The sequence below is a fragment of the Edaphobacter sp. HDX4 genome, assembly GCF_036877565.1.
Taxonomy (GTDB): Bacteria; Acidobacteriota; Terriglobia; order Terriglobales; family Acidobacteriaceae; genus Edaphobacter.
Genome location: NZ_JAEDXW010000009.1, coordinates 1 through 115,343 on the forward strand (window position 1 = coordinate 1; position 115,343 = coordinate 115,343).

A 115,343-nucleotide genomic window follows, 5' to 3' on the forward strand; every position below is an offset into this window, starting at 1 on the left:
ATGACGCGCGTGCTTGGAGACAATCGTGTGAGCATTACCCACACGTGGAATCACAGTGGTTCCGACCAATTCCGCAAAGAACTTGAACGACGTACAGGGAAACGCGTCATTCGCTAACTTCGACCTGCATCAGTCGGTCCGGACAAGGTAGGGTTCCACGTCACCGGAGACATGGATGCTGGCTGCTACTTCGTCAGCATTCGCCTTATCGGGATGAGCCGGATTGATCCGCACCCAGTGTCCCGTAGGCCCGGGGAATTCAATCACCTTCGCTGTCCTATAACGCCGCATCATCTGGTCCTTCAGCTTGATCGCATCTTTCTCGCTATCGAATGCCCCCACCTGAACACACCAGCGACCTCCGGGTATGGCATTCGCGGCTGTGCTCGGGCCCGGGGTCCATGCTTCTACCCGGACTTTGGCTACTCCCATGCGATACAGGCCGGTCGCCTTCGCCGCTGCCAGCGACAGGTCGATGATGCGGCCTTTCACAAAGGGGCCGCGATCCGTGATCTTGACCACCGCCGACTGGTTGGTCGACAGGTTGGTGACCCGCACCATCGACCCCAGGGGGAGAGTCCGGTGAGCCGCAGTCATCGCATTCTGGTCATAGACTTTCCCATCCGCCCCTTTACGACCGGCATAGGGCGGACCATACCAACTGGCGACACCCGTCTCCACGAGCACCGGTTTGCCGTGCACATTGGGCTCAGCGGGAGGTGTTACAGGAGTTGCTTTGGCGGAAGGAGATGTACGTCGCGAGGCATGAGTGTCTCGACCCGAATAATTTCCACTGCTTTGTGAACTCGGAGGAGGAGGAGGTTGATGGGCTCGCACATGCTTCCTGTGGCAGCCGGTCACTGCCAGCGTCAACGCCGGTAGCATTACGGCGAACGCGAAGCGGTGGCGACTCACGGTCGTGGAGTATCCTTCGGATCGGCAGGAGGGGTACGGCCGGCACGTTCATCCATTCGCTGGGCCACCCGGTTTAACTCTCGTGCCGCAGCCCGCAGGGCTTCCGAGCCATTCTTGCGCAGGTCGGGAACCACTTCGTCGTTGAAGTAGCGAATGAACTCGCGAACATCCTCTTCTATCCGGGCCCCGGCCCCGTGCAAACGCTCCTCCCAGGGATGCTTTTCATTCCCGTTCGTCATGCGTACACGTCTCCAAAGTCCATTATCGAAATGAGGAAATCGGGGGTCAATTGGGGAAACCTCTTATTCCTACGACAGTGCCGAGGTGGTAACGTCATGACACAACGGAGATTCGCGGCCGGCGAATACAACGTGGCTCCTTTTGCAGGCGTCCTTCTTACCAGGGCGCGGCCCATAAGAGGTAGCCCGAGGTATTCGCCTTCTGAAGAAAGGCGCGAGACCGTAAGTTTCTTCGAAAGGTAATCCCTTGATGGCAACTTTGGCTCTTCGCTCGATCCTGCAGCGCTTCGTCTTGCCTGCTCTTGCCCTGGCGCCACTTCTTTGCACCCCATCTGCGTTCGCGACCCCTCCTGAGCCCGTCTCCGTCGCTTCCTCAACCAGCGATTTGCCAAACTCTCCTGGCGCTCTGCTCAAAGATGCAGATTCCTCCAGCAGCTCTGCTGTTGACGCTCCGCCTTCCTCCTTCTTTGGACAGACTGCAGCCGCAGGGGGACAATCGACCGTCCGTCCCTTCGTCAAGCTCGTCCCCGCTGGCCAAAGTGCGGCTCCTCAGACTGCAATGGATAAAGTCAGGCTCGGCTTCAGAGAGTCGGTGACTCCGTTCAGCATGCTCGGATGGGTCGCTTCCGCTGGATGGTCGCACCTGATCGACTCAAGCCCCAACTATGGAACGAACAGCGAGGCCTTCGGACAGCGCTTGGGGGCTTCGGCCGCACTCGGCTCCAGTAAGGAGATCTTCTCGGATGCTATTCTCGCGCCTGTCTTCCACCAGGATCCGCGCTACTACCAGCGGGGCGCGGGCCATAAATTAATCAACCGCGCGCTGTACGCCGGGAGCCGCCCTATCATCGGACGCACCGATTCCGGTAAGACCATTCCCAACTATGCCACCATGCTCGGAACCGCCGGAGCAGCAGCCCTGACCCAGACCTACTATCCTGAACGGAACGTTTCCGGGGCGCAGATCGCTCGAACCTGGGCCTCCTCGCTCGGCGGCTCAGCTGTGGGCTACCTGGTTAGCGAGTTTGGTGGCGAGGTCATTCGCCGGCTTCACATCACAAAAGAGGAGTAATCCTTTCAACGACGGGTGTTGGAAGGTTCAGAGAAGGAAGCATTACGGAACATGTTCAGGGCTCTGACATTTGCAATCCTGTTTTCGGCTTGCTTGGCCGCGGCGCAGACCCCTGTCCCCGTTCCGTCTGAAGCTTCCGGCCTATCTGAGAGCACCGGGACTCCGCGCACCGCTCTCTCCTCGAATACAGGCAATGCGCCGCCGGTAGAGCTTCCCGATGCTCCCAGCCAAGTGCGGGTTCAACTTGAGGACGCTGTCGTCGTTGGCAAGACCAGCCTGAAGGCCAACGGACGCGATCAGCAGTCCTGCAACTTTTTCAGCTCCATCGGACTGATCTACTTCGACCCCAACAAAATCGACCAGCCGTGGCCGCGCTGCAGTGAGCTAGTCTATCCTTACCAGCGATTCCTGAGCTCCAACATCGCGATTCCGCTTAACTGGAAGCAGAAGGGATTACTTGCTGTTCACTACACGACCGACCCAGCCAGTCTGGGGACGATAGTCGGCATCTCTGCAATCAATATCGCGGTGGACCCTCACACCGCCTACGGGCCGGGCATCAAAGGTTTCGCCGAGCTCGCCGGAGTCAGCCTTCTCCAGAACGCCACCGCCGAGTTCTTTGGGACCTTCGCAGTTCCTGCGCTGACCCACCAGGACCCCCGCTACTACCGGATGCCCCATAAACCACTCGGCAAACGGATACTGTACTCCGTAACCCGCAGCTATGTCTCCCGCAGCGATACCGGAAAAACGATTCCGAACTATGGCGTTCTGGCCGCCTATCCCTTCGTGGCCGAGATCGGCAATCTCTACGCTCCGGGAATCGAGAGCGACGGAGCCTCGACCACCAAACGTATCCTGACCGGCTACGCTCTCGACCCCGTCAATAACCTGGTCAACGAATTTCTGCCGGACGTCGCCAAGCACATCCACGTACGCATCATCTTCGTTCAGCAGATTCTGAATAACATTGCGGTCTCTGGGAATGGCGCTATGTAGTCATTCGAATGCGAGGAATCAAATTCTGCACCCTTTTCTGCCGTTCTGCTCAGGCCTGCATCTTCCCCATTCAATGCAAAATTTCGCAGTTCGCTTGCGTTAGCTTCGATCCACCCTCCCCTCTGAGTACTCTTAAATGGTGTTCAGCCCTTGCTTCTCTTCTACTTACGAAGGAAGATGACAGAGGCGTGAATCAAGACGTTCACTTTTGAAGTGGCCCTAAGCCGAATAAGCTTCGGAAGTCGCTATTCAGGTTTTAGACGGAATCAGGAGAAGAAAAAAGTTTATGGCAAAGTCAGCGAAGTTGGCCGAGAAGGCCCTCACATATGGTGCTAAGGCGGCTTGGGCCGTGTTCGACAAACTGAACTCGATCTCCCCAAATGCCAGCTTCACCCCGAAGTGGAGCGACAAGCCCCTCCTGAAGTCCTACCAGAAAGAGAAGCCCCCCCTGGGATGGCCGCGCACGACTGATTCGCTCTGCCCGCGCTGCGTTCCTGAGATCCGCCAGCAGATCGTGGATGGCAAGCTGCCCCACGAGATCCTGCTGAACGAGAAGGTGGGCGAGATCAAGGCCCAGATCATTGAGCGCGACGGTCAGATCCTGATGGTGAAGGACTGCCCGATCCACGGCCACTTCGAAGACGTCATGTCCATCGATCCGCCGATGATGAAGCACCTCGAAGACGTCTTCCCGGGCCGCGACATCCGCGCCCACAATGATGAGAAGCTCCACAACCACGGGACGTCCACTGTGACCCACGGTCGTGGGTCAGTGCTCACCATCGACCTGACCAACCGTTGCAACATGATGTGCGATCCATGCTTCATGGACGCCAACCAGGTCGGCTTCGTGCACGAACTCACCTGGGACGAGATCAAGACCATGCTCGACAACGCGATCACCATCAAGCCGCGTCGTCAGATGTCGGTCCAGTTCTCGGGTGGCGAGCCCACGCTGAGCCCTTACTTCCTCGACGCCGTCGCCTATGCGCGCAAGGTTGGTTACAACTCCGTCCAGGCCGCGACCAATGGCATCGAGTTCGCGAAGTCGAAGGAGTTCGCCAAGGCTGCCGCTGAAGCCGGTCTCCGTTACGCTTACCTCCAGTTCGACGGCATCGGCAACGCTGCCAACTCGCACCGCAAGGTCGGCAACTCGTTCGACGTCAAGCTGCAGGCCATCCACAACCTGCATGAGGCCGGTGTCGACATCGTTCCCGTCACCTGCATCATCAACGGCATCAACAACGAGCAGGTTGGCCGCATCATCGAGTTCGCCCTCGACAACCCTAAAAAGATCAACTTCCTCTCCTTCCAGCCCGTGTCCTTTACCGGCCGTGACGAAGAGGTCTCGGACGAGCGCCGCATGGCGCAGCGTTACACGCTGTCGCACCTCGCGCACGACGTCCGCAACCAGACCGGCCTCGGTGAGAGCACCCGCGACTGGTTCCCGATCTCCTTCATGTCCACCTTCTCCGACTGGGCCGACCTGGTCCACGGACCGGATCACGACTGGGGCCAGCTCTCCTGCGGTTGCCACCCGAACTGCGGTATCGGCATGGCGCTGATGATCGACAAGGAGACCAAGGAAGCTGTTCCGGTTACTGCGTTCCTCGATGCCGTTCAGCTTGCGAAGGACGTCGCCCGCATCAACGATGCGGCTCGCGGCAAGTTCCTCTCCATCGTCGGTGTGTCGCTTGCGCTGCTTCGCAACTACAATCCCTCGAACGCTCCTACGCACTTCAAGATCGTCGACCTGCTGCAGAAGTTCGACAAGTGCTTCGGCGCTACCGGCCGCAACTACGGCAAGGTAACCGGCGACCGCACCATGGCCGATATCGAGAAGCGCCGCGCAGACCGCTGGAACTTCCTTTTCATCGCTGGCATGTGGTTCCAGGACCTGTTCAACTACGACTTCCGCCGCACCGAGCAGTGCATCATCCCCTACGCCACGCAGGAAGGCGAGATCAGCTTCTGCGCCTACAACACCGGCGTGGGCTGGAGAAACATCATCGAGAAGATGCACATGACTGCGACTCTCACCAAGTGGTACGAGGAGCACGGCCGTCATGAGATCTTCGCCGGCGGTAAGAAGGTCGGTCTCGAGAAGCAGGAGAAGTACGACCTGGTTCTGAACGATGCCCACGTCAACTCGGCAGCCAACGACACGTTCGAGAAGTCCGGCATCGCCAAGAACGCCCGCGAAGAGAAGATCCGGGCACGCGACGCGAAGATCAAGCAGGACGCCGAGAACGCCAGGATGGCCAAGCTCTACCGCAAGGAGATCCTCAAGGAAGCCGAGCAACCCGGCTTCATCTCCCTCGGCGAGATCAAGGCCGCTCCCGCACCCGCGAAGGAAGAGACAGTCGCAGGCGACTAACCATTGATTGGAGCAAGACACGCTCCGCGCAAAACACAAGAGGCCGCCAGCAATGGCGGCCTCTCTCTTTGCTATCCCTGGACACAGCCGTCATGACCGATCTCTATCACGCCCGGCCTAAATCGTCTCCAACCGAACCCCGCGACGGTTCTGGCAGTCAGAGCGAGGCTCGCACGAACCAGATTCTGAAGAATGTAGGACAGGAATAACTCGAACGTCTCAGTGTCGCGAATCTGGACTTCGCTCCCTCCGACTCCCCGCCAGCATAAACGCCATCCCACTGAACGCCAGCGCCTCAAATACGCTCGCCCACTCATTCCCCACATTCGTATAAGGGTCTTCGATCGCACGGGGAATATGCAGTATCAGCAGCCAGAGAAAGATCATTACTCCCACCAGCAGCGAGGCCAGAGATGCCACCCGCCTCACCATCATCCCCAGGCCGCCGGCAATCAGCGCCCCTCCGGCGAAGTAGGTCCAAAACATCTTCCCGCCAACCCAGGGCGGAACCAACGCCGCCACAAACTGGGGATACAGGAAGTGATCGAGTCCGAAGACGATTAGCATCCCAGCAAACAGATATCGTCCCAGCGGGAGCGCCCTCTTGAGCCACCGTGGTATCTCCCCACCTTCTCCAGCAACGGATGATGCGGCAATCCACGCTCCTCCCGCCAGAGCCGTTTCCTTAAGTGCGTTCGTCCACGCCCCCAGGACTCTCACATATGCACTCGAAAGCTGATTGGGAACGTGTGCCCCCAATACCAACGCCAACAGAGCCACTCCCGTCCATGCAGCGACTTTCTTTCCTCTTAGATTGAAGAAGATCGCCACTCCCGCAGCGGTTAAAGCTGTCCCCACCACCAATACCCACAACATCCGCAGCGGTATCCAAGCCGGAAACTCCGGAATGACTACCCCTGGGAAGTTCATATAAAAGAAGTGCATCAGGCCAATGGAGGCGAGCCCGGCGGCGTAAAACCAGCGCCCTGCAGAAAGAAGCCACTTCGGCATGGCGAAAGTCTATCTGAAAGCCTTCCTGCGGCGGCTCGGGATTCGTCACTCATCTTTGTGCTTCCTACGGTAAAGCCTTCAGTAGCGCATCCACATCGGCCATCGTGTTGTGAATCCGGAGAGACACGGATCCTGCCCCGATCAGCCCTACATCCACCTTCTTCGCCTTGAGCTTCGCCGCAGTGCCGGTATCATCCTTCACGGCAAACGCAATGATGGTCCCGCGGGCCTCCTCCGGCGTGCCCTTGTTGATTAGTCCTTTACCGCTATACCCTGCAGCTCAAATCGCGCTCCGAACAGCAAAGTCCCCGACCCCAGGAACGCCCGAGCCGGCAGCTTCCCGGAGAAGTAGGTGCGGTAAACCGCGTTGAACTCGTCAAAGAGCGAGACATCGCTGCAAAAGATCTGGAGCGAGACCAGATCGTCCATCGTCATTCCTGCCATCGCCAGCACACGGCGGATCTCCTGCATCACGAGGTGAGCCTCTTCCTGGGCTGTATCCGGGACCTTCGTTGTCCCCGAGATAAGCCCGATACGGCCCGAGAGATATAGCGTTTTGCCATCTACGAGGACGGCATCGGAAAAAGGAAGCGCAGGATTGCTGGAGAAATATTCGCGGCCCATAGGGATATGGTGTGAAGTGTACAGCACGCATGCAATAAAAAAGGCCCGAACGTCCGGGCCTTCGTCTTGAAAGAGGAATCTCTTCTGAAATCCGCCTACTCGCCTGAAGCTATGACCGATGCTCGGTGGTGCGCTCCATGCCGTGTGGATCGTGCCACAGAACGCATATGGGCCTTGCGGGTGGCGCCATACTGCCATTCGCGGACCGGCCCTACATCCACATGCACAAACTGGCTCACCGGGTAGTAACCTACTCCGCCTTCGTGCAGACTAAGAGCGCTATCGCGCAACCTGGTCGTAGATACACCCGGCACACGAATGTCGATTGCCTTGGCCTCCATATGCTGGCTGTGTTTGGCCACACCTGAGTTAGCCGATTTTGATCGCAGAAGGTTATTGCTCCACGGTGTCCGATAGCCGCAGACGATGTCAATCTCTCCTTCCGGTCGGCCCAGCTTCTCCATCAAAGCGTGCAGCAGATCAAATTCCCTCGGATCGTACTGGCTCTCTGTCTGGGTGCGATGGTCACGCAGGAAGTGGTTCAGCTTTTCAAGCCCCTGCGGCAGGTAGGTATCCCCAATCCGGTAAACAACGTCGATGCTCTCTCCCGTATGCGTGTGGAACATCCGCAGGCGATACACCTCGTTTGCGCTTGCGTCAGCATCCTTTGCTCTGGCCGTGCCATTTACGCCCATCAAAATAGCTGCCGTAAAGGCTGCAACACAGCCGAGCCTGATCGCTCTCTTCATTCCAAAACTCCAGGGAGATTAGTGACTTCCAGAAATGGTAATCCTCAAATGGGATTCACCGTTTGTCATTCCCTCACCCAGTCTATCGGAGGCTTCTCCCTTTATTGAGCGCGGGAAATGTAACTTTTGTGCAATAGTTCCATCGTGCGTTCTAAGCTTCCGCATACGTACAAGATACCGGCCTTGAATAAGGCCGCTGTGTAGACTGGAATGATGATGGTGCTTGATCCCGTTCAGATCCGGGTCCTCGGATCTCTGATTGAAAAGGAGATCACAACCCCGGAGAGCTATCCGATGTCGTTGAACGCTTTGGTCAATGCGTGCAACCAGCGGTCAAGTCGAGATCCTGTACTCGAGCTCACCGAGGACGAAGTTCGCCAGGCTCTCAATGAGCTTGAAGAGCGGGAAATCGTCAGGATGCTCCATGACGCCCGGGTGCCAAAGTTTGAACATCGCTTCCGAACCGTCCTCAATCTTCGCCGGGACGAAACCGCTCTGCTCTGCCTGCTGATGTTGCGTGGACCACAGACGCCGGGTGAGCTGCGAGGCCGCTCCGAACGGCTTTACACCTTCGACGATATCTCTTCCGTACAGTCGACTCTGGAGCGGCTCGCCTCACGGGAAGCTTCCAATGAGGAACATGCTTCCAAGGCAGACCTGAGCGGGCCCCTTGTTGCTCTTCTGCCGCGACAGCCAGGAGCGCGGGAGTCCCGGTATATGCACCTTCTCGCCGGCAGCTCCGATCTCGCTTTGCCTCACAGCGAAAACTCTTCCCCCCGCAGCGAGGCGGCATCCCAGATCGATCGCATCGCACGGCTGGAGTCACAACTTGCCAGCCTGATGGAAGCTTTGGCCGCGTTAGAATCACGAGTCGCTGAGCTGGAGCCAAAGGCATGAGGTCCTCCACATCTCTATAATTCGTCACTGAGATCCCGGATCTGTAATCGTATGTCGAATCTGTATTCGTCCGCCAATCTGCCTCCAGACCGTCGCTCCGGTACCCGCAGGCGGCAGGATGCGGAAAATCAGCAGCACACCAGTGTGCTATTTGACATCCCGGATGGCGTCATCTGTATCGATCGCGAATGGCATATCACTTTCGCGAATAGAGAGGCCAGAAAGATCGATCGGATCGAGCCTCACCACTTGAATCACCTCTCTCTGTGGGAGATGTTTCCCCAGCTTCTCGGAACAGAACTAGAAACCCGATACCGCGCGGCCATGCGGACTGGAACTCCCTCTCACTTCGAGCATTTCTGTGAGAACCGCGATGTCTGGATCGAATACCACATTCTTCCCACGGACGAAGGTATCGCGGTCGTTCTCCGCGACGTGACTGACCGTAAAGGCGCGGAGCTGCTGCGCGACTCCGCCGCCCGTCAGCTGCTGCAGGTTCTCGAGGCTACCAGCGACGCCGTCCTTACAGTCGACCGCGAAGGCACCTTTACATTCCTGAACCGACGGGCTCGCGAGCTCCTTCATATTAAAGGCGACCTGCTAGGCAAAAACATCTGGCGCGAGTTTCCATTCGTCAGAGACCATGGTCAGTATGAGCACCACTTCATGCGGGCGATGAGCGAGGGCGTCGCTGGAGATTTTGAAGACTTCTATCCCGAGCCTCTAAATCTCTGGCTCTCGATCCAGATCCGGCCTTCTGTCGAGGGCGTGATTATCTTTTTTCGGGATATAACCAGGCGCAGAGAATCCGAACTCGCTCTCATTAAGCAAAGAGACCTGCTCGCGGTCGTCCAACAGACCGCAAGAGTCGCTACATGGGATGTCGACCTCTCCACTGGGAAGATTCACTTTGGGGTGGGTTCCTATCCCGTCTTCGGTCATCCGTTCTCCAGCCTTCCAGATCTTCGCGCCTTTCGGAGTCACGTTCCATCAGCCTACGTGGCCCTCATCGATGACATGCTGCGGCAGGCCCGCGACACCGGAGAGGTGGTCATCACCGACTTCCCGATCCGGGCAGCCAACGATTCCCTTCTCTGGATCGAGTGCCGTTGCCAGGCTGTCATTATCGAAGGCTCTCCTCCTCGACTGCAGGGTCTCTGTATCGACATCACCGAGCGTGAAAACTCATCCCGCACGCTGCAGCAGCGACAGGAAGAGACCGAGCGCCAGCGCGCCGAGCTGGAGACCATCTACCGGACTTCTCCCATTGGCTTGGCGCTCTTCGACCCCGTTGATTTCCGCTACCTCAGGGTTAATGATCGCCAGGCAGAGACTCTTGGCCTACCTATCGAAAAGATTCTCGGCCGCCGTATCACGGACCTCGCGCCACTCCAGGACATTGAGGAAATCTTCCGGCAGGTCGCTGCCGGCAAGACCATCCGCAATTACATCTTCGAAGGTGAGCTGCCCACCCGTCCCGGCGAGCATCGATACTGGAACGTAAACTATGCGCCTGTTTTCAGCGGTGAAGGTAAAGTCACGGCCATAGCTGCCGTTATTCAGGAGATTACACATCAGCGAAAGTCAGAGCAGGCTCTTATTCAGAGCGAAAAACTTGCTGCCGTCGGTCGCCTGGCAAGCTCCATATCGCACGAGATCAACAATCCTCTCGAGGCGATTACGAATCTTCTCTATATCATCGACAACTCGGGCGAGCTGCCGCCGTTCCTCGCCGACTATGTCCGCAAGGCCCAGAGCGAGCTGTCCCGCGTCTGCCAGATCGCAACTCAGACCCTCCGCTTCCATCGGCAGGCCTTCAGCGCCACCAAGGTCACCTCGAGGGAACTGGTAGACGCGGTAATCAACCTCTACCACGGACGCCTGCTCAACTCCGGCATTCTCGTGGAAACAGATTTCCGAACCGAGCGAACCATCCTCTGTTTCGAAAATGACATTCGCCAGGTGCTGAACAATCTGATTGCAAACTCAATCGATGCCATGCGGAACGGTGGAAGGCTCCTCGTGCGCGCTCACGATGCCACCGGGTATTCCACGCAAGGTCCGCCGCGCAAGGGGATTCGCATCACCGTCGCTGATACTGGTCATGGCATGTCCCACGCAGTGCAGCGACGCCTGTTCGAGCCCTTCTATACAACCAAGGAACTGAACGGCACTGGCCTCGGCTTATGGATATCCGCCGGAATTGTAGATAGACATGAGGGCCGTCTCTCTCTCCGAAGCACCGATCATCCATTGCATCACGGCACCGTCTTCTCGCTGTTTCTACCACACCTCCAGGAGCTGCGGCAGGCCTCTGATACTTGAGCCCGAATGACGCTCGCAGTCGCGAAGATCCATCCCGAACCTTACATCTCGGCCCATCGGCGTAAAAGGTTGTGGTAGATCCCCGTAAGCTTGACTCCCAGAGGACTGCCCGGAAGTTCCCCCGCAAGCTTCTGAATGGTCTGGTCCAGATCGAACAGTATCGTACGATCTCCATCGCTGCGAATCATGCTTTGGATCCAGAAGAAGCTCGATACTCTGGCACCTCGCGTCACCGGCTCCACCCGATGCAGGCTGGTCGAGGGATAGAGAACCAGATGTCCAGCAGGCAGCTTCACGCTGTGAGAGCCATAGGTATCCTCAACAATCAGCTCACCACCGTCGTATTCCTCAGGAGCGGTTAACGAAAGCGTTGCCGACACATCAGTGCGGATCCTCTGCCCTGAAGGGACCACCGAACGAATTGCCGTATCCACATGCGTCCCGAAATGTCCCCCGCCCCGATAGCGATTGAACATTGGAGGAAATACTCTCAATGGGAGTGCCGCTGACATAAAGAGCGGAGACCGGGCCAATCCCTTCATGACGATGTCACCGAGTTCCAGCGCCAGCGGAGAGGCTTCAGCCAGCTGCTCGTTATCCTTCACACGTTGCGCCTGGTAGCCCGCCGTAACTTTGCCATCAACCCAATCTGTAGCATCCAGCTTCGCTCGTATCTGCGCGACTTCCGCTGCATTCAAAATGTCTGGAATCGTAATCAGCATGGATCCTCAATCCAATGGAGCGTCGCTCCACACTTTCAGAAAGAAATGTCGTGGAAGAGTCCACGCCACCTGTGGCTATTTCCGTTTAGAACTTAACATTCAAACCAATCTGCGCATTCAATCCCTCGCCTGGGATCAGATGGTTGGGGTGTGGTTGATCGATATAGAACTTGTTCGTGAGGTTGATTACGTTCGCCTGGAAATCGAGATGATCCGAGATCGGCCTTCGCAGCATCGCATTGAACGTCCAGTAACCAGGAATGGCCTTGAAGTCCAGAGGAACGCTGGTCACTGGAGCTGGCGTCACGCTGTTGTATACCGCGGCCATCGCGGTCGAGCTCGCACGTCGCGCCGCAACATAGTTGCTACCAAATCCACCCACAAAGTGCCACCACAGATCGTGCGTTATCCAGAGATTTCCGCTGTTCTTCGGAACGTTGGCGAAGGGAAATCCCTTCGGCGAAAAGAAGTAAGGAAACTGCCCGTACACAGGATCGCCCTGGATGTACTGCGATGAGAAGGGCGAGGCGTTCAGGATGCTCTTTTCCACGACTCCATTCAGATAGGCATAGCCCACGATGATGTCGAAGTGTTCCGGCATGTGCCCGATGGCCGCCACCTGGGCTCCACGGACACGCTGCGTTCCTACCAGAATCGTATTCGTTGTATTGTTCGGATCCGTCTCGCGGGCATTCTGCTTCTCGGTCGCGAAGTAGCTTCCACTTACATTCAGATGCTCATGTAGGAAGTCCCACTTCGTTCCGATCTCTGTAGTTGAATTCAGCTCCGGAGCCGACGTAGCGTTGTTCGCACTCAGAGATAGCGACTCCGCCGAAGGATTGAAGGATGTGCCATAGTCGAAGTACACGCTGCCGTTCGAACGAGGCTTGACGACTACTGCTGCACGATACGTAGGCTGCTTATCCAGGCGACTCGTGTGACTTCCTGGGGTTGTACCCAAAGCATCGACCAGCGAATCTGTATTGAAGTAGTCGAATCGTATGCCACCTGACAGCTGCAGCCACGATGTCAGTTTCAGCGTATCCAGAAGATTCAACCCGTAGGAAGTCGAGACTACATGTGTCTTGGCGCCCAGCACTGCCGATGTCGGTGCGAAGATATCGTAGGGATTCGGATCCAGCAACGACGTGTTCGGGACGCTGTAAGTAGTACGCTGCGGGCTCGATCTCTCCCTCCCGCCTTCGAGCATTAGCACCACACTATTTTCTACATGTGCCACTTTCACCCGAGCGACCAGGCTGGTCTGCTCCCACAGTATGTCCTCATCGCTCTTCGACGTAATCTGGTTGCGCCGAACCTGAACCTGATTTGGGTCATAGTTGATCGGGAAGCAGGCAGGCGGTAAACAAGCGACCATCCTTACTCCGCCAATCGTCGAGAACACCGGTGTGCTGGGAACCTGCGGCTCCGTAATCCTGACGTTCCGTCCATAGTTCGCCCATCGCAGCGATGACCGCAGCGTAACCGGAAGATGGAAATCATGCTCGACTCGTCCCGTCACAATGTCAGGATTCGTCCGCAGGAAATTATCGTTTGCAAATCCGTAGTAGTTCCTGCGATTCACATCGGGAAGCTTATACAGAAAATAAGGCAGACCATAATCCGGTGTGCTGTTCTCACCCTCATGCAGATAACTCACCAGGAAGCGTGTAGGCGAGTTTTGTCCAAAGGCAATGGATGGCGCAATGCCATACCGCTGGGTCTCCGCAACGTCTCGCTCTGCCACATTCGTCTGCGTACCCATCACATTGAGTCGGAACGCTGCGCCTGAACCAAGACTGGTTAGCGGCTCATTTACGTCCGCCGTGACGCGTCGCATCAGGTTGGTCCCTAGCTGCAGCGATCCTGAGATTTTTTCGTTCAGAAGTGGTTGCTTCTGTTCCTGGTTGACGACACCGCCAGTCGACCCGCGTCCAAACTCCACGCTCGCGGGGCCCTGTAGCACCTCCACAGCTTCGTAGTTGAAGGAGTCGCGATAGTACGATCCGAAATCGCGAATGCCATCCAGAAAGATGTCGTTACGGGCAGAAAAGCCGCGGATCGTCAGGTTATCTCCCTGAGCTCCTCCCTCGCCCGCAGCAATGCTTATTCCAGGAACATTGCGCAGGCTGTCACGCATCGTCGTTACTGCCTGCTCCTGCATTACGAACTGCGGCACCACATTAACCGTCTGCGGGACATCGGTCAGTGGCTCCGTAAACTGTGTCAAAGCTACCGAATTGGCCGATGCTGAGACATCCACCGAGTCCTTGGCCTGCAGCCCTATCGCTACAGTGGATTCATTCTCGATCCGGAAGCTCAATCCCGTCCCGGCGAGCAACAGATCCAGTGCCTCATCCTCGGCAAACAGGCCCGACACACCCTTCGTCTGAAACCCCGCAAGAGTCCCCTGCGGAAGATCGACTCTCACATGCAGACCAGTCTGCTGCTCGTAAGCTGCGATCGCGGCATCCAACGGCCCTGCTGCGACATTGATCCTCTTCACTGGAAGACTCGCCGCAGGAACCGACGCAGCGGTGCCCGCAGCACTTTCGCTCTCCTTTACAGCCGCGGCAGATGGCGGGCTCGATCCTAGAACCGTCGCGGCCAGGGCTCCCACAGCCAGCCAGTTCTTCGATCCTCGGAACCTGCGCTCCAATCCATTCCTTCTCGCGTACTTTCTCATCGTTCTCTCCGCATCTGTTTGGCCCTGATCGTTACGCCTGAAAAGTCGCACGAGGGGGCATCAACCGCTCACACCGTCTTTGCGATCAGTTCGCGAAGCAGCGTTTCCACGATTTACGAAAGGAGGAAAGTAAACAGAAGCGTGACTGTGTACACGCAGCTGCGCCCTATAATCAAAGGCAATCTGCTGTCCTCAAGACAGCCAGATCCTGGATCCTCGCGGTCTCCGCCAAGAGATAAACCCGCGGGGATCTTTCCTTCCGCTCACTACCTTCAGCCTGCTGAGCTCCAAAGTACGAAGTCCAGATGGCCTTTCACATTCCGATGATCCGAATATAAGACACATCTGGTCCGAGATCAACGGAAATATGCGACCGAGTGGGTCTTATATTCAATTGCGACGTTATTCTGCTCGTCGACGTCTCCGGAGAGGCATGGTTGCGCCGCTCTCCAGGCGCTCTACCATGCTGCGCATGGATGCCGCATACTTGCTGTGTTGCTCAGCGAGATCGCCGAGAAGATGAGCGTCTACCCCTTCTCCGATAGCTGCATTCGCATTCCGCCTCGCCGTGGCTTCGCTCTTCGCGACGCCATGGAGGGCAGCCAGCGGCATGGAGGACCCGTCTCGAAGCCGTCCTCGACTATGTTAGCGAGCTGGAACACGCGAAACCGGCGGAGCTATACAAGCGAGATTGCTGTTGGAGCTGAACTGCAAACAAAACGGCGGAGAGCATTCACTCTCCGCCGTTCCTTCTAACAGAAGGAAAGAACCAAGGATTTAGAAATTCAATTTCAGCTGGAACTCCGTCGTGCGAGGTGCGCCCTGCGCGAATGTTCCCGAACCACGCTGAACGCGATTGATATCGTGATCAGCGAAGCTGTTAGGACCATTCAGAAGACCACTCAGGGCTGAGCTGCCGCCCGAAGCAGTTGTCGTGTTCGCAAGCGTACCGTTGTTGTAGTTGCTGAAGTTCGAAAAGTTTCCGATGTTGTAGAACGCAACGGTCGGGACGAGACTCATTCCCTCCCGCAGACGGCTCAAACGAACCGGATACGCGAAGCTCAGATCCACGTTGCGATAAAAGGCATTCTCAGGTCCGTGAGCCTCTGGAACAGGAGCGATGGGCTGCTGGACCCCCTGAAGAGCGGACAATTGGCCCGGCGAGAACAGACCGGCATTGACTAGTGCCTGACCAGCTGGTGTCAACTGACCTGCATGGGTCGCGTTGTACTGACTGATTAGCTTATTCAAGTTGTTTCCCTTGTACTGGTGCATGAAGTAGCCGGGATTGGTTCCGGGAACAAGGTCCCCGATCGTTCCATCACCCGTCACGTCCGACATGAAAATACCGCCAGTGCTGTCGCCGGTAATGCCGCCATTATCCAGGTTCAGATCGGTTGCGGCAGCCGAATAGAAATGACCGATCAGACTGATCTGAGGCCCATATTTTAGGGTTGCCGACCCGCCTAAGGAGATTTGGTGCGTATGGTCGAGCCCGTTGCGGCCCATGTAGAGGGTTGGGTTGTCATAGTCGTAGGAAGGCGAAGAGAAGAATTGGTCTCCAACGCCCGTATTACCGTTATTGATTCCGGGGTTCGCCGTGCTGATGATCTTCGAGAAGGAATAGGACACCTGCAGATTCGAGCTCACGATTCCAGGAGCGGGGTGCGCAGCCTGCTGCCGGAAAACGACCTGCAAAGCATCGTAGGCCGACCGACCGACAGGAAGCAGAAAGATTCCCTCTCCCAGTGCAGGATTGACCCCGGGGAATGCTGCCCCATGCGATTTTCCAGAATAAGAAGCAGGATAACCACCGAGATAGGTCTGTCCTGAATCCAGGCCATTCCCCGCGAAATCTGCGATCGTTCCGCCATGGCTGATTACGCAATCGATCGCCGACGAGCCCGTCGTGCCCGCACACGCCGGGATGGCGTTGGCGGTGTCAGCAATGGCGGCAGAAGCGTTCGCCTTGTTCAAGGTGCGAGCCGCGCCTACATGATTGACGTCGACCTGCTGTGCAATCTTGATGGTCTGGTTGTGCACATAGTCGACCGACAGAATGCCACCACGGAAGATCTCACGCTGAATGCCTCCATTCCACTGCAGCGAGTAAGGCGTGCGGTAGGGTGCACCATAGATTCCATAGACGTTGAGGTTTGTTCCGACATAATTCGGATTGCTCGCCGGTCCCGCAGCGGCCGTTGCAGCCTGGTAGGTCTTCTGGATATTGATCCAGTGCTGTCCAGACTGGCTGATCGGCTGGCTGCAGAGCGTGGCAATCGAAACTCCGCCATCTCCAGTCAGCTGAGAGCCGTCCGGCATCGCCACAAAGTCCGTTCCTCCGCAGATGTACTGGAATTGGTTGAACAGACCAGACTTCAGCAGACCCGAGCGAGCATTCGTCGTATTGTTGAAGACGTCGCTCTCATAGAAGACGCCAACTCCGGCACGATAAACCGTCTTATGATCTCCAGGACTGTAGTTGAATCCGATCTGAGGACCAAAGTTCGCCCAGGACTGGTGAATCTTCTTTCCAAATCCAGGAGCATACTGATCCAGCAGAGGCGCACTGCCCGTGCAAGGCGCGATCGCGGGATCTACATCCGAGCACAGAGGTGTTGGCAGGTCCTGATTGGCACGACCTGTATCGACGCTCCAGCGAACACCAGCGGTCAGCGTGAAGCTCGGGGTCACCTTCCAGTTGTCGGAGACATAAGCGCCCTGCCGCCAATCTCCCGTTCCGCCGCCAGCTAGATTGAAGCCTGGCTTTTCGGTAAAGAAGCCTTGGCCGTTACCGACCGCCACCTGCGAGGCAGCATAGCCATTGAGCGGATCGCTGGCGCACGAAGGCTCACCCGCAACTCCGCCGCAATTCTCCAGCAGAGTCGCCGGAGTGAATGACACGCGAGGTGCCAGACCAAAGAAGTTGGCAAAGCCGCCGCCGAGAATGCGGTTCAGGCTGTAGCCAAAGCGAATATTATGGCTTCCCTTTGTCCAGCTTCCGTCGTAGCGGAACTGCTTATCCGACTGGAACGTGTTCTGAGGAGCATCCACGTTCGGACCGGAGTAAAGCCCCGCGCTTGCAAGACGGAATGTAAGGCCGGGGAATCCGTTATAGATGCTTGTGTTGCCCTCAGTTCCATCCACCAGCAGATTGTGGAACTTCTCATAGCTCACGCGGACTGAGTGCGTGAAATGGCCAAATGCGAAATCAGCACCACCGGCAATGCCGGGAGTGTTATCGCGGTTGTTGTAGAGCTGATAACCGTTGCCGAAATTTGAGCTCGAACGGTTGAAGTTATAGTTACCGCGAACGAAATAGTGGCCATTCCAGGGACCGTTATAGTCCAGGCGGATCGTGGTGTACGTCTCGCGATAAGGAGAAGGGAGACTGGGAAACTGCTGCTGAATGCCAGAGAACGTCGGTGCCATCGTAATGGCGACTGGCGACTCCTGCTTGATGCGCTCCGCATTTCCAAAGAAGAAGAGCTTGTCCTTGATAATGGGACCGCCGATGCTTCCGCCGAACTGGTTCCGCTGGAACGGTGTATCGATTCCGCCGGCCGTCTTTGCAAAGCCTACGCTGTGATCCTGAAAGTCGTAGAAGAGCTGTCCGTGAAGCGCATTGGTTCCGGAGTTGGTCGAGACCAGAACCTGTCCGGTCGATGTCACGTCACCAGAGACGTCCTGCGTCGAACGGTTCAACTGGAAGTCGCCGATCGCGCCCTGTGAGACGTTGAAGATCGTTGTTCCCACGTTCTCGTCTGTAATGTCCTGACCGTCAAGAAGGATTCGAGTTGTGCGACCTGATACGCCGCTCACCGAGATCGCCGAATAACCGGCTTTGGTCGGGTCGAACGATTCGCCACTCTGGAGGATCACACCTGGCTCAATCTGTGCCAAATCCAGGAAGTTTCTGCCGTTTACCGGCAGAGATTCGATCTGCTGCTTGGTGATGACGTCGCTTACCCCAGCCTGCTCAGTATTAACCTGCAAAGCACCGGCGCTCACTTCCACTGTTACATTGGACTCACCAATCGACAGCTTGAAATTACCGCTGGTCGCAGTGCCGGTCCGAACCACCGTATTGACCGAAAGGGTTTGAAATCCCGAGGCCTTGACCACTACCTGGTAATTTCCCGGGGTCAGCGGGCCGACGCTGTAGAAGCCTTTTGAGTCCGTGGTCAGAATCCGAGACGAGCCGGTGTCTGTGCCCCTGATGGTGATGTTGGCGTTCGGCACAACAGCTCCGCTCGAATCAGTGATCGAACCTTGAATCGCTCCGCCCGTCTGAGAAATCACCTGCCCGTAGCTCAGGGTCGCGGTAATCGCAGTAAAAATGATCGCAAGAAAAAGCCCACATAATCTTTTCATCAAAACTCCTCGTGCAGCCCGGACACTGAATGCCTCCAATTAGGATTTGCAATCAATTCACAGCAGCTCGTAACACCTTTAGGGCATTTCATGGGCCATTTGTGTTACCTCGTCACAAGACCGAGAAGTTACTGCTTCATAAACAGTTAGAAAATTTATGACGTCTCAAGCCAAAATGAAAACTACATATTCTTACGAGCAAACGGGAGGGATATACCAGAAATCATATATCTGGTAAACGCTGACCTACTGATACTTGCTGTCATATTCTCAGCGTGAGTTGAGACTCTAGAGGGCCACAGGATGGCGCATCGGGATCACACGATTGATCCCCGAAGGCCATCAGGAGTCGCCTGGAACGGCTTTAATGAGCTAAATATTATAGGTCAAAAGGCTTAGTTACTTGCGCTTTCCCGTTTGTACGGCTTCTGCATCAAGGCTCGCGCCTCGTTGATCGCGCCTTGGGTATTGTCATTGGTCTGGACCGCCAGGCGATACTCGTTGACCGCACGATCCCGTTGACCTGTGACATCGAAGATGCGGCCCAGCTCGATGTGGCTCCACACCTCGACCCATCTTGGCTCTCCATCCCCCCGCAGTGCATCGCGGAAGGAGTTGGCGGCCGACTGGTAGTTCCGCTGCATGAAGAACACCTCGCCGATCCGGTAACTGGCCAGCGAACTGTTGTGGTTTGCATCGAGTGCCTTTTGATACTCGATCAGACCGGCGGTCAGGTCACCTTGCGCCACCTGCTGCTGGCCCCGCAGAACCGCTACGCGAACCGCCAGATCCGGCGTGCTCTTTAGCACCCAGTCCTGCGGATCGATAGAGATACGCCTGGGCCGGCCGAAGGTCTCGACCGAAAAATTGCTCTCCGTACCGGAGACATCGACCCGCCGCACCTCTGTCTTACCGTCCGTCTCAATCCGCAACTCTACCGGCATGCGGAACAGGTCCAGGTCCTGCGCGATCGAGCCGACCGTCCTGAAGCCCTTGTTATTCCCCAGCCGGAAGACGGTGTACTTGTTGGTAAAGGTTGGAGCTCCGGTTCCGTCACACCATTGGGCAAAAAACGGGGTCAGCTGCAGTTGACTCTGCGCCTCCGCGACGGTCTGGAGGTTTGCCGTCGTAACTGGCTTGTCGGTGTACTGCGACAACAGGCCACGCAGAAACTTGAGGAAGACATCATCGCCCATCTCCCATCGCAACATGTGGAAGATCATGGCGCCTTTTTCCAGCGTCATCGACTGGAACTGCGGCGAGAAAGGATCGAGACGGGCCATGCTGGTGAGAGGCTGGGTATCGTAGGCCAGGGCTCCTGCCTGTACGTCCGTTACAGCAGACTCAAAGGCGCTCTTGCCCGCCGAATCCTCGACATACATCAGCTCCGCGTAGCGAGACATACCATTCGTGATCCACGCATCGTTTAGGGTGGCTGGTGAAATCTCACTTCCCCACCACTGGTGGGCCAGCGTATTGGCCAACAGGCGGGAATAAGTCTTGCCCGCGACACGCGAGCCAGCAATACCGGCAATCTCCGGCGCCCAGGTAGAAGACACGGCATCGGCAGGCATCTCGACCAAGTTGATCTGGCTGCTCTCCGGCTGTCCGAACGTCGTCGTCATGTATTCGAACTGCTTGGCAGCATCCTGCGCGAAAGAGACCGCAACGCCCTTTCGAGGCTCAGTCACGTAAACATGGATGTTATTGATGCCGGGCGCTGTAATGGGCTCCAGGAATTTACCGGCGATGATGGTTCCGGGAAATCCCGGCTTGCCCCATTTGAAGGTGTATTCAGTTCGGTTTCCGGGAAGACTCTTCGGAGCGGCGATGCCGGAGCCAGACCCGACAACGCGCTCATCTCCAGGGACCCGGATGTGCATCTCTGCGGTGAACCGGTCAGTATAGAGCCCCGCCATTGGGAACCAGCGTCCCGGATAGAGCAGAATGCTGATCGGATCCTCCACGGACGCGAAGTTGATCCCCTCCACCGGACTGGTCTCGGTTCCTTTAAGGACACCCCCATATTCAAAGGTCCATGTGGTCGACGTTCCCTTCGCAATCGGAACGGCAAGGTTGAAATGAACGGTGGAGTTGGTCGCGACACGCTCAGCCTCCAAGGGCTTCTTATTGGCATCCGTGACCTTGGCGAGCTGAAGTCCATTGTTCAGCTCAAAGATCGGCGAGGTTAGATCCTCAAGCGCGGTAAAAGTAACCTCTGCGGTCGCGGCGAGCCTGTTATCTGCCGGGAACAGATCGGCATTGATCACGTAGCCAGTTACCCTGAGCTGCGGATGCGCAGGAGCTGCCCACGCGGCGCTCGCGATAAGGAGAAAAGGCATCAGCACTGCAAGCGAAAAGCGAAGGTTCCGAGCAAAAGCGCGCATGAAGGCGAAGTTCCTCAACAACATGGTACTGCTGTCGTCCTGCTGTAGGGGGCAGGCGTGTTTCTTTAGACGCTCGTAGAGGAGATTCGGCCTCGTTGGACTGCCCCCGGCTGCGGAGAGCTACCGAGGAGGGCCTCAACAGCGTCGGAGACCTGCGCAATCGCAGTGGTCCTGTCCGGGGAAGCCAATCGTGCCCGAATCTCAGCGAGATCGGCGATCATTGCGGCCCGTTGGGGAGTCTCGTCAATCAGCGGTGCGAGGGCAGACGCCACATTGGCAGCCGTAAAGTTCCTCTGGATCAACTCCGGAACCACAGCCCGCCCGGCGATCAGGTTGACCATGGCAATCGGCAGATTTCCGTGGACGTCAGGCACACCGGAAGGCCAGACCTCTGCAGGGTACTTCACCAGCCGTTTGGCGAGCCTGAACGTCAGATTCGAGACACGATAGACCACCACAAATGGATTCCCGATCACCGCAGCCTGAACCGTGGCGGTTCCACTGGCCACAACAGAAGCGCGGGCATGGAAGAGCGCCTCGCGGGCGTCGGGGACAAGGGTAATCCGGGGCGGATGTGCTCTTGCTAGATAATGATCGCCCAGTTCGTATTCAAGATTTTCGAGCTGTTTGCCCGTAATCGTTTTAGCGACCGGCAGCAAGTATTCATAGCTGTCACCTAGCTCGTAAGCAGTCTTGACCATCGTCGGAAGATTGTTGAAGATTTCGCCGATCCGACTGCCCGGGAGCAGAGCTATCCATGGTTTGCTTGGATCGATTCTGTAAGTGATATCTCCGTTTTCGTGTGGACGTGACCATTGAAGCTCCGGACTCAAATGTTGGAAGTCTGGAAGTCCACAACTGAAGTGCCAATGCCTCTGCGGCAAAGAAGAGATCGAGTCGGCGTAATCTTCTCGTGAACGCATTGGAAGCGGCAGTTCGGCCAGAGGATGACCTGTAAATTGCGCATTGACCCCACGGTTGCGGTAAAACGACTCCTCGAACGGGAAGATGACCATCATGCGATCGACTCGTTCCTGAACCCAGCGGAGGCGGCGTCGCTTCCAGGCCCATAGCTGCGGGCTGACGAAGTAGAGGACCGGGATATTTAGTGCCTTCAGCTCGCGGGCGAGGCGGAAGTTCACGTCCGGAAAGTCGATCAGAATCGCCACCTGGGGACGACGTTCTTTAATAGATGCGACTAGTTTTCGATACGAGCCGTAGACGCGAGGTGCGTGGCGCAGCACCTCGGTGATGCCCATGTGGGCGACGTCTTCGGCGCGGACGATGCGCTGCTGACCGGCGGCCTCCATCTCGCGGCCACCGAGGCCGAAAAAGGTTGCGCCGGAATGACGACGGGCAAGCTCGGCGATGATCTGGGCGCCGTAGTGGTCGCCAGAGGCCTCCCCTGCGGAGAGGAAGATGGTCGGATTGGACTGGGCTGCGATGAGATCAGTGTAGATTTTTCTGGAGGTGGTTGCATGGCGGGACAGGTACGGAGATTTCGAGCAGTTCTGGAGCCGCTGCCCGGAGGTCTGGGCTGGGTGGTGGCGAGGGTTCCGTTCGAGGTTGCGAAGGCGTGGAAGAAGATGGTTCGGCTGCGGGTCAAGGTGGAGACCGGCGGCGAAATGTTTCGGACTTCCCTGTTTGCGGAATCAGGAGGCGGCGGCCATTTTGTCCTGGTGAATAAAAAGATGCAGAAGGCCGCCGGCGTCGCGCTCGGCGGGATGATCGAGCTCGCTGTTGAACCGGATCTGGAGGAGCGGGAGACAGAGCCGCCGGCGGAGCTCGAGAAGATCTTCCGGAAGGAGAAGGCACTGGCTAAGTGGCATGCAAAGCTGAGCGAGTCCATCCGGCGCGACATCGCGCGAACCATCGAAGAGGCGAAGAGCGCGGAGGCTCGGGCCCGACGGGCCGAGCAGATGGCAGAGCGTATGCTGCTGGCGATGGAAGGCGAAAAGATTCTGCCTCCCATTCTGGAGGTTGCGTTCCGCAGATATCCGCGCTCGCGCGCGGGATGGGATGCGATGACCGAGGTACAGCGTCGAGGCCATCTGCTGGGCATCTTCTATTACCAGAGCCCGGAGGCGCGGGAGAAACGGGCCGGCAAGGCAGTCGAGGAGTGTCTGCGGGTAGCCGATGCTAAAAGGTAGCGGCTTCTAAGCATGGGACCTGCGGTTTGGGAGTGGAGGGCGATATATGGCGTTTACGGATACTTCGGCTGTACCGGAGCCGGAGACGTGGGCTCTGATGGGAGCGAGGAGATTAAGGATCTGGCTGGTTCGGTCGCGAAGGGTTGGGCCGCGGGTTGGCTGAAGAGGGCGCTTAGTCTGCCGGGACCGAGGGCTCGGCCCAGCTCGCGAAAGGCGAAGAGAGGGATGAAGGCACAAAGGATGATGATGGAGCTGGCTGTAATCTTCTCAAGGTCGAGTTTGTGCAGGACGGTGCCGGTGGGCAGGTGATGGTAGATGCGCTTGATGACCTCCTCAAGGAGGTGGAAGGCGAAGACCAGCAGGGTGAAGAGGATGCTCTTGAGGAGGACGAACTGGTAGAGGGGCCGCGCTTCTATGCGGCGGCCGAGATGCATCATCTCTCCGAGGAGAATGACTTTGCCGATGACGAGGGCGTTGATCAGGGCGAAGGTGAAGGTGAGTTCGGAATCGACGTCGTACTTGCTGAGAAGAAGCTGGGTGTAGGCGGAGATGGCGCAGAAGAGCACGGCCAGGTAGCCCGACAGGATGAGGTAGTCTTTCAGTTCGTGGGTGGCACGCTGCCTGAAGGTGGGTTTTGGCGTGGGTGGGTTGATGGCGGTCATGGGGACGCCTTTCCGGATTCCAGAGTATGGTTCGCTTGAGGGCCCCGCAGTGAAAGGGATTCTACTGCTTTGCTGGATCGCTGGTGCGATCAGTGGGCCCACCCCCGGTATGTTTTTGCGCAAAATCTTCCAAACAAAAGAGATAGGTCCGGACCTCGTGAAGAGGTCTGGTTTACGACTGCGAGGCCCGGCGGCTGGCAGGCCTGCGCTTGTCTCTTCTTTAAGGCTATCCGGGGGTGCCAAGAATTCGGTGTGGAAAAGGGTCTGGGAGGTGCGGTCCTGCCGCGGTTTGTGGAGTGCCGATGGATTCAGCCGGCCATGACGGCTGCACCCTTCATGCTTCGGCAGAGTGGAGCCCCCTCATGCGATGAAGCTGCATGAATGGGGCACCCGCAACCGGAGCGGGATTTGGTCATGTATGGGCCGCAGGCCATGGAACGCGGCGGAGGGTGGTTTCATCTCCCGGGATGGGTGAGGAGGATGGAGTAGAGTTTCTCTTCTCCCAAGACGCGACGCAGCTCCCGGAATGCGAACAGGGGGATAAGCGCGCAGAAGACGATGATGGAGCGCGCGACGAGCTGCTCCAACTCCAGCTCATCCATGACGCTTGCGAACGGCCTGCTGTAGATGATGCACCTGATGTACTCCTCCAGAAAGTGGAAGACAAAGACGAGAAGAAAGAAGAGGGAGGATTTCAGCAGGACAGACTGGTAGAGCGGTCTGGTTTCGGCGCGGCGGCCGAGGTGCATCATCTCCCCGGTGAGGATGGCCTTGCCCATCAGGAGGGCGTTGATGAGGGCGAAGGTGTAGGTGAGGGTGTTGGATTCGGAGTGCTTGGACAGCAGCAGCGAGGTGTAGGCCGAGATGGCACAGAAGAGGAAGGCCAGGTAGCCGGAGACGATCAGATACTCCTGCAGCTCCCGTTTGAGGCGGTGCTTGAGGCCAACGCCAGCGGGCGGGTCTTGAGGGAATGCGTTCTCGGTTGCCATGGGAAGCCATCCTGTCTCGACTGACAAATGACGCCGTCGCACATGCTCGATTCGCGGCCCAATGTGGCGATGATTCTACAGTACGGGAACGAAAGCTGGATCCTCATGTTCGGTCTGCGGGCTGGTTATTGATGGCGAAGCCATTTGGTCGCGAGGGGGCCGATGGAGGCGAATGAGACCGGCGCGCACGGCTGCAAGGAATCGATCTGGAATGCTTCGATCAGTCGTTCCGGCTGCGCCTTCACTCCGGGCTTCGGCAGAGTGGAGCCCACTCATCGCTTCTGCGATGAATGGGGCACCCGACCTGGGTCTGATCCATGGGCCATCCGCCCCGATTGAGTCAAGGTCACACGAAGGAGTCATTGCGGCGAGCCGCAGCGGCACATAGGCTGCATAAGCCTCCCCCCACTTTAGCTTTGAAGGGCTGTACTGGATGACTCGTACGTTTCCTGCCTGCACGTTGATATGTCTTCTTGTTTTCTCAGAATCTCTGGCCGCGCAACAGACCCCGATGCCGGCCAGTCCGGCACAGCCTGCGAAGGCTCAGACCGCGGCAGCCGCTTCACCGGAGACACCGGCTGCTGTTCCGCTGCCCAACACCTTGATGGATGGAACGGCGGTCAAGCTGCGCCTGGCAGAGACGGTTTCATCTGCGGACGCGACGACTGGCCAGCAGGTTCCGTTCGAGGTGACGGAAGAAGTTGTGGTGCAGGGCGTCACGGTTATTCCAAAGGGTGCGCCAGCATTGGCGACGGTGACCGAGGCGCAATCGAAGAAGCGTATGGGACGTGGCGGCAAGCTGAACGTAAATATCGACAGTGTGCGTCTTGCAGATGGCGAGAAGGCTCAGCTGCGCGCAGTGAAGGAGAACAAGGGCGGAGGTCACGTTGGTGCGATGACCGGTGCGATGGTGGCAACCGCGATTGTCTTCTTCCCGGCGGCTCCGCTGTTTCTGTTCATGAAGGGCAAGGACATCACGATTCCGAAGGGAACCGAGGTGACGGCCTTTGTGCAGGGAGATATGAAGCTGGATATGGCGAAGTTCGTTGCGACGCCGGGTGGGCCAGCGGCTGCTCCTGCGAATGCAATGGCGAGCGTTTCGGTGGATTCGAATGTGGCCGGCGCCGATATCGAAGTGGATGGGAACTTCGTGGGAAGCACGCCTTCGAAGGTGGAGGTGACTCCCGGCTCACATGCGATCACGGTGAAGAAGAAGGGCTATCAGAGCTGGACTCGAACGATGAATGTTTTGGGAACCGGTGCGAAGGTAAATGCTGATCTGGAAGAGCAAGGGGTTGGAACGAAGTAATAGGGATCGCGCTTCGGCGCGATTGCCCACTCATGCGGTGAAACAGCATGAGTGGGGCACCCGGCTTTTCTAACTTGTAAAGGAGTTTCATGTATCTGACAGCTACGGGAATGCAAGACGCCACAGGAATTTATCGGCATCTTTGGGGCTTTTATGTTCGTGGGTTCAAACCATGGCACCACTGCTTCGCATGCTTCTACGGCACGCAGGAAAGAGTCATTCGCAAGGATATGCGGGATGACCGGTACGATCTTCCTGAGCCGACTCATTACTTTTACCTATGCGGTGTAGCGTCCGGAGCCGTTAGGTTGAGAGGCGAGCGCAATCTGCATTTGGCAGTGCGGCCAAAGCGCGGAAGCCTTGCGACGGTCAAATCGTTTTATGGACCGATGTTCACAATCCACGATGCTGAAGAGATCACCATTCAGCCTCCAATTCAAAGTCTCCCAGAACTGAGTGAACTCTATACAGGGTGTAAGAACTTTCGTTTCGCCGCGCAGATGTATGAGGCGGCTAGCCTCGGACCGGACGCGCCGCGCGAGCTCATCAGAACGCCGAGGGTAAGCGACAGCCTGGAGATGTAAAGACGACGTCAGCCCGCCGAAATCGGAGAACTTGAAGCGGTGGTTGAGTGTGGGTCGCCGGTTCGAAAAGACGAGATCAGTCGTTCCGGCTGCGCCTTCACTCCGGCCTTCGGCAGAGCGGAACCCACTCATGTGGCTTCGCGCCATGAGTGGGGCCCCCAAGGTTGTGGTCCGCTTTAATGTATGGGCCACCCGCCGGAGCACGACCCGTTGTTCAGGGTGGGGAGAGTATTGGAATTCTCGCTGCCGCGAAATGCCTACCTTAGCCGTTTCGCGTAGAAGCCGTGCCACCCGCCCTCATGGATCGGCGATTGAGATTGAGTGATACGAGGTCAGAGGTGCGGCCCACTCGGGACGGGGCGAGGCTTTCTGTATCAGGAAAGCGGCGCAGGATGGCTTCGATAGCCTGATGGGTCTGAGTTTGGTCGATGTGTGGCAGGACGCAGGTTTGTGGGGATAAGAGAAGGCCTTCGTACTCGACGTAAAGACCGCTCGGATCAGGGCTTCCCTCACCTACGTTCTGTGGTTCGCGGAACTCGAGCTGATAGATCGAAGCTCGTGGGATTGATGAGGGCTTGTAGCCGTCCGGCGCGTGACCTTCGCTGATGAGATCAAGATTTGTGACTGTCAGGGTGACAGAGGTGCCGCAGAGTTCTCCGATCACACCATTGACGATGGCATAGATGAAGAATGAGCAAACGAGTACGGTAACGACCATCGACTCCTTCGTGTTGCGCAGAAAATAGACGATGAACCCAGTGCCGAAGACAAGACCGAGGATTGCCTTAACAATAGATCGCGACTTACCTACACGGAGGATCAGTCCTTCCGGGACTTCGCGGATATCCAACGTTGCTGGCACGAGTTAATTTTAGAGTATTGGATTTTCGCTGCGCGAAAATTTGCCACCTTAGCCGCTTCGCGTCGAAGATGGGGCACCCGGTGTGGGTGGGATGGTTGAAGGTAGTGGCCTGTTCCATAGAAGAAGGGCATGTCAATTTGAGCCGACATGCCCTTCTACATTGAGCACTGATTAAAAGGAGTGTTTACTGCAGCAGCAATCCATTCTCCGGTTCTGACTTACCGGATTCATCCGGTGGGATGACTACGGCGGCGGCTACCTTGTCGTCGGACTCCAGGTTGAGGAGTTTGACTCCCTGGGTGGAGCGGCCGGCGGCGCGGATGCTGCTGGTGTCGATGCGGATGATCTTTCCGAACTGGGAGATGGCCATCAGCTCGCTGGAGTCGTCGACGAGCTGGACGGAGGAGACCTTGCCGGTCTTGGAGGTCGTCTTCATGTTGATGACTCCCGAGCCGCTGCGGTTGGTGAGGCGGTACTCCTCGACGTTGGTGCGCTTGCCGAAGCCGTTCTCGGTTACCGAGAGGATGAGGCAGGGGCTGAGGCCGAGCTTGATGTCGAGGGCGTCGCGCTTGGCGTAGGCATCGTCGCGCTTGCGGCGGGCCGCCTTGACCTTGTCGTCTTCCTTCTCGGAGCCGTTGGCGGCTTCGCGGGCCTTCTGGAGGGCGTCGTTGACGGCGTCGATCTCGGCGCGGACCTTGGCGAGTTCCTTGTCGAGACCCTTCTCGGCAGCGAGCTCGTCGCGGCGTCTGGCGCGGTACTCGGCCGAGGGGGTGACGGCGGTTCCGATGACGAAGTCGCCCTTCTTGAGGGTTATTCCCTTGTTGCCGGCGGCGTTGCGGCCCATGGGGCGGAGACCGCCGGTCTTGTCGGGGTCGTAGGCCTCGGAGAAGCGGAGGGCCATGCCGTCGTGGGTGGCGAGGAAGACGACGTCGGAGCCCGAGGTGACGCGGGCGGCGATGAGCTCGTCGTCCTTGTCGATGTTGATGGCGATGATGCCGCGGGACATGACGTTCGAGAAGTCGGGCAACGGAGTCTTTTTGACGGTGCCGTTGCGGGTGGCGAAGAGGATGTACTTGCCGTCTTCGGTGAGGTCGCGAATTCCGAGGATGGTGACGACCTTTTCGCCGGGCTGGAGGGCGATAAGCGAGGCCATGGCCTTGCCCTTGCCGGCGGCTCCGACGTCGGGGATCTCGTAGATCTTGAGCCAGTAGACGCGGCCGGTGTTGGTGAAGCAGAGCAGGAAGGCGTGGGTGGAGTCGACGATGAGCTGGGCGACGAAGTCCTCTTCGCGGGTCTTCATGCCGAGACGGCCGGTTCCACCGCGGCGCTGCTGGCGATAGGTGGAGATGGGCGTGCGCTTGAGGTAGCCGGTGTTGGAGATGGTGACGGCGACCTGCTCGTCGGCGATGAGGTCTTCGAGCTGGATCTCGGTGGTCTCGTCGAGGATCTCGGTGCGGCGGGCGTCGCCGTACTTGTCGCGGATCTCTTCGAGCTCCTTGATGATGACGCGGCGAAGCTTCTTCTCGGAGGCGAGGATGGATTCGAACTCGGCGATGTTGTCGCGGACGCTCTTGAGCTCGTTGAGGAGCTCGTCGATGGAGAGCTGGGTGAGGCGGTAGAGCTGCAGCTCTAGGATGGCGTCGACCTGGCGGTAGCTGAGGATCAGGGTTCCGGTGGTCGAGAAGGTCATGTCGATCGCGTACTTGGCGGGATCGAGGGTGACTCCGGCGAGCTCGGTGCCGCGCAGGTTGATGCGCCTGTTGGAGAAGTAGGCGAAGAGGTTTTCGCGGGCATCGGCGCGGCTGGACGACTGGCGGATGATCTTGATGACGTTGTCGAGATGGTCGAGCGCGATCTGGTAGCCGAGCAGGAGGTGCTCGCGGTCGCGGGCCTTGCCGAGGAGGAAGGCGGTGCGGCGGCGGACGACTTCGATGCGGTGCTCGAGGAAGGCGCGGATGGCGTGGTCGAGCGGGAGGACCTTGGGCTGGCCGTTGTGGACGGCGAGGAAGATCATCGAGAAGCTCTCCTGCATCTGAGTGTGCTTGAAGAGCTGATTGAGGACGATCTGGGACTCGGCGCCGCGCTTGAGCTCGATGACGATGCGCATGCCGTCGCGGTCGGATTCGTCACGAACGTCGGAGACGTCGTCGATGGTCTTGTCGTTGGCGAGCTCGGCGATCCGCTTGATCAGGTTGGACTTATTGACCTGATAGGGGATCTCGGTGATGACGATGGCTTCGCGGCCGCCGGAGATCTTTTCGGTGCCCACCTTGGCGCGCATGATGAAGCGTCCGCGGCCGGTGTTGTAGGTCTGGGCGATTCCGGCGCGGCCGTAGAGATAGCCGCCGGTGGGGAAGTCGGGCCCTTTGACGTGCTCGAGAACGATCTGGATGTCGGAGCGGAGGTCAGTCTTCTCCTTATTGATCAGGGAGATGCAGGCGTTGATGACCTCGGTGAGGTTGTGCGGCGGGATGTTGGTCGCCATACCGACGGCGATACCTCCGCCACCGTTCACGATGAGGTTGGGAACGCGGGCCGGGAGGACGGTGGGTTCGAGGGTGGACTCGTCGTAGTTGGGGGTGAAGTCCACGGTGTCGGAGTCGATGTCGGCGAGCATTTCGCCGGCGATGCGGGTGAGGCGGGACTCGGTGTAACGCATGGCCGCGGGCGGATCGCCGTCGATCGAGCCGAAGTTGCCCTGGCCGTCTACCAAGGGGTAACGGAGGGAGAACTCCTGCGCGAGGCGCACCATGGTGTCGTAGATGGCGGAGTCGCCGTGGGGATGGTAGTTACCCATGACGTGGCCGACGACCTTGGCGGATTTGGTGTACTTCTTGTTGTACTGCAGGCCCATCTCCTGCATTCCGTAGAGGATACGGCGATGCACGGGCTTGAGGCCGTCGCGGACGTCGGGCAGGGCGCGTCCGATGATGACGGACATGGAGTAGTCGAGATACGACCGGCGCATCTCGTCTTCAATATTGATGGGGAGGAGCAGCGCCGCGCCGGGGCCCTTAATCGTGCTGTCGGAGCCGTTTGGGTTGTCTGAATTGGGACCGAGCGGGAGCTGGGGATTCTGATCGTCTGCCATAGTTTCTACCCTCTATTATAGAGGGTTTCGCGGGTATCTGCCTCCTCTATCGCGGCTCCGGGAGATATCGCGGACGAGTCCGGGATGGGCTGCGGGAAGGCTGGCCGATGACAGCTATAGATCTGAAAATAAAAGAGATTAATCCATTGAACCCTTTATTGAGATTGCGAGCAGGCTTTATCGCTATGGCTTCCCTGGCCGTGTGCCTGGGCTGCCACCCACCGCCTCAGCCGAAGCCTTCCCCTACACCTATTCCGAAGACCGCGACCTCCCAGGGCATGAACACGGGGCTGGATTACCAGCCTGTCAGCCGTCGATCCGGATGGATCTTTCCCCACCTTTTGACCATGTCCGGATATTGAATGCGTTTATGCAGATGCAAAACACATTCGCGGGGATAAAGCCATACTGCGACGTGTGCAATCCGATCACACAGACGATGAGACTGTTGACGATCGATACCGCAAGCCCCGTCCACATCTTTTTTCCAAGCAGGATTGTGGCGACGATGGTGAGAAGACAGGAAATATAGTCCAACTGGAACATCGCCACAGCGTGCCTCCGTTCTCATTGCTGCGTGCCCTTTGTAGAGCAGTTCGCGTGCCAATACGCGGCGCATCAAAGCGAGATGCCGTCAGCGCTGACAATGAAGAAGTTCGCTCAAGAACGAGAGGATGTGAAAGGCACAGGTACGCGACGACGGATGAAAGCCGTCAATATGACGGCCTTTCGTGTCGTAACTTTGACAGGCTCTCGGCCTGAACTCCCGTCCGGAAGGCTGGCGCCACAAAATCCTCTTCCGGGCTGGGCACCCGACCGGTCTTCCTGCTCCGGATCGCTTGCTGCCACCCGAGAAAAGAGGTCAGGGCCAGGGAGCCAGCAAGCGCGGGCGGGAGGAGGAGGTTCTCGAACGGCAGGAGCTGCCAGAAGCCGGGTTTCCCGGAGAGCCCTTCGCCCATCGCTGCGATGAGCTGGGCGAGAAAACCCCAGCCGACCAGAGCGAGTGCGATTCTTCGGGCCAATCTGTCGAAATACTGCTGGGGCAGCGAGGAGATCAGAAAGATGCATCCGGGGACCAGGAGAATCTGGTTATAAATCATTGGGAGATCGGTAGGCATCAGCGTAAGGGTGGCTGCAAGCGCGAAGCCCACTGCGCCTCCGAACTCTGGCGATTCTGGGCCGCATCTTCGTGCACGCCAGAGGTAAAGAAGCGTAATTGCAGCGAAGCAGAGGTTGAGGAGGATACCGAACCAGTGGCCAAAGAGTAACTGGAAGGTGGGCTGCTGATGGGTATACACGAGCAGATCTGCTCCGGCTCGCATCCACTGGGCAAGCCAGCCGGGCACAAGGTATGTTCCGATAGCCAGAAGAACGCCGGTAGTTGCCGCAAAGGCCAGAAGGAACCGATGTCGCCGGAGCAGTACCGCTCTCAGCAGGAGCCATAAGGTGAGAATTGAGATCAGCTGCGGCTTGATGGTTGCGAACGCGAGAAGTACAGCGGCATTGGTGTCGTGCCCCTCCCTGAGAAGAAGGCAGGCAACTGCGATCAGAGCGGCAACGAGGATGGTGGGCTGCTGCAGCCGAAGGGCCCAGATGACAGGCCAGCTTCCCAGCACGCCGACCACTGCAATGAGAACGGAACGACGACGCCACTGCGCGCCGGAGATGCGAATCCATGCGGGAACCGCAGCGGCCGTGAGGAAAAAGGCCAGAACCAGGAAGATCCGTCGTGCGGTCTCCCACTGGAACGGTGCAAGAAAGGCAAGCACCACGGCGGTATGGGGCGGGTAGACATACGCCATCTGGTTTACGTGGTCGGACGGGGTGAGTACGCGGCCATAATAGGCCCTCTGAATCTGCCGTGTGACGTCTTCCGAGTACGGGTTTTCTCCCCGGAGGGTCGCCTGAATGCCTATCTTCACGGGCTGGAGGTCTGATCTGTGGGAGGGAAAGTCGCGGTTGATGGTGTGGAGGTGGTAGAGCCCGGCGAAGGCGCAGATGAGCAGGAGGATCGTGCCGGTCCAGCTACGCTGACGGGGGTTGGAGGGTGTGAGAGTTGCGCTCTTCGGCATACGAGAGCCATGGTGCCGTGGTGAGGGGGCCGGAGGCAATCCCGATATTGGGGGATGGTCTGGCAACCGGAGGCGAAGCTGGCGGCTTCGTATGGGGAGAGGCGGCGCGCTATGGGTGTCGGAGCGAAGTTGCTGCTGATCTCGGTATGCGTGGCGATGGCGGCGGGGTGCAATCCACCCAAGCAGCCCAAAGCTCCGCGCACGCCGATCCCGAAGAGTGCCTCAGGGCTCAAACCCCTGCTCTGGTGGATGTGGGGTGGCACCCATTCCGCTTCGCTCAGGGCAGGATCTGAAGCTGTACCCTTCAACGAGACAAGTCCGACGTGCACTTTAAAATGATGTCGCCACAGACGCGATGAGGCTGCGCCGACGATGGGAGACCCGAGCACATGGGGTATAGCTTGGGTTCATGCTCAGTATCCGCTCTGTCGCCGGCCTTGCCTATTGGTCGTTATCTTGGTCGTGCTTGTCTTGCTCCTCTGTGGCTCCGGAGATCGTTCCATTAACCCCCCCGGTAGCGGCAAAGAAGACAGGGAGGCCAGCGATGTCGGCCAACACGGGGACCACCGTCTCCGTCAACGTAAGCGTACCGGACGTGTTCTTGAAACGACCGGTTCCTCCGGTGATTTGAAGATTGCGAATGCAGAGGGCGTGCCCCGCCGCCAAGTCGATGCAGTCGCTTCCTCCCGGCGTGACCTGGACATACAACAGACTGTTGTCCCCGAAGCGAAATACTCCAGCCCCGGCATCCACCTTGATATAGAGCTTGTTTGCGCCCGAGCAAGTGTCGGGTGGCATGGAAGAAGGAGAGTTTGCCCCAGCACTTATGAGACGCAACGTGAATGAGCCCGGCGCACCTTTACCGGCGAGATTGTATTCGGCATTCGTTGTATCTGGATGCAGGAGATTGGTAATGGTGCTGTTAGCGGCGGTTCCCGAAAATCTCATGTTTACGCGCTGGGCCTCCGCGGGGAGGGCAAGCAGCATCGTCAGAATGGCAGCCGCCACCATCAGGCAGGTGTTCGTGATGGTTTTCGATTTCATCGTTTCCTCCTTTTCAGATTGCGGGTTATCTGCAATCGCGGTGACTTTGCTCGGCTTCCTGACAAGGAGTGGCGAGGAATGCATGGACCTCTCCCTGGGGTGTGAAGGCCCACCCTGTGATCGCGCTGCCGTTATTGATGCCGAACGCAAGAAACATGTAGAGATTGGAAGGGTTGCCGTCGGGCGCTACAAGGCTGTTGAGATCCATCATGGTGTTATTCCGCCACAAGAAAGCTCGACAGACTCCGCTGAAAAGATCATTGATCGGGTCAGTCGATGCGCAGGAAGTCCCAACAGCTTCGCTTCGATTGTTCAGCGATCCCATTGCTGCAGGCAAACTGGACTGATCTCCAGGCAACGTTCCCAGGTCTCTTGGCATGTCCATGTGCCTGCTCCACAGGTAGGCGTGGGTCGTAGTGTCACCAGGGAGGCTTGAGGCCCCAAGCACCTCGTCGAGGTCGTTGATGCTGGTGGCCGTATTGATCTTCGTACCTCCAAGCCCGGGGATGGGCACCGCAGCGCCGTTAGGTTCCCAGAGCACAGCCTGCGGACCGATTGCGATTGGAAAAAGCGGTGTGTCTGCGCAGACTCCCGAGGCGCCTACCACGCGGCCCGATTCGTTCACCGATAAGGCAAAGCCGACAGTGTCCCCGGGAAGTGGACTGAGCAGACGGAGTTGGCCGTTCCGGTTCCACAGCACCGCTTCGAAATCGAACTGAAGGCCGGGAGTGGCTGACTGACAGGTGGCGTCGATAACACCGTTCTCAACATATCCAGCCATCTGACCTCGATTGTTGACTTGGGTAATTTGACTGTTGTTCCCGCCGTAGTTCGAAAGCGGCACCAATCCTGGAAGCTCGGTGAGGTGTCCGCGCTCCCAGAACCCGGCAACACAAACAGATGCCGTACCAAAGCCACAGAAGTTCTCGTGATATGGATCTTCGATATCCGAGTCGGAGATAAGCGCGACCATATCGCTCGCGTTTGGACCGGAGGCACTGCTATTCGAACCGCCATGAAGGGTTCCGAGAGGCTGCAAACCCGCCCGCGGAGACCAGAGGAAAGCCTGCATTGTGCCGTCGGGAAGGGTGGATCCTCCACCGACGTGCTCTCTCTCGTTCAAACCGAAGGAATTGCTGAAACCACCCCCGAACGTGCCCAGGTCAGTGACGACATACCTCGTACTTTTTGACTTCCCTGCTGGTTGCTGTTTCTGCTGCGCCCACGTTGTGATTGTCCACACTGCAAGGACGAGAGCCACTTTGTACCAAGTGCGCATAGTCGAACCTCCGGGGAGTGATGTTTTGAACGCACGGAACCGGGGCCTCTGCTGCCGAACGCAAGCTTTGCGTGGCTCTGATGTGAGCGAAAACTAGCCGACACATCCCGCGACCGTATAGTAAAAACGCGACATTCCCGGAGAATATGAAAGTCTTATCTCGACCTGCTCTTTCCGTCCGCTCGGAATGAGGAGTAATCTGCTTGTTCTGAACCCGGGATAGATTCGATCCTCCTGTCGGCCATGCGACTTTGCCTCGGCAATAGTTGGGGGTTCCGAATGCACGAGACCTATTCAGCCTTTCCGCGCCCGGAACTCAAGCCATACGTTCGGGCCTATGCGCAGCGAAGGATCGACAAAGCGGACAGTGCTGGATTGATAGAGCCAGTGCCGGCATGTCTGGAACAGATATTGAACTTCGAATTTGGTGTTCGCCCGATTGCAGAATTGGGAGATGCTAGCCGATTCACGATTCATCGACTCAGCGTTGTGGGAGCCAGTGCTTATCGTCCGTTCACGTTGCATCTCGCTGCAGGGGTGGAGTCTTTCGCGATCTTTCTCCAGCCATTAGCACTTTGGCAACTCTTTCGATTGCCTTTGAGTTCTCTCGCCAATCATGACTATGACGGCTATACAGTGCTGGGCGAAGAAGGTCATCAGCTATGGCAAAGGATCGCCGAGGTCCCAGCTTTCGAAGAGCGGGTCAAGCTCGCGGAATCCTATCTGCTCCGGAAGGCGCTGAATGCCCAACCGAATACCTCAATCAAGAATGCGGCTGTGTATATGTTTCGAGCCAAGGGTGCTCGGCCGTTGGAGGACGTTGCGGGCCACCTGTCTCTGGGGCTGCGGCAGTTCGAACGTAATTTCCTGCGGGAAATCGGATTGAGTCCCAAATTCTATTCGAGGGTAGCGCGCTTCCAAGCTACGCTTGACGCAAGAATCTATCGTCAGGATACCCGCTGGGCAGATCTCGCGAACGAGTTCGGATACCACGATCAGATGCACATGATCAAAGACTTCGAGAAACTGAGCGGTTTGTCTCCAGAACGTCTTCTGTCACAGATTGGCGACATGCGTCCGCCAGCGCACTGATGAGCATGGTCGATGACCATCATCACTCGAGCCGATTTCGGTAAGACAACCGCCTGCCGGAAGCTCGTTCCGGCAGGCGGTTGTCTTCGTGATTGCGCTGCAACTCGAGGTCTCCTGTCGTATCCACGGCGATGCGCTTATTGCTCCCCTACTGGACGCGGGAATTGATTCCGGGGAACGCTCTTCCCGGAACTTGAGAGCACGATCCAGCGACATATCAGTACCAGCGCCTTGCCGGAATCCATGTTTCGTGACCGATGCGCCTACTGCGGGGTGTCGATGGGGTGAGTCGTCTTCTCGTAGAACTCCTGCTGGAGGCGGGGGGTGGTGTCGTCGGCCTTGATGGCTGCGAGGACCTTGCTGACCGAGTCGACCCACCAGTTCATCTGGTATTCGCCAAGCTCCTGGCTGGCGGCGGCGCCGTCCCCGGCGTAGTGGTCGGGGAAGCGTGCGTACCACCAGATGCCGGTGTAGACGCCATCGGGCAGGTTCTGGTGGTGCTGATCTGCTCCTGACTCGGCGTTTGCACGTTCCGGGTGGACGAGGTCCGGACGAACGATCATCAGCTTCGAGGTCTCGCTCTCACCAGCATGCTGGTCGTTGGTGGTCTTCTTCTTCGGGCCGCCTGTCGTGGGTGTGCGCTGGTCGAAGAGATAGACGACGTAGTCGTGCGGCTGGTCGAGCTGGGTCTGGACGAAGTACGGCAGTAGATGGGCGTTGCCGCCGTGCCCGTTGATGATGAGGATCTTCTTGCAGCCATTGCGGCCCATCTCGTCGGTGGTGGCCTGGAGCATGGCGAGTTGCAGCTCCCGGCTGTAGGAGACGGTTCCGGGCTCATGGCGCGCCTCGGCGATCTGGCCGAAGTAGTACTGCGGGAAGACGATCACGTACTGCTTTTGAGCGGCATGGATAGCGGTGTAGCGCGCGTTGAGAAGGTCGGAACCGATGGGCAGATGCGGTCCGTGCTTCTCAAGAATTCCAATGGGAAGCAGGCAGGTTCCCTGCGAGGCCTTGATTGCTTTGACGAAGTCCGGCCCGGTCAGCTCTTCCCAGAGGACCGGAAGCTTCGTCTGCGAGGCGCTGGTGGAAGTTTCGGTCTGAGCTTCAGCAGGCGCTCCCGAGGTCAGGAAGGCGAACAAGAAGAGGAGAGTCGCTACGCAGCAGTCTCTGAAGTACTTGCGGTCTGTCCGATCGGTCACCGGGTCACTATCCTCACTGCGCGAATTCTAGACCATTTCAGATCGATCCAATCAAACCTGCCCGCGATTGACCTGCAGGCTTAGCCGTGTTGAGCGACTTGCCTTCTCCAGCCACGGGGACGGCATCTTAAATGTGCAGCCGCGTGGCTGTTCCCCACGCAATTTTGAATAGAGGTGTTTTGATGGCCGTTCCCCTTAGCACATACCTCAACGATCACCTGGGCGGTGCCCGCATCGCCGTTGAACTTCTGGAAGCGATGCGCGACGGACACGACGATCCGAAGTTTCGGGAGTTCGCAACTTCTCTTCTGCCTGAGGTCCAGCAGGACGATCGTACTCTTCGCACCATTGCAGAAAGGATCGGCCCGGGCCCGAGTGCGATCAAAGAGGCAGGCGGCTGGCTCGTGGAAAAGGCCGCGCGATTGAAGCTGGGGCCTTCAGGTTCAACCGATTTCGCGATGTTCGAAACGCTTGAGCTGCTGACACTTGGCATCCATGGCAAGTCCTGTCTCTGGGAGGCTCTTCAGGTGGTCTCGAGAGTAGATTCCCGCCTCCAGGAGTTCGACTTTGAAGAACTCATCCGGCGAGCCCAACAGCAATACGAGGAGGTAGACAGAAGACGACTTGAGCTTGCCAGGACTGTACTTTCCTCTGGCACCGAAGCTGCCTGATCGGCAACTGATGGTGTGAGGATGTCTGGTCTGACAGGACTACACTGGAGCGACACTCTGCAGGAGAGAGCCATGAATGAGCACGTACAAGAACAAGGTTCTCCAGAATCTCTGCCCAGACGCCATAGCTCGTCTGCACCTTAAACCGGTAGTTCTGGAGCTCGGACATGAGATCGAGTACCCTGGGAGCTCCATCGGACATATCTTCTTTATTGAAGCGGGGATGGGGTCGATGACCTGCACCTTCTCGGACGGTTCTCAGATAGAAGTGGGAATGTTCGGCTACCAGTCCGTGGTCGGCATCTCCGCTCTGATGGGAACCAAGAAGAGTCTCAACCGCATTTACATGCAGATGCCGGGAAGCGGGTACATGGTCCCGGTAGACACGGCGAAGGCCGAGTTCGCGCGGGGCGATGACTTCCAAAGGCTGGCTCTGCGTTATGTCCAGGCCCAGCTTACACAGGCGACACAGTCCGCCGCCTGCAATGCAAAGCACAACGTCGAGCAAAGGCTTGCACGGTGGCTTCTACTCTGCGCCGATCGTGCCGAGAACAATGTCTTCAGCATCTCGCAGCAATCTCTTGCCGATATGCTTGGCGTCGCCCGTCCCAGCGTATCGGTCATTGCCGCCGAGTTTAAGAAGGAGGGACTGATTGAGTACAAACGGAATGATATCTACATCCCGAACACGGAGGCTCTCCAGAAGAGAGCTTGCGAATGCTACCTGGTCATAAAACACCATCTTGAGAACTATGCCGAATTCGATACTGGATTTGTGGTGTGACGGGTCTTCCAGTGCGGTATCAGATACCCGACCTGAACCTGTGCGGCACGCGATGAAAGGATTTAGAATCTGGAGACCGAGCAGGCATTCTGAAGAAGATCGGTCGTACCGACGACATTCTTTCTCTTAGTGCGGCTGCACACGTTGCAGGAACATGGAAGCTGAGACGACCTATTTACCGGGTTCGCTGTGGGAGGACACCGGTCTTGAAGTGACGGACATAGTCTCCAGCCAGGCGTACGCTGGCCGGCAGAACCACGATCGCGACCCCGGCCTGCAGCTCGAAGGAATGCGGCGGATCGCGCATGCATTTGTCGAACAGCCGGAGACCATTCATCAGGAGCTGGTAAACGTTGCCGTGGAGCTATGCGGGGCGGACAGCTCCGGCATCAGCATCGAGAGACCTGAGTATGGAGAAGATCGCTTCTACCATTGGGTCGCGACCGCGGGTGAGTACTCCGGCTTTATGGATGCGGTGCTGCCGCGGTTTCCGAGTGCATGCGGTATCTGCCTGGAGCGTGGGCGCCCTCAACTCTTTCGCGTGGGTAAGAAGTTTTTCGACATCATGGGGATTGAAGCTCCCATGGTGACCGATGGCATTCTTCTACCCTGGCAGGTGGAGGGGACGCGGGGAACGATCTTCATCATGGCTCATGGCAGGCGCGAGGCCTTCGACCTGGAGGACTGCAGAACCATGGAGCTGCTGGCGAACTTTGCTGCAATGGGAGTCCGTCAGCAACGGCAACAGAAGATGCTAATGGCGCAGACAAAGATCTCGGCAGCCGCAGCAATGGCGAACGACCTGGCGCACAAAATCAATAACCCACTGCAAAGCCTGACCAATCTGATCTATCTTGCGGAGCACGATCCTGACAGCCGTGCAGTGACCTTGCTTGCGCAGCAGGCCTCTGTAGACCTGGCAAATCTTTCATCGCTGGTACAGCGACTGCTCGCGCTTCCCTGCACTCAGAAGGAAGAACTGCCAGAGGCACAGACCGAAGACAGAACTGCTTCCCCGGTCCATAGTCCAACGAACGTTTAGTTACTTGTTAAGGTCGTGCATGGTCTGCGCGACGGCGTTTCCTACTTCGCCAGCCGCGTCTTTTACCTGCCCGGCAACGTTCTGCACCGTGCCCTCGGCCTGGAGGTCAGAGTCTCCGGTGAACCGGCCTACACCCTCTTTGACCTTCCCAACGACCGAGCCGATCTTGCCCTCGGCCCGTTGCCGTGTTCCCCAGCCGAATGTCTTGCCTGCGGCACGATCGACGGAGTCATAGCCGGTATCGAACTGCGGCTCCCAATCATTCAGAACCAGTACGGCTATGCCGGCGCCGATAGCCGCTCCTGCTAACAACCATGGAAGAACTCTCATGTAATCCACCTCTGAGAAGTAGGATGCAGTTTTGCGCATCGGGTCCCGAGGGAAAGCAGATTCGCCGGGTTCTCTCTACTGGGGCGGCGCTTCCGGATTCGCGATGTCCTGCTTCAGCATGCGCGCGAGATCGTCGGCAAGACCGGAGCCGCGAGGATCGGTGTAGGTTCCAAGCTGGCGCTTGAGCTCGACGGGAGCTTTGCGGGACTGATCGGTGCAGGGCGTCGCGGTTAGATAAGAGGCGGTGTAGCCGATGGTGCGCTTGCCGAGGGTCTGCTCCTGGATGACGACATGGAGGGCATGGTCTGCGGCTGACGGAGAGTCAACTACCTGAACCCCCGGAATGGCAGCGACGGACTGGTGGATCTCCTGAGCTCGCTGCCCGGAGGAATCGTCCCCGGATACGGTGAGCAGCACGCGAGTGGTGCCGGTCTGCGCGGGAGCTTCGGGACCGCAGGTGAGTACGTATTTACGGGGATCGCCGGTGATGTTCTGTTTGGCTGCATTGACGAGGGCATCGAGCTGGACCTTCGACAAGCGATAGAGACCCACCAGGCGAAAGCTTGCCTGATCGACTCCCAGGTACTGCTGGACGTCGGGCGACCATGCTGCGATGCCTGCCTTCGCGGCCGATTGGGAGGCTTTGTGGCTTGTCTTTTGGGCGAACGATGGCTGGCCCGCGAAGATCGCGCTGGTGATTAAAGGAAAAAGAAGGACTCTCTTCATCAACTTTGGCTCCGAAGCTTTGAATTGATTGGCGGTACCGGCAGAAAGGAATCAGAAGATAGCCCCGGAGGGGACCTCTGGCAGGCTTGCATGGATCGTTTAACTCTGAGGAACGGGAAGAGGAGAGATGCTCCATCGCTCGGCAGAACCAGCCTGTGGCTCGTCGTTCCCGTTAACCACGGTCCATCGTGTCGGCCCGCTTTGTCAAGCCGACAGCAGACAGGCAAAGATCTGCGTGGGAGTAAAATTTCGAGGCAAAGGGGTGCCGAACTAAGGGCTGAGTCGAAGATAGAGAGAACAACGCATTCCCTGCATCCCAGAGAATATGGCTTCTTCACAAACATCTGCGCATCCGATTTTGTCTCTTCGCGAACAGGTTACGGCGCTGGAGGCAGCGATCACGTTATGCCTGGCCGATCCGAAGACGAAGCCGGTCCACCGGCTGCGGACCACGACTCGGCGCATTGAGGGCCAGCTTGCAATGCTGGAGACGCTGCCGAGGATACCCGAGCATAAGAAACCGGCACGTGAGGCCACGCGCTTGCTGAAGAAGCTGCGGCGGGCGGCGGGCAGGGTGCGAGATATCGATGTTCAGCTGGACCTCATCGACGAAATTGCCCCGAATACCGCCCCGAAGAAGCTGAAGGCCGACGCCGACAAGCTGCGGAAGCGCCTCGTACGGGATCGCAAAGAGTTCACGGCAAAGCTCATGAAGGAGCTTGACCGGCGGCGATCTGAGGTCACACTGGCGCTGGAAGCGCTGCTTGCAGCATTGGAATCGGTGGAGAAGCTTGCTTTGTCGGCGACCGAGTTGGCGCAGCTCGCAGAACGATGGTTTGCGGCGAACCGGCCGCCGGAGACCGCAAAGGCGGAAGACGACGCCGATCATCTCCACGCCGTTCGCAAGGTGGCGAAGCTGGCCCGCTATATCGCAGAAAATGCGCCGAAAGGCGCCAAGCGCCCACAGCAGATGGCAGAGAGCTTCGAGAAGCTGCAGCAGTCGGGCGGCGAGTGGCACGACTGGCTGGTGCTGGCGGAGATCTCTGGTAAGAGGGTGGGTGCTTCGTCACCACTGACAGCGGCATTCGATCGTCGCAGCCGTGTTTCGCTGACAGCCTATCGACGATATCTGAGCGAGTTTCCTGTTTAGAGAGCCTGCACTAAGGCTCGGTGGTCTGGCTGCTGGCGGAGGCACTTCGGGCGACCACAGTTTTATTGGATCTCCTGGAGCGCGCGCGGCGGCGTATTGAGACGATCCTGCGCTTTGCCTTGCGCAGAGCAGAGCGGGCCCAAGCATAGTCGCGGGCAAGGATGAGAAGCCCGGCGAGAAGCAAGGGAATTCCCGGAATGACCGGCAGGACACAGCCTGCGAGGCCGACGGTGAGCAGGCACCATCCGCCTGCCTTGCGTGCCCAGCTGCTTCGATCTGGACCGGCGCCATTCATTCCCATTAGACGCAAATGGGTTTAGGGAATGACTTTAAAAATCGACCGTGCTGCGGTCGAACGGGAGAGGCACTCTAGTTGACTGGGGCGTCCGGGGGCATGATGGCTCCGGCGCGAATCCAGCGCTCAATGGTGGCGATGTCCTTGTCGGACAGCCTGCCGCCCTTCGGAGGCATGGGCTTGGCAGGAGGCTCGCGGCGAATGCCGAGCACGAGGCGGCTTCTTGCGGGATCGCCGGGGAGGACAACGATGCCGTCCTTGCCTCCCTTCATGAGCCCTGCCTGGGTGGACATGGTGAGACCGCCGCGACGGTTCATCCCCGCGTGACAGCGAAAACAGTTCGCCTGGAAGATGGGCCGGACGCGGGTCGTGTAGAACTCCGGCTTTGCGGCCTCGTCATCGGCCGCGGCGCGGACAGGAGCCGCCCTGATTGCCCAGCATAGAATCGCGATCGCCGCGACACCCAGAACCCACGGCGTTCTGCGCATCCACCCTCCGTTAACTGAAGAGTATACGGAATCCGGGTGGTCACTTTACATTGCAGGCAACCCTCGGTAGGGTAGGAGTTGCTCTGGCGTTCCGCGCCTCCGACATTCCAGGATGCGTATAAACGCCCCAATCACGGCTCTCCTTGCTTTGGCGTTCCTGTTCCATGCGTCCGCGGCCTTTGCTGCGCCGGCGCGGAAGACACGCCATGCTTCTGCCCATAAGACCACCACTTCCTCGATTGCGAGCTCCAAGAGCCACGCAAGCCGAACCAGCAGGAAGACCTCTGCGGCCAGCCATACAGCGGCGACCCGAGTGGAACACGTTCGCAGTGCAAGCTCGAAGAGGCATACTCAACGGAGCTCGCGCACTGTGGCAGCCGATACGACAGCGAAACGTCGCAGAGCCACGAGTGCGGACTTTGTGAAGGCCGCCGAAGGCTCGCCGAAGACGTCAGCAAAAGCGAGAGGCTCTAAGACAGTGGCAGAGGCCGAGACGGCGAAGGCCCAGCCGGTTGTGAGCGTGACTCGAAGCCAGACTCCACGTAAATCTGAGGCGGAGAGCGTATCGGAAGAGGCTGCGGCTCCTATCATTCTTCCGACGATCTACAACAAGCATGGACGGTTGATCGTTCCTCCGCCGCTCAAGGGATCGCACGAGATCCTGGTGCGGCAGAACGTTGTGGCGGACCAGGATGGTCTGGATCGGATCCAAGATGACAATGATCTTGTCCGCATGCGTGAACAGCACCTGCTAGTGGCTCTGCCAGTGAGCCGGGCGCTCACGGTAGACGACCGGCTTCCGGTGAACCGACGCTACTCGCGACCATGGACTGCGCAGTTCCTTGAGACGCTGGCGCGAGCACATTATGCGCGGTTCCACACCTCGATCCAGGTGAACTCCGCTGTACGAACGGTGGAGTTCCAGCAACGGCTGATCCGGACGAATGGAAATGCTGCTCCTGCGGAGGGTGAGACAGCCTCGCCGCACCTGACCGGACAGGCGGTAGATATTGCAAAGCACGGGCTGTCGCGAACCGAGATTGCATGGATGCGCGGCTACTTTCTTCCGCTGATCCAGCAGGGACGGATCGACGTGGAGGAGGAGTTCCAGCAGTCCTGCTTCCACATCAGCGTGTACCGCAAGTATGTTCCTTCGGGCAGAGCGCCGCGGCATGAGATCGCCGGTGGTCGCCACAGAACGGCTGCTCTGGCTGCAGCGATCCAGTAGCAGTCTCGCCGGACGAGAGTCTGGAAGATAGGCGAAGACCGCTGAGACAGTTGTCGCTATGGTGTAGACAGAGTCGTCATGTTGAATGTCGGGGAATGCCCTGTATTTGCCCAGAGGCTTGTAGACGCTACAGGCAAATACAGGGATCCTTCATACAAGGAGCCTTCGCTTTGCTCAGGATGACGAATCCGGAGATTCCGCTGTCTGGCCGCTGAAAGAGCCGTTCGTCTGACGTTTCATTAGCCGATAGTGGAGCGTTTGACTAACCCGATGGTCGGGCGCTGAATCAGCGGACCGCCTGGCGCTGGCCGGTCTTCCAGCTGGTGAAGGCAGCGTCGAGAGCCAGCATGTTGTTGACGCCATCTTCGCCGGTAGCGGCGAAGGGAGCGCCTCCGCGCATAGCCTGTGCAAAGGCGTCCAGCATGCGAGTGTACGCATCGTCATTGCTGAGGGTCTCTGACTCGATCACCTCACCGGCGCGCCGCAGGATCATCTCGATAGGTCTGTCCACGGTGAGGCCGTTCTCGGCGAAGAGAACGCCATCGCTTCCGGTGATCTCGATGAGAGTGCGGTAGGGAGCGCGGGCGCTGACGGTGACATTGGCGAGCAGGCTGCCGGTCATCTGCATCTGCAGCATGGCCGTGGCCTCCACATGATCTTCAGGGTGAGACTTCGTCGCCAACGTGCTGACGGTTTCGATTTCCTGACCGAGAACGTAACGGAGGGCGTCGATGCAGTGAACCCCCACGTCACCAATCGGACCGCCACAGGCGAGAGCGGGATCCTTGATCCACTTGCGCGGAGCGCGGTCGGCGGGATAATCAAACTCCGCATGAGCGAACTGCGGCTCGCCAATCTTGCCAGACTGAACCCGGTCGCGAAGCCAGTCCAGAGTGCGGTTGTAGCGGAAGTTCTGGGCGACACCATAAAGTACGCCGGCAGTCCTGGCAGCGTCGGCCATCTCTCGAGCCTGCGCGGCGTTCATGGAGACGGGCTTTTCGCAGAGAACGGCCTTGCCATGGCGAATCGCCAGCATGGTGTCGGTGTAGTGCATCGCGTCGGGCGAGGTAATGAAGACCGCATCGACTTCAGGAGAGGTGCAGAGCTCTTCCGCCGAGGCGAAACAATGTGCGATGTTGTGCTCCGCGCAGTTCTGCTTAGCGGAGTTCTGGTCGCGACGCCACATGCCGACGAGCCGGGTGTCTTCCGACTTTGCGAAAGCAGGAAGAAGGCGGCGCACAGCGTGGAGTCCGAAGCCGAGAATTGCAAACCGTACCGGTGGGGTCATGCGCCTTGTCTCCTGGGTGGCACGAGGCCGTAGTTCATGGTTAACAGTCCGCGTTTTTGCTCGAATGGCCCCCTTCAGGACCTATGAAACGAGCTAAGAAAGAACACCGATCCAGCGGTCGATGATCTCCGCCTGACCTCACATCCTTCGACTACGTCTGGCAAAGACCGCCAGATTTCGCTCAGGATGCCCAACTTCCGGCCGAAGTCTTCTGTATCCAGCCTAGATCTCTTCAGTGTGTCTCGTTCTTGAAGATCTGCTCGGCGTAGAAGTTTTCCACCTTCGACTGGTCGCGCAACATCTCGAAATAGGCGCTCTTGAGGAGCTGAGAACGTCCATCGTGAAGCTGCTGGCGGATGGCCTGCTGGACGCGGGGATCACTCAGTTCGCGCTGACCAGCGGGTTCGCGCGAGATCAGCTTGTAGATGGCGTACCCGACGGGTCGGCGGGTCTGTACATCGAGGACGGGAAGAATCTCCGTGATCTGTCCGGGCTTGAGCTTGGTGATTGCGCTGTAGACCGAGGGATCAGCCTTCATCTGGGATTCGGAGACGAAACCGATGTCGCCACCGCTGGAAGAGGTATCCGCACGCTCGGAGAAGTTCATGGCCAGGGCGGCGAAGTCTTCTCCGCTGTCGAGGCGATTCTTAAGAGCCTGGATCTTCTTCTTGGCCTCGGCATCGTTCATGGCCTTGCTGTTCTGGAGATTACCGGGCTGGTCCGATGGGAATCCCGTCACCTGGATCTGCGCGAGATGGTATTGGGTCTCCAGCAGGTTGAACTCAGACTTGTGCGCGTTGTAGTAGTTGGTTACGTCCGCGTCGGTAACTGAGATCTTTGAGTCGATCTCTTTAGAGAGAAGCTTATTGATCGTAAGGGTGCGACGGATGTCGTGCTTGACGTCGTCGAGGGTGTGATTGCTGGCCTTGAGCTTTTCGTTGAACTGCTCTTCCGTATAGGGAGCCTTCATCTCGGCCAGCTTGGCGTCCACCTCTTCATTGGTGGCCGTGAGATTCATCTTGGCAGCACGCTGCTCGACGATCTCTTCGTCGATGAGTTGACGGAGGACGTTGAGGCGAAGCGAATCGGCCTGCTCGCGGGTAGGCTTCTGCTGTTGCTGCTGGGCGTCGCCGAGCTGGGCCTCGTAGGCCTTGTCCATCTCGGTCTTCATGATGGCCTTGCCGTTCACCGTGGCCATGACGTCGGCGTTGTGGGTATGGTTACAACCCGCAAGCGCGGTCATAACGACAAGCGCGGCGGGGCAGGACGCGCGCGTCCAACGGCGCAGCGAATTTGTCTTCCCGGTTGCAGTCAACACGTTCCTCACTCGTAAACTCTCCTCGAAATGCTCTGGTTACTCGCTGGCCCCGGAAGGCTGTCCGGTTGTCGTGGAAGGCGAGGCATTCAACGATGGAACCGGCACGGGCGGGGGCGGCGTCTGCCCGGCGGCGACAAGCGCATTGTCGATCATCCGATAGAGATACTCAATTGGCAGCGCGCCTTCGAATCGTTCACCATTGACGAACAAGGCCGGAGTCGAGTCCACGCCGAGTTCGGTTGCCTGGCGGATGGACGCCTTCACCGCGGTGTCGTCCTGCTTTTCGATGCACGCGTTCAACGTCGCTTCATTGACCTTCTGACGCTTGCCCTCTTCGCGGGTCAGGGTATCGAGATTCTCATTCGCCTTAGCGAGCGTCTTCTCGGTACCTCCCATATCCGCAGCGTGGGCGTGGATGTAGTCGACGACGTTCCAATAGCCCTCCTGGTTTTGCGCGGCGAGGCAGTTGACGTCAACTGCGGCGTGCACGGCCCAGGGATGCTGATCGAGCGGGAAGTCGCGATAGACGATGCGGACCTGATCCTTATAGCGCATCATGAGAGCCGGAAAGAGCTGCGCATGCATCTTGGCGCAGTAGGGACATTCAAGATCGTCGAAGCCGACGATGACGACCGGAGCGTTAGGAGGACCGCCACGCGAGGGCCGGCCTTCGGCGCTGACCAGTGTCTTGGGGTCTTTGCTGATGTCGAACTTGCTGAACTGCGCCACAGTATTGCCGTCGGATGAGAGCAGGAAGGTCATGGGCTTGGAGGTCTTGCCCCCCGAGCTGAACAGGACGGTGATCTCGTCGAAGCCGGGAATGCTGCTCTTCTCGCGCGGACCGATCTTGACATCGTAGTACGCCGGCACGTTTGCCCTGGACCGGATGAGGATCTCAACCCGACGGGCGACGTCCGGCGAAAGCTTCCCGCCTGCCGCAGAAGGAACCTGGGCGTGGCAGCCGGCCGCAGCCAGCATAAGGACAAAGAGGAAGGGACGGACCAGACGGGCTGCAGTCAACACAATGCCTTTCATTATCTCACGCAGGTGGAGGGCGACCGGTCGGGATGGCCGCTAGAAGAGCCGTTCGGCTCGACGCAGATTGCCTGCGGTCCCGATGTTGGCAAGGGTGAAGTTGAAGCGGTAGGCATTTTCGTTGCGCACCGCCCCAAGCTCGTATTTTCGGTACTCCACGCTGAGGCCGCAGCAGTCCCAGTTGTACTGGACCTGAAGGGCACCGTACTGAACCTCGGTCCGATTAAGGTCGAGCCCGGTATTGGCGGCGATCCCGAAGCCCCGCTTGGTTGGGCCGCCGTAGCCCAGCAAAACGCGCAGCTGGTTGAAGTCGGAGACCTCGGAGGAGAAGCCTGCGATGTTGAATCGTCCCGGAGCGTTAAGGCGGGCGTAGCTGAGGCCGGAGAAGACCTGGCCCTCGTGGAAATTAACCAGAACATTGTTCGAGGTGAACTTCTTGGCCCCTGTGTCGACGTCGAAGTCCCACTCGACGTCGAAGTGATCCGACGTTCTCCAGCGAAGACGAGAGATGAGGGGCGAGATCTCGCGAGGCTCGGTGAGGAAGGCGACTCCCGAGAGATCAAGCGTGGTCTGGAAGATGTTGCGCGAGCCGGTTACGACGGCCCCTCCAAAGTGGGGATCGAAGAAGTACTTCTGGGTGAGCCTCCAGCTAAGCAGCTCGCGGCTGCCGCAGGCAGGGGACGGAGACGTTCCGACGTATCCGGCATCGGAGGCAACATCTCCGCCGACGCCGCCCATGACTCCTGCGGCTGCGGCTCCGGTCCACGCGGCTGTGCCTGCGGCCGCCCCGGCATCGTCGCTGGGACAGGGCTCGCTCGATTTGCGATGCAGGAAGAGGCGCTGGGTGAGGCCATACTGGATCTCGTTGGTGTCGCTGACGACGTCGGTCTGGTCGAAGCGCAGAAGCTGGCGAAAGTTATCGACTCCACTGACCATGTGATAGGCCACCATGGGCTCGATGGTGTGCTTGACGTCCGATCCAAAGAGCCTGTGGACCAGAGGTGAGCTGAAGGTACGTTCGAGGACGGGAGCCCGGGCCTCTACGCCGATCTCGACGTCTGCGCGATTGACGGCCTCTCCACTCTGCTGGGGGACGAGGTTGGTCGGCGAATGTTCACGGCTGCGGGTATAGATGGTGTCGCGAACGCCGATGGAGGGCCGGAAGCTCCACCCACCTGCCTTGAAAGGGAAAGCGAGTTCGGGATGGATATCGAAGCGTTCGGTGAGGCCGATGGTCGCGAAGTTTGGCTGCACCCTTTTGAGGGCGGCGACGGAGCTGTCTATATTCCAGAGTGCGCCGAAGTTAGCGAAGCGATGCTCCGTGGTGGAGAGGTCAAGCGAGGGAGAGTGGAAGATGCGGACCTGCTCCTCCGGCTGGGTGGCGGTTGCAGCACGCTTGAGGCCCTGGTAACGGTCCACTCTCAAGCCCATGGAGTAGCCTGCGGCCTGGTGCACGCCATAGACGATGGAGAGAATATCGCTGGAGACTGCCTGATTGAAGTTCTCGGCGAAGGCCTGGCGGTAGGGGTAGGAGCTCAGATACTCCACGTCAGAGACGAAACGGGTCTGAGGACTGATGTCATAGCGTCCGGAGAAGACCGCATCCTGGCCTCCCTGATTAACATAGGTACCGCCGGTCACGTAGCCCCGATCGAGCAGACCGCTATAGTGGCCGAGCGCGAAGTTGTTGCCTGCGCCACGGTAGCGGAGGGTAGCAGACTGCTCCCAGCCGCGCTTGGAGAAGTACTCCGCGCCTACGGTCATATCGGCGCTTCGGCCGAGGACGAGGTAGATCTGCTCGCCGAGGATGAGGCCGCGGGTGGAGGACTCGCCGATGACGGGGATGAGGAAACCGCTCTGTCGCTCTTCTCCGCCGACGGGATGGCTGGCGTACGGCAGATAGATCAACGGGATATTGATCACGCGAAAGACGACGTTCTTGGCCGTCGCCTTTTCTGGAGCGATGCTGAACCTTCCTGCAAATAACTGCCAGTCCGGACGGGGAAGCTGACAGGAGGTTACGGAGCCATCGTAGACGTCGTAGTTCCGGGGACCCGTCTTGACGACGATCCGGCCTTCGAAGATGAAAGGCTGCCCGTTATCATAGAGCGGCTTTTGTCCGGGAGGCCGAAACCCAACGGTTCCCTTCACGTCGAAGAAGCGCCCTGTCTGCGTCTTCAGATTCATGGTTCCGTGGGAGGCGGAGATGCTTTCGCTGTTCTGGCCGCCGGTGACCTTGAGGTGGCCGCTGGCGTTGAGCTCGCCGGTATCGCTGTCATAGTCGATATGGTCGGCCTCGACGCGGCGATCCCGATAGGTGATGACGACGTCGCGGTCCAGGGTGTAGCGGCTGCCGGTCTTCTTCTGCGGCCCGGAGCTCTCGATCACAACTGTTGTGTCATCGTCGGGCGCTGGAACCAGGATGGCATCGGGGTAGGATTGCGTCGCGGTATCCGGTCCCTCGGGGAGGTTTTGCGGTTGCACTAAAGAAGGTTCCTGATTCGACACTCCCTGCGCGAGCAACTGTGGATGACTGAAGACGGCACCCGTGATAGTTATCAGAAGATAAACCCCGCGCAAGAGTGCGGACGATTGACGTTTGCGGGCGTCAGCTCCGGCGGGATGGTTGCTGTTTCGGGCGCCGCTGGATGATCTTTGGGCCCTTGCCACCGTTTCTTTTGGATCGAGACGTATCAGACGTACCACCACTCTATTGAGGCTAACCGAATTTCACCTTGAGCGGGTTTGAGGTTTTTGAAGGATGATGAGCGCCGAGCGAAGGATCGAGACACAAAGCGGATCTGCCACCGAACCGGAGGCTCCGCTCGAAGGGTTTGCTCTGCGTCAGCAGGTCGCGGAACGGCTGGCGGCGCATCGCTCCCGCCGTCCACGCAATGCAGAGCCAGTGTCGGATGAGGGTGAAAATCCCCGCGCGAAAGCATCGAAGATCGCCGCCGCCGTCGCTGAACGCTACGCGCAGTCCAAGAGCTATCGCGCCTACCTTGCCGAGGAGGCGGAACGAGCCGTTCGCGAGGCTGAGGAGGCTGCCCGGCAGGCCGAAGCTGCGGCAGAGATTGCGGCAAGGAACGCCGAAGCGCTCGCGCAGGTGCAGTATGACCTGCTGCATGAGCTGGACCAGCACGCGGAACCTGCGTCTACGCCGGTTGTGCGGTCCCGGATTGCACCTGCAAACCAGCGAGCCCAGGCATTCGACGACAGAACAGAGCAGCTTGAGTTCGAGGCTCCGGCAGTTCCGCCGGTTCCGCCGGTCTACACCGTGCGTCATGTTGAAGACCTTCGATTTCGTGACCACGAGGCGCCTGCGAATCCATCCCGCCGTGCCCGGGCTGAAGAAGGACTGGAAGAGCCGGTCGATCCATCCGAGTCTCTATTTCTCGATGAGGAGATCGCCTTTCGGCAAGCTCCGGTCTTCGATCCAGTCGAGGCCCCGGTGGAGATTCCCGGGAACCTTATCGAGTTCCCGCGCCAGCTGATCGCGCCGCGCAAGGCTCGCCCGAGACTTGCCGAAGGACCATTGCGCGAAGAGGCGGAGGTGCATGCGGACCCCTCGCAGCTGCGCATCTTTGAAGTGGAGGCAGAGCAGATTTCCCCGGAGCCGGTCTCCGAGTCGTCCGCACCGGAGTGGACGTCGATCCTGCTGGATGCTCAGCCTCGAGCTGAGGCAGCCGTGGGATACACGGCGCACTACTCGCACGAGACAGCCGCCAAATACTCCTCGGAGTACTTCGTTCCAGCCACGGAGCCGTACGCGGCCCAGCATCTACAGCTGTCGCCTGAGACGCAACACCTGTACGCTACGCCGCTGCAGGCGGCGCCTCTCAGCCTGCGCGTTATGTCGGCGGCCGTGGATACATGCATTGTGCTCGCAGGCTTCCTGGTCTTTGCCGGAGCCGCAGTCCTGACGACCTCCCACTTCACCGCAGGCGGAATCCATATGGCGATCTCGACCGCGGCGATTTCCGCCGGGGGATCGATTGCCGTTCTTGGACTGCTTTACCTGCTCCTGTTCTTCACCTTCTCCGAGTCGACCCCGGGAATGCGTTATGCCCGCATCGGGCTGTGCACCTTCTCGGACGAAAACCCGAGCCGCGCTGCGATGCGCCGCCGCGTTCTTGCCTTAGCGCTATCTTCTGCGTCCCTCGGCCTGGGCGTCCTTTGGGCGCTGCTGGATGACGAGCGACTAGGATGGCATGACCGCATCTCACGCATGTACCAGCGCAGCTACTAGGAATACCGATTCAAGAAAGCACTTAATGCGGTTCGAAGCAAAGAGAGACCCCGATCGAAATCGGGGTCTCTCTTTGTCTGCTATAGCAACTGCTATTAGAAGGTGGTGCTGACCGTCAGGCGGAAGGTCTTTCTGGGCTCGCGGAGGTTGTAATCCGATCCGTAGAGCTGGAGCGCCTGGAGGTAGGTGTACTGCCCTGCTCCGGAGTTCGGGAACAGGCTGCGGAAGGTAGCATTGTCGGTCGCCAGCGCCTGAGGAACGTCCTTGTAGAGGCGCAGCGGGTTGTAGGCGTAGTAGATGCGGAAGGGAGCGTTGACGATGGGCAGGATGACCTGCAGCTCCGCACCGTTGGACATACGGGGAACGTAGTTCGTTCCGGGGACGATACGAAGTGGATTCGGGAACGAGACCTGTTTGCCGCCCACGCAGGCTCCATTGATGACGGTGGGGCAGCCGTACATGGGACTGGAGATCTCCTGCTGACCCGCGACGCTCTGACGCAGCTGGCCGGGCCAGACGTCGAAGGTCATGTTGAAGTCAGTGAAGAAGGCGAAGGTGACCTGGTTGATGATCGGGATTCTGTATTCCACGTTCCCGGTGAAGCTGGTATCGCCGCCGATGGAGACGAGGCGATAGATGGGAAGTGGGATCTGAACATTTCCAAGAGCAGGGTTGCTGGGGTCACGAGGAACGATGGTTCCATCGGGATTGGTCAGGTTGAACATGACCTTGGTCGGGATGAAGGTGTAGGGCGAAGCGGAACGGATATCGAAGCCGCGGACATCGCTTTCACCACCGGCATAGATACGGTTCTGGGGCGGAGCCACCTCGCCGCCGAAGCCGGCGATATGCGAGAACTGCAGACGGTAGCCCAGCACATTATGGCCTTCGCGATTGACCTTCAGCCTGCGCATCGGGAAGAACTGACGCCAGCTGACGACGGGCTGTATGTACTTGACGTTTCCGCCTGCACCCGCAATCGCAAAAGCTGCATTCAGATCTTTACCCGAGTGCGGTCCGACTGCGCGATCGAGGCTCGAGAAGGTAAAGCTGGGCGTGACGACCGAGCTGATAATTCCGTTCAGCTGATTCTGTCCCTGCACGCCGGACCGGAAGGCCAGCGTCTGGAAGACGTTTCGCGTATTGTCGTTGAACGTCGTAACCGACGAGCGCGACAGGGCGTATGAGACGCCGACGCGAGTTACGCCGGTACGAGCGAACAGGTGCCGCAGCGGAGAGCTGACTGACAGGGTCAGACCGGTCTGCGACTGGTTGTAGTTCGTCAGCAGCGACTGCTGAGCGGTCGACAGGTTCTGGCTGAGGTTGCTCGCGATGGAGTAGCCCTTGGCCGGATTGAAGTCGTACTTGCTGGTGAAGACCTGCAGGCCGAGCGAGATGGGCTTGTTGCGGAAGTACGGCTCGGTAAAGCCGAAGCTCAGGTTGCGCTGCAGATCGCCCACATTGGCCTGGACCGAGAGCGTTTCGCCGAGACCGAGGAAGTTGTTGGTCTCATAGTTGAGACCGATGAAGGATCCGGAGAGACCGCTGAGACCGCCGTTGAGGCCGATGGAGTTCTTGCCCTTCTCTTTCAGCTTGAGGAGGAGATCGACGGTGCCGTCCTCAGTATTCTGACGGCTCTCGGAATCCTGCTCGACCTTGAGGGGCTCGAAGTAGTTCAGCTGATTGAGGCGCATGATGGACAGCTCCCACAGGCGGGAGTTGTAGACCTGACCCTCTTCCAGAAGAAGCTCGCGGCGGATGACCTTATCGCGCGTGATGGTGTTTCCCTGGAACTCGATACGGGAGACATAGAAGGGCTTGCCCTCGTCGATGTCGATATCCAGATAGATCAGCTTCTTGGCTTCGTCGATGCGCGGTACGGGAGTTCCGACGAAGTTGATGTAGCCGCCTTCACCGTAGGCCTTGCGCAGCTGCTCGAGACCCTTGCCGAACAGGGTGGCGTTGAACCAATCGCCGTCCTTCTCGGCAAACTGGGCACGGAGCGCCTTGGTGTTGGTGTAGTGCTTGTTCCCGGTAAAGGTGATGCCGCCCAGACGATAACGATCGCCTTCCTCAACGGGCATCAGGATATCGATGCGCTTGCCCTTGGAGGGCCGCAGCGTGAAGGGATTCAGTCCGCCGGCGTCGCGAACGCGGGTGGTGGGCTCGCTGGTGAGGGCCTTGAAGTAGCCGCGATCGCGATATGCCTGACGCACCCGCTCGGTGTCTTCGTCGAGCTTGCTGGAGTCGAAGGTGCGCGCGAAGAGGTTCTCGAGAATGATGGAATGCGGAATCCCGATAGGCTTGAGATTCTTCATCGCTGCGCGCAGCGTGCGGTCGGAGACGTTATTGTTTCCGTCGAAGGCGATCTTGCCGACTTTGACGGTGGGACCTTCCTTGACCGTAAACGTCAGCGAGACGGCAGCGGGAGGGATGGTCTTGACTTCGGTCTTTACGGTTGCGAACTGGTGACCGTGGGCCGAGAGCAGCTCTTTAAGGATGACCTCAGCGCGCTTGATCTTGGTGGGGTCGTACTGGCTTTCGACCGAGAGACCCACCTTGGCTTTCTTAAGCGCATCCATGATGTCCGACTGGGAGACAGCGTTGATGCCCTTGTAGTTGATCTCGCGGATGGTGGGACGCTCACGGACGTAGATGACCAGCTGCACGCACTTGGGGGTATCGACCCGCTCGATGCGAACATCGTCGAAGTAGCCGGTGTTCCACAGCGAGTTGAAGTCACGCTCGACAACCTGCGGGTCATAGAGATCGCCCTGGTGCGAGAACAGGCGGGCGAGGACGGACTCCTTGGGGATTCTGCGATTTCCGACGACCTGCGGCTGGCAGAGCGTCTGCGCTTCGGAACCGGTCGCCTGTGCCTTGAGCGAGGGAACCATCGCAAAAGCAAGGGCGATCAACAACACGGCGTAAGCGATGCGGGAGCAGCTGGAGCGCGTGCACACAGGCCTTGACATTCTCTTCAGGGAGCTTTCGCTCTCTCGATCTACGGTAAAGATACGCACACCCTCACTGCTCTGAAAATCATGCCCCGACGGTTCCTGAAGGGGGAATCTCGATTATATGGGAGCGCATGGCGCCTTAGCGAGTTTCGCCCCTGCTTCCGGTAGAACAAAAGATCAGTTTTCTCATTCACTTCGCCTCCTCTGGCCGCTCGAGGACGGAGCGGACCGACATTCCTCAGACACATCCCGCACCCTGCAGCACCTTCGCAAAGAGCTCGGTGTCGATGTTGGCCCCTCCGAGCACCGTTCCGACGCGTGCTCCACCCCAGGGCCGGTCCTGCAGCAGACCGGCCAGACCGACGGCGCCAGCGCCTTCGGCGACGTTGTGGGTATCCGAGAAGTAAACGCGTATGGCTTCTTCCACCTCGTCATCGTCGACCTCAAGGATGCGATCGGCTCCACTGGCGACGATCTCGACGGCGTCCAGGGTCGGTTTCCTGCAAGCCACGCCGTCGGCGATGCGTGTGGAGGCGGGATGCTCCACAACCTGACCGGCCGAGACGGAGCGAGCGAAGGCGGGAGCATGGCTGGAGACCACCCCGGCGACCCGGGTCGCAAGTCCCAGGGCATCCCGGACGGCGATCATGCCGCTGATTCCCGAACCCATGCCGATGGGAACGTAGACCGTGTCGAGATCGGCGACGGCGGAAAGGAATTCGAGGGCAGCGGTGGCGACTCCAGTGACGAGCAGAGGATGATAGCTGGGGATCCAGTGCCAGCCGTGTTCCCGCTCAAGGCGGCCGGCATGCTCGAGTGCGGCCTGGAAGTCCGCTCCCTCTTCGATGAGCTCGGCTCCGAGTTCACGCATCGCCCTGTTCTTTTCAACGCTGTTTCCGCGAGGCACCACCACGACTGCGCGGATTCCGCTGGTTCGAGCAGCCAGCGCGACCGACTGGCCATGATTTCCCCGGGTCGCGGTGACGACGGTGTTCACCTCAGGATGCTCACGACGGAGCCAGTCCATATAGACGAGGCCGCCCCGGATCTTGAATGCGCCTACGGGCGAGTGGTTTTCGTGCTTGATCCAGACCTCTGCTCCGGCACGCGCAGCAAGAAGAGGCCAGCGATACTGCGGCGTCGGAGGCATGGTGCGGCTGACGAGTTCGGCCGCACGACGAATCTCCTCGAGACCGGGCAATCCATGATTCATTTCGAACTTCACTCCAGAGCGGTTATGAGGATCGGATGCGGGAGTCGGACTTCGGCTTCGGAAGATGTCAGCCGGCCCGGGCCGAGGTATCGAGTCTGCGAACCTCGACGAGGGTGGAGTAGAAGGTTGCGCCTCCGCCAATGTCGGTGAGGCGTTCACTGGTAAGCGCGTTGATGTTTGCGCCGTCGAGGCTGAGCTTGTTCCAGTCCAGCCGGGCTGCCACGACTCCAGCCGCGACGTGGCCGTTGATGTGCGCCTTCAGTCTTACGCGTCCGCGGGCGTTGAAGATCTCAACCTCGTCTCCGTCTGCGATTCCGCGAGGCGTGGCATCGGAGGCGTGCATCTCGAGCAGCCCCGCCGTCCGGGCTTCCATACGCTGATGGATCGGAATATTGGCGAAGGTCGAGTTCATGTAGTTGTCGGCCTTGCGAGGGAGAAACTCAAGGGGATAGACGGAGGCGTTCGCGCGCGATTCTACCGGCGCATGAAAGACCGGTACCGGCGTCAGCTCGCCTCGACCGGAAGAGGTGCGAAACCAATCCGGAGTGGAGAACGGCAGGACGGCGCCCTCAGCATTCTGCGGCATCCGGATACGAACATGGCCTTCACGCTCGAGCCGCTCGCGGGTGATTCCCTGGAAACGGGGATCGTCGGTTTCGAGCGCCTGATCGATGAGCGCATCTTCGCGGTCGTCGAAGCATGATTCCGGGAAGCCCATCCTTCGGCCGAGTTCGCCGAAGAGTCGGACGTTGTTCCTGGCTTCGCCAAGAGGTGCGATGGCCTGCTGGGAGATCTGAACGAAGTGGTGACCATAGGCGCCCTGGACATCCTTGGTCTCAAGAAAGCTCGGCGCCGGAAGAACGATATCGGCGTAGTCGGCGGTATCGGTGAAGAACTGCTCGTGCACGACGGTGAAGAGATCGTCACGCCGCATGCCGCGGAGAACATCGTTCTGGTTGGGAGCGACAGCTCCGGGATTGGAGTTGTAGACAAACAGAGCCTTGACCGGGGGACCTCCGACACCGGCATCAGGCGAGCAGAGGGCTTCGCCCAGCTGGCTCATGTTGATGACGCGCGCAGGGCGTCCAAGTGGGCTCTCCTGCATGAGTTCGGGCATCTGCAGAACGGAAGATTGAAATGGGAAGGTGCCGGATGTGGACAGCTGAAGACCACCGCCTACGTACTGCCATGCGCCTGTAAGCAGGGGAAGCATTGCCACGGCGCGAACTGCGGTGCCACCGTTTTCGCTGCGCTGTATGCCGTAGTTCAGGCGAATCGCGGCAGGCCGACGACAGTTGCGGCCAGCCTGTGCGTATTCGCGGGCCAGCCGTTCGATGGTGGCTGCGGGGATGCCGGTTACCCGGGCGACGGAGTCGGGAGCGTGTTCCGGACTCAGCGCATGCTGCCTTAGCTCGGCGAAACCATGGGTGCAACGTTCTACATATGCGCTGTCCTCGAGTCCCTCGCGCAGGATGACATGCATCAGCCCGAGAGCGAGTGCGGTGTCGGTGCCGGGATGGATGGCGAGGTGCTCGTCCGCAAGGGCCGCGGTGCGAGTCTTGTAAGGGTCGATGACGATCAGCCGGGCACCCTTGCGACGAGCCGCTTCGATAAAGGGCCACAGATGGATGTTGTTCCCATGAATATTCGCGCCCCATGCCAGGATGAGCCCCGCATGCTCGAAGTCTTCGGGTGCGGTGCCCAGGCGCACACCGTAGACGCTGGTGAGCGCTGCTCCTCCTGCAGAGGAGCAGATGGTGCGGTCGAGCTGGGAGGCTCCTAGGCGATGGAAGAAGCGGCGATCCATCGAGCCGTAGCCAAGCTGGCCGATGGTCCCGGCGTAGCTGTAGGGGAGGATGCTTTCGGGCCCATGCTCCGCGGCGATTGTATGGAGCCGGGCGGCGATCTCATCGAGGGCTTCGTCCCAGGTGATCCGCTCGAAGGCTGCGCTCTCCTCGCCGACAGGAAGCGGGCCTTTGGGGACCCCAGAGCGACGACGCATGGGAAACAGCAGACGGTCCGGAGAGTAGACGCGATCGAGATACCGGGCTACCTTCCCACAGAGAAAACCGCGCGTCACCGGATGCGATGGATCGCCCTGAAGCTTGACGGCGCGCCCCGAGGCTTCCTCCACCGTGACCAGGACACCGCACGAGTCCGGGCAGTCGTGCGAGCAGACGGCATGAACCACGCGGGTAGCCAGCTTTTCAGCCATGCCTCTATTCTATGCCTGCAGGGGTCACCGCAAAATGGAGCTTTTAGACTCACCCATGAGAGAAAAACTCTATCCGACGAACCGCCTGGAGGCCTTTTCGGACGGCGTGCTTGCCGTGATCATCACGATCATGGTGCTGGAACTGAAGGTTCCCCACGAAGACGGCATGACCGGACTTATCTCGATTGCTCCCATGTTGTTCGTGTACCTGCTCTCCTTCGCCTTCACGTCGATTTACTGGATCAATCATCATCACCTGCTTCGGCGGGTGGAGGAGTGCGATCACCGCGTGCTGTATGCGAACCTCGGATTCCTGTTCTCGATCTCGCTGCTTCCTTTTTTCACGGCGTATGTGATCGAGAAGAATAACGACTCGTTCTCCGTCGCACTCTATGCCGCGTCGATGATCTTCACCGCGTTCTGTTTCTTCCTGCTGCGGCTGGCGATTGCCCGACTACTGCGCAGAACGGATAGCCTGAACCCGGAGGACAAGGCCACGGAAAGAAAACATATCCTCAGCCTTGCGCTCTACATTGCAGCAATTCCACTGGCGCACTTCCATCCGCATCTTGCGCTGGGGGCGATCACTTTGGTGACGATTATCTGGGTTTTACCTGCCATGGGCATGAAGAAGACCGCGATGGATTAAAGAAGACCGCGAGGACCGGGACAGGTTTGCTAAAGTGGAGGCCAGTCCTGGATTGAGGTGATTCTTTGGCCCTTTGCTTACGCCTCGCTTTTTTCGTGACGGCAGTTTTTCTGACGACGAGTGTTGCCAGGGCCCAAAAGACCACGCTCTCGACGGTTCCACAACAGCAGTTGGATGTGATCAAAGTTCTGCTTACGCAGGAAGAGGCGTGGAATCGAGGCGATCTTGAAGCTTTCGCGCAGACCTACAAAGACTCTCCCGACACATTGTTTATCGCGAACTCAGTCAATCGCGGCTTTGCTGCCCTGGTGGAGGCTTACCGCAGGAACTATCCGAACCGTGCGGTGATGGGAACGCTGGCCTTCTCAGAGCTCGAGGTACATCCGCTGGACGATCGTTTTGCCGTGGTGGTTGGAAAGTACACCCTGGAGCGCGGGAAGAAAGATGGCGGCAACGCGGATGGAATCTTCTCGCTTGTGCTTGAGAAGACGGACAAAGGCTGGAAGATCGTGGTCGATCACACGACTGGTTAAACGCGAAGGCCGCCTGAATCCCGGCGGCCCTCATGATTGTCTTCAGTCTTGGTCTCAGACAGTCAGAATCTCTTTTTCCTTTGTCTTGAACAACTCTTCGATGCGCTTGATCTCGGCATCGGTCAGCTGCTGCACCTCTTCGCTGGCACGCTTTTCGTCATCGGCCGAGATCAGCTTGTCCTTGGCGGCCTTCTTGATCTGATCGTTGCCATCACGGCGGATGTTGCGGATGGCAGTCTTGTGATCCTCGAGGGTCTTGTTGAGCTGCTTGACCACATCGCGACGACGCTCTTCTGTCATGGGAGGCACAGGAACACGGATGGCGGTCCCATCGGACATGGGGTTGAGGCCGATATTGGACGTGCGAATCGCCTTTTCCACTGCAGGGACGATGCCCTTGTCATATGGCTGAACGAGGATGAGGGTCGGCTCAGGCGTGCTGATCTGACCAAGCTGAGAGATCGGAGTCTCGCTGCCGTAGTAGTCCACCTTGATCTGATCGAGCATGTGGACGTTGGCGCGGCCTGTCCGGGCCGAAGCCAGATGAGCTCGGAAGTCCTCGACGGACTTCTCCATCCTGGACTTCAACTCCTGGTGGGTTCCCTTTAAAGCCTCAATACCTGCCATCGCGGATGCCATAACGCTTTTGTCCTCATGCGCGGTTGCGCCAACGGAAATTCTATCGGAAAATGAGCCGCTATCGAACGTGCGGACGATTCCGCAGGGTTCGACAGATCGGGTTAGGCCGCGTTTCACGGCTCGCAGGTGCGGCGACAAGGAGTGAATCCCGCTCGATCCTGGAGGCCACTCTATTTTTTAGTTTCAGGATTTGCGGGCGGAGTTCCGGCCAGCCGCAGGTTGACCGTCTTCTGCAGCAGGTCAAACCAGAAGGGCGCTCCCTGCGAGATGGCGAGCACAGTTGCGGCGAGACCGGCGATCTTCCACAACCACCAGCTCCACTCGCCGCGATCGACAAGGCGCGGATCGGTGCTGGCGAGGGAGACATGCGTGACCGAAGCTCCGGGATGAATGAGGTCGGGCCAGCAGCTCGCCTTGAAGCCATCCGCCTGGACGGGAGCCGCTTCGCCCTGCTTGCTTGGCGTCCTTGGATCGACGAAGCACCAGCCCAGCGGAACTCCCGGCAGATGCTCGCGCAGCAGATTCAGGCGATGGAGCGACTCGTCGAGCTTCGCCTGATCGTCTGCAGTGACCTGCTCCGCAGAGTTTGATTTGACGTACTCAGTGGCCTCGGCGGTCACGGCGTCGCGCAGCGTCTGATCGTTCCAGAACCGCTTGCTGAGGGTAATAGAGTCCGCATTGAGGAGAAGACACAGGATCGCCCCGAAGATCCAGATCCAGGCGTGGGCTTTGCGTTTGTACCAGCCGGAGACGCGCTCCATCGACTCGTTGAACCATAGCTCCAGCCGTGCTCGCTTCTCCGCCGGAGTTGAGCAATCACGCAGAAGCGACGTCAGCAGCTTCTCGGTCTTCGCAAAGCGGCTGGCCTGTGGGGTGGCTCCGACCGAGCCATCCAGCGTCATTCCCTGCTCCTGCGCAGCCTGCAGAATCGCAAGCGCGAGCGTGGTGGCAGGAATGTAGGAGGGCCGACGGCTGAGCTCGCCCCGCGGCCCGGGGCCGCAGAGCCCCTGAATCAGAGGCTGGCTATAAACGATCTCCTTGAATTCACTGCTCATCAAAAGGCCAGCCAAGCCGCGTTCGAGCGTCGTAGCGCGCCATCGCAGAAGATTCGCGACGATCTCCTGGATGGCCGAGCAAGCAGCGCTCAGCATCAGGAAGAGAAATGCCATGCTTATCGCAAAGCCGACGATAGTCGTGATCACACCCTTCGCTCCGTTTGCGAGGATTGCGAGACACGAACACTGTACTCGAACCGGGTGAAGGGGGGACAACAAAAGTTGACCGCGCGCGGCACGACGGCGCTTCCAAAAAGAAGCGGCTGCTCATTTGCTGAGCAGCCGCGCTTGCGTACCGGCTGACGGTTACTCGTGCGCCGCGCCTTTCTGACCGGCCAGCCTGCCGTCCATGTCGGCAAGCACGTAGGCCACAACAGAGAGCATGGCCGTGTTTCGTTTGAAGAAATCAGGATCCACCTTGTCGAGCGTGTCGGCCTCGGTGTGATGCCAGTCGAAGTAGTGCTCTGCCTCCGTGCGAGGGCTGAGTGATGGAACGCCATCGGCAACGATGGGGCCGATGTCAGATCCACCGCCTCCGGGCGAGACGGTATCGGTTCCGATGGGAGCGAGAAGTGAGACGATATCACGCATGTAAGCGTAGGATTGCTTCTCTTCCGCCGAGAGCTCATCAAGATCAAACGGAGGACGCGGGGTTGGCGGTGCGGCGGCAGCGCCTTGAGCTGGAGGAGCGGGACGGCGCCGGGCGCCGAAGCCGCCATAGCCCATGCCCAGCGGCTTCTCTGCACCTTCATCCATCTCGATGGCGGCGACCTGGTCCCCGATCTTATCTCCGATCCACTGCCGGTAGGCGCGGCCACCGGCTCCGCCGTTCTCCTCATTCACCCAGAAGACGATGCGGATGGTGCGCCTGGGTTTGAGGCCAAGCTTATGGATAAGAGAGACCGCTTCAAAGGTCGCCATGATTCCGGAGCCGTCGTCCTGTGCTCCCTGGCCTACATCCCAGGAATCGATGTGACCGCCGAGAACTACCACCTGTTCGGGATGTTCGGAGCCGGGAATCTCTCCTATGACGTTCCCCGCCTGGACGTCCGGCTCCATGTGGGCGTCCATCTCGAGGTGAACCTGCACCGGGCCTTCCTTGGCGAGGCGTTCGATCAGCAGCGCGTCCTCTATCGAGATGGCGGCGGAAGGAATCTTCGGCTGCTTCGGATCGTAACGCAGGCTTCCGGTGTGGGGAATCTGCATCGCTAATCCGGTGGCGGAACGGACCAGGACCGCGGCTGCTCCCTTGGCTGCAGCGCGTCCCTGGCTTCCGGTGCGGTACATGGAGTTGACGCCATAGCCATGCCAGCCCGGATTGAAGACAACAATCTTGCCCTTGACCTCGGAGGCAGGCAGCTTGTCGAACTCGGCGAAGTTGTGTGCGAAGACAACCGGTGCTGTGATCCCGCCTTTGGGCGTGCCGACGCTCATCCCGAGACCGAGCATGTGCAGCGGCTTGGTAATCGTTCCGGCCTCGCCCTTGTAGGTGATGGTGGCACACTCTTCTCCGCGAACCCAGTGCGGGACCATGACGGGCTGAATCTGCACATTCTGAAGGCCGGCCTTGCGCATCAGATCGGCTCCCCACTCGACGGCGGTGTTGAGCTGAGGGCTTCCGCTGAGCCGCTTGCCAATGTGGTCGGTGAGGTAGGCAAGGTGTGCGTAGCCTTCGTCATCAGCCATGGCGGCCTGAAGGATTTTGTCGGCATCAGCTTTGTACTTCGCCGCGAGAGGCCCGGGAACAGCAGCCAGAGTAGTGGGTTGCTCACCGGGAGCACCCATCTGCGCAAGTCCGGCCTGCGTTGCCAGCAGCGCGGCGGATGTCATCAGTACAGCGAAACGCTTCATCTTCGAACTCTCCTATGGTTTGCAACCTGCGAGGACAAGGCCCACAAAGATACAGGCTGAAGACGATAGACGCCCTCAGCCTGTATGGATCAGCAGCTACAGCTCGTCGCGGCTAGAAGATGATCTTGCCTGCGAACTGCACGTTGAACGGCTCGCCCGAACCGATCCCGGGAGCGCCAGCGTTGTCGCCGACGGTGGTGGTGGAACGACCGAAGTTAGCAGAGGTGAAGCTGCCGCTCGGAGGCGCAAGGTTCAGGCGGTTGAAGATGTTGAACATCTCCGCGCGCAGCTGAAGCTTTACGTTCTCGTGCAGGGTTGTGTTTTTGACCAGTGAGGCATCGACGGTAGAGAAACCAGGGCCATAGACCGAGTTGCGCGGTGTGGGGCTGAAGGTTCCTGCGGTGGGCACCGCATAGGCCGATTTGGAAAACCACTGGACGTAGCCCGTGCCACTGGAGTTGCGGGTGAAGGAACGATCAACCATCTTCGGATTACCGACCTTGGTCACGCGATCCTGGAACTCACCTACACCGCTGTTGTTGGCGCTGGTCTTCGGATTGACCGGCTTGCCCGTGTAGAAGGTCATAAAGCTGTTGACCTCCCAGCCCTGGGTAAGAGGCTTGAAACGCTCCGAGAGGGTCGGGATCTCGTACACGATGTAACCGTTGAAGGTGTGTCGTGTATCGAAGTCCGCGTTTCCATACTCGCCTGCAAGATTACGCGAGTCCTGCGGTGCGAAACCGCGCGTTCCCGAGACGTTATCCAAAGCATGACCGTAGGTGTAGGAAGCCTGAGCGGTGAGCCCGTGATACCCACTGGTACGAACCATAGCCTGCAGCGAGTGGTAGTTCGACCCAGCCTCCGACTCGTACTGGTTGATCGCGGCGAACGTCGGGAACTTGGAGTAGTAAGGACGGCTGCTCTGAAGGGTCGTCTTATTCGGGTTCGGCGCTGCCTGGTTGATGTCGCGCAGGTTGAAGAGATGACGCGAGACGGAGCCGACGTATCCGAGCTGCACGATGGTGTTGCGGCTCAGCTGATACTCCGTGTTCAGGTTGAAGTTCTGCAGATACGCGTTCTTGAAATCTGGAGAGACCGTCGAAACGCCGAAGGTCGCACCTGATGCGGGAGACGAAGGAAGCGGATCGACGCCCGTTATGATTCCGAACGGCGCGGACTTCGAAACCGTAAAGACCGGGCTGGGACCGGCATTGTTTGCCTGAACACCCACCGAAGCTCCGTTTCCGGGACGGTTATCGAAGAAGCCGTTCAGGTTAGGCAGGTCGAAGAAGAGGCCATAAGTTCCGCGAACCACGAACTTATCCGTGACTTTGTCGCTGAAGCCGAAGCGGGGCGAGAAGTTGGTATAGCGGCGCGGATAAAGCGTATCGACATCCTTGCCGACGATTGCATAACCGGTGGAAGAGTTCGGATCGAAGTTCGAGAACGTTCCGTTGGTCGTGTAAACGGGACCGGAGTAGTCCCAGCGGATGCCATAGTTGAGGGTCAGGCTGGGAGTTACCTGGTACTGGTCCTGGCCGAAGACATCCCACTGGTTGACCCAGACGTCACGCTGCAGCTGGCCGCGAACGATGCTTCCCGAAGCCGCATAGCCGGCGAGGAAGTCGGCAAGGGTGCGTACCGAGAGGTCCGTAGCGCTCGCGTCCTGCGAAGCATCGTTGGCGTAAGAGGTCGGCCCAGATCCGGTCGTAGGCAGGATGGAAGCAGATGCCTGACCGTTGTAGGTGAAGTTGCCGCGAACGTTGCGCTGGTAGAGCAGGTTCATGTAGTTGCGGCGGAACTCACCACCGACGCGGAACTGATGCTTGCCTACGACGTAGGTGGCGGTGTCTGTGACGTGACCGGTGTAATCCTGACGGCCGAGGGGAGGCGTTACGCCAACCTGGTCGAAGGGGGCGATCGTGATGGTGGGCGCACCGAACAGGCTTGGGTCTGTCACGCCGGTGTTGAGTCCGAGGGCCGGAATGTTCTGGTTGTGAACGTTGTCGTTGAACGTCTGCCCGAAGTAGTTGACGCCGAACAGAAGCTGGTTCGACAGATGATTGTTGATCATCCAGTTATGCGTCACGGCGTAGTTGTTTACGTGATCCGGAGCAACCTGGTAGTACTCCCAGACGTTGGTGCCGGCATTGCCCAACTGGCGTCCAGAACCGATGAACGCGCGGACCGAGAGCGTCTGCTTGGAGTTGATGTTCCAATCCACCTTGCCGACGACGTTGTCGCTGTAGCCGTTCTGCGGACGGGTGTCGATGAAGTTGTTAGTCGAGGCGGCACCTGGCTGGTTGCCCCGGGGCCACAGAGCCGTAAGCAGGTTCATCGAAGTCTGGCTGACAGGAACACTGTGTGCAGCAAGGAGAGCCTTCGCCTTGTTCACCCACTGGTCAGTGGGTTCGGTCGCTGCCGAATTGGCGCCGATGACGTACTTCTGACGCTCATAATTGATGAAGAAGAACAGCTTGTCTTTGACGATGGGACCGCCAAGTGAACCGCCCCACTGGTTATTGCGAATCTTCGGTGTGCGCGCTGAGGGAGCGAGAAATGCACTCTTCGAGGCAAAGAACTCGTTGCGGAAGTAGTAGTAAGCGCTGCCGTGATAGTTGTTGGTTCCGCTCTTGACGACCATGTTCACGAGACCGCCGCCATTACGGCCGACCTCGGCGTTGCCCTGCGACTGCACGGAGAACTGGTCGATAGCTTCGATCGGGAGCGTGACACCGGCGATACCGGAGACACCGCCCTGATTCGCCCCCTGTGCGTTGTGCCAGATGTCGTTGTTGTCGACGCCATCGATCTGCCAGTTGTTCTGGTTGGTACGGGCTCCGTTCATCGAGCCTGCACCGTTGTAACCAGGGACGATCTTGATGAGCTGGGTGAAGTCTCGGCCATTGAGAGGAATGTTGGCGACGGCCTGCTCCGGCACAACGGCGTTGTTGGTCGTGGAGAGCGCATCGATAGCGACGGCGTCGGCGTTGACCTCAATCTGCTCGTTGGTGGACGCGATGCCAAGCTTGATGTCCAGTGCGAAGACCTGACCAGGGCGAACCGCAATATGGTCTACCTTGCGGGAAGAGAATCCGGATGCGGTCACCAGTACGCTATAGTCGCCGAGCGGAAGATCCTGGAAACTGTAGTCGCCGGAGCTGGTCGAGACCATGTCGCGCTTGAAGCCGGTTTCAGTGCCGGTGAGCGAGATCTGTGCGCCGGGTACGGCTGCGCCGCTGGAGTCCTGAACGGTACCTGCAATTCCACCGCGGAAGGTCTGGGCGGTAAGGAGTGGTGTCATCGCAGACACAAACACTAAGAGGAAGAGATAGACGTATCTCTGAAACTTCATGGGGGCTCTCCTAAAAAACACACGTTAACTGGAAGACAAAGGTGTCGAAGGGCACAAAACCCTTGCAACGGACTCACGGTTCCCAAACGGAGGGCCTACTTAGTACATCGTCGTGGATGTACGGATACCGCGTCCTTTTTCATGTGGATATTTTTTAACCTACCTTTTAAACTCCCGCTTGACAAGATTTCTCCACTGCAATTGAGAAGAGAATTTTGCCTCGTCAATCCGCCGATTTGCACCAGAATCAGGGCTATTTGGTGCCTGTACGCCGTAAGTACAGCAAGCAGGCGCCTTAACCGACTGGCCAAGAGTGGTCCCGCCTAGAACTCCCTCGATTCGATCCTGTGCGGCGGGAACCCGAATGTTAACTGAATAGAGAGCTGATCGACGGCCCCAGCAGTCAGAGTCTCGTTGACTGGCAGACATTGGACCGAACGGTCTCTCTTCGATAACGAGTAAGTCTCTTCGTGTCCCTTTATCTTCCTGCCTACTCTTATTAAGGATGGGGGGGAGAACAACGCTGCTTATTCCCCCTGCTCGCTGAGCGGTTTAGCATCGGAGAGAAGCCGGCTCGCAGGGTGGAGTCTGCAGTTATCGACTATGCCGAAATCTTTCTCTCGTTGCCAGCTCCGGGTCTCAGCTCTTTCTCTTGTTCTTTCGTTCGCGGCCTTCGCACAGGCGCAGATGCTGGCTCGTCCCGGATGGGCCGGGTCGGGGATGAACGCTGCTCCGTGGTGGAAGCACGCGGTGATCTATCGGGCAGACCCTCGCAGCTTCGGCGGATTGCATGGAATTGCGGAGCATCTGGATTACATTCACTCGGTCGGCGTCGACGCTGTGCTGCTGACGTCTTTGAGTGGAGACGCGAAGCTGGCAATCGATCAAGGTTCGGGGACGATGGAGGATTTCGATGAGATCGTTCGCCGGGCAAGCCAGGAGAGCATCCGGGTCTTGGTGGAACTGGATGGAACCCAGCCGGATCTTGCAGCGAAGACGCGGCTCTGGCTGGTCCATGGCGTGGCCGGCTTTTACGTTCCGGGGGCGAATGTGGATCAGCTGGCCGAAGTGCGGAAGACCGCCGGAAGCCTTGGAGGGCAGCGCATCGTGATCGGCGATGCTGACGTCGGCGGGGCGCAGAGCCGAAACAGTGCCGGGCCGCAGCTCGTCGCCGATCCGAAACCTGGAACCCAGGAGAAGCTGACGGCCTCGTTGATCCGCCCGGCGCTGGAGGCGACGGAGCAGATGGCGGAGGAGGGACGCGCGGTTCCGCTGCTACTGTCGGACGGGCCGAAGCTGAAGCCCAGCATGAGCCGTTACGGCGACGGCACGCACAATCTGGAGATTGCGAAGTCGGTTGCGGCGCTGCTGATGACGACGCGCGCTGGAGCGATGGTCTACTCCGGCCAGGAGCTTGGTCTCGATGAGGCGGCGAAGGAGATCTCCTTCGCGACCCCACAAAAGAAGGGCGAGCAGCCTGCCGCGACGAGTGTCGCTGCCGAGAACGCAAGCCAGACTTCGCTGCTGAACTGGTATCGCCAGCTCAGTGCGTTGAGCCACAGCAACCGTACGATGATCTCCGCCGCCACGACCGTCCTGAATCACGACGACCAGAAGGTGCTGGCGTGGGTCCGCAGACCGGCAGCGGCTTCGCTCGGGAATCCACCGATTGTGGTGGTGGAGAATCTGTCCTCCCAGCCGGTGACCGTCTCCCTTAAGGCGGATATGCAGAACCTGCACCTGCGAGGCAGCTTCCTGCGGACGGTGCTGCGATCAGACAGCGGCATGGGAGCCATGCATCTGGACGGGATGACACTGGGGCCTTACGCTGTAATTATCGGGGAGCTGCGGTACTAGCCCACCCTACAAATACGCACAAATTCTTCCATCCATGAGACTTAGGTCCGGACCTCGATCTTTCCTGCCACGACCCGACCTCGGTTTTAGTTCTGATATCAGTGTAGCGACTTGGCTGAAATGAATCGGCAGATGTATCTGCATGTTTAGCCTGGGTTTGTGGGTGAGGTGGGCTTGACAGGTTTCCGGGCGGGAGCTCAGCGGCTGAAGCCGCATCATCCGCATCCTGTTACGCTGTCGCTGGGCCCTTACTTCCTCAAAGCGAAGGAGAGCACCATGCATCCTGCCAGGCGAGTCGCCCGGGATTCCGGCTTCACTCTTATCGAGCTGCTGGTCGTCATCGCCATCATCGCTGTGCTCATCGCTCTGCTGCTTCCGCGCGTGCAGCGTGTGCGTGCGGCGGCGCAGGATAAGGCTGCGAGCGACGACCTCACGACCATCGGCAAGGCGCAGATCGCCTATCACCAGACCTCCGGCACCTACAGCGCCACGCTCACCGCGCTGACCACCCTTCCTGCCAACATCGCATCCGGCGAGGCCGACGGTCACCGGTTCTCCGTCGTCTCGTCGTCGCGCGAGTCCTTCCTCGTGCGCTCGACTCCCACCAATCCCGGCACCACCGGCCTCGCCACCTGCACAATCGATCAGACCCTGAAGATCGCCTGTTGAACCAGACTGCCGTTGGTCGAACAACAGCAGACTCCTCTACTCCGCCACGTGATGCAACCGTCTTCTCCGGTCGGGATGACTCAACGCTCGCCGCTATAATCCCAGCATGTACACGCCTCAGGCTGGAATCTTCGCTCTTGGAACGTCCTCGCATGCGTACCTGGAGTTTGACGTTCTGGACACGAAGAAGCGCCAGGAGTTCGCCTCCACCATCGCCGCCATTCGCGAGCCGCGGACAACTACCGGAGGCGTGAACTTCGTCATCGGCTTTCGGCCTGAGCTCTGGCGCGATCTGGCTCCCGAAGACACTCCGCCGGGCGTGGAAGGTTTCAACAACGAGGTCAAGGGAACGGAGGGATTCACAATGCCGGCCACGCAGCATGACGCGCTCGTATGGCTGTCCGGAAGCGCCTATGACGTTATCTTCGATATGGCCCGCTCCGTCGTGCATGACCTCGCCGGTCTGGCTACCCTGAGCGAGGAGACTTCGAGCTGGCCTTACCGGCACGATCGCGATCTCACTGGCTTCATCGACGGTTCTGAGAATCCAACGCTGCTCGAAGCTCCCAGCGCCGCGCTCCTGCCAGAAGGCTTCCCCGGCGCTGCCGGATCCGTGCTGTTGCTCCAGAAGTGGAAGCATAAGACCTCTGAGTGGGAGGCCCTTCCGGTCCCTCAGCAGGAACGCACCATGGGACGCACAAAGCTCGACAGCATCGAGCTCGAAGACAAGCCCGAAGACTCGCACGTCGCCCGCACCGATCAGGATGAGTTCGGCCACATCTTCCGCCGCAACATGCCCTACGGAGACGTCGAAGACCACGGAACCGTCTTCGTTGGATTCAGCGCAGACCAGAAGCGGCTCTCCAAGATGCTCGATAGTATGGCAGGGCTGGTCAACGGCAAGCGCGATGCGCTCACACGGTTTACCCAGCCGCTGACCGGCTCTTATTACTTCGTGCCTTCGGTCGAGAGTCTGCTGCGCTTACGCTAAAACGCCCGTGGCGCCGATGCTTGTCATACGCAGGCTGAACCGGAATCACTCTGTTCTCAGTGCATCCATCGGGTTAAGCCTGGACGCTCTCTGTGCGGGAATCCAGACGGCCAGCAGCGCCGTTAGAGTGAGGATGATGGGAACAGCGATAAAAGCAAACGGGTCCCACCACTTCACTCCGAAGAGCAGGCTGGCAATCAGGTGAGCTAAAGCAAATGCTCCTGCAATCCCCAGCGCCGTTCCGATCAGTGCAAGCCGCATGCCCTGCCAGATCACAAGTCCGCGAATCCTCGATCGGTCGGCCCCGAGAGCCATCCGTATTCCCATCTCCTGGGTGCGCTGCTGCGCCGAGTATGCCATCAGACCGTAGATGCCGATGCTGGCAAGCAGCAGAGCGGACGCTCCGAAGATCGTGAGCAGGAGCATATTGAAGTCTTCGCGCGCCGTGGAGTGGACCACCACCTCTTCCATCGGACGCACGCGTGCAACCGGGAAACCATTGCTGGCCTGACGGAGCTGCTCCGTGATCGCGTTCGCCATCTGGCGAGGATCGGTTCGTGTCCGTACGATCCAGGCCACGGGGCCGATGCTTGAGTTCAACGCTGTCATTCCGTCGGTGACCTGAGCCTGGGGAACGATCATGAGCGGCCGCGGATCTCGATTGAGACCGCCATCGCGAATATCCCCTACAACCCCGACGATCTGACGGGCTGGCTCATCAAACTGCGGCCCCACACCTTTCCCGATGATGATCTGCTGACCGACCGGATCTTCCTTCGGCCAGAACTTCTTGGCCATCGTCTGGTTGATCAGGACCACTCCCGGAGCGGTCCCGGTATCGGTCTCCGTAAAGTCTCGCCCGCGCAGAACCGGAATTCGAAAGACCGAGAAATAGCCGGGCGATGCACTCATCCATCCCGCGCCTCCGGTCTGCTTGTCTTTGCCGAGAGAGCGTCCCACGACAATGAAGGGGAGACCAAACCCTCCTTCCAGAGGAAGGCAGCAGGAAGAAGCCGAGGCCTCCACACCGGGAATAGCGTTGACGCGCTCACGACCAAGCTCGACCAACTGAGCGACACCGGCGGTTTTTTGGAATCGATCCCCCGTGAGGGACATATACATCGTGAGAACGTGATGCGGATTAAAGCCAGGATCCACCGCATGCAGCGCCACGAAGGTGCGGATCAGCAGAGCTGAACCGACCAGCAGGATCAGTGCAAGAGAGACCTCGCTGATGACAAGCAGCGAGCGCGCCTTATTTTGCCGAAAGCCGGTACCCGCCCGGTTGCTGCCCTCTTTGAGGGTGGAGTTGACGTCGGGCCGCGAGGCTCCCAGCGCGGGAAAGAGCCCGAAGATGACGCCTGTCAGCAGCGATACACCCAGCGTAAAGACCAGCACGCGCCAGTCGATCCCGACACCGGCTCCTGTCTCTCCGATGCGCGGGATATTGCCGGGATTGATCGCGAGCAGCCAGCGTACCCCCGCGTACCCAAGGATCAGCCCCAGGACTCCTCCCGTTACCGAGAGCAGGAGGCTCTCCGTAAGCAACTGCCGAATGATGTGAGAACGGCGCGCCCCCAGCGCAATGCGGATCGCGAACTCGCGCTTTCGTCCGGTCGCGCGGACAAGGAGCAGATTCGCGACATTGGCGCAGGCGATCAAGAGCACTAACCCGACGGCTGCAAGCAGAATCAACAGCGACGAGCGCACACCGCTAACGACAGAATCCCGAAGCGGCTGGACCGCAAAACCGTTGTTCGCGTTAAAGTCCGGATAGCGCCGGCGGTATTGCTGAGCAGCCAGTTTGAGCTGTGCGTTCGCCTGGTCGAGGGTGATCCCCGGCTTGAGGCGACCCGCAGCCATAAAGAAATGTCCCTGGTTCTCGCTGTTGGGATCGAACTGAAACGGAATCCACATGTCCGACACCGGATCGGTCTCGAAGTTCGGGCCCAGTACGCCTACCACCGTATACGAATCCCCGCTCAGGGAGATCTCCGTTCCGACGATCTTCGGATTGCCGCCAAACTTCCGCTTCCAGAATCCGTTACTCAGAACGACAACGTGACCGCCGTTCGGAAGATCTTCCTGCGGGGTGAAGGTACGCCCCACCTGCACCGGAGCGCCAAACAATGCGAAATAGTCGTGAGTGACATGAATGCCGTGAACCTGCTCAGGAACGGAACCTGTCAGATTGAATCCCGGGCCACCAAAGTCGTAAGCGGCGACATCCTGAAAGACATTGCTCTGCTGCTGCCAGTTGTGAAATTTGGTAATCGAAGCCGCCGGGCCGTTTCCATTCGGCGACGTGGAGAGAAACTGAACGATTCGGTCTGGTTCCGGATAGGTGAGCGGCTTAAGCAGCACGGCATTAACCACGGAAAAGATCGCCGTGTTCACCGCGATTCCCAACGTGAGCGCAGCCACCGCTGCAATGGAGAAGGAGGGACTCTTGGCAAGCATGCGAACCGACTGTTTCAAGTCGGCGAAGAAATCACTCATCGATCACCCCAGATATTCACGAATCTGACGTCGAGGCAAGCTTACACGCAGTGTGATCGATCCACTCCTGAAGAAAGATATCTTTCTGGAAGATTCACCATAGCGCCAGCGAAGCCGTCGCCCAGTCCGACAGGGGGATGAGTCGGCCACGACTCCTCGCCGGTGCCCATGCATGTTGTCTTATCGGATGGAGAGGAGCCCTCAAGAGCAACTCGAACCGCGATATTTTAAGAATTACAGCAGGCCCGAGCATTCACCGGCCTAGTTCTTGTTGCGGGAGTCCCACGTTACGCAGTTCTGTGTTGGATTGCGCCAGTCGATACTCTGACATCCGGCCACACTGTTCTGTCTCACATTCTTCCCGCCGAATGGCGTGAGCTTCGGCGGTCCAAGAAGCCCCAACACCTTCGCGTCCCACGAGGTCGGAACCAGCGTGTCACCCTTCATATCGCAGAGCAACGGATCGATGGCGGGCTGATCTTTTTGCGCGTCGAAGACGATGCTGACCTTCTTACCCTTCTGCGTCCAGTGAGCATGCCAGAGCTGTGGATCTTTGCCCACCCAGTTCTGTTCCACGATAGCTGTGCCGTCGTTGGCGAACTCGATCATCACGACTCGATGCACCTCCGGCGAGAAACCTCCGCTGCCGGAGTAGAAGCCCTTCAGCTTGGCCGCGTGCGCCAAAGAACAGAGCGACAACGTCACGGCCATCACCGCCAGCAGGAGTCTCGTCCGCATGGATGACATAGTACATCTGTCCATCGCATCTCACCTCGTGCGGAGTGCCCGGTCAGTGCGAACAGCCGCACCCTCCCTTACCCTCCTCCGATTCGTACTGGTTATGCACCTTCGCCCAGTCCGGCAACGAATGAGTTGGGCCGTACTCCTCGCGTCCCTTTGGCAGCACGTCGAAGTAGCCGTAGATCCCCATAAACTGTTCGCTCCCGCGTCCGAACGCGCCGTAGGTTCGAAAAATATCGCCCTCTGCATTCTTGTAGAACACGCTGTGTCCCGAGAGAGTGAACGTCTCCGGCCCGATACGGTGCTCGCGAAGGTTGTAGGTTGTCTTCCCCGCCTTTACCTCTTCCGGGCGAAACGACACGTGGAAGTCATAGTTGAAGTCAGACTCAAAGGACGAGACCCAGCAGAACTTCCACTCCATGCGCTTGCGAACTGTCTCGATCTCGTCAATCGGTGCGCGCGATACAGCAACGTACGACATATCGTGATGCTCGAAGTGCGGCAGCAGCCCATCCACATGATCCGACTCCAGCGAACAACCCGGGCACTGCCACTGCTGTCCCGGCTCCATCATGAAGTGTTTAAGAAACAGCTGGCTGTGCCCTCGAAAGAGGTCCGCCAGGGTCAGATCTCCCTCAGGCCCCCTGAACCTATAGCTCTTTTCGATCTTTACCCATGGCAGCGCCCGAGCCTCTCTGGCGAGCTCATCGCCCTGCCGCATATATTGCTTCTCCTTCTCCATCAGCGCCAGCCGGGCCTTCAGCCACTCGTCCTGTGAGACCACCTGATGCTGCTCCATCGCCCGCTCGTTGCGGCTGCGGGCCTCGGCAATCTCAGCCTCGACCTTCGGATCGTGTGCTTCGCTCATCACCCATCCTCCATACAGCAATTAGAACGGTATCCGCATTCCATGTTTTGCTCGACGATAGTCTGTTCGTCACAAATCTCTGAGGATCCTTAACCGGCGAGCCGGCATCCGCGAGCGTTGGTTCACAAAACCGCTGCGTAGTCCGCGCGCCGATGCTCTCCTGTCGAGATCTCCTTCCACAGATCCCACGCGAACTTTACGAGTGACACGGCGAGCGCCAGCTTAAACCCCAGCGTAATTCCGGCATTGATACCCTCAATCGAGTGCAGGCTCTCCATCGAGACAGCGCTTCCCGCGACAAAGAACGTTCGCATCTGCACCATCGCCACCAGAATCATCACACCAAGAGCGCTCACCGCGAGTTGCAGCCAGCCGCGCACCCTGCACATGGAAGGCACCAGTGCCATCGCCTTCAAAGGAATCATCGCAATCAGCAGCCCAAGGATCTGCCAGTAGAAGACATGCCACTCCGGCGTCAGCTCGAACGGCATGCCGTGCAGGATCTTCGCTCCCGGCCCGACAATCAGATAAGGATGATCAGGAACGGCCAGCAGCCACACCACAATCAATATGCTCACGATAAGATCGGCAACACCGTTGGCAAACGAGTGCTTCTTACCCTCGCTGCGCTCCAGAGGAGGAAGGTCCCGCACGCTCCACCTGGGCAGTGTCAGCTTTGGGAAGAAGCGCCCCTGCCCGTACTCGAAGGCAGCAAAGCCCAGCGTCATGATCCCCCAGAAGGTCAACGCCACTCCCGGAAAGCGTCCGAATACGGTTCCGATCTGATGTCCTATATCGTCAGCCGAACCTGAGCCAAGGAAGATGCTGACCAGTTGCACCACCGCATACGCGAGCACGACCAGCGGAAAGCTGCGCTTCAACGTGTACCAGTACACCGGAAACAGGGTTGGCCCAATTAAAAAGTGCTGCGCCCCGTAGCGCGATGCGACCAGCACCGGCATGCCATGAGCTTCAAGGACCGCCGCCAGCTCCGATTCGGTCAGCGCGCGTCCCAGCTCCTCCTCGCGTCCCTCAATCTCAGACTCGAGGTTCGCCCTCAGCTCCGCCAGAGTGTCCTCACGGCCTCTTCGCGGAAGATGCTCTCCGACTGCCTGCAGATAACGCTTCAGAAGTTCCATCGCTTTATCTCTCCTTCCGGACAATTCGACCTATTGAATCGTTGATCCTGTTCCACTCCGCGAGCAGCAGTTCGAAGATCCGCTCTCCCTCGACCGACAGCCGGTAGAAGCGCTTCTTCCGCTTCTCCTCCTCGCGCCATTCGCTGGTCAGCAGGCCCTGTGTCTCCAGTCTCCGCAGCAACGGATACAGCGTGCTCTCCTCAATCTCCAGACCCGCATCGGCGAGCGATTTGCGGAGTGTGTAACCGTAGTGCTCCACATGAAGCTGCGCGAGCACTGCCAGAACCAGGCATCCACGTCGCAGTTCCAATCGCAAAGAATCAAAGAGCTCTCCGCCGGCTGCATCGCCGCTCGGCCTGGTGCTTGTCGCCACGTCTTTGAGAATCGAATCCATACTGTATGAAATATACTGTATGTCAAACAGTGTATGGCATCAAGTACTATCCACCAGAATCGCCGGTCTGAGTGAGGCCCGCACCCCTCCACTCCATCTCCCCGTTTTGGACAAACTCACCGGATTGATGTTTTGCTATGGAGGTTCAATGACTTGCCGCTCGCACCTCCGCCCAATGCGTTCTGAACCAAGCGGCTGCTGGCCTGAACCGATATCGACTTCGACCGCGCAGAGAATCAAGCGCGGTCAAAGCTGGAGACTGGATGCAACGAAGAAACTTCCTCAAAATCGCGGGCATGGCCACGATGTCCGCAATCACCTCCGGACCCGCTCTCGGTCAGCCCGAATCTCCAGACAAGCCCAACATCATCGTCTTCATCTCTGACCAGCGGCGCTTCGGACTCAGCAAGGGGCACGGCTATCCTGCCGACACCAGCCCCACGCTCGATGCTCTTGAAACAGCCGGCCTCTCGTTTGAGAACAACTACTGCACCGCTCCCCTCTGCGTTCCCAGTCGCATCTCCATGCTCACCGGCCGCTGGCCGGTCGCTCATCGCGTCCGCATGAATCTCCAGGCCCGCGATGCCTTCTTCACCGAAGACATGTACCAGGTGGCAAAGAAGCATGGCTACCGGACCGGCCTTGCGGGAAAGAACCACACCTATCTCAAGGAAGGTGACCTGGACTACTGGCGCCCTTACAGTCACGACTCCGGCCCCATCGACGCAAGCTCGCATCCTGAGTCAGCAGCCTTTGAAGAGTGGCTGAAAGGGCTGCACTACAACGTTGCAGAGGAGCCTTCACCCTTTCCTCTCGAGACCCAGCTCACCTACCGCATCACCACCGACGCGATCCGCTTCATCGAGGACAGCAGCAGCCAGCCCTTCCTTCTTCAGATCAGCGTTCCCGAGCCCCACGACCCGGAGCAGGTTCCCACCCCTTACTGGAACATGTTTCCGCCGGAGAGTGTGTCCGCACGCTGCGCCGGGCCTGAGGCCCTCTCCTCCATGGGACCCCGCGCGCGCTGGGAGTACAACCTGCAGCAGGACAACTTCCCCGACACCGAAAAGCAATGGCGGCGGTACGTCTCCAACTATCTTGGCGCGCTCCGGATGATCGACGACCAGGTCAAACGTCTCACGGAGTTCCTCGACCAGAAGCAGCTCACCCGGAAGACGCTCGTGGTCTTTACCGCCGATCACGGCGACTACCTGATGGACTACAGTCTCGGGAGAAAAGGCGTAGGCCTCTACGAGGACCTCACCCACACTCCCCAGATCTGGTGGGGATACAACGTAAAACACACCTCCGCAGGCAAATCCGCCTTCACCTCCATGGCCGATCTCATGCCGACTCTCTGCGAGGCCATGGGAGCCGAAATCCCGGCCGGCGTGCAGGGCAGAAGTCTCTGGCCTCTCCTCCAAGGCCAGGACTATCCGGCGCAGGAGTTCCGAAGCATCACCTCCAGCGCAGGCGTCGGGGGACTCTACTACGAAGAGGAAGACCACATCCCGACCTCTATCTCGCACGACAAGGATCGCCCCGGTAGCTGGGACGAGCTCAACAAGGTCACGCAGAGCGGAAATCAGAAGATGGTCCGCATGGGAGAGTGGAAGCTCGTCTACGACATGATGGGCTATGGCGCCATGTACCACCTCAAGCAGGACCCCTGCGAGCTTCATAATCTCTTCGGCAATCAGAAGTACAAGGACATCCAGGCCACTCTGATGGCAGAACTTGCCATGTGGGACATCCGCCTTGAAGACACTCTGCCCACCGGTCCGCAAAACGGCAAGTATCAGACTAAGTGGCCGCGCGCGCACAACTGGTACTCCCCCTACCATCGCGGGGAAGCGCCACCCAACCCGTTTATTCCTTAGCTCTCGGTGCGCCCTGATCGGACAGCACCTTCCTCGCCCGAGTCTTAAGTTGTGGCGAACAGGTATCGGAAAATGGATTCACCAGGAACGTCCCTGCAATTCCAGATACCAGAATGCTTCCGTCGGAGTCGAAGTGCGCCGTACGGAACTCCTCTTCCGGAAGGTCATTAATCCGTCTCCAGCTTTCGCCGCTATCCTCGCTTACGTACACTCCCGTCAGCGAGGTGACGACCTCCCGGTTCAGCTTCGACGGATCGACCTCGATGCTGTAGGCCCGGATATTCGATCCCGCCTCATCCGTCGTTCGATGCAGCAGAAATCGCGCGTTCGTAGCTCTCCTCACCACTCCGGGACCAGTCGGGTTATAGACCCCCCAGCACGCCGCCAGGTGAAGACCTCCCACGACACTCATTCCGTGGATGGCGGAGTCAGGCCCCACACCGTCGATGCGGCTCCATCGATGGCTGCGGAAGTTAAGCAGATAGACCTGGTCGCCGGTTCCCAGGTAGAGAAACCTGGGATCCCTGTTCTTGGGCTCGTCGAAATCTATCGAGAGAAGGTCCATATCGGTCGGAAGATGAGGCAGCGGACCCTCTTCAATCCATGAGCCATTGTCATCTTTGCGATAGCTGAAGATCTGGGGATTCAGATCGAAGTAGCCATACCCCAGAATCAGGCGTCTTCCGTCCGACGTCATCGCGACGACATTTGCCCTTACCGGGTCGCCCGGCTTCTTGGGGATAGGAATCTTCGGAGGCGACGATGGAACCCGCGGTCCTGCGATCGTCTTCACCACGGTCTCGGCTCCACCCGCCTGCGGAATGACTTCGAACGCTCCACGCTGCGTCGTGATGACAAACGAGCTTCCCCCGGGAGAGACGATCAGCCCATTCCTCAGCCCCTCACCGATCCCTGCATCGAAGTAGCGCGAATCCACCCGTGCCACCTGGGTCCACGTCGCGCCGCCGTCGATCGTCTTCGAGATGTACATCGCTCGCTGCTGCGACGGAACCTGATTGCTCAGGTCCGCAGTGAGGCCCCACATCACGTCGGGATCGTTGGCGACCGGATTGGGATCGTTGGCAATCGTCTCGATAAAGTCGCTGGCAAACTGGTGACTCCCCGGAAGCCCAGACACCCGATGAACACGGCAGCTGTCCAGGTCATCTCTAACATCGCTGTCAGCTTCAGAGGAAGCCGTAGCATCGTTGACCACGCCATGCTTCAGTACCGGAGGCCGCGACTGCAGCGTCTGCCCCGACACCACCACCGCGACAGCCATCCACAGTGATAGACCTGTCATGCGAAGAGTGGCCCGACATGTATACCGGAGCGCCATCACCAGAACACCTGCAACGTGCTTGGACCTGCCCTTAATCTACTGCAAAAGCTGCAGGAAAGCCTGATCGGCGATGATGTCCTTGCCCGCGTGGGGCGTGACATCACGGACGGCACCGGCCTCTCGGGGGCCGACTTTGGTGTCCTCTCCCGCCTGTCCGCTCTCGGCAAAGGTGAGATGCGCCAGCAAAGACTCGCCGACTGTCTGGGATGGGACAAGAGCCGTCTCTCCCATCACCTCACACGCATGCAGCAGCGCAAGCTCATCGAGCGACGCGATGCCGAAGATCGTACCGTCCTCATCGTGCTCACCCAAACCGGCCGCGAGAAGCTCGACGAAGCCCGTCCCATCCACGCCGCCTCAGTGCGCCGCAACCTGCTCTCGCGACTCACAAAGGAACAGGTCGAAACTCTCGTCCGCATCAGCAACATCCTCGGCGAAGACGACTGATCCCGCGTACAGCACCCGGAACAAGACACGCCACAGGCTATTCGTCTCGAAGCGTCATGGCCGGATCGATCCCGGCGATACGCAGGGTCGGCGTGACAGTCGCGACCAGCACAACCGAGGCAAACGTCAGGATGACAATGATCATCGTGGGCAGGTCGTAGACGCCGACACCGTAGAGCGCGCTACGCATGGCTCGCAACGCTCCTGCACAAAAGATCAAGCCAAGCACGAGCCCAACAATGGAGGCTCGTACACCCGGCGTTCCAATATCCAGCATGGCTCTCTGAATGCTGGAGCCCAATGCGATACGGATGCCAATCTCCCGCGTCTTCTGCGTGACCATATTGGCCACAAGCGCAAATATTCCGATCGAGCTCAACAGGAGAGCCAGACCAGCCAGCGTCGTCAGCAAGGCAACCTCGACCCGTTGCGTCGCCAGCGTCTTCGCCTGCAGGTCGTGCATGCTGTAGAAACCAGAGAACGGCAGATTGGGATCGACACTCGCCAACTGGCGCTGCATCTGGGCAGTCAGACCTTCGACAGGTGCGGCAGTGCGAACAATCCAGCTCGGCTGAAACCAGATGTGTACGGCAGAAAGCAAGCTCGGCGCGAGCTGTGACGCCGGGATGTAGACGGTCTGTTCTCCTGTGAGTGGAGCGATGGGATCGATTCCCGGCGCCATCGCTACGTCCTTCACCACACCGACAATCATCGTGCCTTTGAACAGATGACGGCCCAGCGGATTGGCGCCATGGAAGAACTTGCGTGCGAACGTCTCGTTGACGATGCACACCGGCTGCGTATCCGGGCCGTCCGCATCGGTAAAGGACCGTCCGGCCATAATCGGGATCTGCAGGGTCTCGAAGTAGCCGGGAGTGACGTACGTCTCATCGGCAGCAGCCTTCTGCCCTGCCTCCTTCCCGTCGCTGATCGGTAGTCCGGCCATAATCAGGGATCGTTCATACGGCAGGCTCAGGCCGACAGCAGCGTGCTCGACGCCGGGTATCTGCTGCATGGCGGCGATGCTCTGATTGATCAACTTCAGGAAAGCTGCCGGCTGTCGGTATCGCACATCGTCAAGAGAAGCCTTCGCCGTCATCACTCCCGCTGGATTGAATCCGGGCGGCAATGTCTCAAGATGAATCAACGTCCGGATCAGCAATCCTGAAGCCGCCAGCAGGACCACGGTCAGTGCGACCTCGCCGACGATCAGTGCCTGCCGCACCCCCAGACGATCACTGCCGGTCGCCGTACGAGATGCAAGCGTAGCGCGTACATCGAACTTCCGTGCCACCACCGCAGGAAGCATACCGAACAGCACCGTGGTCAACAGGGAGATGAGCAGCGTAAACATCAGCACCCGCGTATCCAGGGCTACATGCGCTACCGGCAGAAAGTGTTCCGGCAAAAGCAGGAGCAGCCCGCGCACCGCGCCGAAACCTGCGCCTATTCCGGCAGCGCCACCGATCGTCGCCAGCAACAGGCTTTCAACCCACAGTTGCTTTTGTATCTGCCATTGCGAAGCACCCAGGGCCATTCGCGTGGCAATCTCCGGTGCGCGACGAAGCGTCCGTACCAGCGACAGCCCTGCGAGATTGGCGCAGGCGATCAGCAGGATCAGGCCGGCAGCCAGCATCAGGATCAGCACCTGGGGACGCAGCTGGGCGGTCTCACCCTTCTGAAGTGGAACCGAATACCACGAGGCCTGCGCTCCCGGATCGTCCTCCAACTCATATCGCTGGGTCCTGAGCGACCACGCATGGTTGATCTCTGCATCTGCCTGCTGCCATGTAGCTCCGTCTCGCAGCCGGGTGATGACCTCAAAGTTTGTTCCTCCGCCTTCGCCCTTCCGGCTCGCCTGCACCGAGGTATACAGGTCCGCGTTCAACGGTGTCACCGCCCCATCGGCAAGCACTCCAACAACGGTGTAAGGTTCGCCTTTCAGCAGGATCGATCTCCCGACGACATTCGGGTCGGAGCTGAAGGTATTCCGCCACAGGTGATAACTCAAGATTGCAACATGGGGGCCTTGAGGACGATCCTCCGCCTCCAGAAAATTACGCCCCATCACAGGCCGGACCCGCAACACGTCAAGATAGTGCGCTGAGATACGTCCTGCGTGCAGATACTCCACATGCGTTCCCGTCTGGAGATTCACCCCCGAGGACCTGCTGCTGGATACGGCGGAGATCAGCGATGGCACATTGTCACGCAGAAGCTCCCATTGCTCTCCATTCAGCTTGTGGCGCTCGTCATAGGGGTGCGCCCCGGTCACCCGCGTGTAGATCGTGCCTATCCGTTCTGGCTGCGAATAGGGCAGATCGTTCAGCATGAGCGCATTGACGAACGAGAAGATCGCGGTGTTCGCACCGATCGAGAGTGCCAACGTAACAATCATCGTCACGGTGAACCCCGGGTTTCGGTATAGCTGCCGCGCTGCATAACGGACGTCCCGCCAGACCATCTCCAATCCCACACCGGCCCGGCCGTCACGTACCGCCTGTTTCAGTTGCTCGGCACCACCGATATCTCGCAACACGCTGCGCCGTGCCTCCGAGGGAGACATGCCCGCGGCAACTCTCTCGTCCATCAACATCTCTACATGTCCACGGATCTCATCATCGAGCTGAGTTTCAACCTGCTGCGTCCGAAACAGGTTTCGCAGCATGCTCTTCGCGCGTGCCCAGAGTCTCATCACTCACCCTCTAAGTTGCTCTTAAAGCATTCGCCATCCCGAGAGCCACTCGATTCCACTGCTCTCTCTCCACCTCAAGCTGATTTCTTCCCGCCTTGGTCAGCCGGTAAAACTTCGCTCGGCGATTGTTCTCCGATTCGCCCCAGAAGGAACTCAACCAGCCCGCCTCCTCCATGCGGTGCAGGGCGGGAAAGAGCGAGCCCGGCTTCACCAGGAAGGTCTCATCGGATACCTGCTCAATCCGGCGAGAGATACCCAGGCCGTGCAGCTCTCCCGTACTGAGTGCCTTGAGAATAAGCAGATCAAGCGTCCCCTGCAGGAGACTTACTTGCTTCGAGTTCATCTTTTTCGGTCCCTCTATCGAATGTCTATATGAAGGTGCGCCTCTTCGTATAGATTGTCAATAGGAGATTCGAACGCTGCGCGAAGCTCTTCCGAATGCTCCGAAAGATCAGCTCCGCTTTCGACCCATGATGTTCACTCTGAGCGAAGCGCCTCGGTTGGATCGATTGAGGCGGCACGGCGTGCGGGGATATAGCTGGAGAAGATGGCTGCAGCCAGAAGCAGGCAGATTGCAGACGCGAACGTTCCACCGTCCCATCGGCTCACACCAAAGAGCAGGCTGCGAAGAAACGTTGTGGCCGCGAGCGAGCAGAAAACTCCACCAACGATGCCCGCAGCCGAAAGCCATGCGGCCTCCTTCAAGATAAGCCGGTATACAGAGGAGCGTTGCGCCCCGAGGGCCATGCGTACTCCGATCTCACGCGTCCGCTGGCCTACGGAATAGGAGATGACGCCGTAGAGCCCGACCGTGCCCAGCAGAAGAGCCAGCCCGGCGAAGGCTCCAACCATCCACGCCGCCGAGCGGTGAAGATAAGCCGATTGCGAGTGATTGATCCTGTCCGTCATCGTCTCTTCCTCGTCTGTGATGAGCCCAGGATCGATCTGATGAATGGCTGTGACCATCGAAGGGAGCATACTGTTCTCCGCCTGGGCGGTGCGGAGTGTCACATAGAAATCATTCGTGGAATTCTGATTGAAGGGCCGATACACTGCGGCCGTCGGCTTCATATCTAACGCACCGTCCTTAAGATCATCGACAACTCCGATCACTTCGATGGGATGTTCCGGATCGTATTGATTAATGAGCTGCTTGCCGATTACGTTCTCTCCGGGAAACTCCTGCAACGCCATGGTCCGATTGATCACAGCCACTGGTGTTTTTGAGGCGTCGTCCGTCTCCGCGAAGTATCTTCCCTGCAGCAGGCGCGCTCGCAGACCTTCGAAATAGCCGACGCTCGCCGTCTGTTCGATCGCTTCATCTCCTTCTCCCACATACGATCGTCCGGCTACACGAAAGTGCGCGAATCGATGGCCGAGACCTTCACCACTGGCCAGGGGCGGCTCTGCCGCGATCCCGGCCGAGGTGACGCCAGGAAGAGCCGACAATCGCGACAGAATTCGCCGCTCCAGCGTGATATTGCGAGTGGCGTCATCCCACGGTCCCAGCCGCAGGACATGCACGACGGCCAGGTGTTCGACTGACATACCCGTATCGACATGCATCAATTGGTAGAAGCTCTTGGACAGTAATCCGGCGCTCACCAGCAACACGACCGTGACCGCCAGTTCCACAGCTACAAGCGTGGCCCCAAGCCCCCGCCAGCCCCCGGCGGACGCCCGCCGGCCTTCCGTCAGGCCCCTTTGCGGGCCGGAAAATAAGAGATGAATGGATGGCCCGGCGGAGAAGAGAAGGCCGCCCAGGATTGCGATAAGGATCGCAAAGACCGGGAGATGCCAGTTCCACGGGATGTGCTGCAGGTAGGGCATATTCTCAAGAGCCTGCGGCGGAATCTGCGCTTTGAGAAGCCCTATCGAGCTGGCCATAACTGCCAGGCCGACGGCGCATCCGCAGGCAGCCAGCATGAATCCCTCGACAACAAACTGGCGGATGATTCTAGGGCGGGAAGCTCCCAGCGCCTCACGAACAGCGATCTCCTGCCTGCGGCTCTCGGCTCTCACCAGCAGAAGGCTGGATACATTGACGAAACCGATAAGGCAAAGCAGCGCCGCGCCACCGAGCAGTGCGATCATCGTCGGCCGAATATCTCCGAGGATGGCATCTGGTAGAGGTAGAACCGTCGCAGTCCTGTCGCGATTCGACTTCGGATACTCCCTCGCAAGCTGGCCACTGATGGCACTCATGTCTTCAGAAGCCGCTGCAACCGACACGCCCTCGTTCAGGCGTGCGACACCGTAATAAGGGAAGCACGTTGGGAGGTCTTTGCAAAGCCCGTGCAGTGTTCGCCAGAACTCCGCTCTCCCCACCGGCGCAAAGTGGAAATCTCGCGGCAACACTCCCACGATCAGAAATGGATGGCCGTTCAGCGTCGTCGTTTTTCCGATCACCTTCCTGCTTGCGCCAAATCGCCTCTGCCAGGCTTCGTAGCTGAGCATGACGGTCTGCGGGGCAGACTCTTCATCTTCCCCGGGCTGAAAGTCACGTCCGAGAAACGGCGCGACTCCCAGGGTACGAAAGAAGCCATCGCTGACCAGCGCTCCCGTGGCCTCTTCGGCGCCACTCGCGCCGTTGAGAGTGATGGGATCGGGCCGATACACGTCGAGTGAGGAAAACACGCGGTTCCGCTGCTTCCATGCGTGATAGTCAAGGTAGGAGAGGTGATATCGATCACCCACCGGGATACGCTCGTAGAGCGCGACCAGCCGCGCAGGATCTCGATACGGAAGCGGCTTCACCAACGCCGCGTCGACAAAGGCATAGATCGCCGTGCTCGCTGCGATACCGATCGCAAGGACTGCGATGGCGGTTGAGGTAAATCCGACTTTCCTGCGCAATTGACGGGCGGCAAAACGCACATCCTGCACCAGATCCTCCAAAAGCCTGGTGCCACGTTCCTCGCGACATCGCTGGCGTACCTGCTCCGGGCCTCCCAGGGCCAGCCGCGCACGACGTATTGACTCAGGAGAAGAATGACCGCGTTCGCGATGCTTCTCTGCCTCGCGTTCCAGATGGTAGTGCAGCTCTTCCTGCAACTCCTCCTCGACGCGTTGACGGCGAACGAGAGCGCGTAAGCGATAGATGAGATCGTTCAGCACGCGACCCTCCTAAGCCATTCCGAGAACATGGTCGACCGCTTCGGTCAGCTTGCGCCACTCCACGGTTTCAGCAGCAAGGTGCGCGCGTCCCCTGGACGTCAGCTCGTAGTACTTCGCGCGACGGTTATTCTCGCTGATGGCCCACTTCGCCTTCAGCCAGCCTTTGCGCTCCAGCCGGTGAAGGGCCGGATACAGCGATCCCTGCTGCACCTGGATTGCATCGCGTGAGACCTGCTGCAGACGTTCTGAGATAGCCCAGCCATGCAGAGCCTGCAGGGCCACAACCTTCAAGATGAGCAGATCAAGGGTGCCTTGAGGCAATTCGAGTCGCGGTTCCATCATTCCATCTCTTCCCTGCTGCTTCGACAGAAGCAACTTATCGAACCATACATGGGAAGCAGGAAAACTCACAAATCTTTCCTTGAATGTCCATACTTCGCCACCGCATTTTTTCTTGCTCCGGGTAAAGTCTCGCTCTCCCGCCGCCCTCTATCGCTCCGCCGTCGCGCCGTGCTCCATACAGGCATCCATTCCATGGGCGAACCTGCATCTCATGACAATGGTCGAAGCTGTCCTTTGCGATATTGACGGAACCCTGATTGAGAGCAACTGGCTTCATGCCGCCGCCTGGAAAGATGCCTTCGAGGTCGCCGGCGTCAATCTCGACGTCGAAGCCATCCGCCGTCAGATCGGCAAGGGCGGCGATGAACTCATACCCGTCTTCATCCCCTACTGGCGTCGCCGCATTCTCGAGGAGCCCTTGAAGGCCTATCGCAAGCTCCTCTTCAGAACGCAATACTTGGATCAGGTGAAGTCCTTCCCCGATACCCGGGAATTCTTCCACCGCATGAAGAAGGCCGGCATCAAGACCGCCCTCGCCTCTTCCGCAAATGAGGAAGAGCTTGACACTTATAAAGCCCTTGCCCGCATCTCCGACCTGGTTGACGTCTCGATCACGGCAGACGATGTCGACCATGCCAAGCCCCACCCCGACATCTTCGAGACGGCACTCCACAAAGTCGGCGCCAAGCCCTCCAGCGTCCTCGCTCTTGGCGACACACCATGGGACGCCGAATCAGCAGGCAAGGCTGGCATCCGCACGATCGGCGTTACAACCGGAGGCTGGACCCACCAGGAGCTCTACGACGCCGGTTGCATCGAGGTCTACAAGGACATCTCCGATCTGCTTCAGAACTTCGATTGCAGCGCCTTGGCCACCCTTCCCTGAACGCGTCAAGCCATCTTTCTCGCAAGTATATGATTTAAAATGGGATGTGTTTGCGTATGAGTTTAGCCCGGTACGCTATTCTTAAAAGAGCATCCACGCAGAGCACGCACCGTAAACAAAACAAAGACCCGGAAGTAAGCTCCCGGATCCTGCTTTGTTTTCAATAATTTGCGATCAAGTCCAATGGATTCAAGAATTTAGGCTTTTAGGTCCGAACCTAAGTCCTTTGAATCCAAGATTTTGCGCTAAAACACTACCCCAGGGTCGGCATCGTGGTATCGACGCCGGCACGGATGCCCGTCGGCCATCGCGCCGTCACCGTCTTGATGCGTGTATAAAACCGCACACCCTCAGGACCGTAGATCGAGTGATCTCCAAACAGAGACCGCTTCCACCCTCCGAAGCTGTGAAAGGCCATCGGAACCGGGATTGGAATGTTGATACCAACCATGCCGACCTGCACCCCGTTGGCAAACTCCCGTGCCGTATCGCCGTCGCGCGTGAAGATGGAAGTGCCGTTGCCGAACTCGTGCTCGTTCACCAGCTCCAAAGCCGTCTTGAAGTTGTTAGTGCGCACCAGCCCGAGTACGGGCCCGAAGATCTCTTCCTTATAGATGAGCATCTCCGGCTTGACGTGATCGAACAGCGTCGCTCCCAGAAAGAAGCCCTCGCCCTTCGGCAGCGCGCCCTGGCGGCCGTCGACCACAAGCTCGGCGCCCTCGGTAGTCCCTTTGTCCAGATAGCCGCACACGCGGTCCAGATGTATCTTCGTCACCAGCGGGCCCATGTCGGAGCCGCTCTCCATCCCCGGAAGGATCTTCAGCTTCTCAATGCGCTCCATCACCTTCTCGCGCAGCGCATCGGCGGTCTCGTGACCAACCGCGACCGCGATCGAGATCGCCATGCAGCGCTCGCCAGCCGACCCGTAAGCCGCACCGACCAGAGCATCCGCCGCCTGGTCCATGTCGGCGTCCGGCATGACGATCATGTGGTTCTTCGCTCCGCCAAGCGCCTGCACCCGCTTGCCGTGCGAGGTCCCCTTGGCGTAAACGTACTCCGCAATCGGCGTCGAGCCCACAAAGCTGACGGCTTTCACATCCGGATGCTCCAGCAAGCCATCGACCGACTCTTTGTCGCCATGCAGGACGTTGAAGACGCCATCCGGCAGGCCGGCTTCCTTCAGCAGCTCGGCAATCAGGAGGGAAGCGCCGGGATCGCGCTCGCTCGGCTTCAGAATGAAGGTGTTGCCGCAGGCAAGCGCGATCGGGAACATCCACATCGGAACCATCGCCGGAAAGTTGAACGGCGTGATTCCGGCAACGACGCCCAGCGGCTGCCGCATCGACCAGCTGTCCACGTCCGAGCCGACCTTCTCGGAGTATTCGCCCTTCAGAAGGTGCGGAATTCCAGTCGCGAACTCGACCACCTCGAGACCACGGGTCGCCTCGCCTTTAGCATCGGAGAAGACCTTGCCGTGCTCGGATGTAATGATCTCCGCAATCTTGTCCATGTTCTGCTCAAACAGTTCGCGGAAGCGGAACATGACGCGCGCGCGCCGCAGCGGCGGCTGTGCAGCCCACGCGGGAAACGCTGCCTTGGCCGCGGCAACAGCTTTATCGAGCTCCGCGCTGTTTGCCAAAGGCACCTTGGCCTGCACCTTGCCCGTCGCCGGGTTGTAGACATCGCCGAAGCGCCCGGACGTGCTGGCGACCTTCTGGCCGCCAATCCAATGTGTAATCTCGCGCAGCCTGGAGCTGTCTGTGCTGCTGGCCTCAGGTGCGATTGCGGTCGATGACATGGTTTGAACCTCGATTCTGAAGATACGCAACAACTCTACGCGCTAACTAAACTAGACGTAAATTGCTCCATCGTCAAATTGCATTGCGTAATACGCAACAGGAGATGTAGCGCCTGGCTCGGCCCCGTGCGTCCTGGCCCTGAGCCTCGGGAATAGCCACTCCCAGGATCGCCGCTGCCGTCGGCCCAGCATCCTCAATCCTCACGCCTTCCTACTCCGGCTCCGGACAGGATGAAAGAAGGATGCATCTCCGGCACATCCGGGTTATAGCCGTGTGCTCCCTTCGAGATCGAGTCGGGGACCTAATGGATGGAAGAGCTTTGTAACAGGCAGGAAACCGTGATCGGACCCATTTGGAACTACTTCCAGTTCACATAAATGGGGTTGGTCAGAACCACCGGATCGTCTCCCGGTTTGCCGTCCACGAGCTCGGCGCGGATCCAGTGACGCCTGCCGTCCGAGGTCCAGTGGTAGGTTGCGTTTCCATCTGCGAGCGTCGGCTGAGACGCTACAGGCCTGCCGTCCAGATAGAGACGCAACGCCGCTCCGGAGCTGTCGTTGGTAGAGAGCGCGAAGTCCACCGTTGTGCCGGCAGCAGCTTCGATCGCGTCTCCCATCATGGCCGATCCGGAGGTGAGCAGAAGCTCTGGACCGTCGGGACCGTGGGTCTTGATATAGACGTGCCCTGCCTTGATTCCCTCGAGGATCGCCGGTTGCGACAGCTCGCGTGCGTAGACGACGGTGGCAGGAATTCCCACACCGTCGTGCAGGGGCAGCTGCTCGCCTCCGCGATGCTCATCCCCGCCGCCGACGCCGGTCGGTCGCAGTCCCCTGGCATGCAGCTGCTCCCAGAGCGGTATGCCGTTTCCGGGTGGCGGCGTAAACCATGAGCCGTGCTCGTGATAGCCGTTGATGACCTCGATCGAGTCGACTTTGGAGTAGTCCGTGATGGCATCCCAACCCCACCCGCAACCGGGGCAACGGCCATCCCATGGCCAGTACCAGTGGTTGATGCTGACCAGCGCTTGTTGCTCGTGCGCCTGATCGAACAGATCGTTGACCGTAAAGCCGTGATCTGTAGTGCGGTAGTCGAGGAAGCCTATCGTTCCCCAGACATTGGCATGACCACGGACGGTTGTGACCTCCTCTCCCGCGATCAGCAGCAGCTTGTCGTAGAAGGGCTGGACCTCTCCCAGCTCATTGAAGGTCACCTGGGTGTTGTGGTCGGTGACAGCGAGGAAGTCGAGCTTCTGCGAGGCCGCCGCCTCAAGAAGCTTCCAGACCGGGCACGGAACATCCTTGCCGGACTGGCTCTTGCAGACTGCATCGGTGTTGCCGGTGTGAGAGTGCAGATCTCCCATGTACCAGCCCGGCTTCGGGTTGAGCACTGCGTAGTGCGCCGAGTCGAGATGACGCGAAAGATGGATGTGCAGGGTGTACTCGCCATGGGCATTGGGGGCGACGTAGTTGAAGCCGAAGGAGACCTTCCAGGTTCCCGGTGTCAGCGGGCCGGGCATGTAGGGTCCAGTCGCAGTAACGGTCGAGATGCTGAATCGAGATTGACCTTCGCCACGGTAGCGCTGGGGGTCGAACATCCCGACGGTGACGTACATGCCTTTCTGGAAGCCCGGCGATTCAAGATCGACCTCCATGCGCTGGATTCCATCAGGCATCTGAAAGGTCTGGGTCTCGTAGGTTCCGATCTTTTCCGGAGTGATGGTTCCATGCAGATCGATCTCGAGCGATGGATCGTGCACGCTGCTTACGCCCTGTGCGCGAAGTGCCTGTGGAACAAGAGCGAGAGCTGCAACCAGAACTGCCATGACAGATCGTGACCGAAGCAGACCTGCGGAAGCCATAAGACGAGTCCTTACCGGAGAGTTTTAGCGCGGAGATGGATCTGGCATGCAGCATATCAGCAGCGCTTATCAATGCTGTTGATCGTCCTGTCATCGACACAGCAATTGCGCGAAACACCGGAGAGGGGTTTACAGTGGAGACCATTGCGTACCCACTTCTGCAGGAACTCTCTCTTTGAAAGGAAGCAGCGTCTTGTACGACTACAAAAAACTCTTCGATCTCACAGGTAAGAAGGCATTGGTTGTAGGAGCAGGCAGCGGTATCGGCGAAGCGGCGGCGCATGGGCTGGCAGCTCACGGCGCCCATGTGCTGTGCGGCGATCTGAACCTGGAGGCCGCGCAGAAGGTCGTCGGCGATATCAAGAGCGCCGGCGGCAGCGCTGAAGCGATCCCTTTCGACATGCGCGACGGAGATGCGGTCGCCAAGATCTTCGAAGGCCTGCCGGACCTGGATGTGCTCGTGAGCACACCGGCGATCAATGTCCGCAAACAGCTGCTGGACATGAGCGAGGAGGAGTTCGATCGCGTCATGACGCTCAACCTCAAAGGAACCTTCCGGATGATCAAGGCAGCGGGACGCATCATGAAGGAGCGCGGCAAGGGCAGCATCATCGCCTTCGCCAGCATACGCGCGCTGACGGTCGAGCCGGGACAGGGTGTCTATGCCGCCACCAAGGCCGGCGTGCTGCAGATGTGCCGAACGCTGGCGGCAGAACTGGGGCCGCACGGCGTGCGTGTGAATGCTATTGGGCCTGGGGTGGTGGACACGCCCCTGACCGCACCGATCGCCGCGAATAAAGAGTGGTACAGCGCATACGCGAATAAGAGCGCGCTGGGCCGCTGGGCAAAACCGCACGAGATGGCCGGAGCCGTAGTCTACCTGGCCTCGGACGCAGGTTCCTTCGCGACCGGAACCCTGACCATCGTGGACGGCGGATGGACCGCGGTGGATGGCCGCTTCATGCCTCCGCTCTAAAGCTACGGCTGCGGACCGAGGGGATCGAGATAGGGGGAGAGCTGGGATTACGCAGCTCTCCCTCGTCGGCTCCATGGGTGTTTCCATCGGAGAGCTCGATGTGAACGAGATCGGTCAGACGATAAAGTTTGGCGTGGATGCGCCGTGCGAGGGGCTCCTCACAGCGGACAGCGATACGAATCGTGGTGACGGCATCCTCACGCGCCAGGTTGAAGCTATCGACCTCAAGCAGCTGCTGATCGAAGATCTGCACGACCCGCATGGCGAGTCGGGGCCGGGCTGCTGCGGTTATTCGGTAGGTCCATGCCGTCATCATGTCTTACCTCGTAGATTTCCTTTCAGGTACGCCAAAAATAAAAATCCCGCCAGAGCGGACGCTGTGGCGGGATTCGTGAACTTCCGGGTGATTCGGAGATTTACGTTACGCCACAGCCAGCAATGGGCGAAATAATGTACCGAATCGAAAGAATGGTGGACGCGACGCAGCGTGGCTGGAGTGCAGCTGGTATCGACCGGGAATGCATCGAGCTGGCGTCGAGGTTCATCCACAGGAGCATATACTCGCCGCTAGAGATCATGCAATGGAATTGGGAGCAGAGATAAGGCGTTCGAGCTGCGCAACCACTGCGTCGCCGACCTGAGCGGTGGAGTGGTTGCCGCCGAGGTCCGGCGTTCTCGCACCGGCAGCAAGGGCGTCGACACATGCCTGCTCGACCAGGGCTGCCTCCTTCGTCATCCCGAAGGAGAGACGCAGCATCATGGCCACACTCAGAATCTGCGCCATCGGGTTTGCGATGCCCTTACCTGCGATATCAGGAGCTGAGCCGTGAATCGGCTCATAGACGGCAGGTTTGAAGCGCTCGCCCGTTGCAGTCCCAATCGTCGCCGACGGCAGCATGCCCAGGCTTCCCGTGAGCATGGAGGCCAGATCCGAGAGAATGTCTCCGAACATGTTGCCGGTCACGACGACATCGAACTGCTTCGGCGCCCGGACCAGTTGCATGGCACAGTTGTCGGCGTACATGTGGCGCAGGGTGACGTCGGCAAATTCACGCTGATGAAGAGCGGTCATGACCTCACGCCAGACCAGACCGCTTTCTGTCACATTCGCCTTCTCGACGCTGCAGACCTGGTTGCGCCGGTCTCGAGCGAGATGGAAGGCCACCCGGCCAACCCTCTCAATCTCTTCGGTCGAGTAGGTCTCGGTATTAAAGCCGCGCTTGCCACCGTTCGGAAGTTGCTCGATACCGCGCGGCTCGCCGAAGTAGAGTCCACCGGCACATTCGCGCACGATCATAATGTCGAGAGACTCGATCACCTCCGGCTTGAGCGTGCTGGCGTCGATCAACGGCTTATACGAGGTTGCCGGTCGCAGATTGGCAAAGAGATTCAGCTCCTTGCGAAGCCGCAGGATGGCTATCTCGGGCCGGAGGTCAAAGCCAAGTCCCTCCCACTTCGGGCCTCCGACAGAACCGAAGAGGACGGCATGAGAGCGGCGAGCGCGATCCATGGTGCCGTCCAGCAGCGGAGTTCCGTGTGCATCGATAGCGGCTCCGCCGGCGAGAGCATAGTCGAGGTTGAACTTCATTCCCGCGACCGCTTCGATGCTTGTGAGAACGCGAACTGCCTGTGCCATCACTTCGGGACCGATCCCGTCACCCGGCAACACAAGAATCTGAAACGACTCGCTCACGGTAGCGATTCCTCCTCTGTCTGACCTGCATATGGTTGCAGGAGCATGCGATAGATTCAAGCTGTCCTGTCTTTCCTAGATATAAGGGCGATCCAACCGCTAGGGGAGTTGCCGGTTCAGGTCCCGAAGTAGCAGAATGCGTGCACCGCTGCGATACTAGAGAGCGTCTAATCCTTCTGGAAACACGCTAATGGCCACCGCAAATCTCCCCAAACCCGCTGAGACACCTAGCAAGACAAGGGTGAGTTCGTTTGAGCGAACGCTGCAGAGCGCCCGCTCGACGATGATGTTCAGCGAGGTGGTCAAGCTTGCGATCGACAGCTTCAAGGCCAGCAAGGTTCGATTCCTCCTGACTATGCTGGGCATGATTATCGGTTCGGCATCGATCATTCTGGTTTATACGCTTGGGCTGACCGGCAAGGATTATGCACTCAACCTGATCTCGTCCATCGGCCCCAACATGATCGAAATGCAGTACAACGGCGGCAGCTTCGTTGGACCAGACAACACCAGCACACCCGACTTCATGACGCGCGACGACATGAATGCGGTCGTCGAGCAGGTTCCGGGCATCATCGCTTCTTCCCCTATGCTGGAGGATCACGACCGGATCAGCATCGGTGGCGGCATTGTTAAAGACACGATGATCCTTGGGGTCTCCCCGCAATACAAGCAGGTCCGCAACCTGGCCGTTCTGGCTGGCAGATTCTTTGACGATCAGGACGCGATCACCCACACCAAGGTAGCAGTCATCGTTCTTCCATTCGCCCAGATGCTATTTGGCAGCGCACAGGGTGCGGTCGGCCACTCCATAAGCATTCACGGGATTCCGTTCACCATCATCGGCGTGTTCAAAGAGAGTGTGGAGACCTTTGGGCAATCCGAGATCAGCGATCAGACGATTCTGATTCCCTATCCGGTGGCCCGCTACTTCACTGGGACCGATACCGTAAAGCAGATCTTCTTTACGATGAAGGATTCCCGGATGGTCATTCCTGCCTCCGCACAGATCCTCGAGATTATCAAGAGCCGTCATCGTCCTACGTCGGTCTATACGGCCTTCAATCTGACGCAGGTTCTCAGCGTGATGTCTCAGATCGCGACCATGCTGACCATCGTACTGACACTGGCGGCAGCGATCACCCTGATCGTCTCCGGTGTTGGCATCATGAACAGCATGCTTGCCAACGTGCAGTCACGCATTCGCGAGATCGGTATCCGCAAGGCGCTGGGCGCTACAAGCCACGAGATCCGGCTGCAGTTTCTTACCGAGGCAGTCTTCCTGTCGCTCAGTGGCGGACTGATTGGCACGATCCTGGGGCTTGCGCTTCCCCTGTCCGTAAGCCTGCTCACGCCATTCAAGATTCCCGTCTCGGCGTGGTCCGCCGTGATTGCACTGGGAACCTCCGTTGTCGTCGGTGTTCTCTTTGGAACTCTCCCTGCCAACCGAGCCGCGCGCCTGGATCCGGTACAGACCCTCAAGTACGAATAACTAGACAGATTCCTGGATGCTGTCGTCGATCCTCAACTGGTTCGAGAAGGTCTCCGTTGCCTTGGCGATCACAGCCTCCGCCGTGTCGCTGTGGTCATAGGCAATCTCTAGCACTCCGGGAACCTCTGCCGGAAGCTTGCTGACGAGCTGCATAAACTTCGTCCAGTCGATCTCTCCCGAGCCGGGCCAGCGATGTTCGTCGCGGAGGCCATTGTTATCGTGGACATGCAACTCGTGAATGCGCCCGCGCAGAAGCTCGAAGGCATGTTCCAGTCCGGAGTCGCTCAGGTTGGCGTGCCCGACATCGAGGGTGATGCCTACAGTATCGAAGTGACCAATCTGCAGAATCTGCAGCAGGTGCTCCGGTGTGGTCACGTCGTTCTGCAGATTTTCGAGCAGTACCTTCACGCCAAGCGGCTGGGCGAAGGCCTTGATGTGCTCGATCGCCGTCAGCGAGTTTTCGATTGCCCTCTCATCCCAGGCATCATCCTTCAGCCCAAGGTGGAGCGTGATGGCTGATACCGAGATCTGCTCGGCGACCTCAAGCGCTCGCTTCACCTCGTCCATGGCTTCGATGCGATGCGTCTTCTCCGGCGCGATCAACGAAAGAGTAGGTTCCACGTGCCGGGACCAGCTCTCTGAATGCTCGCGCATGTAAATCGGCTGATGGAGAGTCGCTGCAACGCCGGTGTCGTTAAACCAGGTGGCAAACTCGCGCACCACTGCCCGGTCGGCATAGTCGAAGTGATGACGAGCGGCGAAGAGTTCGATGGTGCGTGCACCGCTCCGCTGTAAAGCTTCGAGCAGGCCGGGGTGAAGGCGCTGGGAGAGAAAGACGTGAGTGGAGATTGCAGGATGCATCCTGAGATAGAAGAGTACAACAGAGTCGAGTGTGAAGATTTCGTTTAACATGAGCGCTGTATTTTCAACGGGAGACGTCCATGCGCTGGATTCTGGCCGCAGCAATCTCGGTCGGCACGATGTGGGGGCAAGCCGCCGACGCACCACGCATGTCTCTCCAGCCAGACGCTCAAGAGCGATACGATCGCATGCTGAAAAAGCTTGCGGACTGGCCCGATCTCACCCGCTATCGGCAGGACGATGCCTCAGCAGGCGACCCCAAGCCTGGCGAACGGCGAGTCGTCTTCCTGGGTGCCTCCATCACAGATTTCTGGGGGCGAAAGTACGGTACATTCTTCCCCGGAGAGCCTTACATCAATCGCGGTATCAGCGGCCAGGTTACATCACAGCTACTTGTTCGCTTCCAACAGGATGTCATCCACCTGAAGCCTGCGGCAGTCATCATCGCTGACGCCGGAGCCAACAATATTGCCGGGAACGGCGGGCCCGCAACGCTTGCCATGTTCCGGGACGATGTCGAGTCGATGGTTGCTATCGCGCGTGCGAATCACATTCGCGTTATCCTCGCCTCACTTCTGCCTGCATCAAGATTTCCCTGGAAGCCGGAAGCAAAACCGGCCGAGGAGATTCGAGAGTGGAATGCCTGGCTGAAGGATTATGCAACGGAGCATGGGATCGTATATCTGGACTACTACTCGGCGCTGGTTGACGAGCAGGGTGGAATGAAGCCTGAGCTTGCGTTTGACAAGGCAGTCCACCCCAACGCCGCCGGCTACGCGCTGATGCAGCCGCTGGCGGAGAACGCAATCAATAAGGCGCTCGAGAGACCAGCGCCATAGAACCACACCCGCAATCGAACACCCGAAAGGATGATCGCAATATGTCTTATCGCTTTATTGCATTGCTCGCCGCCACCTCACTCACCATATCGGCTTATGGACAAGCGCCCAGCCCGGCGCCAGCGACGACTGTGGCGCCCGCTCCGGCACCATCTCCCGCAATCGATCCTGTTAAGCAGCTTGCGGCGATGCAGAAGAAGCTGGATGACTGGCCCCAGCTCGCGCGTTATCGCGACGCCAATGCCAGCCTTCCCGCCGTCTCCGCTGGCGAAAAGCGCGTTGTCTTCTATGGCGACTCCATCACGGATGCCTGGGCGCAGAAGCCGGACGAGTTCTTTCCCGGCAAGCCCTACGTGGGTCGCGGCATTAGCGGCCAAACGACACCCCAGATGCTGGTGCGCTTCCAGCAGGATGTCGTTCACCTGAAACCTGCCGTGGTAGTCATTCTTGCCGGAACCAACGATATCGCCGGCAACACAGGGCCATCGACTCCGCAGATGATCGAAGACAACTTCGAATCGATGATCGAGATCGCAAAGGCGAACAACATCAAGGTCATCGTATCTTCCATCCTGCCAGCGGATCACTACTCCTGGAGAGCCGGAGTGCAGCCTGCCGAACAGATTCGACAGATGAACACGAAACTTAAAGAGCTTTGCCAGCGGGATGGGCTGGTCTATCTTGACTACTACAGCGCGATGGCAAACGCGAACGGTGGGCTTGATCCTGATCTGGCCAGGGATGGCGTGCATCCGACCAGCAAGGGGTATGCGATCATGTCTCCCCTGGCAGAAAAGGCGATTGCAGAAGCCCTGGCACGGTAGAGGAGCAGCCCCATGGAAAAGGACATCGCAGCGCTGCCGCTTGTTCCACCCTTCAGCAGAGAGACTGCCATCAGGAAGGTCCGGGCGGCAGAAGACGCTTGGAACACTCGTGATCCGCAGCGGGTCTCTCTGGCATATACCGTCGACAGCCGCTGGCGAAATCGATCGGAGTTCGTCAATGGACGGGATCAGATCGTCGCCTTCCTCACTCGCAAATGGGAGCGCGAGCGGGAGTACCGCCTGATCAAGGAGCTGTGGGCCTTTAATGGCGCAAGGATTGCCGTAAGATTCGCCTACGAATGCCAGGACAGCAACGGACAGTGGTGGCGCAGTTATGGCAACGAGAACTGGGAGTTTGATGAGAGCGGGCTGATGCAGGTCCGCCACGCCAGCATCAACGATCTCTCCATCGCAGAATCCGACCGTCTGTATCACTGGCCGTTGGGTCGGAGACCCGACGATTACCCGGGGCTCAGCGAACTGAGACTTTAGCGAAGTGCAATTGCAGGTTTTCTGTAGCTGGATTCGTCTTTTGCAGTGAATCGTTGGAAGAAGCGACACGCATGAGGAGAACGGGATGCCCTTTCTTACGGTCGGGAGAGATGCAGGAAACATCGATATCTACTATGAGGATCACGGCGTCGGAAAACCTGTCGTCCTGATCCATGGATTTCCGCTCAGCGGAAGATCGTGGGAAAAACAGATGCTGCCGCTGATCGAAAGCGGCCATCGCGTGATCATCTATGACCGACGCGGCTTTGGCCGCTCCTCGCAGACCATCACCGGCTACAACTACGACGTCTTCGCCGAAGACTTGCGTAAGCTGATCAAACATCTTGACCTGAAGAGTCCGTCACTGGTTGGCCATTCCATGGGCGCCGGCGAAGTTGCACGCTATATCTCGCGCTACGGCTCTCAAAATGTCGATCGCGCTGTAGTGATTTCGGGAGTTCTGCCGTATCTTATGCAATCCGCGGAGAACCCGGCTGGTCTTGGCGAAGACCTTCGAACACAGATTGAGAACTCGATCAAACGGGACCGCCTGAGTTTCCTTACAAGCTTCCTGGAAACTATGTACAACGCCGATACTCTCCTCGGCTCCCGCCTGACTGAAGAGGAGCTGCGGTATAGCTGGAATATCGGATCGATGGCCTCACCTCACGCCACATTGAAGTGCGTCGGAGCGTGGTGGGCGGACTTTCGCCAGTGCGTTGCGAGGATCGACGTTCCGGCGCTCATTATTCACGGAGACGCCGACCACACGGTACCGCTGGAGGGAAGTTCAAGGCTTCTGCAACGCGCCATTCGAGGGAGCAGGCTGGCCATCGTGGAGGGCGCGCCTCACGGGCTGCTGGCCACGCATGCCGATAAGATCAATCCCCTGCTTGTGGACTTCCTGCGCTAGAACCATGCAGGGACCGGCAAAATGAAAACCGCCGTGGCTCGTATCAGCCCACGGCGGTTTTCCTGTAACAACGCCAGACTACTTCACAGCATTCACCAGCTCGGCCAGCGGATCGATCACCGTGAACACAACCAGCACCTGCGGCTTGCGTGCGGCTTCGATCTCCGCCAGGCTCGACTTCTTCCATCCCGCGGGGGCTTTCTTTCCTCCAAGGTATTCCAGCGCCTGCTGTCCGATTCGTCCAAGCTGCTCCATCTGTACCGCACGCGGACGCGCTATCGCCAGCAGTGGCGCATGATCCATCTGCGCCTGCACCTTGGGCGCCGCCGCAATCCAGCTCTGGAACATCCCGCTCAGCTGCGCACGAGCATCACTGTGCGCCGTCGGGGACTTCAGCAGCTCACGGACCAGCAATGCAACCTCATGACGCGACGGCGGATCAGGCCGTACAGCATCGACCAGGTTATCCAGCGGAGTCAGCTGCGACGTGCGCTGTTCGTGATACCGCTGACCGAACGTAACCGGCTGCAGCACCGACGAAAACACGCGCAGCGCGTCGATGTTCTCGGTTCCGGCCAGCTCGCGCAGAGCAGCTCCCTCGTGCGTCAGGTGCCTCGTTCCCACCGCCTCAATTCGCAGCGACTCAACCCCAAGCCGACGATACATATCGTCCACATCGCGCACATTCTCGGGCGACCAGAGGCGCTCTGCCACTGCTGCGGTCCGCGGCCAGATGCGCGAATCGATCGACAGCTCGTTCAGATGCTCGCCCCACATGCAGACCTCGCCGCCCAGTACCAGCTTGCTCTGCTCCGGTGTCAGGCCTGAACCCGGAGGAAGCGGGTCCGCGAGGTAGTACTCCTCCGCCGACTTCATGTGATCGAGATAGTACGGCTGCGACAGAATGCCCTGGTACCCGCGCTGTGCAGCGTCATAGAGCGACTTCGCTCCACGCCACGAGTGAATAATGGCATCCGTCGGCAGCGCCGGATTCAGAATCTCGTCCCAGCCCACCATGTGCTTGCCGTGCTTTTTGGCAAGCTGCAGCACGCGCTGCGAAAAGTACGTCTGCAGCTCCTCGGTGGTCTTGAAGTTGTGCTCCTTCATAAAGGCGACCACGCGTGGATTATTCTTCCACTGCGTTCCCGGCGTCTCATCTCCGCCAAGGTGAAGGTATGGATCAGGGAAGATCGTTGCCATCTCGCCCAGGAAGGCGTCGATGAACTGGTACGTGCTCTCCTTGGTGGGATCCATCGCCACCGGCTCCACGCCGAACTCCCGACGGATCGTGTAGGGGCCTGGATCGCTCGACAGATCGGGATAACCGACAAGCCAGCTTCGCGTGTGGCCCGGCATGTCGAACTCCGGCACCACGCGAATTCCGCGGGCGCGCGCATACGCCACAATCTCGCGTGCCTCATCCTGTGTGTAGTACAGGCCGTCAGAGCCTTCCTCGGTCAGCTTCGGATAGATCTTGCTCTCGATCCGGAAGCCCTGATCTTCCGTCAGGTGCCAGTGAAAGACGTTCAGCTTTACCGCAGCCATCGCGTCCAGATTGCGCTTGATCACCTCGACCGGCTCAAAGTGGCGGCCCGCATCGATCATCAATCCGCGCCAGTGAAACCGCGGGGAGTCCTCGATCTGCACCGCCGGTACGACGAATCCGTTGCCGCTCGGCTGGATCAGTTGCAGCAGCGTCGTCATTCCGCGCATCGCGCCAACGACGGTCGCAGCGTGCAGCTTGATTCCCGTGGAGGAGACATTCAGCGCGTACGACTCGTCCTCATCGATCGACTGAATCTCTTCGCCCGCGCCATCCACGTCGATGCTCAAGGTCGATGCATCGCTTGTAGTCATTGCCCGCTGACGCGGGACACCCGTCTTGCGCTCGATCTGCTCGAGCGTGCGATTCACCGCGTCCTCAAGACGCTGATTTTTGAAGTGCGGCAGGCCCACCGTCACAGCGGTGTTCCACGTCAGCGATCCTGAACCCACATTCAGATGCGCCGGTTCCGGCATCAGTGTGTTCACGAAGTTCGACTGAGCAGCAAGTGAGGGCGAGAAGCCGGGCATAAGCAGGGCACCACCAAGCAGCGCAAGAGCGATAGGACGCTTCACAGTTCAGTTCTCTCCTTGAAAAGCGAGTTTATCTAGAGAACTATACAAGTAGATTGAGAGGCGCGCTCGGGGCGAATGTCCTGCACCAATACCAAAAACTCAGCGCCCGACTCGAAGTGCCGATTACCCTCGATCAGGCGATTGAGAACAGCATCAGGACTGCGATCGGACGGTGCGTTCGACTGTGCGGCAACAGAGCCATCAGCGAAGGCCGGAGCCGGGACAGCAGCACCGGCTGAACCAGAAAACGACGGCGGGACGCGAGCTCCATGACTGGACTCCTCCTCGAACCGGGACAGACTGCACCAAAGCATAGCCCCTTCCAGCAGAAGAAGCCGCTCAGAATGAATATTTCTTTAGCCGTGCTCCTCAGTACCCCGCAGCCTTCCCGAAGTCTCTGCGCGAATCATGCCCTCCCAGCAGCTCCCCCGTCTTCGGATCGACAGCAATCAACTCGCTGTCTCCCCACACGCCGGGATTCTTCTCATCGGCCACGGCCAGCCGATTGACCGTGTATCCCATCGTCCTCAGCTGGTCAGCCACATCAACCGGGAACTTCTTCTCGAGATCCAGACGGTCCGGAAGATACTGGTGATGAAACCGCGGCGCATCCGCCACCTGCTGGATGTTCAGGCCGTTATCGACCGCGCTGATCACGTCGTTCGCCACCGTCGTAATGATGGTCGAGCCGCCCGGCGTTCCCATCACATAAGCGAGCTTTCCATGCCGGAACCAGTGCCCATGCGTCGTGACGATCGTCGGTGTCATGGCCGAAAGTGGCCGCTTGCCGGGCTCAATCCCATTGGCCGCGCTCTGGATCAGGCCGTACACATTCGGCACACCTACCTTTGAGGTAAAGTCGTCCATCTCGTTGTTCATCACGAACCCGAGGCCATCGATCAGGACACCCGAACCGAAGTAGCTGTTCAGCGTATAGGTGTTCGAGACGGCATTTCCATCCTTATCCACGATGGAAAAATGCGTCGTCTGGGTCGACTCCTTTCTTGGAGTCACCTGCGGGGGCGGAGGCATAAAGCCCGAAGGCCGCACCAGTTCCTTGCTCGGTGTCGGCTTCGTCGGATCGATTGAAGATCGCCACGCCGCCGCATACTTCATATTCGCCATCTGCTTGAGCGGAAGCTGGTTGAAGTCGGGGTCGCCAAGGTAATCGCCGCGGTCCATGTACGCCCGCCGAAAGGCCTCGGTGATGTAGTGCACCTGCGCCACACTGCGGTCCGAACCGAGCTTCGGCAGATCGAAACCCGACAGGATATTCAGGATCTCGACCAGCACAATCCCACCCGAGGACGGTGGCGGTGCCGTGATGATGTCATACCCCCGATAGCGACCTTTGATCGGATTCCGGTCCTTCGCCTGGTATCCGGCAAGGTCCTCTGCGGTAATCAATCCGCCTCCGGCCTTTTCGACCGCCGCGATCTGCTTTGCCATCGCGCCCTTGTAGAAATCGGTCGGGTCCTTTGCAATGCGGCGCAGCGTCTCGGCCAGCTCCGGCTGCTTGAACGTCTCACCGGCCTTGTAGAAGTCGCCGCTGCGTTGATAGATCTTCGCGGTCGAAGGAAATTTCGACATATCCTTGCTCTCGAGCAGGTGCGCCTCCTGCTCCGATAGCACAAAGCCCTCCGTCGCCAGCCGGATCGCCGGAGCCATATCCTGCGCCAGTGTCAGCTTTCCGTACTGCTTTTGCGCATAGCTCAATCCCGCAACCGTTCCCGGAACCCCCGAAGCCTTGTATCCCGCCAGGGACATCTTCGGGATCACATTGCCCTTCGCATCCAGGTACATGTCGCGCGAGGCCGCCGCCGGAGCCTTCTCGCGGTAGTCGATGAAGTGCGTCTTGCCGTGCTTGTCGCGGATCAGCATAAAGCCGCCGCCCCCGAGATTGCCCGCAACGGGATACGTCACCGCCAACGCGAAACCCACGGCAACCGCGGCATCCACAGCATTGCCGCCCTCCTTCAAAACTGCCAGCCCGGCATCGGATGCATCATGCTGGATCGTCACCACCATCGCGTGTTGCGCTCGCGTGGGCTCAAGCCCCAGCTGCTGGGCCTTCGTAGAAAAAGAGATCAAAAGCGTGGAAAGAACGACTGCGGAGGTTCGAACGACAAAAGGGGTAAAGAGCCGGCTCTGGAGGGTATTCCTGGGCATCTACGCAGTCTCCGCTGAAATGTGGTGATTAACAGCAGAATATACGCCGCAGATTCTTCGTCAACGCTGACGCAGGCAAATCTCGAACTTATCTCTCCTGCAGCGGAAGACAGGCACCGTTGAAGTGCGGCTCTCGACGCGCGCTCCAGCATCTCAGGAGTTCATTTCCATAAGGCAGCACGATACCACCGGCAATGAGGGCGGCGATCCCAAGCAGATAAGGAAGCGGAAGACGCCTCTTCTTCAACTTGAGATTCCAATCCGGCCTCTCGCCTCCGATATCGAAGATCGAGCGACAGACTTCTCCTCAGCATGGCGAACTCCTGAATGTTGAATGCCTCCGAGCCGGGGCAGCACAGTCATGATCAACACCTTCGATAGCAAACTGGGGTCTGGAATGGGATCGCTCCAAGCCGGCAATGCGCAATCCGCATGAAAGATAAAGGTAGCCTGCAGCAAAGCGAATAAAATCGGAGAGCATGTCTACCCGCATCCGGTCATATTCGAAGATCAATCTGGGGCTGGCGATCGGTCCGGCTCGATCGGATGGCTTCCACGCACTGACCACCCTCTATCAGACCCTTGAGCTTCATGACCTGATAACGATCGAGGCAAATCGGGCGACCAGGATCTCCCTTACCCTTACCTCCAACGATCGACGTGTTCCTCTGGACCAACGGAATACCGCCTGGAAGATGGTCGAGAAAGCCCTCGCCGCTCTGAAGGTGAGCGCCGAGATCTCTATCCATATAGAGAAACGCCTTCCGGTTCAGGGGGGCATGGGCGCCGGGAGCGCAAACGCCGCAGCCGTCCTCATCGGGCTTGAGCGTGAGCTTCAGATCTCTCTTCCCGGTCCGGATCGCCTGCGACTGGCCGCAGAAGTCGGTTCCGACGTTCCCTTGTTTCTGATTGGCGGCTCCGTTCTGGGCCTCGAACGGGGAGAGCAGGTCTTTGCCTTTCCGGATCTCCCCAGCTCTTTCTGCGTCATAGCGGTTCCCGGCCAGGGCGTCTCCACGCCGCAGGCGTTCCGCGATTGGGACGCCCTCGCATTGACGCGGAAGGACAAACCCGATAGACTAAATGAGTTGAGTCTCGCTTATGCATCGCTTTATGCAGAGCCAGGCACTTCCGGTATCATCCCCGACCCGCACCCTGGAAAGATGCAGGGAGGCTCTGAAAAAACGCAGAGCGGTCTACAGGATGATCTGGCGGAGAATACCCTTCTCTCGCTTGTCCGCACCGGGATCGAAAACGACTTTGAACAGGTCGTCTTTCCTGCTTATCCCTCCTTGCGTGAAATCAAGCGTCAACTGATGGGTAATCCCGGCCAGGAATCCGGTTCCGCGCTCCATGCTGCGCTGTCCGGTTCCGGTTCTGCCTTGTTCGGACTTTACCGGTCCGAGGCAGATGCCCGGGCGGCTCAACAACGCGTCCAGGACGCGGGCACTAAGGCTCTGATAACGACGACCTTGCCCCGCGAGCTGTACTGGACGAGAATGTTCGCAGAGTGAGTTCGGCCCGATTCTCTACAGGGCCGGTAACTGGGCGATCGACTAACGGTAGGTCAAGTGCCTTTGACGCACTCAGTCCAGGTTCGAATCCTGGTCGCCCAGCCAGACGTCGCTCGCCAGCGGCAAGAGCAGGTTTAGGGAATTTTTTACGGCAGCAACATGCCGTTTGAAGTGAAGCAGGAAAATCTGAGCTTCTGCGGCCCGCAGAAATAACAACCACACGGGCCGGTCAAAAGAGTCAGAGATTTTGAAGGACAGTCTTACGTAGTTCAGGGATTCGCAACAAGGATTTTTGAAGAACACGGGGTCGCAACAAGGCCTCGTCAAGACAACGCAGCAGGAACTATTCAAGGTCAACCAGCCTGGAGGTTTCAACGTGAACGAACAAGACGCGACTGCAGTTCTTTCCCCTATTCAAGGTCAGGTTGAGGAGGCCGAAACCGGCTCCCAACCTGCACCGGCGCTCTCCGACAAGGGTCAATCCAGCGGACAGCCGAAGACAGCGGAGAAAAAGCGCGCTCCGCGACAGAGTGAGAATAAGCGCATGAAGATTTTCTGTGGATCGTCCAACATCGCCCTGTGCGAGGAGATCTGCAAGTTCGTTGGGGTGCCGATGGGCGAGAGCCGTCTGCAGCGTTTCTCCGACGGAGAAGTTCATTTTCAACTGCTCGAGAACGTCCGCGGCGCGGACGTATTTCTTGTGCAACCGACTTGTTACCCGGTGGATCAGCATCTCGTGGAGCTGCTGATCATGATGGACGCGCTCAAGCGCGCCTCCGCCGGCCGAATTACGGTAGTGATGCCGTACTACGGCTACGCCCGGCAGGATCGTAAAGATCGGCCTCGCGTTGCGATCACGTCGAAGCTGGTTGCCGATCTTCTGACCACGGCCGGTGCCAACCGCGCTCTGCTCGTCGATCTACATGCGGCCCAGATTCAAGGGTTCTTCAACATCCCGGTCGATCACCTGTTCGCAAGTCCGGTTCTGGTGAGCTACTTCCGGGATCTCAATCTGCCGGACCTGACGGTCGTATCCCCGGATGCCGGCGGCGTGGAGAGGGCGAGATTCTTCGCCAAGAAGCTGGATGTACCGTTGGCCATCGTCGACAAGCGGCGGACCGACATCAATGTCACCGAGGTGATGAACGTCATCGGCGATGTACGCGGCCGGACCTGCCTCATCCTCGATGACATCATCGATACGGCCGGAACGCTGGTCAAGACGGCCGATGCCCTGCTCGATCAGGGGGCGAAAGAGGTTTACGCGTGCGCTACCCATCCGGTGCTCTCAGGGCCGGCCATCGAGCGCATTCGGGAGTCACGGCTGAAGCAGGTCGTCGTGACCAATACCATCCCGCTCCGTCCTGAGGGGCACGGGCTGGCAAAGATCAAGGTGCTCTCTATCGCCGGGCTTCTGGGCCGCGCCATCGAGAGTATCCACATGGAGACGAGCGTAAGCTCGCTCTTCAACTAGGTTTCTGCCTCCGCTCCTCCGAACGGGGCAGATGCAGGACGGCAGTACAAACAATGCGGCGCTGACCGCAAAGGGAGCGAGGCTCAACCTCGTGCCCGAAAGGAAGAAACAACATGGCAGTTTCAACGTTCGATGCAGTCGTAGCCACGCCCCGTGAGGGCAAGTTCAACAAGAATGCGGCTCGTCGAGTTCGCGTCTCCGGCAAGATTCCGGCTGTCGTTTACGGAGCGGGTCAGGATGCCGTCGCCGTCACCGTCGACCCCAAGATCATCACCAGGATTCTGCACTCGGACTCCGGTCACAACACCATCTTCGACCTGAACGTTGAGGGAAGCCCGGCCGCCAAGGCCATGATCGTCGACTGGCAGCATGAGCCCATCAAGGGCAAGCTGCTCCACATCGACCTTAAGCGTATCGCGATGGACAAGGCGATGCGTGTCTCGGTTCCCGTTCAGCTGGTTGGAACAGCCACAGGCGTCAAGAACCAGGGCGGAATCCTCGAGCATGTTATGCGTGAGGTCGAGATCGAGTGCCTTCCGGGCGATATCCCGGGCCACATCGACGTCGACGTCTCCGGCCTCGAGCTGCACGGTGTTATCCGTATCGCCGATCTGCCGCACTCCGGCCAGATCAAGTTCCTCGGCGACGAAGACGCAACTGTCGCTCACGTGACCATCATCAAGGAAGAGGCCGCAGCGGAACCCGTTGAGGGCGCTACCGAGCCTGAGGTTGCAAAGAAGGGTAAGACGGAGACCGCTGAGGCTCCGGCCAAGAAGTAAGGTTCCGGTCATCCCAGCTTTGGCTGGGATGACCTTGTTTCGCAGGAAGGAAATGTTTGCGTGAAGCTGATCGTCGGACTTGGAAACCCAGGGATCGAATATCAGTTCACACCGCACAACGCCGGGTTTCTGGCGATCGATCGCATCGCAGAAGATTGCGGCGTAGTGATCGGCAACAGGCGCGGCAGGGCTCTTACGGCGCGGGCAAGGCTTGCAGGCGAAGAGGTTCTGCTGGCCAAACCCGAGACCTTCATGAATCTGAGCGGGCTCTCTGTAGCCGCCCTGGTTCGGGAGCTTGAGATAGAGCAAGTTCCTGAGGATGTCATCGTCCTCTATGACGAGCTGGCATTTCCGCTGGGGCAGTTCCGAATCGCTCAACGTGGTTCGGCCAACGGGCACAATGGAATCAAGTCGATTCTCAGTGCGCTCGGGACGGAAGAGTGGATTCGCATCCGCATCGGAGTCGGCAAGCCGGCGCTGGCGGATGGAAGAGAGATTAAGGCGGGAGGCAGAGATTATCTGCTGACGCCGATGCGCAGGCAGGAGCTTGCGCTGCTGGACGAGGTGCTCGACCGCGTGAAGATCGCAGTCGAGACGGTGCTGACCAAAGGCGTCAGTGCCGCGATGAACGAGTTCAACCGCCGCCCGGAGAAGGATTCGGACGGCGGGAAATAGAAGCATAAACGCAGTAGATTTCCATACCGACTCGGCAGAGAATCGCCGGGCGGTGCGAAGCAGAACTTCGCAGAAAGAAGTGAAACGCATGAGCCGTACTTATGAAGTGATGTACATCGTCCGCCCGGACGTGGAAGAGGCAGACCTCGACAAGCTGATCGAAGGTTTTGAGAAGAACGTCACCGATGGTGGCGGAGAGATCAAGTCCACCGAGAAGATGGGACGCCGCCGTCTTGCTTACACCGTCCGCAAGTTCAACGATGGTTTCTACGTTCTGATGACGATCCTTGCCGACGGATCGCTGGTCGGTGAGATTGAGCGCCGCCTCCGCGTCTCCGAGCAGGTGATCAAGTTCATCACCGTTCGGATCGACGAAGAGGAGAAGCGCCTGTCGAAGGTCAAGGCTCTCCGTGACAGCAAGGTAAAGCGCAGCGCAATCCCTGCCGAACCGCAGCAGCAGCACCAGCAGTCGGAAGCTCCTGCCGCCCCGGTGGCTGAGAGCCCTGCGGCTGAAACCGCTACCGCAGCGGTCTAAATCTTGCCAGGATCTGCGACGTTCCGATTTGATCGCCGCATAACGCACTATCCATCGCCTGATCCGCTTCCATGCAGCTCCCTTCCAAGGGGCACATGTCCAGAGACTCCAATGCGTGTCTGGAGCGGCAAAGGGCACCAACCACGAAAAGGAAATGACACATGGCTGACGAGACAACCAGCACACCATCCACGGAACAGCATTCCTCCTCGCCCTCACCCCGCCCGGCAGGCCCTGGCGGCCCGCGCCCGGCCCGTCCCTCGGGCGGTCCCGGCGGACGCAAGTTCTTCCGCCGCAAGAAGGTCTGCAAGTTCTGCACCGAGAAGATCGATGCGATCTCCTACCGCGATGTCCGCCTGCTGCAGCAGTTCGTTGCAGAGCGCGGCAAGATCGTTCCGCGCCGCCTGACCGGTGTATGCACCCGTCATCAGCGCCGCCTCTCGCTGGCTATTAAGCAGTCGCGCAACATCGCTCTGCTTGCGTTCGCCACACGCTTCTAACTCATCGCCAGGCGCGCCTGAATTTGCGCGGCCTGAGTACGGATCGGAGACATTGCAATGGAAGTCATTCTGAAGGAAGACATCAACAAGCTCGGTCACCGCGGCGACGTCATCAAGGTCGCTGACGGCTACGGGCGCAACTACCTGCTGCCGCAGAAGCTCGCCATCGAAGCGACTGCGAACAACAAGGCCGTCATCGACCAGATGAAGGCATCCGCGGTTCGCAAGTCGGCCAAGGAGAAGATCGACGCCGACGCGTTCTCGGCCCAGCTCAGCGAAGTCGAGCTGGTCTTCGAGCGCAAGGTGGGCGAGCACGACCACCTCTTCGGTTCGGTCACCTCGGGCGACATCGCTCAGGAGCTCGAGGCCAAGGGCTTCACCATCGACCGTCGCAAGATCTCGCTGGATGAGCCTCTGAAGTCGCTCGGCGAGTACCACGTTCCGATCAAGCTGCATCGCGAGGTTACCAGCCACGTGAAGGTCACCGTCAAGAGTGACCAGCCCGATGCAGAGGCTGTCACCTCCGCCTCTGCTGAGTAGTTCGGCAACGGCATCAAGCTGCGAAGGCGCTCCGTCCCACTGGACGGAGCGCTTTTTCTTTGCTACCCACCCCCCATACCATACTTTTGCGCAAAATCTTAGAAACAGGGTACTTAGGTCCGGACCTCCATCTCTCCGAACCAGGTCGGCCATCCCTTCGGTTCCAGCGAACGGCCCCCTGAGTGCAGGGTGGTCGCCATACCGGCGGTATCGTCCGGCGGCCGCACCTGATTACTTAATTCTAGACAATTCTCATGATCCAATCGGCACTTTGTCGTATCTTATCTGCGTCGCCGAGATCGCCTGTTTATGCGGCTTACGCGACATTCGCCGGTATTCTGCCGGCGCGGGCCCCTTGACAGACTTTTTCCGAGAAGACGAGCGAACCGCTTGAGGGCGATGGTGTATCCGGAATGGGGTCGGTATCGCCCGCAGTTGGATCGCGAATGGAGGATTCGTTTTGAATACACAGAGGAGTGGTCCTGTACCGGACCACATTTTGCAGACCGGACTTGCGTTCTGGGCGTCGAAGACGCTTTTGAGCGCGATTGAGATGGGAGTTTTCACCGAACTGGCGGATGGCCCGGAGACGTTCGACGCGCTGCATGGAAGGCTTGGCCTTCATCCGCGTTCGGCACGGGACTTCCTGGACGCGCTCGTCGCTCTCGGCTTCCTGGGCCGCACTGGCGACACCTACTGCAACACCGCCGAGACAGACCTGTTTTTAGATCGACGGAAGCCGAGCTATATCGGCGGTTTCCTGGAGATGGCCAACGCCCGGTTGTTCCGGTTCTGGGGAAATCTGACCGAAGCGCTTCGCACAGGCCTGCAGCAGAATGAGGCGCGAATGGACGGCACGGCTCCAACGTTTGCGGCTCTCTACTCCGATCCTGCGCGCCTGAGGAACTTTCTAAGCGCGATGTCCGCGATCAGTCACGGGGCAAACCTCGCGATCGCCCAGAAGATTCCATGGGCGAGGTACGGGACCTTCGCCGACCTGGGAACCGCGCAGGGAGACCTCGCGGTCCAGGTCGCTCTTGCCAACCCTCACCTGAAGGGTATCGGCTTCGATCTGGCGGAGTGCGGCCCCATCTTCGAAGAGTATGCGGAGAAGAACGGCGTGAGCGAACGGCTGCACTTCCAGCCGGGAGACTTCTTCAGCGACGAGCTGCCGCAGGTGGATGCCTTCACGATGGGGCACATCCTGCACGACTGGAATCTCGAGCAGAAGAAGACGCTGATACGCAAAGCCTTCGATGCCCTGAAGCCCGGGGGCATGCTGATCGTTTATGACACCATCATCGACGATGACCGATCGAAGAACGCCTTCGGCCTGATGATGAGCCTGAATATGCTGATCGAGACCGAGGGTGGTTTCGACTACACCGGAGCCGATTGCATTGGATGGATGAAGGAAGCGGGCTTTCGCGCGACGTATGTCGAACACCTCGTGGGGCCGGACTCCATGGTCGTGGGCACGAAGTAACTAAGAGGGGATGCGCTTTCATCGTGAGCACCATGGACCCATGGACCAGTACGCCGTTTGCTTCCGGGTGCTCGCGACGAGAGCTTACGTGCCCTGCCCGCCAGTTAGAGATACTTGAAGCATGCGAGGAAGACGGTCAGCGCGGTCACCGCACCCGCCATGACATCGAGCGCATAATGGTAGCGCCCAACCACGGCGCCAAGCGAGATGAGAATCGCGATCACGAGAAAGACGAGCCCCAACCGGGGGGCGTCATGGAGCAGAACGAGCGCAATCGCGAACGCCGAGGCCACGTGCGCGCTGGGAAAGGAGATGGCGTGGATGCTGCCATGTTGCAGGATCCAGCGATTGAGGAGGCGCCCTTTTCCGGTACTGCCTGCGGCCTGACCCTTTATCGGGTCTAAGATCAGGGCGCGTGGAGGCAACGCCGGGACCAGAGGCGTGATGGCATAGCAAAGGTAGGTAGAGATCAGAAGAACGCACCAGAAGCCATCTATATGGCTGCGCAGTCCGGCGAGGTACATCGCAGCCAGGCCAAGTGGAACCAGCGGATAACAGGAGAGATAAGCCATCTCCAGAAGAAGACCGATGGAGTTGGCATCGGTTCCTGACTTGCCGGAGAGGCGCGGCAGTAACCATCGATCGAACGCAAGCAGACGGTCCTGTGCGCGAGGGTTGGGAGCCAAAAAGAACTGGCCGGTCTGCCAGTACGGTATGAGAAACAAGGCCACGGTAAGCAGGTCGAGAAGCACAAGATACCGGTCGGGAGAGAGTCCGCGAGCGAACAGATGGGCGAGTGCAAGGACCGCGACCAGGATGATGGCGAGACTGGTGACGAGCCATCGCCTCCGCAGGGGAAGGCGGCGGGGTGTGAAGACGGTGAGCCATGCGGCCAGGGAGAAGGCAGCGGCAAAACTGATTTGAATCCACTCAGACATCCGCATGCGGCAAGTTCTCCGTGGCCTGGGGGAAATTTGGTGCGTCCATTATGCCTTGCCATGCCAGGACCACCTGGAAGATGCTGTGGCGCTCCCCTTCCAACAGCGATGCACAGTTTCCGCATCTGAAGGTCTGATGCCCCGGTCCAACAGCACCGCCCGCCGCTCCCCCCGCAGGATCACGCTCCCCGATCCGATCCTTGATCCTGAGGAGTCAGCGAAGGCTGCACGCCTCCGCTACGTCACCGATACGCGACCCGGGATTCGCCGAAAGAAGAAGGGCAAGGGCTTTAGCTACATTGGCGTCGATGGCAAGGCGCTGCGGGACAAGGAGACCCTGGAGCGCATTCGCTCGCTGGTGATTCCCCCGGCATGGACCAACGTATGGATCTGCCCGATCGCGAACGGTCACCTGCAGGCCACGGGGCGCGATGCGCGGGGCCGCAAGCAGTCCCGTTATCATCCGCGCTGGCGGGCGGTCCGCGACGAGACCAAGTACGAACGGATGCACCTGTTCGCTCAGGCGCTGCCGGCGATACGCGAACGTGTCGACCACGACCTGGCGCTGCCGGGGCTTCCGCGAGAGCGCGTGCTGGCGACGATTGTCTCGCTGATGGAGTCTACGCTGATCCGTGTGGGCAACACCGAGTATGCGCGTGAGAACAAGTCCTTTGGGCTTACGACCATGCGCAATCGCCATGTGGAGGTCGACGGCTCGCACATCACCTTCTCCTTCCAGGGCAAGAGCCGGGTTCACCACACGATCGACCTCGAGGACCGCAGGCTTGCGAAGATCATCCGCAGGTGCTCGGACCTTCCCGGATACGAGCTGTTTCAGTACCTCGACTCCGAAGGCAATCCGCACACGGTCGACTCATCGGATGTGAACGAGTATCTGCAATCCATTACGGGGCAGTACTTCACGGCGAAGGATTTTCGCACCTGGGCCGGCTCTGTCCTGGCGTGTGATCTTCTGCGCACCTTTGAGCCATTCGGCTCTGCAACCGAGGCGAAAAGGAATATCGTCCAGGCCATCAAGACAGTGGCGCAGCGGCTCGGCAATACTCCTGCGGTATGCCGCAAGTGTTACGTACATCCGGCGGTTCTGGAGGCGTACCTTGATGGCAAGACGGTGAGCGAGGCCAAGCGCGAGTTGGATGAGGAGATTGCGGCACACGCGCATACGCTTCGAAATGAGGAGCGTACGCTGGTCGATCTGCTGCAGCAGCGGTTGATGCTGGAGAAGGCAAGCTGAATTGAGGCACGCAAGAGAGTAGTGAGCGAAGCTGTGTCGCTGCTGTCCTGCGAGCCCGTGTCTTACTGCTGCTCTTCTGATCGAATGCTGCGCAGCCTGAGGAATCCGTCGACAGAGAAGGGTCCCGCGCCACCGATGACGAGTGCGGCGAGACAGGCGAGGTACAGCAGGTCGCATTCGTATCCCGGAGGACCGAACTGGGCTCCCGCAGCCGTGACAGCCTGGAGCTTGATGGAGCTGAACCCATAGGGAAGATGCACGGTGAAGATGGCGACCAGCAGAACCGCCGCCATGGGAATGCTGGCGAGTGCAACCAGGGCACCCAGCAGAACGGCGAGGCCGCCGAGGATCTCCGTCAGGATGGTGAGCCATGCCATCAGGTGCGGTGCAGGTACGCTCATCGCATGAAGGATTGCGGCGAAGGCATCAGGGCCTTTCTGCAGCTTGGCGAATCCATGCTGCATGAAGCCGAAGCCGACGATGAGGCGGAGCGGAATGGGCATCCAGCGCGAGAGGTGCGAACGAGAGTGATGCATCGCTCTGTTTGAGTAGTGCACCGGGGAATGGGTCACACTTCCCCGGTGCTAAAGATCCATCGGAACGAGACGAGAGATAAGCTCTTCCTCTGGCGTCGAATACCGCCGGAGGCCGACTACGACACAACGGTGCGCGCCTCGGCTGTCTTTCGCCTGCTTGAAGAACCGACGGGGAGAAGCATCGGTACGCGGCGGCGGTACTCTGCATACTCCGGGTGCGAGCGAATCAGGTCGCGCTCTTCAAACTGGATTGCGATAAGGATGTAAGCCGTTGTTGCGATGGCGAAGACGAGATGTGCGACCGTCATCACCGGCGCAGACCAGAAGACCATCAGCCATCCGACATACAACGGATGCCGCACAACACGATAAGGCCCCGGCGTGCGGAATACGAGCTGCGTGTACGGCCTTCCAATGAGATAGAGCCACACCTGGCGTAGACCAAATAAATCGAAGTGATGAATGAGGAAGGTCGCCACCAGCACCGTCAACCAGCCCGCAGTGTAAAGGGCAGTCAGGGCGGCCCAGGCAGAGAGACTTTCGAGCCGCCAGACGACGCCGCCCATGGGCTGCCACTTCCAGAACAGCAGCAGGAGCGCGAGGCTGGAGAACAGGACGTAAGTGCTTCGCTCTGCGGGCGCAGGGACGATCTTGGTCCATGCATTCTTAAACCACGGCCGCGCCATCACGCTGTGCTGCACGGCAAAGATGCCCAGCAGCCCAATATTGATTGCCAGGGCGTAGAGAAGCGACATCTGCGGACCGGAGTCGATCGACTTGGGAACCCAGAAGTTCCCGAGAAAGCCTACCGAGTAAAGAAACGTCGCCAGGAAAGCGAGATAGCAGACGACTCCATAAACAAACGTTGTGATTCGACCCAACATAACTACTCCTTCGTCCTTCTGGAATCTCCGGGCTGCAACCCAAAGTCAGCAGTCAACGCATGCATGAACGGGGATTCAACCGTCACGTCCATCGGGATCGGGACGGCGAACTCGCCGAGAAAGGCGAGCCCGCAGATGCCCAGATACGAGGCGGCACCCAGCAGAAATCCACGACCGCGGTTCACCATAGCTTTGTCCTCCTGAGGAATGCGTGTTTCCCTTCGCGTTGCGAACGCTGAGAGCAAACAGCTTCGGATGTATCCATTACCCGCTATTGGCGGGGTCGGCGTCCTTTGGCGCGACTGAGTTTTTTCTGCTATTTTTCTGACAACGTGACCGCGGACTCGACCAGAACCGTCTACGAGTTTGGTCCCTTCCGGCTGGAGTTGAATGAGCATCGGCTGCTCCGTGAGAACCAGCCCATTCCCCTGACCGGCAAGGCGTTCGACACGTTGTGTGTCCTGCTGGAGCGACACGGTACGCTAGTGTCGAAACAGGACCTGATGGCTGCGGTGTGGCCCTCGACGCAGGTAGAAGAGAACAATCTGGATCGCAACATCTCCGCGTTGCGCAAGGCTTTAGGAGAACAGGAGACAGGCGCGTCCTTCATCGAGACAGTGCCTCGTCTGGGCTATCGCTTCGTTGCTCCCGTGAAGGACATGTCGTCTCACGCCAGGAATCGTCGCGCGACCGACCGCGAACCGGAGCCGGCAGCGCGACAGCAGATTCGCTTCTGCATCACTCCCGACAAGGTGCGGCTGGCCTACGCTACAGTCGGAGCCGGGCATCCGATCGTGCGCGTAGCCAACTGCTTCAATCATCTCGACTTCGAATGGGGGAGCCCCATCTGGCGTCACTGGGTGCGCGATCTGGCGAGCGGGCACAGCCTGTTGCGTTATGACGGACGCGGCAATGGTCTCTCCGAACGCAACGTCGAAGACTTCTCTCTCGAGGCCTGGGTAAAGGATCTTGCAACCGTGGTGGATGCCGCAGGCCTCGAGCGCTTTGCCCTGATGGGACACTCGCAGGGAAGCTCCGTCGCGATCGCGTATGCGGTCGAGCATCCTGAGCGCGTCTCGCACCTGCTTCTGTGCGGAGCGTACTCGCGCGGCGCATGCCATCGCGAAAACGCCGAGGTGCTGGAGGCTCGCCGTGCTCTGGAGAAGCTGGTGGAGCTGAACTTCGGCGAGAGCAATCCATCCTTCTTCCAGCTGGTCACCAGCTTCTACATTCCGGACCGCGCCAAGCCTGACGAACAGGAGTGGTTCAAAGAGCTGCAGCTTATCTCTGTCTCGTCGAAGAACCTGGTGCAGTTTATGCGCGCCTGTGACGAGATCAACGTTCGTTCGCTCCTCCCGCAGGTGAGAGTTCCTACCATCGTCTTCCATAGTCATGGCGATCGCGTCGCTCCACAGGAAGAAGGTCAGATCGTCGCGACCGAGATTCCCGGCGCGAAGTTCGTTCCGCTGGCCAGCGGGAATCACTTCCTGCTGGCGGAGGAGCCTGCGTGGAACGTCTTTCGCGAAGAGCTGGGGATGTTTCTCC

98 protein-coding genes and 1 tRNA gene (1 of these 99 running past the window's edge) are annotated in these 115,343 nt (G+C 58.9%); 41 read left to right on the forward strand and 58 right to left on the reverse strand.

Features of this window, described 5'->3' with window-relative positions:
* Positions 1-129 precede the first annotated feature (129 nt).
* Positions 130-915 carry a septal ring lytic transglycosylase RlpA family protein gene (locus JAO29_RS10345; protein ID WP_334268133.1) on the reverse strand — a complete coding sequence of 262 codons (786 nt, stop codon included), beginning with the start codon at positions 913-915 and terminating at the stop codon, positions 130-132.
* Positions 912-1,154: a hypothetical protein gene (locus JAO29_RS10350; protein WP_334268134.1), complete on the reverse strand. Its 243-nt coding sequence runs from the start codon at positions 1,152-1,154 to the stop codon at positions 912-914. Before JAO29_RS10350 ends, JAO29_RS10345 begins: the two co-directional genes overlap by 4 nt.
* Positions 1,155-1,404: 250 nt before the next feature.
* On the opposite strand from JAO29_RS10350, the gene JAO29_RS10355 reads away from it, so the two are divergent.
* The 3 genes from JAO29_RS10355 to JAO29_RS10365 all read left to right on the forward strand — a co-directional run bounded on the left by JAO29_RS10355 (position 1,405) and on the right by JAO29_RS10365 (position 5,602).
* Complete coding sequence (locus JAO29_RS10355; RefSeq protein ID WP_334268135.1) at positions 1,405-2,226, forward strand: hypothetical protein; 822 nt, start codon at positions 1,405-1,407, stop codon at positions 2,224-2,226.
* A gap of 51 nt (positions 2,227-2,277) precedes the next feature.
* Positions 2,278-3,225: a hypothetical protein gene (locus tag JAO29_RS10360; RefSeq protein ID WP_334268136.1), complete on the forward strand. Its 948-nt coding sequence runs from the start codon at positions 2,278-2,280 to the stop codon at positions 3,223-3,225.
* Positions 3,226-3,511: 286 nt separating this feature from the next.
* Positions 3,512-5,602 carry a radical SAM protein gene (locus JAO29_RS10365; RefSeq protein ID WP_334268137.1) on the forward strand — a complete coding sequence of 697 codons (2,091 nt, stop codon included), beginning with the start codon at positions 3,512-3,514 and terminating at the stop codon, positions 5,600-5,602.
* A 219-nt stretch (positions 5,603-5,821) separates the two neighbouring features.
* On the opposite strand, the gene JAO29_RS10370 is transcribed toward JAO29_RS10365, so the two are convergent.
* The 4 genes from JAO29_RS10370 to JAO29_RS10385 all read right to left on the reverse strand — a co-directional run bounded on the left by JAO29_RS10370 (position 5,822) and on the right by JAO29_RS10385 (position 7,986).
* Complete coding sequence (locus JAO29_RS10370; protein ID WP_334268138.1) at positions 5,822-6,613, reverse strand: hypothetical protein; 792 nt, start codon at positions 6,611-6,613, stop codon at positions 5,822-5,824.
* 64 nt (positions 6,614-6,677) lie between these two features.
* Positions 6,678-6,815 (reverse strand): hypothetical protein, encoded by a 138-nt coding sequence (locus tag JAO29_RS10375; RefSeq protein WP_334268139.1) that lies wholly within the window; start codon positions 6,813-6,815, stop codon positions 6,678-6,680.
* Positions 6,816-6,865: 50 nt separating this feature from the next.
* Positions 6,866-7,237: a RidA family protein gene (locus JAO29_RS10380; RefSeq protein WP_334268140.1), complete on the reverse strand. Its 372-nt coding sequence runs from the start codon at positions 7,235-7,237 to the stop codon at positions 6,866-6,868.
* Between the two features lie 95 nt (positions 7,238-7,332).
* Positions 7,333-7,986 carry a DUF882 domain-containing protein gene (locus JAO29_RS10385; protein ID WP_334268141.1) on the reverse strand — a complete coding sequence of 218 codons (654 nt, stop codon included), beginning with the start codon at positions 7,984-7,986 and terminating at the stop codon, positions 7,333-7,335.
* Between the two features lie 210 nt (positions 7,987-8,196).
* Between JAO29_RS10385 and JAO29_RS10390 the strand changes: the two genes are divergently transcribed.
* Both JAO29_RS10390 and JAO29_RS10395 read left to right on the forward strand, forming a co-directional pair.
* The gene (locus tag JAO29_RS10390; RefSeq protein ID WP_334268142.1) at positions 8,197-8,883 is read left to right on the forward strand and encodes a YceH family protein; all 687 of its coding nucleotides are present in this window, start codon (positions 8,197-8,199) and stop codon (positions 8,881-8,883) included.
* 51 nt (positions 8,884-8,934) lie between these two features.
* Positions 8,935-11,208, forward strand: coding sequence for a PAS domain-containing sensor histidine kinase (locus JAO29_RS10395; RefSeq protein ID WP_334268143.1), 2,274 nt, complete (start codon positions 8,935-8,937; stop codon positions 11,206-11,208).
* A 41-nt stretch (positions 11,209-11,249) separates the two neighbouring features.
* On the opposite strand, the gene JAO29_RS10400 is transcribed toward JAO29_RS10395, so the two are convergent.
* The 6 genes from JAO29_RS10400 to JAO29_RS10425 form a co-directional block, all read right to left on the reverse strand.
* A complete protein-coding gene (locus tag JAO29_RS10400; protein ID WP_334268144.1) occupies positions 11,250-11,930 on the reverse strand; it encodes a Fe2+-dependent dioxygenase in 681 nt (226 codons plus the stop codon).
* An 85-nt stretch (positions 11,931-12,015) separates the two neighbouring features.
* Entirely contained in the window at positions 12,016-14,616 is a 2,601-nt protein-coding gene (locus JAO29_RS10405) for a TonB-dependent receptor domain-containing protein (protein WP_334268145.1), read from the reverse strand.
* Positions 14,617-15,018: 402 nt separating this feature from the next.
* Positions 15,019-15,228, reverse strand: a complete 210-nt coding sequence (locus tag JAO29_RS10410) for a hypothetical protein (protein WP_334268146.1) — start codon at positions 15,226-15,228, stop codon at positions 15,019-15,021.
* Between the two features lie 165 nt (positions 15,229-15,393).
* On the reverse strand, positions 15,394-18,990 hold the full coding sequence (locus JAO29_RS10415) for a TonB-dependent receptor (RefSeq protein WP_334268147.1): 3,597 nt from the start codon (positions 18,988-18,990) through the stop codon (positions 15,394-15,396).
* A gap of 395 nt (positions 18,991-19,385) precedes the next feature.
* On the reverse strand, positions 19,386-21,377 hold the full coding sequence (locus JAO29_RS10420; RefSeq protein WP_334268148.1) for a M1 family aminopeptidase: 1,992 nt from the start codon (positions 21,375-21,377) through the stop codon (positions 19,386-19,388).
* 65 nt (positions 21,378-21,442) lie between these two features.
* Positions 21,443-22,867, reverse strand: a complete 1,425-nt coding sequence (locus tag JAO29_RS10425; RefSeq protein ID WP_334268286.1) for a lipid-A-disaccharide synthase — start codon at positions 22,865-22,867, stop codon at positions 21,443-21,445.
* Here JAO29_RS10425 and JAO29_RS10430 point away from each other — a divergent pair.
* Positions 22,856-23,527 (forward strand): YdeI/OmpD-associated family protein, encoded by a 672-nt coding sequence (locus JAO29_RS10430; protein WP_334268287.1) that lies wholly within the window; start codon positions 22,856-22,858, stop codon positions 23,525-23,527. The genes JAO29_RS10425 and JAO29_RS10430 overlap by 12 nt on opposite strands.
* Positions 23,528-23,580: 53 nt before the next feature.
* Here the strand turns inward: JAO29_RS10430 and JAO29_RS10435 are convergent, their stop codons facing one another.
* Together JAO29_RS10435 and JAO29_RS10440 are read right to left on the reverse strand one after the other, a co-directional pair.
* Positions 23,581-24,189, reverse strand: a complete 609-nt coding sequence (locus JAO29_RS10435; RefSeq protein WP_334268149.1) for a hypothetical protein — start codon at positions 24,187-24,189, stop codon at positions 23,581-23,583.
* Positions 24,190-24,644: 455 nt separating this feature from the next.
* A complete protein-coding gene (locus tag JAO29_RS10440; protein ID WP_334268150.1) occupies positions 24,645-25,178 on the reverse strand; it encodes a hypothetical protein in 534 nt (177 codons plus the stop codon).
* A gap of 433 nt (positions 25,179-25,611) precedes the next feature.
* Between JAO29_RS10440 and JAO29_RS10445 the strand changes: the two genes are divergently transcribed.
* Both JAO29_RS10445 and JAO29_RS10450 read left to right on the forward strand, forming a co-directional pair.
* The gene (locus JAO29_RS10445) at positions 25,612-26,487 is read left to right on the forward strand and encodes a PEGA domain-containing protein (protein WP_334268151.1); all 876 of its coding nucleotides are present in this window, start codon (positions 25,612-25,614) and stop codon (positions 26,485-26,487) included.
* Positions 26,488-26,576: 89 nt separating this feature from the next.
* Positions 26,577-27,071: a hypothetical protein gene (locus JAO29_RS10450; protein WP_334268152.1), complete on the forward strand. Its 495-nt coding sequence runs from the start codon at positions 26,577-26,579 to the stop codon at positions 27,069-27,071.
* A 262-nt stretch (positions 27,072-27,333) separates the two neighbouring features.
* Here JAO29_RS10450 and JAO29_RS10455 read toward each other — a convergent pair whose 3' ends face one another.
* The 4 genes from JAO29_RS10455 to JAO29_RS10470 form a co-directional block, all read right to left on the reverse strand.
* Positions 27,334-27,933: a hypothetical protein gene (locus tag JAO29_RS10455; RefSeq protein WP_334268153.1), complete on the reverse strand. Its 600-nt coding sequence runs from the start codon at positions 27,931-27,933 to the stop codon at positions 27,334-27,336.
* Between the two features lie 184 nt (positions 27,934-28,117).
* Positions 28,118-31,024, reverse strand: a complete 2,907-nt coding sequence (gene gyrA / locus JAO29_RS10460; RefSeq protein WP_334268154.1) for a DNA gyrase subunit A — start codon at positions 31,022-31,024, stop codon at positions 28,118-28,120.
* A 306-nt stretch (positions 31,025-31,330) separates the two neighbouring features.
* Positions 31,331-31,561 (reverse strand): hypothetical protein, encoded by a 231-nt coding sequence (locus JAO29_RS10465; RefSeq protein ID WP_334268155.1) that lies wholly within the window; start codon positions 31,559-31,561, stop codon positions 31,331-31,333.
* Positions 31,562-31,737: 176 nt separating this feature from the next.
* Positions 31,738-33,096 (reverse strand): glycosyltransferase family 87 protein, encoded by a 1,359-nt coding sequence (locus tag JAO29_RS10470; RefSeq protein WP_334268156.1) that lies wholly within the window; start codon positions 33,094-33,096, stop codon positions 31,738-31,740.
* On the opposite strand from JAO29_RS10470, the gene JAO29_RS10475 reads away from it, so the two are divergent.
* Positions 33,081-33,389: a hypothetical protein gene (locus JAO29_RS10475; RefSeq protein WP_334268157.1), complete on the forward strand. Its 309-nt coding sequence runs from the start codon at positions 33,081-33,083 to the stop codon at positions 33,387-33,389. The genes JAO29_RS10470 and JAO29_RS10475 overlap by 16 nt on opposite strands.
* Positions 33,390-33,537: 148 nt before the next feature.
* Here the strand turns inward: JAO29_RS10475 and JAO29_RS10480 are convergent, their stop codons facing one another.
* Together JAO29_RS10480 and JAO29_RS10485 are read right to left on the reverse strand one after the other, a co-directional pair.
* Positions 33,538-34,140, reverse strand: a complete 603-nt coding sequence (locus JAO29_RS10480) for a hypothetical protein (protein WP_334268158.1) — start codon at positions 34,138-34,140, stop codon at positions 33,538-33,540.
* A 25-nt stretch (positions 34,141-34,165) separates the two neighbouring features.
* On the reverse strand, positions 34,166-35,419 hold the full coding sequence (locus tag JAO29_RS10485; RefSeq protein ID WP_334268159.1) for a hypothetical protein: 1,254 nt from the start codon (positions 35,417-35,419) through the stop codon (positions 34,166-34,168).
* A 279-nt stretch (positions 35,420-35,698) separates the two neighbouring features.
* Here JAO29_RS10485 and JAO29_RS10490 point away from each other — a divergent pair, with 279 nt between their 5' ends.
* The gene (locus JAO29_RS10490; RefSeq protein WP_334268160.1) at positions 35,699-36,511 is read left to right on the forward strand and encodes an AraC family transcriptional regulator; all 813 of its coding nucleotides are present in this window, start codon (positions 35,699-35,701) and stop codon (positions 36,509-36,511) included.
* Between the two features lie 263 nt (positions 36,512-36,774).
* Here the strand turns inward: JAO29_RS10490 and JAO29_RS10495 are convergent, their stop codons facing one another.
* Complete coding sequence (locus tag JAO29_RS10495) at positions 36,775-37,710, reverse strand: creatininase family protein (RefSeq protein WP_334268161.1); 936 nt, start codon at positions 37,708-37,710, stop codon at positions 36,775-36,777.
* Positions 37,711-37,892: 182 nt separating this feature from the next.
* Between JAO29_RS10495 and JAO29_RS10500 the strand changes: the two genes are divergently transcribed.
* The 3 genes from JAO29_RS10500 to JAO29_RS10510 all read left to right on the forward strand — a co-directional run bounded on the left by JAO29_RS10500 (position 37,893) and on the right by JAO29_RS10510 (position 40,207).
* Entirely contained in the window at positions 37,893-38,381 is a 489-nt protein-coding gene (locus JAO29_RS10500; RefSeq protein ID WP_334268162.1) for a hypothetical protein, read from the forward strand.
* A 76-nt stretch (positions 38,382-38,457) separates the two neighbouring features.
* The gene (locus JAO29_RS10505) at positions 38,458-39,165 is read left to right on the forward strand and encodes a Crp/Fnr family transcriptional regulator (RefSeq protein ID WP_334268163.1); all 708 of its coding nucleotides are present in this window, start codon (positions 38,458-38,460) and stop codon (positions 39,163-39,165) included.
* A gap of 154 nt (positions 39,166-39,319) precedes the next feature.
* Positions 39,320-40,207, forward strand: coding sequence for a GAF domain-containing protein (locus tag JAO29_RS10510; protein ID WP_334268164.1), 888 nt, complete (start codon positions 39,320-39,322; stop codon positions 40,205-40,207).
* Here the strand turns inward: JAO29_RS10510 and JAO29_RS10515 are convergent, their stop codons facing one another.
* A complete protein-coding gene (locus tag JAO29_RS10515; protein WP_334268165.1) occupies positions 40,208-40,537 on the reverse strand; it encodes a CsbD family protein in 330 nt (109 codons plus the stop codon).
* 75 nt (positions 40,538-40,612) lie between these two features.
* Complete coding sequence (locus tag JAO29_RS10520) at positions 40,613-41,263, reverse strand: hypothetical protein (protein WP_334268166.1); 651 nt, start codon at positions 41,261-41,263, stop codon at positions 40,613-40,615.
* Positions 41,264-41,588: 325 nt separating this feature from the next.
* Between JAO29_RS10520 and JAO29_RS10525 the strand changes: the two genes are divergently transcribed.
* The gene (locus JAO29_RS10525; RefSeq protein ID WP_334268167.1) at positions 41,589-42,413 is read left to right on the forward strand and encodes a CHAD domain-containing protein; all 825 of its coding nucleotides are present in this window, start codon (positions 41,589-41,591) and stop codon (positions 42,411-42,413) included.
* A 10-nt stretch (positions 42,414-42,423) separates the two neighbouring features.
* Here JAO29_RS10525 and JAO29_RS10530 read toward each other — a convergent pair whose 3' ends face one another.
* Both JAO29_RS10530 and JAO29_RS10535 read right to left on the reverse strand, forming a co-directional pair.
* Complete coding sequence (locus tag JAO29_RS10530) at positions 42,424-42,708, reverse strand: PGPGW domain-containing protein (protein ID WP_334268168.1); 285 nt, start codon at positions 42,706-42,708, stop codon at positions 42,424-42,426.
* A gap of 74 nt (positions 42,709-42,782) precedes the next feature.
* Positions 42,783-43,196, reverse strand: a complete 414-nt coding sequence (locus JAO29_RS10535; RefSeq protein ID WP_334268169.1) for a c-type cytochrome domain-containing protein — start codon at positions 43,194-43,196, stop codon at positions 42,783-42,785.
* A gap of 370 nt (positions 43,197-43,566) precedes the next feature.
* Between JAO29_RS10535 and JAO29_RS10540 the strand changes: the two genes are divergently transcribed.
* Complete coding sequence (locus JAO29_RS10540; RefSeq protein WP_334268170.1) at positions 43,567-44,424, forward strand: DUF5715 family protein; 858 nt, start codon at positions 43,567-43,569, stop codon at positions 44,422-44,424.
* A 286-nt stretch (positions 44,425-44,710) separates the two neighbouring features.
* On the opposite strand, the gene JAO29_RS10545 is transcribed toward JAO29_RS10540, so the two are convergent.
* The 4 genes from JAO29_RS10545 to JAO29_RS10560 all read right to left on the reverse strand — a co-directional run bounded on the left by JAO29_RS10545 (position 44,711) and on the right by JAO29_RS10560 (position 50,735).
* Positions 44,711-45,712 (reverse strand): Gfo/Idh/MocA family protein, encoded by a 1,002-nt coding sequence (locus tag JAO29_RS10545; protein ID WP_334268171.1) that lies wholly within the window; start codon positions 45,710-45,712, stop codon positions 44,711-44,713.
* 232 nt (positions 45,713-45,944) lie between these two features.
* Positions 45,945-47,039, reverse strand: a complete 1,095-nt coding sequence (locus JAO29_RS10550; protein ID WP_334268172.1) for a SurA N-terminal domain-containing protein — start codon at positions 47,037-47,039, stop codon at positions 45,945-45,947.
* A gap of 27 nt (positions 47,040-47,066) precedes the next feature.
* Entirely contained in the window at positions 47,067-48,065 is a 999-nt protein-coding gene (locus tag JAO29_RS10555; protein ID WP_334268173.1) for a DsbA family protein, read from the reverse strand.
* A 39-nt stretch (positions 48,066-48,104) separates the two neighbouring features.
* Complete coding sequence (locus tag JAO29_RS10560) at positions 48,105-50,735, reverse strand: LPS-assembly protein LptD (RefSeq protein WP_334268174.1); 2,631 nt, start codon at positions 50,733-50,735, stop codon at positions 48,105-48,107.
* A 91-nt stretch (positions 50,736-50,826) separates the two neighbouring features.
* Between JAO29_RS10560 and JAO29_RS10565 the strand changes: the two genes are divergently transcribed.
* Positions 50,827-52,314 (forward strand): RDD family protein, encoded by a 1,488-nt coding sequence (locus JAO29_RS10565; protein ID WP_334268175.1) that lies wholly within the window; start codon positions 50,827-50,829, stop codon positions 52,312-52,314.
* A gap of 95 nt (positions 52,315-52,409) precedes the next feature.
* Here the strand turns inward: JAO29_RS10565 and bamA are convergent, their stop codons facing one another.
* From bamA to JAO29_RS10580, 3 genes are all read right to left on the reverse strand, one after another.
* Entirely contained in the window at positions 52,410-55,289 is a 2,880-nt protein-coding gene (gene bamA, locus JAO29_RS10570; RefSeq protein WP_334268176.1) for an outer membrane protein assembly factor BamA, read from the reverse strand.
* 223 nt (positions 55,290-55,512) lie between these two features.
* Positions 55,513-56,487 (reverse strand): threonine dehydratase, encoded by a 975-nt coding sequence (locus tag JAO29_RS10575; RefSeq protein WP_334268177.1) that lies wholly within the window; start codon positions 56,485-56,487, stop codon positions 55,513-55,515.
* 67 nt (positions 56,488-56,554) lie between these two features.
* Positions 56,555-58,702 carry a molybdopterin-containing oxidoreductase family protein gene (locus JAO29_RS10580; protein WP_334268178.1) on the reverse strand — a complete coding sequence of 716 codons (2,148 nt, stop codon included), beginning with the start codon at positions 58,700-58,702 and terminating at the stop codon, positions 56,555-56,557.
* Between the two features lie 55 nt (positions 58,703-58,757).
* Here JAO29_RS10580 and JAO29_RS10585 point away from each other — a divergent pair, with 55 nt between their 5' ends.
* On the forward strand, positions 58,758-59,351 hold the full coding sequence (locus tag JAO29_RS10585) for a TMEM175 family protein (RefSeq protein WP_334268179.1): 594 nt from the start codon (positions 58,758-58,760) through the stop codon (positions 59,349-59,351).
* A 65-nt stretch (positions 59,352-59,416) separates the two neighbouring features.
* On the forward strand, positions 59,417-59,884 hold the full coding sequence (locus JAO29_RS10590; protein WP_334268180.1) for a YybH family protein: 468 nt from the start codon (positions 59,417-59,419) through the stop codon (positions 59,882-59,884).
* A gap of 54 nt (positions 59,885-59,938) precedes the next feature.
* On the opposite strand, the gene frr is transcribed toward JAO29_RS10590, so the two are convergent.
* From frr to JAO29_RS10610, 4 genes are all read right to left on the reverse strand, one after another.
* Complete coding sequence (gene frr, locus JAO29_RS10595; RefSeq protein ID WP_334268181.1) at positions 59,939-60,523, reverse strand: ribosome recycling factor; 585 nt, start codon at positions 60,521-60,523, stop codon at positions 59,939-59,941.
* A 170-nt stretch (positions 60,524-60,693) separates the two neighbouring features.
* Positions 60,694-61,725, reverse strand: a complete 1,032-nt coding sequence (locus JAO29_RS10600) for a hypothetical protein (protein ID WP_334268182.1) — start codon at positions 61,723-61,725, stop codon at positions 60,694-60,696.
* Positions 61,726-61,884: 159 nt separating this feature from the next.
* Positions 61,885-63,429 (reverse strand): M20/M25/M40 family metallo-hydrolase, encoded by a 1,545-nt coding sequence (locus JAO29_RS10605; RefSeq protein WP_334268183.1) that lies wholly within the window; start codon positions 63,427-63,429, stop codon positions 61,885-61,887.
* A gap of 112 nt (positions 63,430-63,541) precedes the next feature.
* Positions 63,542-66,784, reverse strand: coding sequence for a TonB-dependent receptor (locus JAO29_RS10610; protein ID WP_334268184.1), 3,243 nt, complete (start codon positions 66,782-66,784; stop codon positions 63,542-63,544).
* A gap of 603 nt (positions 66,785-67,387) precedes the next feature.
* On the opposite strand from JAO29_RS10610, the gene JAO29_RS10615 reads away from it, so the two are divergent.
* The 3 genes from JAO29_RS10615 to JAO29_RS10625 all read left to right on the forward strand — a co-directional run bounded on the left by JAO29_RS10615 (position 67,388) and on the right by JAO29_RS10625 (position 70,301).
* A complete protein-coding gene (locus tag JAO29_RS10615) occupies positions 67,388-68,641 on the forward strand; it encodes an alpha-amylase family glycosyl hydrolase (RefSeq protein ID WP_334268185.1) in 1,254 nt (417 codons plus the stop codon).
* 174 nt (positions 68,642-68,815) lie between these two features.
* Positions 68,816-69,310, forward strand: coding sequence for a type II secretion system protein (locus JAO29_RS10620; RefSeq protein ID WP_334268186.1), 495 nt, complete (start codon positions 68,816-68,818; stop codon positions 69,308-69,310).
* Between the two features lie 106 nt (positions 69,311-69,416).
* A complete protein-coding gene (locus tag JAO29_RS10625) occupies positions 69,417-70,301 on the forward strand; it encodes a Dyp-type peroxidase (protein ID WP_334268187.1) in 885 nt (294 codons plus the stop codon).
* 45 nt (positions 70,302-70,346) lie between these two features.
* Here the strand turns inward: JAO29_RS10625 and JAO29_RS10630 are convergent, their stop codons facing one another.
* The 5 genes from JAO29_RS10630 to JAO29_RS10650 all read right to left on the reverse strand — a co-directional run bounded on the left by JAO29_RS10630 (position 70,347) and on the right by JAO29_RS10650 (position 75,942).
* Entirely contained in the window at positions 70,347-72,800 is a 2,454-nt protein-coding gene (locus JAO29_RS10630) for an ABC transporter permease (protein ID WP_334268188.1), read from the reverse strand.
* A 261-nt stretch (positions 72,801-73,061) separates the two neighbouring features.
* Positions 73,062-73,538, reverse strand: a complete 477-nt coding sequence (locus JAO29_RS10635; protein WP_334268189.1) for a hypothetical protein — start codon at positions 73,536-73,538, stop codon at positions 73,062-73,064.
* A gap of 52 nt (positions 73,539-73,590) precedes the next feature.
* Positions 73,591-74,409: a DUF899 domain-containing protein gene (locus JAO29_RS10640; protein WP_334268190.1), complete on the reverse strand. Its 819-nt coding sequence runs from the start codon at positions 74,407-74,409 to the stop codon at positions 73,591-73,593.
* A 122-nt stretch (positions 74,410-74,531) separates the two neighbouring features.
* Entirely contained in the window at positions 74,532-75,548 is a 1,017-nt protein-coding gene (locus tag JAO29_RS10645) for a hypothetical protein (RefSeq protein ID WP_334268191.1), read from the reverse strand.
* Positions 75,549-75,552: 4 nt separating this feature from the next.
* A complete protein-coding gene (locus JAO29_RS10650; RefSeq protein ID WP_334268192.1) occupies positions 75,553-75,942 on the reverse strand; it encodes a PadR family transcriptional regulator in 390 nt (129 codons plus the stop codon).
* A 263-nt stretch (positions 75,943-76,205) separates the two neighbouring features.
* On the opposite strand from JAO29_RS10650, the gene JAO29_RS10655 reads away from it, so the two are divergent.
* Entirely contained in the window at positions 76,206-77,822 is a 1,617-nt protein-coding gene (locus JAO29_RS10655; RefSeq protein ID WP_334268193.1) for a sulfatase family protein, read from the forward strand.
* On the opposite strand, the gene JAO29_RS10660 is transcribed toward JAO29_RS10655, so the two are convergent.
* Positions 77,812-79,104, reverse strand: a complete 1,293-nt coding sequence (locus JAO29_RS10660) for a hypothetical protein (RefSeq protein WP_334268194.1) — start codon at positions 79,102-79,104, stop codon at positions 77,812-77,814. The two genes, JAO29_RS10655 and JAO29_RS10660, sit on opposite strands and share 11 nt — an antisense overlap.
* 75 nt (positions 79,105-79,179) lie before the next feature.
* On the opposite strand from JAO29_RS10660, the gene JAO29_RS10665 reads away from it, so the two are divergent.
* A complete protein-coding gene (locus JAO29_RS10665) occupies positions 79,180-79,611 on the forward strand; it encodes a MarR family winged helix-turn-helix transcriptional regulator (protein ID WP_334268195.1) in 432 nt (143 codons plus the stop codon).
* 37 nt (positions 79,612-79,648) lie between these two features.
* Here JAO29_RS10665 and JAO29_RS10670 read toward each other — a convergent pair whose 3' ends face one another.
* From JAO29_RS10670 to JAO29_RS10685, 4 genes are all read right to left on the reverse strand, one after another.
* Positions 79,649-82,306 (reverse strand): ABC transporter permease, encoded by a 2,658-nt coding sequence (locus tag JAO29_RS10670; RefSeq protein WP_334268196.1) that lies wholly within the window; start codon positions 82,304-82,306, stop codon positions 79,649-79,651.
* Positions 82,307-82,316: 10 nt separating this feature from the next.
* Positions 82,317-82,649, reverse strand: a complete 333-nt coding sequence (locus JAO29_RS10675; protein WP_334268197.1) for a PadR family transcriptional regulator — start codon at positions 82,647-82,649, stop codon at positions 82,317-82,319.
* A 134-nt stretch (positions 82,650-82,783) separates the two neighbouring features.
* Entirely contained in the window at positions 82,784-85,423 is a 2,640-nt protein-coding gene (locus JAO29_RS10680; protein ID WP_334268198.1) for an ABC transporter permease, read from the reverse strand.
* A gap of 9 nt (positions 85,424-85,432) precedes the next feature.
* Positions 85,433-85,762 carry a PadR family transcriptional regulator gene (locus tag JAO29_RS10685; RefSeq protein ID WP_334268288.1) on the reverse strand — a complete coding sequence of 110 codons (330 nt, stop codon included), beginning with the start codon at positions 85,760-85,762 and terminating at the stop codon, positions 85,433-85,435.
* Positions 85,763-85,976: 214 nt separating this feature from the next.
* On the opposite strand from JAO29_RS10685, the gene JAO29_RS10690 reads away from it, so the two are divergent.
* Positions 85,977-86,651 (forward strand): HAD family hydrolase, encoded by a 675-nt coding sequence (locus tag JAO29_RS10690; RefSeq protein ID WP_334268199.1) that lies wholly within the window; start codon positions 85,977-85,979, stop codon positions 86,649-86,651.
* Positions 86,652-86,904: 253 nt separating this feature from the next.
* On the opposite strand, the gene JAO29_RS10695 is transcribed toward JAO29_RS10690, so the two are convergent.
* Together JAO29_RS10695 and JAO29_RS10700 are read right to left on the reverse strand one after the other, a co-directional pair.
* Positions 86,905-88,449, reverse strand: coding sequence for a CoA-acylating methylmalonate-semialdehyde dehydrogenase (locus JAO29_RS10695; RefSeq protein ID WP_334268200.1), 1,545 nt, complete (start codon positions 88,447-88,449; stop codon positions 86,905-86,907).
* A 359-nt stretch (positions 88,450-88,808) separates the two neighbouring features.
* On the reverse strand, positions 88,809-90,272 hold the full coding sequence (locus JAO29_RS10700) for a CehA/McbA family metallohydrolase (protein WP_334268201.1): 1,464 nt from the start codon (positions 90,270-90,272) through the stop codon (positions 88,809-88,811).
* 211 nt (positions 90,273-90,483) lie between these two features.
* Here JAO29_RS10700 and JAO29_RS10705 point away from each other — a divergent pair, with 211 nt between their 5' ends.
* Positions 90,484-91,284 carry an SDR family NAD(P)-dependent oxidoreductase gene (locus JAO29_RS10705; RefSeq protein ID WP_334268202.1) on the forward strand — a complete coding sequence of 267 codons (801 nt, stop codon included), beginning with the start codon at positions 90,484-90,486 and terminating at the stop codon, positions 91,282-91,284.
* Here JAO29_RS10705 and JAO29_RS10710 read toward each other — a convergent pair.
* Complete coding sequence (locus JAO29_RS10710) at positions 91,268-91,600, reverse strand: hypothetical protein (protein WP_334268203.1); 333 nt, start codon at positions 91,598-91,600, stop codon at positions 91,268-91,270. The two genes, JAO29_RS10705 and JAO29_RS10710, sit on opposite strands and share 17 nt — an antisense overlap.
* Before the next feature lie 258 nt (positions 91,601-91,858).
* Complete coding sequence (gene leuB / locus JAO29_RS10715) at positions 91,859-92,977, reverse strand: 3-isopropylmalate dehydrogenase (RefSeq protein ID WP_334268204.1); 1,119 nt, start codon at positions 92,975-92,977, stop codon at positions 91,859-91,861.
* 190 nt (positions 92,978-93,167) lie between these two features.
* On the opposite strand from leuB, the gene JAO29_RS10720 reads away from it, so the two are divergent.
* Complete coding sequence (locus JAO29_RS10720) at positions 93,168-94,469, forward strand: ABC transporter permease (protein ID WP_334268205.1); 1,302 nt, start codon at positions 93,168-93,170, stop codon at positions 94,467-94,469.
* Here the strand turns inward: JAO29_RS10720 and JAO29_RS10725 are convergent, their stop codons facing one another.
* Positions 94,470-95,381 carry a sugar phosphate isomerase/epimerase family protein gene (locus JAO29_RS10725; protein WP_334268206.1) on the reverse strand — a complete coding sequence of 304 codons (912 nt, stop codon included), beginning with the start codon at positions 95,379-95,381 and terminating at the stop codon, positions 94,470-94,472.
* A gap of 29 nt (positions 95,382-95,410) precedes the next feature.
* On the opposite strand from JAO29_RS10725, the gene JAO29_RS10730 reads away from it, so the two are divergent.
* From JAO29_RS10730 to JAO29_RS10745, 4 genes are all read left to right on the forward strand, one after another.
* Positions 95,411-96,169: an SGNH/GDSL hydrolase family protein gene (locus JAO29_RS10730; RefSeq protein WP_334268207.1), complete on the forward strand. Its 759-nt coding sequence runs from the start codon at positions 95,411-95,413 to the stop codon at positions 96,167-96,169.
* Positions 96,170-96,210: 41 nt separating this feature from the next.
* Positions 96,211-96,993 carry an SGNH/GDSL hydrolase family protein gene (locus tag JAO29_RS10735; protein WP_334268208.1) on the forward strand — a complete coding sequence of 261 codons (783 nt, stop codon included), beginning with the start codon at positions 96,211-96,213 and terminating at the stop codon, positions 96,991-96,993.
* Positions 96,994-97,005: 12 nt separating this feature from the next.
* Positions 97,006-97,485: a nuclear transport factor 2 family protein gene (locus JAO29_RS10740; RefSeq protein ID WP_334268209.1), complete on the forward strand. Its 480-nt coding sequence runs from the start codon at positions 97,006-97,008 to the stop codon at positions 97,483-97,485.
* 85 nt (positions 97,486-97,570) lie between these two features.
* Positions 97,571-98,398 carry an alpha/beta fold hydrolase gene (locus tag JAO29_RS10745; RefSeq protein WP_334268210.1) on the forward strand — a complete coding sequence of 276 codons (828 nt, stop codon included), beginning with the start codon at positions 97,571-97,573 and terminating at the stop codon, positions 98,396-98,398.
* 78 nt (positions 98,399-98,476) lie between these two features.
* On the opposite strand, the gene JAO29_RS10750 is transcribed toward JAO29_RS10745, so the two are convergent.
* The 3 genes from JAO29_RS10750 to ggt all read right to left on the reverse strand — a co-directional run bounded on the left by JAO29_RS10750 (position 98,477) and on the right by ggt (position 102,685).
* Positions 98,477-100,516, reverse strand: coding sequence for a beta-N-acetylhexosaminidase (locus tag JAO29_RS10750; RefSeq protein WP_334268211.1), 2,040 nt, complete (start codon positions 100,514-100,516; stop codon positions 98,477-98,479).
* A gap of 133 nt (positions 100,517-100,649) precedes the next feature.
* Complete coding sequence (locus tag JAO29_RS10755; protein WP_334268212.1) at positions 100,650-100,787, reverse strand: hypothetical protein; 138 nt, start codon at positions 100,785-100,787, stop codon at positions 100,650-100,652.
* Positions 100,788-100,885: 98 nt separating this feature from the next.
* Positions 100,886-102,685: a gamma-glutamyltransferase gene (gene ggt / locus JAO29_RS10760; protein WP_334268213.1), complete on the reverse strand. Its 1,800-nt coding sequence runs from the start codon at positions 102,683-102,685 to the stop codon at positions 100,886-100,888.
* Between the two features lie 479 nt (positions 102,686-103,164).
* Between ggt and JAO29_RS10765 the strand changes: the two genes are divergently transcribed.
* The 9 genes from JAO29_RS10765 to JAO29_RS10805 all read left to right on the forward strand — a co-directional run bounded on the left by JAO29_RS10765 (position 103,165) and on the right by JAO29_RS10805 (position 110,185).
* Entirely contained in the window at positions 103,165-104,196 is a 1,032-nt protein-coding gene (locus JAO29_RS10765; RefSeq protein WP_334268214.1) for a 4-(cytidine 5'-diphospho)-2-C-methyl-D-erythritol kinase, read from the forward strand.
* 31 nt (positions 104,197-104,227) lie between these two features.
* Positions 104,228-104,301, forward strand: a tRNA-Gln gene (locus JAO29_RS10770).
* A gap of 187 nt (positions 104,302-104,488) precedes the next feature.
* Positions 104,489-105,670: a ribose-phosphate diphosphokinase gene (locus tag JAO29_RS10775; protein WP_334268215.1), complete on the forward strand. Its 1,182-nt coding sequence runs from the start codon at positions 104,489-104,491 to the stop codon at positions 105,668-105,670.
* Positions 105,671-105,783: 113 nt separating this feature from the next.
* Positions 105,784-106,449 (forward strand): 50S ribosomal protein L25, encoded by a 666-nt coding sequence (locus JAO29_RS10780; protein ID WP_334268217.1) that lies wholly within the window; start codon positions 105,784-105,786, stop codon positions 106,447-106,449.
* 60 nt (positions 106,450-106,509) lie between these two features.
* A complete protein-coding gene (gene pth, locus JAO29_RS10785) occupies positions 106,510-107,124 on the forward strand; it encodes an aminoacyl-tRNA hydrolase (protein ID WP_334268218.1) in 615 nt (204 codons plus the stop codon).
* Between the two features lie 88 nt (positions 107,125-107,212).
* Positions 107,213-107,659 carry a 30S ribosomal protein S6 gene (rpsF, locus tag JAO29_RS10790; RefSeq protein WP_334268219.1) on the forward strand — a complete coding sequence of 149 codons (447 nt, stop codon included), beginning with the start codon at positions 107,213-107,215 and terminating at the stop codon, positions 107,657-107,659.
* 161 nt (positions 107,660-107,820) lie between these two features.
* Entirely contained in the window at positions 107,821-108,159 is a 339-nt protein-coding gene (rpsR, locus tag JAO29_RS10795; RefSeq protein ID WP_334268220.1) for a 30S ribosomal protein S18, read from the forward strand.
* Positions 108,160-108,216: 57 nt separating this feature from the next.
* Entirely contained in the window at positions 108,217-108,699 is a 483-nt protein-coding gene (gene rplI / locus JAO29_RS10800; protein WP_334268221.1) for a 50S ribosomal protein L9, read from the forward strand.
* Between the two features lie 460 nt (positions 108,700-109,159).
* Positions 109,160-110,185 (forward strand): methyltransferase, encoded by a 1,026-nt coding sequence (locus JAO29_RS10805; protein ID WP_334268222.1) that lies wholly within the window; start codon positions 109,160-109,162, stop codon positions 110,183-110,185.
* 104 nt (positions 110,186-110,289) lie between these two features.
* Here the strand turns inward: JAO29_RS10805 and JAO29_RS10810 are convergent, their stop codons facing one another.
* Positions 110,290-111,129 (reverse strand): phosphatase PAP2 family protein, encoded by an 840-nt coding sequence (locus JAO29_RS10810; protein ID WP_334268223.1) that lies wholly within the window; start codon positions 111,127-111,129, stop codon positions 110,290-110,292.
* 130 nt (positions 111,130-111,259) lie between these two features.
* On the opposite strand from JAO29_RS10810, the gene JAO29_RS10815 reads away from it, so the two are divergent.
* Entirely contained in the window at positions 111,260-112,378 is a 1,119-nt protein-coding gene (locus JAO29_RS10815; RefSeq protein ID WP_334268224.1) for a DNA topoisomerase IB, read from the forward strand.
* A gap of 62 nt (positions 112,379-112,440) precedes the next feature.
* Here JAO29_RS10815 and JAO29_RS10820 read toward each other — a convergent pair whose 3' ends face one another.
* From JAO29_RS10820 to JAO29_RS10830, 3 genes are all read right to left on the reverse strand, one after another.
* Entirely contained in the window at positions 112,441-112,914 is a 474-nt protein-coding gene (locus tag JAO29_RS10820; protein WP_334268225.1) for a DoxX family protein, read from the reverse strand.
* A 116-nt stretch (positions 112,915-113,030) separates the two neighbouring features.
* Positions 113,031-113,798 carry a methanethiol S-methyltransferase gene (gene mddA, locus JAO29_RS10825; RefSeq protein WP_334268226.1) on the reverse strand — a complete coding sequence of 256 codons (768 nt, stop codon included), beginning with the start codon at positions 113,796-113,798 and terminating at the stop codon, positions 113,031-113,033.
* Positions 113,799-113,800: 2 nt separating this feature from the next.
* Positions 113,801-113,986, reverse strand: a complete 186-nt coding sequence (locus JAO29_RS10830; protein WP_334268227.1) for a hypothetical protein — start codon at positions 113,984-113,986, stop codon at positions 113,801-113,803.
* A gap of 144 nt (positions 113,987-114,130) precedes the next feature.
* On the opposite strand from JAO29_RS10830, the gene JAO29_RS10835 reads away from it, so the two are divergent.
* Positions 114,131-115,343: the 5' portion of an alpha/beta fold hydrolase gene (locus tag JAO29_RS10835; protein ID WP_334268228.1), read on the forward strand. 35 nt of this gene lie beyond the right edge of the window; the window shows 1,213 of its 1,248 coding nt (coding positions 1-1,213); its start codon is at positions 114,131-114,133; the stop codon falls past the right edge of the window.

Excerpts from the sequence above, each read along its gene's own strand:
- JAO29_RS10350 (WP_334268134.1), bottom strand. The coding sequence starts at position 1,154 with ATGACGAACGGGAATGAAAAGCATCCCTGGGAGGAGCGTTTGCACGGG.
- JAO29_RS10355 (WP_334268135.1), top strand. The coding sequence starts at position 1,405 with ATGGCAACTTTGGCTCTTCGCTCGATCCTGCAGCGCTTCGTCTTGCCT.
- JAO29_RS10360 (WP_334268136.1), top strand. The coding sequence starts at position 2,278 with ATGTTCAGGGCTCTGACATTTGCAATCCTGTTTTCGGCTTGCTTGGCC.
- JAO29_RS10365 (WP_334268137.1), top strand. The coding sequence starts at position 3,512 with ATGGCAAAGTCAGCGAAGTTGGCCGAGAAGGCCCTCACATATGGTGCT.
- JAO29_RS10370 (WP_334268138.1), bottom strand. The coding sequence starts at position 6,613 with ATGCCGAAGTGGCTTCTTTCTGCAGGGCGCTGGTTTTACGCCGCCGGG.
- JAO29_RS10380 (WP_334268140.1), bottom strand. The coding sequence starts at position 7,237 with ATGGGCCGCGAATATTTCTCCAGCAATCCTGCGCTTCCTTTTTCCGAT.
- JAO29_RS10385 (WP_334268141.1), bottom strand. The coding sequence starts at position 7,986 with ATGAAGAGAGCGATCAGGCTCGGCTGTGTTGCAGCCTTTACGGCAGCT.
- JAO29_RS10390 (WP_334268142.1), top strand. The coding sequence starts at position 8,197 with ATGATGATGGTGCTTGATCCCGTTCAGATCCGGGTCCTCGGATCTCTG.
- JAO29_RS10395 (WP_334268143.1), top strand. The coding sequence starts at position 8,935 with ATGTCGAATCTGTATTCGTCCGCCAATCTGCCTCCAGACCGTCGCTCC.
- JAO29_RS10400 (WP_334268144.1), bottom strand. The coding sequence starts at position 11,930 with ATGCTGATTACGATTCCAGACATTTTGAATGCAGCGGAAGTCGCGCAG.
- JAO29_RS10405 (WP_334268145.1), bottom strand. The coding sequence starts at position 14,616 with ATGAGAAAGTACGCGAGAAGGAATGGATTGGAGCGCAGGTTCCGAGGA.
- JAO29_RS10410 (WP_334268146.1), bottom strand. The coding sequence starts at position 15,228 with ATGCCGCTGGCTGCCCTCCATGGCGTCGCGAAGAGCGAAGCCACGGCG.
- JAO29_RS10415 (WP_334268147.1), bottom strand. The coding sequence starts at position 18,990 with ATGAAAAGATTATGTGGGCTTTTTCTTGCGATCATTTTTACTGCGATT.
- JAO29_RS10420 (WP_334268148.1), bottom strand. The coding sequence starts at position 21,377 with ATGCGCGCTTTTGCTCGGAACCTTCGCTTTTCGCTTGCAGTGCTGATG.
- JAO29_RS10430 (WP_334268287.1), top strand. The coding sequence starts at position 22,856 with ATGGCGGGACAGGTACGGAGATTTCGAGCAGTTCTGGAGCCGCTGCCC.
- JAO29_RS10435 (WP_334268149.1), bottom strand. The coding sequence starts at position 24,189 with ATGACCGCCATCAACCCACCCACGCCAAAACCCACCTTCAGGCAGCGT.
- JAO29_RS10440 (WP_334268150.1), bottom strand. The coding sequence starts at position 25,178 with ATGGCAACCGAGAACGCATTCCCTCAAGACCCGCCCGCTGGCGTTGGC.
- JAO29_RS10445 (WP_334268151.1), top strand. The coding sequence starts at position 25,612 with ATGACTCGTACGTTTCCTGCCTGCACGTTGATATGTCTTCTTGTTTTC.
- JAO29_RS10450 (WP_334268152.1), top strand. The coding sequence starts at position 26,577 with ATGTATCTGACAGCTACGGGAATGCAAGACGCCACAGGAATTTATCGG.
- gyrA (WP_334268154.1), bottom strand. The coding sequence starts at position 31,024 with ATGGCAGACGATCAGAATCCCCAGCTCCCGCTCGGTCCCAATTCAGAC.
- JAO29_RS10470 (WP_334268156.1), bottom strand. The coding sequence starts at position 33,096 with ATGCCGAAGAGCGCAACTCTCACACCCTCCAACCCCCGTCAGCGTAGC.
- JAO29_RS10480 (WP_334268158.1), bottom strand. The coding sequence starts at position 34,140 with ATGAAATCGAAAACCATCACGAACACCTGCCTGATGGTGGCGGCTGCC.
- JAO29_RS10485 (WP_334268159.1), bottom strand. The coding sequence starts at position 35,419 with ATGCGCACTTGGTACAAAGTGGCTCTCGTCCTTGCAGTGTGGACAATC.
- JAO29_RS10490 (WP_334268160.1), top strand. The coding sequence starts at position 35,699 with ATGCACGAGACCTATTCAGCCTTTCCGCGCCCGGAACTCAAGCCATAC.
- JAO29_RS10500 (WP_334268162.1), top strand. The coding sequence starts at position 37,893 with ATGGCCGTTCCCCTTAGCACATACCTCAACGATCACCTGGGCGGTGCC.
- JAO29_RS10505 (WP_334268163.1), top strand. The coding sequence starts at position 38,458 with ATGAGCACGTACAAGAACAAGGTTCTCCAGAATCTCTGCCCAGACGCC.
- JAO29_RS10510 (WP_334268164.1), top strand. The coding sequence starts at position 39,320 with ATGGAAGCTGAGACGACCTATTTACCGGGTTCGCTGTGGGAGGACACC.
- JAO29_RS10515 (WP_334268165.1), bottom strand. The coding sequence starts at position 40,537 with ATGAGAGTTCTTCCATGGTTGTTAGCAGGAGCGGCTATCGGCGCCGGC.
- JAO29_RS10520 (WP_334268166.1), bottom strand. The coding sequence starts at position 41,263 with ATGAAGAGAGTCCTTCTTTTTCCTTTAATCACCAGCGCGATCTTCGCG.
- JAO29_RS10525 (WP_334268167.1), top strand. The coding sequence starts at position 41,589 with ATGGCTTCTTCACAAACATCTGCGCATCCGATTTTGTCTCTTCGCGAA.
- JAO29_RS10530 (WP_334268168.1), bottom strand. The coding sequence starts at position 42,708 with ATGAATGGCGCCGGTCCAGATCGAAGCAGCTGGGCACGCAAGGCAGGC.
- JAO29_RS10535 (WP_334268169.1), bottom strand. The coding sequence starts at position 43,196 with ATGCGCAGAACGCCGTGGGTTCTGGGTGTCGCGGCGATCGCGATTCTA.
- JAO29_RS10545 (WP_334268171.1), bottom strand. The coding sequence starts at position 45,712 with ATGACCCCACCGGTACGGTTTGCAATTCTCGGCTTCGGACTCCACGCT.
- JAO29_RS10555 (WP_334268173.1), bottom strand. The coding sequence starts at position 48,065 with ATGAAAGGCATTGTGTTGACTGCAGCCCGTCTGGTCCGTCCCTTCCTC.
- JAO29_RS10565 (WP_334268175.1), top strand. The coding sequence starts at position 50,827 with ATGATGAGCGCCGAGCGAAGGATCGAGACACAAAGCGGATCTGCCACC.
- bamA (WP_334268176.1), bottom strand. The coding sequence starts at position 55,289 with ATGTCAAGGCCTGTGTGCACGCGCTCCAGCTGCTCCCGCATCGCTTAC.
- JAO29_RS10575 (WP_334268177.1), bottom strand. The coding sequence starts at position 56,487 with ATGAATCATGGATTGCCCGGTCTCGAGGAGATTCGTCGTGCGGCCGAA.
- JAO29_RS10580 (WP_334268178.1), bottom strand. The coding sequence starts at position 58,702 with ATGGCTGAAAAGCTGGCTACCCGCGTGGTTCATGCCGTCTGCTCGCAC.
- JAO29_RS10585 (WP_334268179.1), top strand. The coding sequence starts at position 58,758 with ATGAGAGAAAAACTCTATCCGACGAACCGCCTGGAGGCCTTTTCGGAC.
- frr (WP_334268181.1), bottom strand. The coding sequence starts at position 60,523 with ATGGCATCCGCGATGGCAGGTATTGAGGCTTTAAAGGGAACCCACCAG.
- JAO29_RS10605 (WP_334268183.1), bottom strand. The coding sequence starts at position 63,429 with ATGAAGCGTTTCGCTGTACTGATGACATCCGCCGCGCTGCTGGCAACG.
- JAO29_RS10610 (WP_334268184.1), bottom strand. The coding sequence starts at position 66,784 with ATGAAGTTTCAGAGATACGTCTATCTCTTCCTCTTAGTGTTTGTGTCT.
- JAO29_RS10615 (WP_334268185.1), top strand. The coding sequence starts at position 67,388 with ATGCCGAAATCTTTCTCTCGTTGCCAGCTCCGGGTCTCAGCTCTTTCT.
- JAO29_RS10625 (WP_334268187.1), top strand. The coding sequence starts at position 69,417 with ATGTACACGCCTCAGGCTGGAATCTTCGCTCTTGGAACGTCCTCGCAT.
- JAO29_RS10630 (WP_334268188.1), bottom strand. The coding sequence starts at position 72,800 with ATGAGTGATTTCTTCGCCGACTTGAAACAGTCGGTTCGCATGCTTGCC.
- JAO29_RS10635 (WP_334268189.1), bottom strand. The coding sequence starts at position 73,538 with ATGCGGACGAGACTCCTGCTGGCGGTGATGGCCGTGACGTTGTCGCTC.
- JAO29_RS10640 (WP_334268190.1), bottom strand. The coding sequence starts at position 74,409 with ATGAGCGAAGCACACGATCCGAAGGTCGAGGCTGAGATTGCCGAGGCC.
- JAO29_RS10645 (WP_334268191.1), bottom strand. The coding sequence starts at position 75,548 with ATGGAACTTCTGAAGCGTTATCTGCAGGCAGTCGGAGAGCATCTTCCG.
- JAO29_RS10650 (WP_334268192.1), bottom strand. The coding sequence starts at position 75,942 with ATGGATTCGATTCTCAAAGACGTGGCGACAAGCACCAGGCCGAGCGGC.
- JAO29_RS10655 (WP_334268193.1), top strand. The coding sequence starts at position 76,206 with ATGCAACGAAGAAACTTCCTCAAAATCGCGGGCATGGCCACGATGTCC.
- JAO29_RS10660 (WP_334268194.1), bottom strand. The coding sequence starts at position 79,104 with ATGGCTGTCGCGGTGGTGGTGTCGGGGCAGACGCTGCAGTCGCGGCCT.
- JAO29_RS10670 (WP_334268196.1), bottom strand. The coding sequence starts at position 82,306 with ATGAGACTCTGGGCACGCGCGAAGAGCATGCTGCGAAACCTGTTTCGG.
- JAO29_RS10675 (WP_334268197.1), bottom strand. The coding sequence starts at position 82,649 with ATGAACTCGAAGCAAGTAAGTCTCCTGCAGGGGACGCTTGATCTGCTT.
- JAO29_RS10685 (WP_334268288.1), bottom strand. The coding sequence starts at position 85,762 with ATGGAACCGCGACTCGAATTGCCTCAAGGCACCCTTGATCTGCTCATC.
- JAO29_RS10690 (WP_334268199.1), top strand. The coding sequence starts at position 85,977 with ATGACAATGGTCGAAGCTGTCCTTTGCGATATTGACGGAACCCTGATT.
- JAO29_RS10695 (WP_334268200.1), bottom strand. The coding sequence starts at position 88,449 with ATGTCATCGACCGCAATCGCACCTGAGGCCAGCAGCACAGACAGCTCC.
- JAO29_RS10700 (WP_334268201.1), bottom strand. The coding sequence starts at position 90,272 with ATGGCAGTTCTGGTTGCAGCTCTCGCTCTTGTTCCACAGGCACTTCGC.
- JAO29_RS10710 (WP_334268203.1), bottom strand. The coding sequence starts at position 91,600 with ATGATGACGGCATGGACCTACCGAATAACCGCAGCAGCCCGGCCCCGA.
- JAO29_RS10720 (WP_334268205.1), top strand. The coding sequence starts at position 93,168 with ATGGCCACCGCAAATCTCCCCAAACCCGCTGAGACACCTAGCAAGACA.
- JAO29_RS10725 (WP_334268206.1), bottom strand. The coding sequence starts at position 95,381 with ATGTTAAACGAAATCTTCACACTCGACTCTGTTGTACTCTTCTATCTC.
- JAO29_RS10730 (WP_334268207.1), top strand. The coding sequence starts at position 95,411 with ATGCGCTGGATTCTGGCCGCAGCAATCTCGGTCGGCACGATGTGGGGG.
- JAO29_RS10735 (WP_334268208.1), top strand. The coding sequence starts at position 96,211 with ATGTCTTATCGCTTTATTGCATTGCTCGCCGCCACCTCACTCACCATA.
- JAO29_RS10740 (WP_334268209.1), top strand. The coding sequence starts at position 97,006 with ATGGAAAAGGACATCGCAGCGCTGCCGCTTGTTCCACCCTTCAGCAGA.
- JAO29_RS10745 (WP_334268210.1), top strand. The coding sequence starts at position 97,571 with ATGCCCTTTCTTACGGTCGGGAGAGATGCAGGAAACATCGATATCTAC.
- JAO29_RS10755 (WP_334268212.1), bottom strand. The coding sequence starts at position 100,787 with ATGGAGCTCGCGTCCCGCCGTCGTTTTCTGGTTCAGCCGGTGCTGCTG.
- ggt (WP_334268213.1), bottom strand. The coding sequence starts at position 102,685 with ATGCCCAGGAATACCCTCCAGAGCCGGCTCTTTACCCCTTTTGTCGTT.
- JAO29_RS10765 (WP_334268214.1), top strand. The coding sequence starts at position 103,165 with ATGTCTACCCGCATCCGGTCATATTCGAAGATCAATCTGGGGCTGGCG.
- JAO29_RS10780 (WP_334268217.1), top strand. The coding sequence starts at position 105,784 with ATGGCAGTTTCAACGTTCGATGCAGTCGTAGCCACGCCCCGTGAGGGC.
- rpsF (WP_334268219.1), top strand. The coding sequence starts at position 107,213 with ATGAGCCGTACTTATGAAGTGATGTACATCGTCCGCCCGGACGTGGAA.
- rpsR (WP_334268220.1), top strand. The coding sequence starts at position 107,821 with ATGGCTGACGAGACAACCAGCACACCATCCACGGAACAGCATTCCTCC.
- rplI (WP_334268221.1), top strand. The coding sequence starts at position 108,217 with ATGGAAGTCATTCTGAAGGAAGACATCAACAAGCTCGGTCACCGCGGC.
- JAO29_RS10810 (WP_334268223.1), bottom strand. The coding sequence starts at position 111,129 with ATGCGGATGTCTGAGTGGATTCAAATCAGTTTTGCCGCTGCCTTCTCC.
- JAO29_RS10815 (WP_334268224.1), top strand. The coding sequence starts at position 111,260 with ATGCCCCGGTCCAACAGCACCGCCCGCCGCTCCCCCCGCAGGATCACG.
- JAO29_RS10820 (WP_334268225.1), bottom strand. The coding sequence starts at position 112,914 with ATGCATCACTCTCGTTCGCACCTCTCGCGCTGGATGCCCATTCCGCTC.
- mddA (WP_334268226.1), bottom strand. The coding sequence starts at position 113,798 with ATGTTGGGTCGAATCACAACGTTTGTTTATGGAGTCGTCTGCTATCTC.
- JAO29_RS10830 (WP_334268227.1), bottom strand. The coding sequence starts at position 113,986 with ATGGTGAACCGCGGTCGTGGATTTCTGCTGGGTGCCGCCTCGTATCTG.